The sequence below is a fragment of the Streptomyces sp. NPDC048664 genome (assembly GCF_040650555.1).
Lineage (GTDB): Bacteria > Actinomycetota > Actinomycetes > Streptomycetales > Streptomycetaceae > Streptomyces.
The window spans coordinates 1-114905 of the sequence record NZ_JBEZHK010000010.1 but is presented as its reverse complement, the minus strand read 5'-3'; the positions used below and the strand labels follow the sequence as shown (position 1 = coordinate 114905).

98 protein-coding genes and 4 tRNA genes (1 of these 102 running past the window's edge) are annotated in these 114905 nt (G+C 72.2%); 52 read left to right on the top strand and 50 right to left on the bottom strand.

What is annotated here, in order from left to right:
* From AB0C59_RS13765 to rbsD, 5 genes are all read left to right on the top strand, one after another.
* Positions 1–528 carry the end of a LacI family DNA-binding transcriptional regulator gene (locus tag AB0C59_RS13765; RefSeq protein WP_363003944.1) on the top strand. Its footprint begins 528 nt before the window's first position, so the window shows 528 of its 1056 coding nt (coding positions 529–1056); the start codon falls outside the window, past its left edge; the stop codon is at positions 526–528.
* Positions 525–2099 (top strand): sugar ABC transporter ATP-binding protein, encoded by a 1575-nt coding sequence (locus AB0C59_RS13760; RefSeq protein WP_363003942.1) that lies wholly within the window; start codon positions 525–527, stop codon positions 2097–2099. The genes AB0C59_RS13765 and AB0C59_RS13760 overlap by 4 nt, the downstream gene beginning before the upstream one ends.
* On the top strand, positions 2089–4038 hold the full coding sequence (locus AB0C59_RS13755) for a substrate-binding domain-containing protein (protein WP_363003940.1): 1950 nt from the start codon (positions 2089–2091) through the stop codon (positions 4036–4038). The genes AB0C59_RS13760 and AB0C59_RS13755 overlap by 11 nt, the downstream gene beginning before the upstream one ends.
* Positions 4039–4172: 134 nt before the next feature.
* A complete protein-coding gene (locus tag AB0C59_RS13750) occupies positions 4173–5072 on the top strand; it encodes a ribokinase (RefSeq protein WP_363003938.1) in 900 nt (299 codons plus the stop codon).
* Positions 5069–5458, top strand: coding sequence for a D-ribose pyranase (gene rbsD / locus AB0C59_RS13745; RefSeq protein ID WP_363003936.1), 390 nt, complete (start codon positions 5069–5071; stop codon positions 5456–5458). Before AB0C59_RS13750 ends, rbsD begins: the two co-directional genes overlap by 4 nt.
* A gap of 169 nt (positions 5459–5627) precedes the next feature.
* On the opposite strand, the gene AB0C59_RS13740 is transcribed toward rbsD, so the two are convergent.
* The 3 genes from AB0C59_RS13740 to AB0C59_RS13730 form a co-directional block, all read right to left on the bottom strand.
* On the bottom strand, positions 5628–6278 hold the full coding sequence (locus AB0C59_RS13740; RefSeq protein WP_363003934.1) for a DUF305 domain-containing protein: 651 nt from the start codon (positions 6276–6278) through the stop codon (positions 5628–5630).
* 108 nt (positions 6279–6386) lie between these two features.
* Positions 6387–6800, bottom strand: coding sequence for a DUF6153 family protein (locus tag AB0C59_RS13735; RefSeq protein WP_363003932.1), 414 nt, complete (start codon positions 6798–6800; stop codon positions 6387–6389).
* A 98-nt stretch (positions 6801–6898) separates the two neighbouring features.
* Entirely contained in the window at positions 6899–7915 is a 1017-nt protein-coding gene (locus AB0C59_RS13730) for an EamA family transporter (protein ID WP_363003930.1), read from the bottom strand.
* A 123-nt stretch (positions 7916–8038) separates the two neighbouring features.
* Between AB0C59_RS13730 and AB0C59_RS13725 the strand changes: the two genes are divergently transcribed.
* The 3 genes from AB0C59_RS13725 to AB0C59_RS13715 all read left to right on the top strand — a co-directional run bounded on the left by AB0C59_RS13725 (position 8039) and on the right by AB0C59_RS13715 (position 11836).
* On the top strand, positions 8039–9040 hold the full coding sequence (locus AB0C59_RS13725) for a LysR family transcriptional regulator (RefSeq protein ID WP_363003928.1): 1002 nt from the start codon (positions 8039–8041) through the stop codon (positions 9038–9040).
* Positions 9041–9254: 214 nt separating this feature from the next.
* Positions 9255–11051 carry a glycoside hydrolase family 3 N-terminal domain-containing protein gene (locus AB0C59_RS13720; protein ID WP_363003926.1) on the top strand — a complete coding sequence of 599 codons (1797 nt, stop codon included), beginning with the start codon at positions 9255–9257 and terminating at the stop codon, positions 11049–11051.
* 101 nt (positions 11052–11152) lie between these two features.
* Positions 11153–11836, top strand: a complete 684-nt coding sequence (locus AB0C59_RS13715; protein ID WP_363003924.1) for a hypothetical protein — start codon at positions 11153–11155, stop codon at positions 11834–11836.
* A 19-nt stretch (positions 11837–11855) separates the two neighbouring features.
* Here the strand turns inward: AB0C59_RS13715 and AB0C59_RS13710 are convergent, their stop codons facing one another.
* From AB0C59_RS13710 to speB, 7 genes are all read right to left on the bottom strand, one after another.
* Positions 11856–13277 (bottom strand): S28 family serine protease, encoded by a 1422-nt coding sequence (locus AB0C59_RS13710; RefSeq protein ID WP_363003922.1) that lies wholly within the window; start codon positions 13275–13277, stop codon positions 11856–11858.
* Between the two features lie 109 nt (positions 13278–13386).
* Complete coding sequence (locus AB0C59_RS13705; protein WP_363003920.1) at positions 13387–13776, bottom strand: hypothetical protein; 390 nt, start codon at positions 13774–13776, stop codon at positions 13387–13389.
* Positions 13777–13876: 100 nt separating this feature from the next.
* Positions 13877–17677 carry an ABC transporter ATP-binding protein gene (locus tag AB0C59_RS13700; RefSeq protein WP_363003918.1) on the bottom strand — a complete coding sequence of 1267 codons (3801 nt, stop codon included), beginning with the start codon at positions 17675–17677 and terminating at the stop codon, positions 13877–13879.
* A 144-nt stretch (positions 17678–17821) separates the two neighbouring features.
* The gene (locus tag AB0C59_RS13695; protein WP_363003916.1) at positions 17822–18871 is read right to left on the bottom strand and encodes an esterase-like activity of phytase family protein; all 1050 of its coding nucleotides are present in this window, start codon (positions 18869–18871) and stop codon (positions 17822–17824) included.
* A 225-nt stretch (positions 18872–19096) separates the two neighbouring features.
* The gene (locus AB0C59_RS13690; protein WP_363003914.1) at positions 19097–20017 is read right to left on the bottom strand and encodes a serine hydrolase; all 921 of its coding nucleotides are present in this window, start codon (positions 20015–20017) and stop codon (positions 19097–19099) included.
* 177 nt (positions 20018–20194) lie between these two features.
* Positions 20195–21880, bottom strand: coding sequence for a thiamine pyrophosphate-binding protein (locus tag AB0C59_RS13685; protein WP_363003912.1), 1686 nt, complete (start codon positions 21878–21880; stop codon positions 20195–20197).
* Positions 21877–22863 (bottom strand): agmatinase, encoded by a 987-nt coding sequence (gene speB, locus AB0C59_RS13680; protein ID WP_363003910.1) that lies wholly within the window; start codon positions 22861–22863, stop codon positions 21877–21879. Before speB ends, AB0C59_RS13685 begins: the two co-directional genes overlap by 4 nt.
* Positions 22864–22981: 118 nt before the next feature.
* On the opposite strand from speB, the gene AB0C59_RS13675 reads away from it, so the two are divergent.
* Together AB0C59_RS13675 and AB0C59_RS13670 are read left to right on the top strand one after the other, a co-directional pair.
* On the top strand, positions 22982–24634 hold the full coding sequence (locus AB0C59_RS13675) for a helix-turn-helix domain-containing protein (RefSeq protein WP_363003908.1): 1653 nt from the start codon (positions 22982–22984) through the stop codon (positions 24632–24634).
* Between the two features lie 62 nt (positions 24635–24696).
* On the top strand, positions 24697–25485 hold the full coding sequence (locus AB0C59_RS13670; protein WP_363003906.1) for a phosphatase: 789 nt from the start codon (positions 24697–24699) through the stop codon (positions 25483–25485).
* Between the two features lie 64 nt (positions 25486–25549).
* Here the strand turns inward: AB0C59_RS13670 and tesB are convergent, their stop codons facing one another.
* The 3 genes from tesB to AB0C59_RS13655 all read right to left on the bottom strand — a co-directional run bounded on the left by tesB (position 25550) and on the right by AB0C59_RS13655 (position 28467).
* Positions 25550–26416 (bottom strand): acyl-CoA thioesterase II, encoded by an 867-nt coding sequence (tesB, locus tag AB0C59_RS13665; RefSeq protein WP_363003904.1) that lies wholly within the window; start codon positions 26414–26416, stop codon positions 25550–25552.
* A 112-nt stretch (positions 26417–26528) separates the two neighbouring features.
* Positions 26529–27686, bottom strand: a complete 1158-nt coding sequence (locus tag AB0C59_RS13660; RefSeq protein ID WP_363003902.1) for an acyl-CoA dehydrogenase family protein — start codon at positions 27684–27686, stop codon at positions 26529–26531.
* A gap of 172 nt (positions 27687–27858) precedes the next feature.
* Positions 27859–28467 (bottom strand): TetR/AcrR family transcriptional regulator, encoded by a 609-nt coding sequence (locus tag AB0C59_RS13655; RefSeq protein WP_363003900.1) that lies wholly within the window; start codon positions 28465–28467, stop codon positions 27859–27861.
* Between the two features lie 86 nt (positions 28468–28553).
* Here AB0C59_RS13655 and AB0C59_RS13650 point away from each other — a divergent pair, with 86 nt between their 5' ends.
* The 12 genes from AB0C59_RS13650 (at position 28554) to AB0C59_RS13595 (ending at position 47034) form a co-directional block, all read left to right on the top strand.
* The gene (locus AB0C59_RS13650; RefSeq protein ID WP_363003898.1) at positions 28554–30170 is read left to right on the top strand and encodes a carboxyl transferase domain-containing protein; all 1617 of its coding nucleotides are present in this window, start codon (positions 28554–28556) and stop codon (positions 30168–30170) included.
* 9 nt (positions 30171–30179) lie between these two features.
* Complete coding sequence (locus tag AB0C59_RS13645) at positions 30180–32159, top strand: acetyl/propionyl/methylcrotonyl-CoA carboxylase subunit alpha (protein WP_363003896.1); 1980 nt, start codon at positions 30180–30182, stop codon at positions 32157–32159.
* The gene (locus AB0C59_RS13640; protein WP_363003894.1) at positions 32156–33094 is read left to right on the top strand and encodes a hydroxymethylglutaryl-CoA lyase; all 939 of its coding nucleotides are present in this window, start codon (positions 32156–32158) and stop codon (positions 33092–33094) included. Before AB0C59_RS13645 ends, AB0C59_RS13640 begins: the two co-directional genes overlap by 4 nt.
* A gap of 5 nt (positions 33095–33099) precedes the next feature.
* Entirely contained in the window at positions 33100–34260 is a 1161-nt protein-coding gene (locus AB0C59_RS13635) for an acyl-CoA dehydrogenase family protein (RefSeq protein ID WP_363003892.1), read from the top strand.
* Positions 34261–34451: 191 nt separating this feature from the next.
* Positions 34452–35501: an ABC transporter substrate-binding protein gene (locus tag AB0C59_RS13630; RefSeq protein WP_363003890.1), complete on the top strand. Its 1050-nt coding sequence runs from the start codon at positions 34452–34454 to the stop codon at positions 35499–35501.
* A gap of 485 nt (positions 35502–35986) precedes the next feature.
* A complete protein-coding gene (locus AB0C59_RS13625; protein ID WP_363003888.1) occupies positions 35987–40699 on the top strand; it encodes a polymorphic toxin-type HINT domain-containing protein in 4713 nt (1570 codons plus the stop codon).
* Positions 40692–41039 (top strand): hypothetical protein, encoded by a 348-nt coding sequence (locus AB0C59_RS13620; RefSeq protein WP_363003886.1) that lies wholly within the window; start codon positions 40692–40694, stop codon positions 41037–41039. The genes AB0C59_RS13625 and AB0C59_RS13620 overlap by 8 nt, the downstream gene beginning before the upstream one ends.
* A gap of 243 nt (positions 41040–41282) precedes the next feature.
* On the top strand, positions 41283–42725 hold the full coding sequence (desA, locus tag AB0C59_RS13615; protein ID WP_363003884.1) for a lysine decarboxylase DesA: 1443 nt from the start codon (positions 41283–41285) through the stop codon (positions 42723–42725).
* Positions 42709–43992 carry a SidA/IucD/PvdA family monooxygenase gene (locus tag AB0C59_RS13610; protein WP_363003882.1) on the top strand — a complete coding sequence of 428 codons (1284 nt, stop codon included), beginning with the start codon at positions 42709–42711 and terminating at the stop codon, positions 43990–43992. The genes desA and AB0C59_RS13610 overlap by 17 nt, the downstream gene beginning before the upstream one ends.
* Positions 43989–44537: a GNAT family N-acetyltransferase gene (locus AB0C59_RS13605; protein WP_363003880.1), complete on the top strand. Its 549-nt coding sequence runs from the start codon at positions 43989–43991 to the stop codon at positions 44535–44537. The genes AB0C59_RS13610 and AB0C59_RS13605 overlap by 4 nt, the downstream gene beginning before the upstream one ends.
* On the top strand, positions 44534–46315 hold the full coding sequence (locus tag AB0C59_RS13600; protein ID WP_363003878.1) for an IucA/IucC family siderophore biosynthesis protein: 1782 nt from the start codon (positions 44534–44536) through the stop codon (positions 46313–46315). Before AB0C59_RS13605 ends, AB0C59_RS13600 begins: the two co-directional genes overlap by 4 nt.
* A 311-nt stretch (positions 46316–46626) precedes the next feature.
* On the top strand, positions 46627–47034 hold the full coding sequence (locus AB0C59_RS13595) for a hypothetical protein (protein WP_363003876.1): 408 nt from the start codon (positions 46627–46629) through the stop codon (positions 47032–47034).
* A gap of 116 nt (positions 47035–47150) precedes the next feature.
* Here AB0C59_RS13595 and AB0C59_RS13590 read toward each other — a convergent pair whose 3' ends face one another.
* The 4 genes from AB0C59_RS13590 to AB0C59_RS13575 form a co-directional block, all read right to left on the bottom strand.
* Positions 47151–47609: a hypothetical protein gene (locus tag AB0C59_RS13590; RefSeq protein ID WP_363003874.1), complete on the bottom strand. Its 459-nt coding sequence runs from the start codon at positions 47607–47609 to the stop codon at positions 47151–47153.
* Positions 47610–47846: 237 nt separating this feature from the next.
* The gene (locus AB0C59_RS13585; protein WP_363003872.1) at positions 47847–48173 is read right to left on the bottom strand and encodes a hypothetical protein; all 327 of its coding nucleotides are present in this window, start codon (positions 48171–48173) and stop codon (positions 47847–47849) included.
* A 103-nt stretch (positions 48174–48276) separates the two neighbouring features.
* Complete coding sequence (locus AB0C59_RS13580; protein ID WP_363003870.1) at positions 48277–48678, bottom strand: hypothetical protein; 402 nt, start codon at positions 48676–48678, stop codon at positions 48277–48279.
* Positions 48671–49483, bottom strand: coding sequence for a helix-turn-helix transcriptional regulator (locus tag AB0C59_RS13575; RefSeq protein ID WP_363003868.1), 813 nt, complete (start codon positions 49481–49483; stop codon positions 48671–48673). The genes AB0C59_RS13580 and AB0C59_RS13575 overlap by 8 nt, the downstream gene beginning before the upstream one ends.
* 81 nt (positions 49484–49564) lie before the next feature.
* On the opposite strand from AB0C59_RS13575, the gene AB0C59_RS13570 reads away from it, so the two are divergent.
* Positions 49565–50227, top strand: coding sequence for an HAD family hydrolase (locus tag AB0C59_RS13570; RefSeq protein ID WP_363003866.1), 663 nt, complete (start codon positions 49565–49567; stop codon positions 50225–50227).
* 342 nt (positions 50228–50569) lie between these two features.
* Here the strand turns inward: AB0C59_RS13570 and AB0C59_RS13565 are convergent.
* From AB0C59_RS13565 to AB0C59_RS13550, 4 genes are all read right to left on the bottom strand, one after another.
* Positions 50570–50642, bottom strand: a tRNA-His gene (locus AB0C59_RS13565).
* A gap of 111 nt (positions 50643–50753) precedes the next feature.
* Positions 50754–51356, bottom strand: coding sequence for an oligoribonuclease (orn, locus tag AB0C59_RS13560; protein WP_363003864.1), 603 nt, complete (start codon positions 51354–51356; stop codon positions 50754–50756).
* A gap of 194 nt (positions 51357–51550) precedes the next feature.
* Positions 51551–52786 carry a helix-turn-helix domain-containing protein gene (locus tag AB0C59_RS13555; protein ID WP_363003862.1) on the bottom strand — a complete coding sequence of 412 codons (1236 nt, stop codon included), beginning with the start codon at positions 52784–52786 and terminating at the stop codon, positions 51551–51553.
* A gap of 377 nt (positions 52787–53163) precedes the next feature.
* On the bottom strand, positions 53164–53463 hold the full coding sequence (locus AB0C59_RS13550; protein WP_363003860.1) for a hypothetical protein: 300 nt from the start codon (positions 53461–53463) through the stop codon (positions 53164–53166).
* A 298-nt stretch (positions 53464–53761) separates the two neighbouring features.
* Here AB0C59_RS13550 and AB0C59_RS13545 point away from each other — a divergent pair, with 298 nt between their 5' ends.
* On the top strand, positions 53762–54289 hold the full coding sequence (locus AB0C59_RS13545; protein WP_363003858.1) for a universal stress protein: 528 nt from the start codon (positions 53762–53764) through the stop codon (positions 54287–54289).
* A gap of 123 nt (positions 54290–54412) precedes the next feature.
* On the opposite strand, the gene glmS is transcribed toward AB0C59_RS13545, so the two are convergent.
* Positions 54413–56230 (bottom strand): glutamine--fructose-6-phosphate transaminase (isomerizing), encoded by a 1818-nt coding sequence (glmS, locus tag AB0C59_RS13540; RefSeq protein WP_363003856.1) that lies wholly within the window; start codon positions 56228–56230, stop codon positions 54413–54415.
* Between the two features lie 142 nt (positions 56231–56372).
* Positions 56373–56630, bottom strand: a complete 258-nt coding sequence (locus tag AB0C59_RS13535) for a hypothetical protein (protein WP_363003854.1) — start codon at positions 56628–56630, stop codon at positions 56373–56375.
* Between the two features lie 165 nt (positions 56631–56795).
* Here AB0C59_RS13535 and AB0C59_RS13530 point away from each other — a divergent pair, with 165 nt between their 5' ends.
* On the top strand, positions 56796–58373 hold the full coding sequence (locus AB0C59_RS13530) for a metallophosphoesterase family protein (protein ID WP_363003852.1): 1578 nt from the start codon (positions 56796–56798) through the stop codon (positions 58371–58373).
* A 222-nt stretch (positions 58374–58595) separates the two neighbouring features.
* A complete protein-coding gene (locus AB0C59_RS13525; RefSeq protein ID WP_363004155.1) occupies positions 58596–60143 on the top strand; it encodes a beta-N-acetylhexosaminidase in 1548 nt (515 codons plus the stop codon).
* Positions 60144–60200: 57 nt separating this feature from the next.
* On the opposite strand, the gene AB0C59_RS13520 is transcribed toward AB0C59_RS13525, so the two are convergent.
* Positions 60201–61244, bottom strand: coding sequence for a LacI family DNA-binding transcriptional regulator (locus AB0C59_RS13520; RefSeq protein ID WP_363003850.1), 1044 nt, complete (start codon positions 61242–61244; stop codon positions 60201–60203).
* A 239-nt stretch (positions 61245–61483) separates the two neighbouring features.
* Between AB0C59_RS13520 and AB0C59_RS13515 the strand changes: the two genes are divergently transcribed.
* The 4 genes from AB0C59_RS13515 (at position 61484) to AB0C59_RS13500 (ending at position 66212) form a co-directional block, all read left to right on the top strand.
* Positions 61484–62812: an ABC transporter substrate-binding protein gene (locus AB0C59_RS13515; RefSeq protein WP_363003848.1), complete on the top strand. Its 1329-nt coding sequence runs from the start codon at positions 61484–61486 to the stop codon at positions 62810–62812.
* Positions 62809–63831: a sugar ABC transporter permease gene (locus AB0C59_RS13510; protein WP_363003846.1), complete on the top strand. Its 1023-nt coding sequence runs from the start codon at positions 62809–62811 to the stop codon at positions 63829–63831. Before AB0C59_RS13515 ends, AB0C59_RS13510 begins: the two co-directional genes overlap by 4 nt.
* Positions 63828–64694: a carbohydrate ABC transporter permease gene (locus tag AB0C59_RS13505; protein WP_363003844.1), complete on the top strand. Its 867-nt coding sequence runs from the start codon at positions 63828–63830 to the stop codon at positions 64692–64694. Before AB0C59_RS13510 ends, AB0C59_RS13505 begins: the two co-directional genes overlap by 4 nt.
* Positions 64695–64781: 87 nt before the next feature.
* The gene (locus AB0C59_RS13500) at positions 64782–66212 is read left to right on the top strand and encodes a GH1 family beta-glucosidase (protein WP_363003842.1); all 1431 of its coding nucleotides are present in this window, start codon (positions 64782–64784) and stop codon (positions 66210–66212) included.
* Between the two features lie 50 nt (positions 66213–66262).
* Here AB0C59_RS13500 and AB0C59_RS13495 read toward each other — a convergent pair whose 3' ends face one another.
* Both AB0C59_RS13495 and AB0C59_RS13490 read right to left on the bottom strand, forming a co-directional pair.
* Entirely contained in the window at positions 66263–67663 is a 1401-nt protein-coding gene (locus AB0C59_RS13495) for a HAMP domain-containing sensor histidine kinase (RefSeq protein ID WP_363003840.1), read from the bottom strand.
* Positions 67660–68364 carry a response regulator transcription factor gene (locus AB0C59_RS13490; RefSeq protein WP_363003838.1) on the bottom strand — a complete coding sequence of 235 codons (705 nt, stop codon included), beginning with the start codon at positions 68362–68364 and terminating at the stop codon, positions 67660–67662. The genes AB0C59_RS13495 and AB0C59_RS13490 overlap by 4 nt, the downstream gene beginning before the upstream one ends.
* A 131-nt stretch (positions 68365–68495) precedes the next feature.
* Between AB0C59_RS13490 and AB0C59_RS13485 the strand changes: the two genes are divergently transcribed.
* Entirely contained in the window at positions 68496–69020 is a 525-nt protein-coding gene (locus AB0C59_RS13485; RefSeq protein ID WP_363003836.1) for a hypothetical protein, read from the top strand.
* A gap of 180 nt (positions 69021–69200) precedes the next feature.
* Here AB0C59_RS13485 and AB0C59_RS13480 read toward each other — a convergent pair whose 3' ends face one another.
* Together AB0C59_RS13480 and AB0C59_RS13475 are read right to left on the bottom strand one after the other, a co-directional pair.
* Complete coding sequence (locus AB0C59_RS13480) at positions 69201–70067, bottom strand: fused MFS/spermidine synthase (RefSeq protein WP_363003834.1); 867 nt, start codon at positions 70065–70067, stop codon at positions 69201–69203.
* A gap of 85 nt (positions 70068–70152) precedes the next feature.
* Positions 70153–70581 carry a hypothetical protein gene (locus AB0C59_RS13475; RefSeq protein ID WP_363003832.1) on the bottom strand — a complete coding sequence of 143 codons (429 nt, stop codon included), beginning with the start codon at positions 70579–70581 and terminating at the stop codon, positions 70153–70155.
* 315 nt (positions 70582–70896) lie between these two features.
* On the opposite strand from AB0C59_RS13475, the gene AB0C59_RS13470 reads away from it, so the two are divergent.
* The gene (locus tag AB0C59_RS13470) at positions 70897–72360 is read left to right on the top strand and encodes a hypothetical protein (protein ID WP_363003830.1); all 1464 of its coding nucleotides are present in this window, start codon (positions 70897–70899) and stop codon (positions 72358–72360) included.
* A 306-nt stretch (positions 72361–72666) separates the two neighbouring features.
* Here AB0C59_RS13470 and AB0C59_RS13465 read toward each other — a convergent pair whose 3' ends face one another.
* Positions 72667–73263 carry a histidine phosphatase family protein gene (locus AB0C59_RS13465; RefSeq protein ID WP_363003828.1) on the bottom strand — a complete coding sequence of 199 codons (597 nt, stop codon included), beginning with the start codon at positions 73261–73263 and terminating at the stop codon, positions 72667–72669.
* Positions 73264–73503: 240 nt separating this feature from the next.
* Here AB0C59_RS13465 and AB0C59_RS13460 point away from each other — a divergent pair, with 240 nt between their 5' ends.
* From AB0C59_RS13460 to AB0C59_RS13430, 7 genes are all read left to right on the top strand, one after another.
* A complete protein-coding gene (locus AB0C59_RS13460; protein WP_363003826.1) occupies positions 73504–74481 on the top strand; it encodes a phosphatase PAP2 family protein in 978 nt (325 codons plus the stop codon).
* On the top strand, positions 74432–75610 hold the full coding sequence (locus AB0C59_RS13455) for a hypothetical protein (protein WP_363004153.1): 1179 nt from the start codon (positions 74432–74434) through the stop codon (positions 75608–75610). Before AB0C59_RS13460 ends, AB0C59_RS13455 begins: the two co-directional genes overlap by 50 nt.
* Positions 75601–77202, top strand: coding sequence for a hypothetical protein (locus AB0C59_RS13450; protein ID WP_363003824.1), 1602 nt, complete (start codon positions 75601–75603; stop codon positions 77200–77202). Before AB0C59_RS13455 ends, AB0C59_RS13450 begins: the two co-directional genes overlap by 10 nt.
* Positions 77199–78551 (top strand): AAA domain-containing protein, encoded by a 1353-nt coding sequence (locus AB0C59_RS13445; RefSeq protein ID WP_363003822.1) that lies wholly within the window; start codon positions 77199–77201, stop codon positions 78549–78551. The genes AB0C59_RS13450 and AB0C59_RS13445 overlap by 4 nt, the downstream gene beginning before the upstream one ends.
* A gap of 157 nt (positions 78552–78708) precedes the next feature.
* Entirely contained in the window at positions 78709–79077 is a 369-nt protein-coding gene (locus tag AB0C59_RS13440) for a hypothetical protein (RefSeq protein ID WP_363003820.1), read from the top strand.
* 110 nt (positions 79078–79187) lie between these two features.
* On the top strand, positions 79188–79817 hold the full coding sequence (locus AB0C59_RS13435) for a bifunctional DNA primase/polymerase (RefSeq protein WP_363003818.1): 630 nt from the start codon (positions 79188–79190) through the stop codon (positions 79815–79817).
* Positions 79808–79881: transfer RNA gene (locus AB0C59_RS13430), tRNA-Lys, on the top strand. The genes AB0C59_RS13435 and AB0C59_RS13430 overlap by 10 nt, the downstream gene beginning before the upstream one ends.
* 65 nt (positions 79882–79946) lie before the next feature.
* Here the strand turns inward: AB0C59_RS13430 and AB0C59_RS13425 are convergent.
* Positions 79947–81371, bottom strand: a complete 1425-nt coding sequence (locus AB0C59_RS13425) for a M6 family metalloprotease domain-containing protein (RefSeq protein ID WP_363003817.1) — start codon at positions 81369–81371, stop codon at positions 79947–79949.
* A gap of 470 nt (positions 81372–81841) precedes the next feature.
* Between AB0C59_RS13425 and AB0C59_RS13420 the strand changes: the two genes are divergently transcribed.
* Positions 81842–83788 carry an EAL domain-containing protein gene (locus AB0C59_RS13420; protein ID WP_363003816.1) on the top strand — a complete coding sequence of 649 codons (1947 nt, stop codon included), beginning with the start codon at positions 81842–81844 and terminating at the stop codon, positions 83786–83788.
* A 42-nt stretch (positions 83789–83830) separates the two neighbouring features.
* Here AB0C59_RS13420 and AB0C59_RS13415 read toward each other — a convergent pair whose 3' ends face one another.
* Together AB0C59_RS13415 and AB0C59_RS13410 are read right to left on the bottom strand one after the other, a co-directional pair.
* Positions 83831–84928 (bottom strand): LLM class flavin-dependent oxidoreductase, encoded by a 1098-nt coding sequence (locus AB0C59_RS13415; RefSeq protein ID WP_363003815.1) that lies wholly within the window; start codon positions 84926–84928, stop codon positions 83831–83833.
* Positions 84929–85037: 109 nt separating this feature from the next.
* On the bottom strand, positions 85038–85802 hold the full coding sequence (locus AB0C59_RS13410; RefSeq protein WP_363003813.1) for a decarboxylase: 765 nt from the start codon (positions 85800–85802) through the stop codon (positions 85038–85040).
* Between the two features lie 250 nt (positions 85803–86052).
* On the opposite strand from AB0C59_RS13410, the gene AB0C59_RS13405 reads away from it, so the two are divergent.
* The 6 genes from AB0C59_RS13405 to AB0C59_RS13380 all read left to right on the top strand — a co-directional run bounded on the left by AB0C59_RS13405 (position 86053) and on the right by AB0C59_RS13380 (position 90360).
* On the top strand, positions 86053–87024 hold the full coding sequence (locus AB0C59_RS13405) for a D-2-hydroxyacid dehydrogenase (RefSeq protein ID WP_363003811.1): 972 nt from the start codon (positions 86053–86055) through the stop codon (positions 87022–87024).
* Between the two features lie 114 nt (positions 87025–87138).
* Positions 87139–88044 (top strand): ectoine/hydroxyectoine ABC transporter substrate-binding protein EhuB, encoded by a 906-nt coding sequence (ehuB, locus tag AB0C59_RS13400; RefSeq protein ID WP_363003809.1) that lies wholly within the window; start codon positions 87139–87141, stop codon positions 88042–88044.
* Positions 88041–88760 carry an ectoine/hydroxyectoine ABC transporter permease subunit EhuC gene (ehuC, locus tag AB0C59_RS13395; protein WP_363003807.1) on the top strand — a complete coding sequence of 240 codons (720 nt, stop codon included), beginning with the start codon at positions 88041–88043 and terminating at the stop codon, positions 88758–88760. Before ehuB ends, ehuC begins: the two co-directional genes overlap by 4 nt.
* A complete protein-coding gene (gene ehuD, locus AB0C59_RS13390) occupies positions 88757–89407 on the top strand; it encodes an ectoine/hydroxyectoine ABC transporter permease subunit EhuD (protein ID WP_363003805.1) in 651 nt (216 codons plus the stop codon). The genes ehuC and ehuD overlap by 4 nt, the downstream gene beginning before the upstream one ends.
* A 64-nt stretch (positions 89408–89471) precedes the next feature.
* Positions 89472–90200 (top strand): ectoine/hydroxyectoine ABC transporter ATP-binding protein EhuA, encoded by a 729-nt coding sequence (ehuA, locus tag AB0C59_RS13385; RefSeq protein ID WP_363004151.1) that lies wholly within the window; start codon positions 89472–89474, stop codon positions 90198–90200.
* An 86-nt stretch (positions 90201–90286) separates the two neighbouring features.
* Positions 90287–90360 (top strand) — tRNA-Lys (locus AB0C59_RS13380).
* 52 nt (positions 90361–90412) lie between these two features.
* Here AB0C59_RS13380 and AB0C59_RS13375 read toward each other — a convergent pair.
* Together AB0C59_RS13375 and AB0C59_RS13370 are read right to left on the bottom strand one after the other, a co-directional pair.
* On the bottom strand, positions 90413–91558 hold the full coding sequence (locus AB0C59_RS13375) for an SPFH domain-containing protein (protein ID WP_363003803.1): 1146 nt from the start codon (positions 91556–91558) through the stop codon (positions 90413–90415).
* 127 nt (positions 91559–91685) lie between these two features.
* Positions 91686–92765, bottom strand: a complete 1080-nt coding sequence (locus AB0C59_RS13370; RefSeq protein WP_363003802.1) for a peptidoglycan-binding protein — start codon at positions 92763–92765, stop codon at positions 91686–91688.
* A 223-nt stretch (positions 92766–92988) separates the two neighbouring features.
* Here AB0C59_RS13370 and AB0C59_RS13365 point away from each other — a divergent pair.
* Positions 92989–93062, top strand: a tRNA-Lys gene (locus AB0C59_RS13365).
* 100 nt (positions 93063–93162) lie between these two features.
* On the opposite strand, the gene AB0C59_RS13360 is transcribed toward AB0C59_RS13365, so the two are convergent.
* The 12 genes from AB0C59_RS13360 to AB0C59_RS13305 form a co-directional block, all read right to left on the bottom strand.
* Complete coding sequence (locus AB0C59_RS13360; protein ID WP_363003800.1) at positions 93163–93822, bottom strand: class F sortase; 660 nt, start codon at positions 93820–93822, stop codon at positions 93163–93165.
* Between the two features lie 3 nt (positions 93823–93825).
* A complete protein-coding gene (locus AB0C59_RS13355; protein ID WP_363003798.1) occupies positions 93826–94452 on the bottom strand; it encodes a hypothetical protein in 627 nt (208 codons plus the stop codon).
* Positions 94453–94574: 122 nt separating this feature from the next.
* Positions 94575–95354: an HAD-IIA family hydrolase gene (locus tag AB0C59_RS13350; RefSeq protein ID WP_363003796.1), complete on the bottom strand. Its 780-nt coding sequence runs from the start codon at positions 95352–95354 to the stop codon at positions 94575–94577.
* A gap of 63 nt (positions 95355–95417) precedes the next feature.
* Positions 95418–96482: a 2-aminoethylphosphonate ABC transporter substrate-binding protein gene (locus AB0C59_RS13345; RefSeq protein WP_363003794.1), complete on the bottom strand. Its 1065-nt coding sequence runs from the start codon at positions 96480–96482 to the stop codon at positions 95418–95420.
* A gap of 141 nt (positions 96483–96623) precedes the next feature.
* On the bottom strand, positions 96624–97421 hold the full coding sequence (locus tag AB0C59_RS13340; RefSeq protein ID WP_363003792.1) for an ABC transporter permease subunit: 798 nt from the start codon (positions 97419–97421) through the stop codon (positions 96624–96626).
* Entirely contained in the window at positions 97408–98262 is an 855-nt protein-coding gene (locus AB0C59_RS13335) for a 2-aminoethylphosphonate ABC transporter permease subunit (protein WP_363004149.1), read from the bottom strand. Before AB0C59_RS13335 ends, AB0C59_RS13340 begins: the two co-directional genes overlap by 14 nt.
* Positions 98263–98275: 13 nt before the next feature.
* Positions 98276–99343, bottom strand: a complete 1068-nt coding sequence (locus AB0C59_RS13330) for an ABC transporter ATP-binding protein (protein ID WP_363003790.1) — start codon at positions 99341–99343, stop codon at positions 98276–98278.
* Positions 99340–100053, bottom strand: coding sequence for a phosphonatase-like hydrolase (locus AB0C59_RS13325; RefSeq protein ID WP_363003788.1), 714 nt, complete (start codon positions 100051–100053; stop codon positions 99340–99342). The genes AB0C59_RS13330 and AB0C59_RS13325 overlap by 4 nt, the downstream gene beginning before the upstream one ends.
* A gap of 8 nt (positions 100054–100061) precedes the next feature.
* A complete protein-coding gene (locus AB0C59_RS13320; protein WP_363003787.1) occupies positions 100062–101183 on the bottom strand; it encodes a TIGR03364 family FAD-dependent oxidoreductase in 1122 nt (373 codons plus the stop codon).
* 132 nt (positions 101184–101315) lie between these two features.
* A complete protein-coding gene (locus AB0C59_RS13315; RefSeq protein WP_363003785.1) occupies positions 101316–102071 on the bottom strand; it encodes a GntR family transcriptional regulator in 756 nt (251 codons plus the stop codon).
* Positions 102072–102405: 334 nt separating this feature from the next.
* Positions 102406–103209, bottom strand: coding sequence for a hypothetical protein (locus AB0C59_RS13310; RefSeq protein ID WP_363003783.1), 804 nt, complete (start codon positions 103207–103209; stop codon positions 102406–102408).
* Between the two features lie 102 nt (positions 103210–103311).
* Positions 103312–104433 (bottom strand): ROK family transcriptional regulator, encoded by a 1122-nt coding sequence (locus tag AB0C59_RS13305; protein WP_363003781.1) that lies wholly within the window; start codon positions 104431–104433, stop codon positions 103312–103314.
* A 55-nt stretch (positions 104434–104488) separates the two neighbouring features.
* On the opposite strand from AB0C59_RS13305, the gene AB0C59_RS13300 reads away from it, so the two are divergent.
* Entirely contained in the window at positions 104489–105556 is a 1068-nt protein-coding gene (locus tag AB0C59_RS13300; protein WP_363003779.1) for a Gfo/Idh/MocA family oxidoreductase, read from the top strand.
* Complete coding sequence (locus AB0C59_RS13295) at positions 105553–106026, top strand: heme-degrading domain-containing protein (protein WP_363003777.1); 474 nt, start codon at positions 105553–105555, stop codon at positions 106024–106026. The genes AB0C59_RS13300 and AB0C59_RS13295 overlap by 4 nt, the downstream gene beginning before the upstream one ends.
* Here the strand turns inward: AB0C59_RS13295 and AB0C59_RS13290 are convergent.
* The 3 genes from AB0C59_RS13290 to AB0C59_RS13280 all read right to left on the bottom strand — a co-directional run bounded on the left by AB0C59_RS13290 (position 106010) and on the right by AB0C59_RS13280 (position 107909).
* A complete protein-coding gene (locus tag AB0C59_RS13290) occupies positions 106010–106756 on the bottom strand; it encodes a YidC/Oxa1 family membrane protein insertase (RefSeq protein WP_363004147.1) in 747 nt (248 codons plus the stop codon). The genes AB0C59_RS13295 and AB0C59_RS13290 overlap by 17 nt on opposite strands.
* Positions 106757–106941: 185 nt before the next feature.
* Complete coding sequence (locus AB0C59_RS13285; RefSeq protein ID WP_363003775.1) at positions 106942–107334, bottom strand: DUF6412 domain-containing protein; 393 nt, start codon at positions 107332–107334, stop codon at positions 106942–106944.
* Positions 107335–107366: 32 nt separating this feature from the next.
* Entirely contained in the window at positions 107367–107909 is a 543-nt protein-coding gene (locus AB0C59_RS13280; protein WP_363003773.1) for a helix-turn-helix domain-containing protein, read from the bottom strand.
* A 200-nt stretch (positions 107910–108109) separates the two neighbouring features.
* Between AB0C59_RS13280 and AB0C59_RS13275 the strand changes: the two genes are divergently transcribed.
* Complete coding sequence (locus AB0C59_RS13275; RefSeq protein ID WP_363003771.1) at positions 108110–109522, top strand: MFS transporter; 1413 nt, start codon at positions 108110–108112, stop codon at positions 109520–109522.
* Positions 109523–109575: 53 nt separating this feature from the next.
* Here the strand turns inward: AB0C59_RS13275 and AB0C59_RS13270 are convergent, their stop codons facing one another.
* Positions 109576–110397 (bottom strand): class E sortase, encoded by an 822-nt coding sequence (locus AB0C59_RS13270; RefSeq protein WP_363003769.1) that lies wholly within the window; start codon positions 110395–110397, stop codon positions 109576–109578.
* A 146-nt stretch (positions 110398–110543) separates the two neighbouring features.
* Here AB0C59_RS13270 and AB0C59_RS13265 point away from each other — a divergent pair, with 146 nt between their 5' ends.
* Positions 110544–111563: a hypothetical protein gene (locus AB0C59_RS13265; RefSeq protein WP_363003767.1), complete on the top strand. Its 1020-nt coding sequence runs from the start codon at positions 110544–110546 to the stop codon at positions 111561–111563.
* 123 nt (positions 111564–111686) lie between these two features.
* Positions 111687–114812 carry a DUF3427 domain-containing protein gene (locus AB0C59_RS13260; protein ID WP_363003765.1) on the top strand — a complete coding sequence of 1042 codons (3126 nt, stop codon included), beginning with the start codon at positions 111687–111689 and terminating at the stop codon, positions 114810–114812.
* Positions 114813–114905 lie beyond the last annotated feature (93 nt).

Sequence of the window (114905 nt, the reverse complement as noted above, 5' to 3'; positions counted from 1 at the left end):
CGCCGGCTCGCGATCATCGCGGGGCCCGCGGCGACCACGACCGGCCAGGAGCGCGTCGAGGCCTTCCGCCGGGCCATGGGCGCGTACGGCCTTCCCCTCCCGGACGCCTACACGGGCCAGGGAGACTTCCAGGCCGAGAGCGGGCGCCGGGCGATGGAGCGCTTCCTCGAACTGGCCGAGAGGCCCCAGGTCGTGTTCGCGGCCGACAACCTGATGGCGCTCGGCGCGCTGGACGCCGTACGCGCGCGTGGACTGCGGGTTCCGGACGACATCGCGCTGGCCGCGTTCGACGACATCCCGTGGTTCCTGCACACCGACCCTCCGGTCACCGCCATCGCCCAGCCCACGGGCGATCTGGGACGCGCCGCCGTGCGCGCGCTGGTCGACCGGATCGAGGGGCGGACCCCCGAGTCCGTCATCCTCCCCGCCCGTCTCGTCGTACGCCGCTCGTGCGGCGAGAGCCATGACAACGGCAAGGGCAACGAGCGGATCCCCCACCAGCCGGCGACGAACAGGAGCCAGTCGTGAGCGACGACACGGACGAGTTGCTGCGCATCGAGGGCATACGCAAGACCTTCCCCGGCGTGGTCGCGCTCGACAGCGTGGACTTCGACCTGCGCCGCGGCGAGGTGCATGTGCTGCTCGGTGAGAACGGCGCGGGCAAGAGCACCCTGATCAAGATGCTCTCCGGCGCCTACCGCCCCGACTCCGGGCGGATCCTGGTCGACGGCGAGGAGGTGCGCATCCACGGTGCGCAGGACTCCGAGCGGCTCGGGATCGCCACCATCTACCAGGAGTTCAACCTCGTTCCCGATCTGACGGTCGCCGAGAACATCTTCCTGGGCCGCCAGCCCCGCCGGTTCGGCCTGATCGACCGCGGGAAGATGGAGGCGGACGCCGCCGCCCTGCTGGAACGCGTCGGCGTGAACGTCTCGCCCCGCGCCCGGGTGCGGGAACTGGGCATCGCACGGCTCCAGATGGTCGAGATCGCCAAGGCGCTGAGCCTCCGGGCCCGCGTCCTGATCATGGACGAGCCCACGGCCGTGCTCACCTCCGAAGAGGTCGAGAAGCTGTTCGCGATCGTGCGCGCGCTGCGCGAGGACGGCGTCGGGATCGTCTTCATCACCCACCACCTGGACGAGATCGCCGCCCTGGGCGACCGGGTGACGGTCATCCGCGACGGCAGGAGCGTCGGCCAGGTGCCCGCCGCCACGCCCGAGAACGAACTCGTGCGGCTCATGGTGGGGCGCTCGATCGAGCAGCAGTACCCGCGCGAGCGGCCCGACACCGGCGCGTCCCTGCTCACCGTCGAGGGACTCACCCGCGACGGGGTCTTCCACGACGTCTCCTTCGAGGTGCGGGCCGGCGAGGTCGTCGGGATCGCGGGGCTGGTCGGCGCCGGCCGTACCGAGGTCGTGCGGGCCGTGTTCGGCGCCGACCCCTACGACCGGGGCGCGGTACGCGTCGCGGGCGCGGACGTACGGCGCTTCGACGTCAACGCCGCGATGGCGGCCGGGATCGGGCTGGTGCCCGAGGACCGCAAGGGCCAGGGTCTGCTTCTGGACGCCTCCGTGGAGGAGAACCTCGGCCTGGTCACCCTGCGCGCCGCCACCCGCGGCGGTCTGGTGGACCGCAAGGGGCAGCGGGCCGCCGCGGCGGAGGTCGCCGAGCGGCTCGGGGTGCGGATGGCCGGGCTCGCCCAACAGGTGCGCACGCTCTCCGGCGGCAACCAGCAGAAGGTCGTCATCGGCAAGTGGCTGCTCGCGAACACCAAGGTGCTGATCCTCGACGAGCCGACGCGCGGCATCGACGTCGGCGCCAAGGTCGAGATCTACCAGCTGATCAACGAACTCACGGCCGCGGGAGCCGCCGTCCTGATGATCTCCAGCGATCTGCCCGAGGTGCTCGGCATGAGCGACCGGGTGCTGGTGATGGCCCAGGGCCGCATCGCGGGCGAACTGTCCGCCGACGAGGCGACCCAGGACTCCGTCATGGCCCTCGCCGTCAGCACACCGACCACTGCCACGACGTCCCCCTCGTCCACGGCCGCGCACGAAACGAACGGAACCAACGGAACGGAGGCCCCCCGTGGCCACTGACACGCTCAAGGGCAATGCGGGCGCCGGTGGCGTCACGGGCATCCGCCGCCTTCTGCTCGACAACGGAGCCCTCACCGCGCTGATCGTCCTCGTGATCGCGATGTCGGCGCTGTCCGGCGACTTCCTCACGGCGGACAACCTGCTCAACATCGGCGTCCAGGCCGCCGTGACCGCCATCCTCGCCTTCGGTGTCACCTTCGTGATCGTCTCGGCGGGCATCGACCTGTCGGTCGGGTCGGTGGCGGCCCTGTCGGCCACGGTCCTGGCCTGGAGCGCCACCTCGGCGGGCGTTCCGGTGGCGGTGGCGGTGCTGCTGTCCATCGCGACCGGCCTGGCCTGCGGCCTCGTCAACGGCATCCTGATCTCGTACGGGAAGCTGCCGCCGTTCATCGCGACGCTCGCCATGCTGTCGGTGGGCCGCGGTCTGTCGCTGGTCATCTCCCAGGGTTCGCCCATCCCGTTCCCGTCCTCCGTCTCGCACCTCGGGGACACGCTGGGCGGCTGGCTGCCCGTGCCCGTCCTCGTGATGGTCGTCATGGGGCTGATCACCGCCCTGGTGCTCGGTCGTACGTACATCGGCCGTTCGATGTACGCGATCGGCGGCAACGAGGAGGCCGCCCGGCTGTCCGGGCTGCGGGTGAAGCGGCAGAAGCTCGCGATCTACGCGCTGTCGGGCCTGTTCGCCGCGGCGGCGGGCATCGTGCTCGCCTCGCGCCTGTCCTCCGCGCAGCCGCAGGCCGCCAACGGCTACGAGCTGGACGCGATCGCGGCCGTCGTCATCGGCGGCGCCTCGCTCGCGGGCGGCACCGGCAAGGCGTCGGGCACGCTGATCGGCGCGCTGATCCTGGCGGTGCTGCGCAACGGCCTCAACCTGCTGTCGGTGTCGGCGTTCTGGCAGCAGGTCGTCATCGGTGTCGTGATCGCTCTGGCGGTGCTGCTGGACACCGTGCGGCGCAAGGCCGGGGCCACCCCGGTGACGGCCGGGTCGCCGGGCGGCGCGGGCAAGGGCAGGCAGGCGCTGACCTACGTCCTGGCCGCCGCGGTCGCCGCGGCCCTGGCCGGCGGCGTGTCCTTCCTGCACGGCGGCTCCTCCTCGGGCACGCAGAAGGTGGGCCTGTCCCTGTCCACCCTCAACAACCCCTTCTTCGTGCAGATCAAGGCGGGCGCGCAGGCGGAGGCGAAGAAGCTGGGCGTCGACCTGACCGTCACGGACGCGCAGAACGACGCCTCCCAGCAGGCCAACCAGCTGCAGAACTTCACGAGTGAGGGCCTCGCGTCGATCGTCGTCAACCCGGTGGACTCGGACGCGGCGGGCCCGGCGGTGCGCTCCGCGGACAAGGCCGGCATCCCGGTCGTGGGCGTCGACCGCGCCGTGAACAAGGCGAAGACGGCCGCGCTGGTCGCCTCCGACAACGTCGAGGGCGGCAAGCTGGCCGCCAAGGCACTCGCCGAGAAGCTGGGCGGCAAGGGCCGGATCGTGATCCTCCAGGGCCAGGCGGGCACCTCCGCCAGCCGGGAGCGCGGGGCGGGCTTCGCCGAGGGGCTGAAGGCCTACCCGGGTATCCAGGTCCTCGCCGAGCAGCCGGCCGACTTCGACCGGACCAAGGGCCTGGACGTCATGACGAACCTGCTCCAGTCGCACCCGGACGTCCAGGGCGTCTTCGCGGAGAACGACGAGATGGCGCTCGGCGCGATCAAGGCGCTCGGCTCCAAGGCGGGCACCTCGGTGCAGGTCGTCGGCTTCGACGGCGAGCCCGACGGGCTGAGCGCGGTCAAGGCGGGCACGCTGTACGCCTCGGTGGCGCAGCAGCCGACGCAGCTCGGCCGGATCGCGATCGACAACGCGGTGCGGGCCGCCCAGGGCAAGAAGGTCGAGGAGACGGTGAAGGTTCCGGTCAAGGTGGTCACGAAGCAGAACGTGGCCGGGTTCCGCGGCTGACCTCCGCACACCTCCGGGCCGCAGCAAGGGAACGCGGCGGCCCGGCTTCGGCTTCGGCTTCGGCTTCGGCTTCGGCTTCGGCTTCGGCTTCGGCTTCGCGAGGGTCCACGGGGATCCGTTGGGAGAGACAGTTCATGGACGACTACGACCTGCTGGTGGTGGGCTCCGCCAACGCCGATCTGGTGATCGGCGTCGAGCGGCGGCCCGCGCCGGGCGAGACGGTGCTCGGCTCCGACCTGGTCGTGCACCCCGGGGGCAAGGGCGCCAACCAGGCGGTCGCCGCGGCCCGGCTCGGCGCCCGCACCGCGCTGCTGGCGCGGGTCGGCGACGACGACCACGGGCGGCTGCTGCTGTCGGCGCAGCACACGGCCGGGGTCGACACGGCGGGGGTCCTGGTCGGCGGGGCGCCGACCGGGGTCGCGCTGATCACGGTGGATCCGTCGGGGGACAACAGCATCGTGGTCTCGCCCGGGGCCAACGGCAGGCTCACCCCGAAGGACGTCCGGGACGCCGAGCACCTGCTGCGGGGGTCCCGGGTGGTCTCGGCGCAGCTGGAGATCCCGTTGGAGACGGTCGTGGAACTGGTGCGGAGCCTGCCGGCCGGCACCCGCTTCGTGCTGAACCCGTCGCCGCCGCGCCCCCTGCCCGCCGAACTGCTCGCGGCCTGCGACCCGTTGATCGTGAACGAGCACGAAGCCCGCGTCATCGCGGGCGGCGCCCTGGACGGCGCCCCCGAGGACTGGGCGCGGGCACTGCTCGCCCTCGGTCCGCGCTCGGTCGTGGTGACCCTGGGCGCGCAGGGCGCGCTGGTGGCGCGCGGCGACACCGTGTCCCGGGTGCCGTCCGTGCAGGTGGACGCGGTGGACACGACGGGCGCGGGTGACGCGTTCACCGCGGCGCTGGCCTGGCGGCTGGGCGCGGGCGCGTCCCTGGCCGACGCGGCGGCGTACGCGGCGCGGGTGGGCGCGGCGGCGGTGACCCGGCCCGGGGCCCAGGAGTCCTTCCCGACCGCGGCGGAGGTCGAGGCGCTGTGAAGAAGGCGGGAATACTGAACCGCCATCTCGCGGGTGCCGTGGCCGAACTGGGGCACGGGGACGGGGTGCTGGTGTGCGACGCGGGCATGCCGATCCCGGCGGGCCCCCGGGTCGTGGACCTGGCGTTCGTGGCGGGGGTGCCGTCCTTCGCGCAGGTGCTGGACGGCCTGCTGGACGAACTGGTGGTGGAGGGGGCGACGGCGGCCCGCGAGGTGCGCGACGCGAACCCCGCGACGGCGGCGCTGCTGGACGCGCGCTTCCCCGGCCTCGTGCTGGTGCCGCACGAGCGGCTGAAGGCGCTGACGGCCGGCGCGCGCCTGATCGTCCGTACGGGTGAGGCCCGCCCGTACGCGAACGTGCTGCTGCGCTGCGGGGTCTTCTTCTGATCCGTGCGTTCGGGCGTGTGCGGTGGCCGACGGGCACGGCGTGAGCACCCCGGAACCGCGCGGGAGGGCGGAACGCGCGGCCGAGCGCGGCGCCGGGACGCGGGGCGCCCCGGCGCTGGTGGACTCGGCCCCGTCGGACGGGACATGACCCGCCTCGACGGGCGGTCGCTCAGGTGCGCAGCAGCGCGTTCATCTCGGTGATCTCGGCCGACTGCGCGGTGATGACCGAGGCGGCCATCGTCCGCGCGGGACCGTAGGCGCCCTTGGCGCGCTCGGTCTTCGCCATCGCGACGGCGCCTTCGTGATGACCGATCATCATCTTCAGGAACGCCCCGTCGAACGCGTCGCCGGTCAGGTTCCTCAGCTCGCCCATGGCGGCGTCGGACATCATGCCCGGCATCGGCGAAGCGGAGTGGTCCATACCCGGCATGCCCTCCATGCCGGTGGCGCTGTCGTCAGGGACACGCTCCCCCCAGCCCCCGAGCCAGCCCGACATGGTGTCGATCTCCGGCTTCTGCGCCTTCTCGATCCGTGCCGCGAGGCTTTTCACCTGCGGGGACTTGGCGCGCGACGACGCGAGGGCGGCCATGGCCAGGGCTTGGCGGTGATGCGGGATCATCTCCCGCGCGAAGGTGACGTCCTGCGCGTTGTGGCTCCGCCGCACGGTGGAGGCGGCCGAGGCGCCGGTCGCGGGCGGGGCGGAATCGGCGCCGGCGCCGCAGCCGGCGAGCAGGGCCGAGGCCAGTGCCGCGGCGAGGGCCGAGGCGGCGGCAGGGCGGATGCGGGTACGGGTACGGGTACGGGTACGACGAGGTGTCATGAGAGGTACGGCTCCTTGGAGTGCCCGCACAGCGCGTCGAGGACACGCCTGTGTGCGGGAAGAGGGGATCGAGACGCGGGTGCGGGCGAGCGTCGCCCGGGGTGCGGTCTAGATCCGTAGGAGCTGCAGTTCGGACAGGTCGGGTGGGGCCCTGCCGTGCGGGGTTCCCGCGATCCGGTGGCGCAGGGCGGCCTCGGCGGGTTCACCGCAGGGGGTCGGCGACGGCGAGAGGGCGGGCGGGAGGTAGGAGGCGGCCGTGCCCCCGGCCGCGCAGGTCCCGGCGTGGTCCATGGCCGTCCCGCCGTGCCACGGGCTCGCGAGCGGGGCGCGGTCGGTCACGGGGGCGGCCGCGGTGTGGTGACCGGCCAGGGCCGTCGGGGCCGCCATGACGTGTTGCCCGGCGGCCGGCATCCCGGACGGCGAGAGGCCGTGCAGGGCGAGCAGGCCGGTGAGGACCGCCAACGCCGACAGCACCCGGCGGACGCGGCTCACCGTGGAACGGGTGCGCGCGCCGGATGCCATGGCACCCATCGTAGGCCGCGCGCACCACGGCAGTTCGGGGTGGCCCGACGGCGCCCGCCACGGCTGCCGCGCTGCACGCCGGGCGCGTTCGGCGCGCGTCAGCGCCCGCTCCGCACGATCGCCTCCGGGGCGGCGGGAGTGGCGGCGCCCGCGTTCGCGCCCGCCGCGCCCGCCATGCCCGCACCCGCCTCCGCCATGCCCGCACCCCCCGTACCCGCGGCCGCGTCCGCCGTACCCGCGCCCGTCCCGACGCGGGACCTCCCCCCGGGCGTCCACGACGTCAGTGCCACTCCGCCCACCAGCAGGGCCGCCGCGCCCCAGCGCAGGGGGCTGATGGGCTCGTCCAGGAACAGGGCGGCGGCGGACATGCCGAAGACGGGGACCAGGAGGGAGAACGGGGCGACCGTGGAGGCGGGGTGACGGCGCAGCAGCCAGCCCCAGATGCCGAAGCCGAGGATCGTGGTGATCCAGGCGACGTACAGGACGATGCCGGCGCCCTGCCAGTCCAGGGCGCGCACGGCGGCCAGGTCGCGGGACGGGCCCTCCGTCAGCAGGGAGAGGCCGAGCAGGGGCAGCACCGGCACCGTGCTCACCCACACCATGAAGTTCAGCGCGTTCGGCGGTGCGGCCTTGCGGGTCAGGACGTTGGACACGCCCCAGCAGGCCGCCGCCGCGATGACCAGGGCGAACGCGCCGAGCGGACCCGAGGTGCCCTCGTCCACGGCCGCGAGCCCCACTCCGGCCAGGGCCACCGCCATGCCCAGCAGCCGCAGGCGTGTGGGCCGTTCGCCGAGGACGACGAAGGCCACGAGCGCGGTGAAGACGGCCTGGATCTGGAGCACCAGGGAGGACAGTCCGGCGGGCATGCCCGCGTCCATGCCGATGAACAGCAGCCCGAACTTGGCGACTCCGAGCACCAGTCCGACCGCCACGACGGACCGCCAGCCCACCTGGGGGCGCCCGACGAAGAAGACCGCGGGTACCGCCGCGACCAGGAAGCGCAGGGCCGAGAACAGCAGCGGCGGGAAGTGGCCGAGCCCGAGTTCGATGACGGTGAAGTTCACCCCCCAGACGGCGGCCACGAGAACGGCGAGGAAGACATGTACGGGTCGCATACGTCGATGATCACGACCTCGACCGTGAAGCACCAGCGACGGTTTCTGCATGGTTGGATGAAGCATCGCTAACCGGAGCCCCGGGTGCGACGTCCCCGAACGCGGAACCGAGGCGGCCCCTCCATGCTGGACCTTCAACGCCTGCGCGCCCTGCACGCCGTCTCCGTCCACGGCACGGTCGGCGCCGCCGCCACCGCGCTCGGCTACACCTCCTCCGCCGTGTCCCAGCAGATCGCCAAACTGGAGCGGGAGACCAGGACCGTGCTGCTGGAGCGCGAGGGGCGGGGCGTGCGTCTCACCGAGGAGGCGTGGCAGCTCGTCGTCACGGCGCGGGAGTTGCTGGCGATCGTGGAGCGGGCGGAGACCTCGCTCGAACAGCGGCGGGGGGTGCCGGCCGGGCGGCTGACGATCGCCGCGTTCCCGTCGGCCGCCCGCGGGCTGCTGCCCGGCGTGCTCGCCGACCTGGCCGCGCGGCATCCGTCCCTGGAGGCGCGGCTCACCGAGGTCGACCCGCATCTGTCCGTGGACCTGGTCGCGAAGGGCGCCGTGGATCTCACGGTCGCGCACGACTGGGACACCGCCCCGCTGCCCGCGCCCGCCGGGGTGGAGCAGGCGTTGATCGGGGAGGACAGGTGCGATCTGCTCGTGCCCGAGGGGCATCCGCTGGCCGGGCGTGCGGCCGTGCGACCCGAGGAGTTGGGCGGTGAGCGCTGGATCTGCCAGCCGCCCGGCCGGGTCTGCCACGACTGGCTGCTGCGGACCCTGCGGGCGGCCGGGCACGAGCCCGACGTGGTGCACCAGGCCGACGAGAACCCGACCCTGACCGCCCTGGTGGCGGCCGGGCTCGGCATCGCGGTCATCCCGCGCCTGGGGCGTGGCCCGCTGCCGGCGGGGGTGGTCGAGGTCGCCCTCGAACCGATGCCGGTGCGGCGGCTGTACGCGGTGTGGCGTGAGGGCGCCGCGCGCCGTCCGGCGATCGCCGAGGCCGTGCGCACCCTGCGGGAGCACGGGCCGAGCGCGGCGCACGCGCCCCGTACGCCCCGCGAGTCCCGACTTCGGGAAGCGGCCGCCGGCACGGGAACCCGTGCCGGGTCCCCTTCGTCCAACGCGCGAGCTGTCGGATGAGTCCCCGCCGTGCGGCGTCGGCCCTCGCCACTGGCTGCGATCGCTGACCACCCTCCTCCGCCGCACGCGGCCGGCAGCACGCCGCCGTCGGCGCGCCCCTCAGTCGGCGCCGATGGCGGCCCCCCGTCCCGCCGCGCCTGCCTCTGACGAGCCGTCATGTCTCGGATACTGGTGCTCTTCCGGCCCCTCTCCAGCCCCTTCGGAAGGAGCGCCCATGTCCGGCCCCTCCAGGCGCGTCGTCCTCACCGGGAGCCTGACCGCGGCCCTCGCCCTCGGTTCGGGCACCGCCCACGCCGCCGCGCGGCTGCCCGCCCTCGTCTCCCGCATGACGCTGGAGGAGAAGGTCGGCCAGCTCTTCGTGACACGCGTCCACGGCCACTCGGCCACCGCCCCCGACCCGGCCGACAGCGCCGCCAACCTCGCCGAGTTCGGCGTCCGCACGGCCGCCGAGCTGATCGCGAAGTACCGTGTCGGCGGCGTCGTCTACTTCGGCTGGGCGCACAACACCCGCTCCCCGCACCAGATCGCGGACCTCTCGAACGGCATCCAGACCGCGTCCCTGGCCGGCCCCCGCGGACTGCCCGTGCTCATCGCGACGGACCAGGAGCACGGGGCGGTGGCCCGCGTGGGCGGACCCGCCACCCTGTTCCCGGGCGCGATGGCCGTCGGCGCGGGCGGCTCCCGCGCGGACGCCTTCACGCTCGGCCGGATCTCCGGCGCCGAACTGCGCGCCCTGGGCATCCGCCAGGACTACTCCCCCGACGCCGACGTCAACATCGACCCGGCCAACCCGGTGATCGGCGTGCGCTCCTTCGGCGCGGACCCGCGGGCGGTGGCGCGCCTGGTGACGGCGGAGGCGGCGGGCTACCGGGCCTCCGGGGTCGCGGCGACCGCCAAGCACTTCCCGGGCCACGGCGACACGGCCGTCGACAGCCACACCGGCCTGCCGGTCATCACCCACAGCCGCGAGCGGTGGGACAGGCTCGACGCGGTGCCCTTCCGTGCGGCGGTCCGCGCCGGAATCGACTCGATCATGACCGCGCACATCGTGGTCCCCGCGCTGGACGCCTCCGGCGACCCGGCCACGCTCTCGCACCCGATCGTCACCGGCATCCTGCGCGAGGAGCTGGGATACGACGGGGTCGTGGTGACCGACTCGCTCGGCATGCAGGGGGTGCGCCAGAAGTACGGCGACGACCGGGTTCCGGTGCTCGCGCTCAAGGCCGGCGTCGACCAACTGCTCAACCCGCCCAACCTGGAGCTCGCCACTCGCGCGGTCCTCGCGGCGGTGCGCGGCGGCGAGCTGAGCGAGGCCCGGCTGGAGGAGTCGGTGCTGCGCATCCTGCGCCTCAAGGCGAGGCTCGGGCTGTTCGAGCAGCCCTTCACCACCGGCGCCGCGGTCGACCGCACCGTCGGCACGGCCGCGCATCGGCGCGCGGCGGACCAGGTCGCGCAGCGCACCACGACGCTGCTGGTCGACAAGGACCGCCTGCTGCCGCTGTCCTGCCGCACCCATCCCCGTCTGCTCGTCGCCGGTGCCGACCCGCAGTCCCCGTCCGGCACCGACGGACCCCCCACCGCCGTGCTGGCGAACGCCCTGACCGGTCTCGGCTTCACCGCCACCGCGCTGCCCACCGGCATGGAGCCCACGGCCGCCGCGATCGAGCGCGCGGTCGCGGCGGCGAAGGACGCGGACGCGGTGGTCCTGGGCACCTACGACCTGAGCGCCACGAGCACCCAACTCACCCTGGTCGAACGTCTGCTCGCCACCGGACGTCCGGTGATCGCGGTCGCCCTCCGCAACCCCTACGACGTCGCCCGGCTCCAGGGCGTCCACGCCTGCCTGGCCACCTACTCCTGGACCGACCCCGAACTGCGCGCGGCGGCCCGGGTGATCGCGGGCCGGGCGGCACCGCGCGGCAGGCTGCCGGTGCCGGTGCGGCGGGCGGACGACCCGGCACGGGTGCTGTACCCCCTGGGCTACGGCCTGTCGTACCGGGACTACGCCTAGCGCGGCGGACCCCGCCCCCCATCCGCCGGGAACTACCCGATATGCCTGACATGGGCGACCTTGGTCCGCCATGCTGGGCGGCGGCGGGCGAGAGGGTGGCGATGCGAGGGACACGTGCGGTGCCAGGTGCGCTGGTGGCGGCTGCGCTGGCGGTGACGGGGCTGTCCGGATGCCTGTCGTCCGCTCCCCCGGCGGCCACGGACACGGCCGGCGCGAGCGCCACGGCCGCGCCGCCGTCCGGGTACGGGTCGGTGTTCCTCGCCGACGGCGAGTGCAGTTCCCTCGGGACGACGAGCTTCACGGAAGTGCCCTGCACCAGCGCGCAGGCCGCGGCCCGGGTGATCGCACGCCATGACGGCGACCCCGCCCGTGGTCCCGCGTGCCCCGCGACCACGGATGTCGTCCTGCACATCGGCCGGTCGGCCGCCGCGCCGGACGCCACGGCCGACGGCGCCACCCCACAGGGCTACGCGTGCATGCGGAACCTGCGGCCGCCGCACCCGGGCGACCCCGGAGGCGGCGGCGGCCCGCGCACGATCGTCGGCGACTGCGTGTACGGCGCGGGCGCCGGCGAGGTCCGCGAGACGTCCTGCGACGGCAAGGGCGCGCACGCACCGCAGTACAAGGTGACCTCGGCGGTGGCGCGCCGCTCGCAGTGCCCGTCGTCGACGGGCCTCTACGTCGAGCTGGGCGGCGCCAGACCGGTCGGCTGCGCCCGGTCGCTGACGCACCGCCACCCGAGCCCGGCCGCGACGCCGCGCCCCAGCGGGGCGCCGCGGCCTTAGCTCCGTGCCAGGGCAGGTCCTACGGTCGTAGGGCCGGCTCGCGTTCCGTGGTCCCGTGGTCCAGCTTCGCGTCGTAGCCCGCCAGGGGCTTCGCGGCCGACGGGTCCGCCTCGACCGACGGGGACGCCACCCCGGCCCAGTCGAGGATGCGGGCGGTGGCCAGGGCCTTCTCGTCGGGGACCAGGCCCGCGACATTGGCGCCGTGGTTCATGCCGGGTGCCGTGAGGACGTACGCGTCACGGGCGCCCTTGCCGAGAGCGAAGCGCTCGGCGCCCCACGGGTCGTTCTGCCCGTACACGAAGAGCATGTGGCGCGCGTGATGCCTGACCCAGCCGTCCACGTCCCGCATCGCCCCGTCCCTGAACCGCATCGGGATGGAGCGGGGCACGAAGTTCCGGGGCGGCTGGTAGCCGTAGTGGAGGTACTTCTTCTCGATGTACGGGAAGTGGATGGTGGGCGCGCCGAGTTGGGTGCCGGCCTGGTAGTAGTACGGCGTGTACGGGGCGAGGCCCTGGTCGGTGTAGAAGGAGAAGCCGGAGATCGTGTCGACGGAGTTCCAGATCTCGTCGTCGGTGGCCTTCTTCGCGTCGGCCGGGATCGTGGCGCAGTCCGCGAGCGTGCTGTACTGCCAAAAGCCCCACACGTAGTCCAGGACGACCGACTCGTAGGCGCGGTCCAGGCTGCCCACCGTGGTGAAGGTGGCGCCGGCCTGCGCCGCGTACGCCGCGTACTTCTTCTCCAGCGTGTCCCGGCGTACCAGGGCCTCGCGCTGCACCGCGTCGAGCCGGTCGCGGCACTCCTTGGTGCCGACCGTCGTGAAGAACCGGTCGTAGGCGGAGTCCTCGTCGTTCACCACGTCGTTGGGCGCGACGTAGGCGACGACGCCGTCCATGTCACGCGGGTAGAAGCGCTTGTAGTACGTCGCCGTCATGCCGCCCTTGGAGCCGCCCGTGGCGAGCCACCGCTGCGGGTACACCGCCTTGAGCGCCTCGAACACCCGGTGCTGGTCGCTCGCCGCCTGCCAGATGTCCAGCTTCGACCAGTCGGCGGGGGCGGGGCGGGACGGGGTGAAGAAGCGGTACTCCAGGGAGACCTGGTTGCCGTCCACGATGCGGGTGGGCTCACTGCGGCCGGGGGTCGTGGAGACGTTGTACCCGCTGGTGTAGAAGACCGTGGGGCGCGAGACGTCCTTGTGCAGCACGGTGATCCGCTGCTGGAACGTGCCCCGCCCGGGGTGCCGGTGGTCGACCGGCTGGGTGTAGGCGAGCACGAAGTAGCGGTAGCCGTCGTACGGCTTCTCCTCCACGAGGCTCATGCCCGGTATCGCGAGCAGCCGGTCCTTGATGTCGGCCGTCGGCTGGACGGCGGTGGCCGTCCCGGCCGTGCCCAGCGTGCCGATGAGCACGGCGAGCGCCAGCAGCCATCTGAGCGCCTTGCGCATGCACCCTCCCCTGTGATCGCGGATGTCCGCCGGAACCTAGCGGAGCGGCATCCACGTACACCAGGGGGCGTTCGAGCTCACCTGTGGATTGGCTGAGAAGGCCCGCCCGTCAGCACAGGATCCAGCCCGAGCTGACCGACCCGGAGCCCACGGACCCCTTGATCCACACGCACCGGTGTCCCACGTGCACGGCCACGGGGCCCGCGTACCGCGTGTAGGTGCCGATGTCGGCGGCGGGCCGGTTGCCGCGCGCCTGCACGCTCACGGACATCGGCCGGCGGCCGGCGGCCTTCTTCGGGACGGTCATCGCGCACACATAGCTGTCCCGCTTGTAGACCTGCACCGCGCCGGTGGCGAAGGAGAGTGTGCGCACCATGCGCCCGGAGCAGAGATCGGCCGCCTGCGCGTTGCCCGGGCTCGCCACGGCGAGCAGTCCCGACGCCGCGAGCACGGTCAGCCCGAGCGCCGGCGGGCGGCGTCGTATCGCACCACTGTCCACTTGTTGTCCTTCCCCACGACGATGGGCGTACGGAGGTACGGACGCCTGTCGTACCCGCCTTGGTTGCCCCGGACCGGTGGCGCGCGGCGCGGGGCCCCGCTCAGGCCGTGCTGCCCACCGGCTCCTCGGGCTCGGGCTCGCCCGGCTCCGGCTCGCCCGTGAACGTCCGCCACAGCCGCGCGTACCGGCCCTCGCGGGCCAGCAGCTCCTCGTGGGTGCCCTCCTCGGCGACCCGGCCGTGGTCCATCACCACCACGCGGTCCGCGCGGGCGGCCGTGGTCAGCCGGTGGGCGACGACCAGCGTCGTACGACGGCCCGCCAGCCGGTCCGTGGCCCGGTTGACCTGCGCCTCGGTGGCCAGGTCGAGTGCCGCGGTGGCCTCGTCCAGCAGCAGGATGTCCGGGTCCACCAGTTCCGCGCGGGCCAGGGCGATCAGCTGCCGCTGGCCGGCGGACAGGTTCCGGCCGCGCTCGGCGACCTCGTGCAGATAGCCGCCCGTGAGCTGGGCGATCATGTCGTGCGCGCCCACCGCCCGTGCCGCGGCCTCCACCTCGGCGTCGCTCGCGCCCGGACGCGCGTAGGCGATGGCGTCCCGGACCGTCCCCGGGAACAGGTACGACTCCTGCGGTACGACGCCGAGCCGGTGCCGGTACGAGGCCAGGTCCAGCGCGCGCAGATCGCTCCCGTCGACGAGCACCCGGCCGCGGGTGGGGTCGTAGAACCGGGCCACGAGCTTGACCAGGGTCGACTTGCCCGCCCCCGTCTCGCCGACGAACGCGACCGTCTGCCCGGCGGGGATGGTCAGCCGGACGCTGCTGAGCGCCTCCTCCTCGTCGCCGTAGGCGAAGGCGACGTCGTCGAAGGTGACGTCGCCGCGCAGCGAGGTCACCGCACGCGGCTGGTCGGCGGCCTGGGTGGAGGCCGGTTCCCGCAGCAGTTCCTGGATGCGGCCCAGCGACACCGTGGCCTGCTGGTACCCGTCGAAGACCTGGGAGAGCTGCTGGACCGGTGCGAAGAACAGGTCGATGTAGAGCAGGTAGGCGACCAGCGCGCCGGTCGTCAGGGTCCCCGCGTCCACCCGGTGCGAGCCCACGATCAGCACGGCCGCCGCGGCCGCCGACGAGAGCAGCTGCACGAAGGGGAAGTACACGGAGATCAGCCACTGCCCCCGGATGCGGGCCCGCCGGTAGCCGTCGCTGCCCTCGGTGAACCGTCGGCCGCCGTCCCGCTCCCGCCCGAAGGCCTGGAGGATGCGCAGCCCCGACACCGATTCCTGGAGGTCGGCGTTGACCCCCGACACCCGTTCCCGGGCCAGCTCGTACGCCTTCACGCTCGCCCGGCGGAAGAACACGGTCGCCACGATCAGCGGCGGCAGCGTGACGAAGACCACCAGCGCGAGCTGCACGTCCAGCACCAGCAGCGCGACCATGATCCCGAGGAAGGTGACGACGGAGACGACCGCGGTGACCAGGCCGGTCTGCAGGAACGTCGACAGCGCGTCCACGTCGGTCGTCATCCGGGTCATGATCCGCCCGGTCAGCTCGCGCTCGTAGTAGTCGAGCCCCAGCCGCTGGAGCTGGGCGAAGATCTTCAGCCGGAGGGCGTACAGGACGCGCTCACCGGTCCGCCCGGTCATCCGCGTCTCGCCGAACTGCGCCGCCCACTGCACGAGGACCGCGACCAGGGCCAGCAGCGACGCCGTCCAGACCGCGCCGAGCGCCATCTTGGAGACGCCGCTGTCGATGCCGTGCCGGATCAGGATCGGCAGCAGCAGGCTCATGCCCGCGTCGACCGCGACCAGGACCAGGCTGACGAGGAGCGGCGCGCCGAAGCCGCGCAGCAGCCGGGTCAGTCCGTACGACGCCTCCGGCCGCACCGCGCGGGCCTCGTCCACGGCGGGAGTGTCGGTGGCCGCGGGAAGCCTCTCCACCTGGGCGAGGAGTTCGGGGGTGGCCGGGGAGCCGGACAGCGCCCGGTCCTTGGGCTCGCGGTCGCCGGTCCACAGCCGCGGGGTCACCCCGCGCTCGGCGTCGAACTCGGCGTCCAGCTCGTCGCGGACGCTGGTGTCCTCGCGCGGGGCCGCCGCCATGGTGTGGCCCGGGGAGACACCGCCCAGCTCGTCCGGGTCGGTCAGCAGCCGCCGGTACAGGGCGCTGCGCGCCTGGAGCTCCTCGTGGGTGCCGATGTCGGCGAGGCGCCCGCCGTCCAGGACGGCGATGCGGTCGGCGAGGTTCAGGGTGGAGCGCCGGTGCGCGATCAGCAGGGTGGTACGGCCCCGCATGACCTGCTTCAGGGCCTCGTGGATCTCGTGCTCGACCTGGGCGTCCACCGCCGAGGTGGCGTCGTCCAGGACGAGGAGGCGCGGGTCGGTGAGGATGGCGCGGGCGAGCGCGACGCGCTGGCGCTGGCCGCCGGAGAGGGTCAGGCCGTGCTCGCCGACCGTGGTCCCGTACCCGTCGGGCAGTTCGGCGATGAACCGGTCGGCCTGGGCGGCGCGCGCGGCCCGCTCGATCTGCTCGTCGCTCGCGTCGGGACGGCCGTAGGCGATGTTGGCGCGGACCGTGTCCGAGAACAGGAAGGAGTCCTCGGGGACCAGGCCGATCGCGGCGCGCAGCGACTTCTGGGTCAGCTCGCGCACGTCGTGGCCGCCGACGAGGACGGCGCCGTGCGTGACGTCGTAGAAGCGCGGCAGGAGCAGGGAGACGGTGGACTTGCCGGAGCCGGAGGAACCGACGACGGCGAGGGTCTCGCCGGCGCGGATCTCGAAGGAGAGCCCGTCGAGGACCGGCCGCCCGGCACCGGAGTCGCCGACGCCGCCGGGCTCGCCGGAGTCGTCGGGCTCGTCGGAGCCGCCGTAGGAGAAGGAGACGTTCTCGAACTCGACCGTGGCGGGCGCGTCGGCGGGCAGCTCCTTGGTGCCGTCCCGCAGCGACGGCTCGGTGTCGATCAGCTCCAGGACGCGCTCGGCGCCCGCGCGGGCCTGCTGGCCCACCGTGAGGACCACGGCCAGCATCCGCACCGGGCCGACGAGCTGGGCGAGGTAGGAGGAGAACGCGACGAACGTGCCGAGTGTGATGTGCCCGTTCACGGCGAGCCAGCCACCGGCTCCGAGCATGGCGACCTGCCCGAACGCGGGCACGGCCTGGAGGGCGGGGGTGTAGCGGGCGTTCAACCGGATGGTGCGCAGCCGGCCCGCGAACAGCCGGTGGCCGACCTCGCGCAGCTTGCCCGTCTCCTGCTCCTCCTGCCCGAAGCCCTTCACCACGCGGACACCGCTGACGGCGCCGTCGACCACGCCTGCCACGGCGGCGGCCTGCGCCTGCGCGTACCAGGTGGCCGGATGCAGCCGGACACGGCTGCGCCTGGCGATGAACCACAGGGCGGGCGCCACCGCGAGGGCGACCAGGGTGAGCGGCAGCGACAGCCACGCCATGATCCCCAGGGAGATCAGGAAGAGGAGCACGTTCCCGATCGTCATCGGGAGCATGAACAGCAGCCCCTGGATGAGCTGGAGGTCGCTGGTGGCCCGGCCGACGACCTGCCCGGTGGACAGCTCGTCCTGGCGCCGCCCGTCCAGCCGGGTGATCGTCGCGTACATCTCGGTGCGCAGGTCGTGCTGCACGTCCAGGGCGAGCCGGCCGCCGTAGTAGCGGCGGATGTAGGTGAGCGCGTAGACCGCCACGGCCGCCCCGATCAGGGCGCCCGCCCAGGGGCCCATGGACCGGGTGTGGCTGCCGACGACGTCGTCGATGATCACCTTGGTGATCAGCGGGACGAGGGCCATGACGGCCATGCCGGCCAGGGAGGACCCGAGCGCGAGGACGACGTCCTTCGGATAGCGCCACGCGTACGCCGCCAGCCTGCGCGCCCAGCCGCGTGCTTCCCCCTCGTGCGCTGCCACACCCGTCCCTTCCTGCCGATCCGGTCTGCCCGTGCGGTACCCGCACCACCGTGCACCGCGTTCGTGCACCCTGACGCAAGGCCAACACGTCGGACGCCGGATTTCATCCCGGGGGCCGCGCACCGCCGCCCGTCGCGGCGGCGTCTAGCCGGCGGGGTGGTGCGGCAGGCGTACCCGCAGTGCGTACAGGCGGGTGACCTGGGCCGCGTTCTGGTTGTCGTCGCTGACCAGCAGCAGGCTCAGCCGCCCGTGCCGCGCCCCGGTGACGGCCATGCCCTCGACGTTGTCGAGCAGCGGGTTCGGCTGGGGCTGCCGCGCCCGCGCGCCCAGCGAGGGGCAGTCGGCCAGGTCCGCGAGGAGCGTCTTGCGGGCGAGCCGCACGTCGGCCTGGCCGGTCAGGATGTCCACGCGGCTGGTGTCGCCGGCGTGGGAGAGGTCGGCGAGGTAGAGGCGGATCGTGTTGCCGTACCCGGCCCTGAAGCCGCGCTCCAGCACGAGGAGCCGGCCGTCGGGGGTCGCCGCCGTCTCGGAGACGCCGAGGCCGGTGTCGGTGCGGTAGCCGTACTGGGCCGCGAGCGCGAAGTGCTCGCCGTGCCGCTTCCAGGTCTGGAAGCGGACGACGCCGGGGGTGTCGCCGCTCAGCGAGCCCTCCATGGCGGCCAGCAGCGTGCGCCCGCCGGGCAGCAGGGTCAGCCCCTCGAAGGTCAGGTTCGAGGTGGCGCGCCCCGCGGGGGCGACCCGCAGGGAGTCGGGCACCGGGAGGCGGTCGAGGATTCTGCCGTCGCGGGAGTAGCGGCGCACGGACGGCTCGGTCTCGGAGGTGACGAGCCGGGTGCCGTCCCGGTCGACGGCCAGGCCCTCGGAGTCCAGGGCGGCGCCGTGCTCGTCGGCGAGGGCGGTCACGCCGGTGGGCCGGAGGGTCTTCCGGTCGAGGGTGAACAGCGAGGAGCGGTCCGAGAGCGCGGCGATCCGGCCGCCGGAGTCGACGGAGAGCGCGGAGAGGTTGCCGACGAACGTGTCGGCGTACGTCGTCTTGTCGAGGGCGTCGGAGAAGCCCGTCAGGGCGACGGAGGGGGAGCAGGCGTGCGCGGGAGTGCCGGGCGGGGTGGCGGGCGTGGCCCCGGTGGCGGCGGCCGGCGGTGTGGCGGCGGCGAGCGTGGCGGTGACGGCGACGAGGAGGGTTCTCAGGCGCATATCGCCACCGTAGTGCCGAGCGGGTGCGCGGGGGTGGCCCGAAAGTGAACTCCCCGTCGACCACCGCGTGTCAGGCGGCGGGGTCGACGGGGAGGCGCGGCGATGCCGATCCGCGCGGGCGATCCGCCCGGGGACCCTGGTCAGGGGTCCGTGCCCGGCACCCTGGTCAGGGGTTCGGGGCGGGGATCGCGGTCACGGACCGCGGTCAGTGGGCGGAGACCGCGGTCAGTGGGCGGGGACCGCCGGGAGGACCTCCTGCGGCCTGCTGGTCGGCACGAACTTCCCGGTGGCGGACGCCGTCGGCACCAGGTCCTTGTGGATCGCCGTGGCCACCTTCTGGATGGTGGCCACGCCGTAGTCCATGGTGCTGTTGTCCTGGGTGAGCACCGTGATCGTGTAGTCGTGGCCGAGGCCGCTGAACGTGCCGACGCTGTGCACGCGCCAGCCGTGCGTGGCGCGCTGCAGCCAGCCGTTCTTCACGTGCACGGAGACACCGGACGGCGCGCCCGCCGGGGTGCCCCAGCGCTGGGACGGGTCGACCTGGCCCATCAGTTTCTGGATGTAGGCGCGGGAGTTGTCGCTCAGCACGGCGTTCTTGGCGGTGACGAGCGCGAGGAGCTTCTGCTCGTCCTGCACGGTGATCTGGGTCAGGCCCCAGTAGCCGTCCGCGCCGGGCGTGGTCTGGGTCATGCCGGCGGCCGACAGGAAGCCCTGGACCTTCGCCGAACCGAGCTGCTTCCACAAGGCGCTGGTGGCGTCGTTGTCCGACTGCGTGATCATCGCCGTGGCGAGGTCGGCCTCGTGGTCGGTGAGGTAGCGGTTGCTCTTCTTGGCGTCCCACAGCAGCGCGGAGAGCACGGTCACCTTGACGACGCTGGCCGAGTCGTAGGCGGAGGTGCTCCGCAGTGAGCAACTGGTGCTGGTGGAGCGGTCGTAGAGGCCGACCGCGACGGTCCCCTCGCGCCCCGCCAGGGCCGCGGTGATGTCCTTCTGGAGTTGGGCGGCCAGTCCCGCCTTGCCCGACGTGCAACTGACGGTCGACGGCGCGGCGGTCGCGGGCGCGGCGGCCGCGACGAGCGGGATGAGTGTCCCGGCGGCGAGGCTCGCACAGAGCGCTCGGGTACGCCGGGATATCCGGTGAGTCATGGAAGTCCCCTCGCTTGCATGGGTTCGGGCACGCCCCCGGCGCGCCCGAACCTCACGACTCATGGGTATGAGTGGAAGGTTGCACGATACGACGTACGCGACCGGCCACCTCGACCAGGTGGGACGACGCGGCCCGGGACGGGTCCGGCGGCGGGCACCGGCGCCGGTCGGGGCCGTTCAGCCCAGGTGCGTGGGCGCGAACATCCGCAGGACCGCCGGGAGGACGACGACCGAGGGACCCGGCTCGGCGAGGGCCTTCGCCAGGTCCTGCTCCAGGGTCTCGGGGGTCGTGCGGACGCCCGGGACGCCGAAGGACCGGGCCAGGGCCGCGAAGTCGGGGCGGGCCAGCTCGGTGCCGGTCGTCCGGCCGAACGCGTCGCTCATGTACTCGCGCAGGATGCCGTAGCCGCCGTCGTCGACGATCAGCCAGGTCACGTCGAGGTCGTACTGCCGCGCGGTCGCCAGTTCGGCGATGGAGTAGAGGGCGCCGCCGTCCCCCGACACCGCGAGCACCGGGCGGGTCGGGTCGGCGACCGCCGCTCCGAGCGCGGCCGGGAAGCCGTAGCCGAGGCCCCCGGCGCCCTGGGCCGAGTGCAGGGTGTTCGCGCCCCGCGCGTCGAAGGCCGACCAGGCCCAGTACGCCAGGATCGTCATGTCCCAGAAGGACGGGGAGGTGGAGGGCAGGGCCCGGCGCACGGCCGCCAGGACGTCCTGCTCCAGCGTCAGGTCCTGGGCGGCGATCCGGTCGGCCACCCGGTCCAGCAGCGCCCGTACGCGCTCCGGGGCGGTCGCGTCGCGCCGTTCGGACACCGTCTCCAGGAGCGCCTGGAGGGCAAGGCGGGCGTCGGCGTGGATGCCGAGGGCGGGGTGGTTGGACTCCAGCTTGCCGAGGTCCGCCTCGATCTGGATCACCCGGCCGCGCGGGGTGAACGTGTGGTAGTTCGAGGAGAGTTCGCCCAGGCCCGAGCCGACGACGAGGAGGACGTCCGCGTCCTCCAGGAAGTCGGTGGTGTGCCGGTCCTCCAGCCAGGACCGCAGCGACAGCGGATGGTTCCAGGGGAAGGCGCCCTTGCCGCCCGGGGTGGTCACGACGGGGGCGTCCAGCCGCTCGGCGAGTTTCCGCAGCTTGCCCGAGGCGTCCGCCCGCACCACGCCCCCGCCCGCGATGATCACCGGGCGCTCGGCGCGGGACAGCAGGTCGGCGGCGACGGCGGTCAGTTCGGGCCGCGGGGGCCGCTCGTCCGGGGTGGCGTCCACGGCCGTCACCACCGGAAGGGACGTCTCGGCCAGCAGCACGTCCTGCGGGATCTCCACCCACACCGGGCCGTGCGGAACCGTCAGCGCGGACCTCCAGGCGTCCGCGAGGGCGGACGGGATCTGGGAGGGGGTGCGCGCGCTGTGCACGGACTTGACGACGCCGCGGAACGAGGCGGCCTGGTCGGGCAGTTCGTGCAGATAGCCGTGGCGGCCGCCGCCCAGGCCCGCCGCGGGGACCTGGCTGCCGATCGCCAGCACCGGGGCCGAGGCGGCCGCCGCCTCCTGGAGCGCGGCGAGCGACATCAGCGCCCCCGGCCCGGTCGACAGCAGGAGCGGGGCCGCCTCGCCGGTGATCCGGCCGTAGGCGTCCGCCGCGAAGCCCGCGTTGTTCTCCATCCGCAGCCCGACGTACCGCAGATCGGAACGGCCCAGCGCGTCGAACACGCCGAGCGCGTGCTGGCCGGGCAGTCCGAAGACCGTCGTCGCGCCGAGCCCCGCGAGGGTCTCCACGACCAGGTCCCCGCCGGTACGGCCCGCGGGAGGGTGGAGGGCCGCCTCGGTCTGGGCCGCCGAGGGGCGAAGGACCAGGTCGTGGTCGTGGGTCACTTGGCCGTCGTCTCCTCACCGGCGCGGGCCGCCGCGATCTGACGGCTCATGATGGTCGTCAGCTCGTACGCGGTGTGGGAGGCGGCCACCGAGGTGATCTCGGCGTGGTCGTAGGCGGGCGCCACCTCGACCACGTCCGCCGAGACCAGGTTGCAGGAGGCGAGGCCGCGCAGGATCTCCAGGAGTTCGCGCGAGGTCATGCCGCCGGCCTCGGGCGTGCCCGTGCCGGGGGCGTGCGCCGGGTCGAGGCAGTCGATGTCGATGGAGATGTACAGGGGGCGGTCGCCGATGCGCTGGCGGAGCTGGTCGGCGACCTCGTCCGCGCCGCGCCGGTAGACGTCGGCGGAGGTGACGATGCCGAAGCCCATCTTCTCGTCGTCGGTGAGGTCCTGCTTGCCGTACAGCGGGCCCCGGGTGCCGACGTGGGAGAGCGCGGAGGTGTCGAGGACGCCCTCCTCGACGGCGCGGCGGAACGGGGTGCCGTGCGTGTACTCGGCGCCGAAGTAGGTGTCCCAGGTGTCCAGGTGGGCGTCGAAGTGCAGCAGGGCGACCGGGCCGTGCTTCCTGGCCACCGAGCGCAGCAGCGGCAGGGCGATGGTGTGGTCGCCGCCCAGTGTCATCAGGCGGGCGCCGGTGCCGAGCAGGTCGTCCGCGGCGGCCTCGACGGTCTCCACCGCCTCGTTGATGTTGAACGGGTTCACCGCGATGTCGCCGCCGTCCGCGACCTGGGCGAGCGCGAACGGGGAGGCGTCCTGGGCCGGGTTGTAGGGGCGGAGCAGGCGGGAGGCCTCGCGGATGGCGTTGCCGCCGAAGCGGGCGCCGGGACGGTAGGAGACGCCCGAGTCGAAGGGCACGCCGACGACGGCGACGTCCGCGGTGCCGACCTCGTCGAGGCGGGGCAGCCGGGCGAAGGTCGCGGGGCCCGCGTACCGCGGGACGCGGGACGAGTCGATGGGGCCGCGGGGCGTCTCGTTGCTGCTCATGGGCGCGGTGCCTTCTTTCTCACGCTGTCCGTCCTGTCCCTCGACTGTAGGTCGCGGGGCCGCGCGTGCGAAGTGTACGTTTCCTCCATCAGAGCGGGGCGGGATGGAGGAATCGCACATGTCTCCCGACTCCCGGACGCCGGCGGGCCCGGCCGCACCGGCCGTCCCGCCCACCGTGCCGGTCGCGCTGGCGGCCCTGCTGGCGCGCGAGGACCTGGCCCTGCGGCAGATCGCGGGGCCGCCGGCGGGCGAGGTCGCCATCCACTGGGCGCACGCCTCGGAGATGGCCGACCCGTACCCGTACCTGCTCGGCGGCGAGCTGCTGCTGTCGGCAGGGGTCCACTTCCGGGAGGGCGGTGGCGACTCCCGCGAGGTCGGCGAGGGCAGCGGCGAGGGTGGCGACTTCCGCGAAGGCGGTGGCGAGGCGGGGCGCGAGGAGGGCCGCGGCCGGGGCGGGGACCGCTTCGACCGCTATGTCTCCCGCATCGTGGCGGCGGGCGGCGCGGCCCTCGGCTTCGGCCTCGCCCCGGTCCACGACACGGTCCCGGCCGGTCTGGTGGCCGCCTGCGACGCGCGCGGACTGCCGCTCCTGGAGGTACCGCCGCAGACCACCTTCTCCGGCGTGGCCCGCGCGGTGTGGCAGCTCATGGCCGAGGCCCGGCTGGCGGAGCTGCGCCGCGTCACCGAGGCCCAGCAGAGCCTGGCCGCCGCGGCGGCGCGTCCGGACCCGGTGCCCTCGGTGCTGCGGCGACTGGCCCGGTGGACGTCGGGCTGGGCGGTGCTGTACGGACCGCAGGCGACGCGGATCGCGACGGCGGGACGGGATCCGGAGGCCGCGGTCCAGGAGTCGATGGCCCGGTTGGCGGCGGTCGTACGGCCGCGCGGCGCGACGGGCCCCCACACGGCCTCCGCGACCGACACCGTCGGCGACGTCCACCTCTCCGCCTACGCCCTGGCCCCCGGCCAGGGATGCGTGCTCGGGGTCGCCTCGACGCGACGTACGGCCGGGGACCACACCATCGCCTCGGTCGCCGCCGTCCTGCTGTCGCTGCTGACCGCCGAGCAGGTGGGCGAGGCGGCCGACGCGCGTGCGGCCGCGCTGGTCCGACTGCTGCTGGGGGCGGCGCCCCGGGCGGTGGCGCCGCTGCTCGGCGCCGGGCCCTGGCTCGTCGTGCACGCGCTCCCTGACGCCTCCTCGGCGACCGCCTCCGCGCTGGGTGCCGCGCTCGGGTCCGCGCTGGTCGACCACGGCCCGGCGGCCGACGGGACCGGGGCGGGCGGGGCGGGTGCGCGGGTGCGGGTCCTGGTGCCGGCCGACCGCGAGCCGGTCCCGCAGCCCGGCTGGACCCTCGGCGTCAGCGCCGCCGTCGCCCCGGAGGACTGGCCCGTGGCCGACGCCCAGGCCGCCCGTGCCCTGGCCCGCGCCCGCGCCACCCGGACGCCCCTGGTCCGCCACCGGCACAGCGGCGGCCCCGGGCCGGCGGGCCTGGTCCCCCGCGACGAGGCCGAGGCGTACGCCCGAGCGCTCCTCGCCCCGCTCGCCGGGGCACCCGCGCTGACCGAGACCCTGCGCACCTGGCTGTCCCTGCACGGCAGCTGGGACCGCACCGCCGTGGCCCTGTCGGTGCACCGCAACACGGTCCGCGGGCGCGTCGCGCGCTGCGCGGCGCTGCTGGACGCGGACCTGGACGATCCCGACGTGCGCATGGAGCTGTGGTTCGCCCTGAAGCACCCCGGCAGGGCCGAGGGAGCCGCTCCGGGGCGGGAGTGACGCGCGTCCCACGGGGCGGGACGACGGTCCGGCACGCCGCGGGCCCCGGCAGAATGGGTGCCATGCCGATATCCGGGACCCCCAGCCGCGCCGAGCTCGTCGCCCACCTCGTACGGACCCGCATCGCGGGCGATGTCGCGACGCCCCGCGAGAACAACCTCTCGCACTACCGCAAGCTCGCGAACGGCGACCGCCACTACTGGCTCGGCCTGGAACTCGGCGACCGCTGGGGCGACGAGCAGGACGTGCTCGCGGTCATGGCGGAGCGCTGCGGGGTGAGTGACGACCCCGAGCACCGGTACGGGCAGGACACCATCGACCCGGAGCTGACGGTCGACGCCCTGGAGCGGCTCGCCGGCCGGCTGCGCAAGGCCGCCGCCGGGAGACAGCGGGTGCTGCTGGCCACCGGCCACCCCGGCGGGCTCCTCGACGTGCATCGGGCCACCGCCGCCGCGCTGCGTGCCGCGGGCTGCGAGATCGTCGTGATCCCGGACGGGCTCGTGACCGACGAGGGCTACGTCATGCAGTTCGCGGACGTGGCCGTCCTCGAACACGGCGCCACCCTGTGGCACACGCACTCCGGTGAGCCGATGGGCGAGATCCTGCGGGGCCTCGAGCGCGAACGGCGTCCGCTGCCCGACCTGGTGGTGGCCGACCACGGCTGGGCGGGCCGCGCGGGCCAGCTCGGGATCGACTCGGTCGGGTACGCCGACTGCAACGACCCGGCCCTGTTCCTCGCCGAGGCGGAGGGCACCGTGCAGGTGACGGTGCCGCTGGACGACCACGTCACGAGCCCGCGCCACTACGACCCGATGACGGCCTACCTCCTCGACGCGGCGGGCCTGGCCTGACGGACCCGCGGGGCACCGCCCGGACGGCGAGGTCCCGCGGCCGGAGAACCGGGTGCCGCGGACCTCAGCGGGGGATACGGACCACGCCCTCCTGGATCACCGAGATCGCCAGGCGGCCGTCCTGGGTGTAGATGCGGGCCTGGCCCAGGCCCCGTCCGCCGTGCGCCGAGGGGGACTCCTGGGCGTACAGGAGCCACTCGTCGGCCCGGAACGGGCGGTGGAACCACATGGCGTGGTCCAGCGACGCCCCGACGACGTCCCCCACGGCCCAGCCGCCGCGGCCGTGCGCGAGGAGGATGGAGTCCAGCAGGGTCATGTCGGAGACGTACGTGGCGAGGACGACATGCAGCAGCGGGTCGTCGTCCAGCTTGCCGCTGGTGCGGAACCACACCTGGGACCGCGGCTCGCGCGGCTCGCCGAACTTCCCGTACGGCGGGTCGTCGACGTACCTGAGGTCGATGGACTCGCGCGCCTGAAGCAGCTTCTCCACGAGCTCGGGGGGCAGATGGGAGTAGCCGCTCAGCCGTTCCCTGGAGGAGGGCAGCGTCTCGGGGTCCGGGGCGGGCGGCATCGGGGCCTGGTGGTCCATGCCCTCCTCGTACGTCTGGAAGGACGCGGAGAGGTGGAAGATGGGCTGCCCGTGCTGGACCGCGACCACCCGGCGGGTGGTGAAGGACCGGCCGTCGCGGATGCGGTCGACCGTGTAGACGATGGGGGCGCCCGGGTCGCCGGGGCGCAGGAAGTAGGCGTGCAGGGAGTGGGCGGGCCGGTCCTCGGGGACCGTGCGCCCGGCGGCGACCAGCGCCTGGGCCGCCACCTGCCCGCCGAAGACCCGCGGGACCAGCGCGGACCGGGACCGGCCGCGGAAGATGTCCTGCTCGATCCGCTCGATGTCGAGCAGGTCGAGGAGCGACTGAAGTGCCTGGCTCATACGCCGGTTCCCACCGCCTCGTGCGTCGGTTCCCACCGCTGCCGGCTCCCACCGCGCGGTGGGAGCCGGTGGCCTCCACCGCGCGGTGACCGCGCGGGTTGTACGGGCGGTCCTACAGGCCCATGTTCTTGGCGATGATCGACTTCATGATCTCGCTGGTGCCGCCGTAGATGCGGTTGACGCGGTTGTCGGCGTACAGACGCGCGATCGGGTACTCGTTCATGAAGCCGTAGCCGCCGTGCAGCTGGAGGCAGCGGTCGATCACGCGGTGGGCGACCTCGGTGTTGAACAGCTTGGCGCTGGCGGCCTCGGCGGGGGTCAGCTCACCGGCGTCCAGGGCCTCCGTGGCGCGGTCGGCGACGGCCTCCGCGGCGTCCACCTCGGCCTGGCAGGCGGCCAGCTCGAACTTGGTGTTCTGGAACGAGGCGACGGTCTTGCCGAAGACGGTCCGCTGCTCCACGTACTGCTGGGCGAACCGGATCGCGGCCTTGGCCTGCGCGTAGGCGCCGAAGGCGATGCCCCAGCGCTCGGAGGCCAGGTTGTGGCCGAGGTAGTAGAAGCCCTTGTTCTCCTCGCCGAGGAGGTCCTCGACGGGCACCTTGACGTCGACGAAGGCCAGCTCGGCCGTGTCGGAGGTCTTGAGGCCGAGCTTGTCCAGCTTGCGGCCGACCGAGTAGCCCTCGGCCTTGGTGTCCACGACGAAGAGGGAGATGCCGTGGCGGCGGTCCTCGGCGCTGGGCGCGGCGGTGCGGGCGCAGACGATCATGCGGTCGGCGTGCACGCCGCCGGTGATGAAGGTCTTGGCGCCGTTGAGGACGTAGTGCGTGCCGTCCTCGGAGAGCTTGGCGGTGGTCTTCATGCCCGCGAGGTCCGAGCCGGTGCCCGGCTCCGTCATCGCGATGGCCCACATCTCCTCGCCGGAGACGAACTTCGGCAGGAAGCGCTTCTTCTGCTCGTCGGTGGCGAGCATCTTGATGTAGGGCAGGGCGAGCAGGACGTGCACGCCGGAGCCGCCGAACTGGACGCCCGCACGAGCCGTCTCCTCGTACAGGACGGCCTCGAACTTGTACGAGTCTATGCCCGCGCCGCCGTACTCCTCGTCGACCCGGATGCCGAAGACGCCGAGCTCGGCGAGCTTGTAGTAGAAGTCGCGCGGCGCCTCGCCCGCGGCGAACCACTCGTCGTACACCGGCACGACCTCGGCCTCGATGAAGGCGCGCAGAGTCTGCCGGAACGCCTCATGATCCTCGTTGAACACCGTACGGCGCACGTCGCCACCTCCACGTTACCTGGGCAAGACATCGGACCTGTCTAAGCGCTTGCTCATATGCCAAGGTACCGGCCAGTAGGTTGCGGCGTCCAGAGTGGCCCACGGGTAACGCTCGTCACGCCCATGGAGCAACCGGCGCGGTGGGCGCCGGGGCGAGCGCCGGGTGGGTTCCTCAGCCCTCCCCCACCGCGGCCAGCGCCCCCCGGGCCATCCGCTGCAGGAGGTGCGCCGTGGTGTCGCGGCCGGGCAGGGAACCCGGGCGGCCCAGGTGCGGGGTCGAGTTGAGCAGGCCGAAGACCGAGTGCACCGCCGAGCGGGCGGCCGGCTCGGCGAGCTCCGGGTACACCTCGCGCACGACCTCCACCCACAGCTCGACGTACTGGCGCTGGAGCTGGCGCACCAGCTTGCGGTCGCTGTCGCGCAGGCGGTCCAGCTCGCGGTCGTGCAGGGTGATCAGGGGCCGGTCGTCCAGCGCGAAGTCGATGTGCCCCTCGATCAGCGAGTCGAGCGCCTCCTGGGCGTTCCGCCCGCCCGAGCCCCCGTCGACCTCGGCGATCCGCCGCCTGGCCCCGGTCAGCAGCTGCCCGCTGATCCCCACGAGCAGCTCGGCGAGCATCGCGTCCTTGCCTGCGAAGTGCCGGTACAGACCCGGGCCGCTGATGCCGACCGCGGCCCCTATCTCGTCGACCCCGACGCCGTGGAACCCGCGCTCGGCGAAGAGCCGGGCGGCCTCCTTGAGGATCTGCTCGCGACGGGTGGGGGCGTCGGTTCTCGTGGCCATGAAATCGATTCTAGACAGGGAGGTTAGCGGTCGTTAACCTGAAGGAAATGCGTTAACGCTCATTAACACCGTGAGGGGACCGCACCATGCAGGAGGCACCGGAGCTGACGAGCGCGGCAGACCCCGCGTCGGAGGCCTGGCAAGCCAATGAGGAGGCGCACCGCGCCCTCGGCGAGGAGCTGCGCGCCAAGCTGGCCGCGGCCCGGCTGGGCGGCGGTGACCGGGCCCGGGCCCGGCACACCGCGCGGGGCAAGCTGCTGCCGCGCGAGCGGGTGGACACCCTGCTGGACCCGGGGTCGCCCTTCCTCGAACTGGCCCCCCTCGCGGCCGACGGGATGTACGACGGGCAGGCGCCCGCCGCCGGGGTGATCGCCGGGATCGGGCGCGTCAGCGGCCGCGAGTGCGTGATCGTCGCCAACGACGCCACGGTCAAGGGTGGCACGTACTACCCGATGACCGTGAAGAAGCACCTCAGGGCGCAGGAGGTGGCGCTGGAGAACCGCCTCCCCTGCCTCTACCTGGTCGACTCCGGCGGCGCCTTCCTGCCCATGCAGGACGAGGTCTTCCCCGACCGCGAGCACTTCGGGCGGATCTTCTACAACCAGGCCCGGATGTCCGGCGCCGGGATCCCCCAGATCGCGGCCGTCCTCGGCTCCTGCACCGCGGGCGGGGCGTATGTGCCCGCGATGAGCGACGAGGCGGTGATCGTGCGCGGCCAGGGCACGATCTTCCTGGGCGGCCCGCCCCTGGTGAAGGCGGCCACCGGTGAGGTCGTGACGGCCGAGGAGCTCGGCGGCGGCGAGGTCCACTCGCGGGTGTCGGGCGTGACCGACCACCTCGCCGAGGACGACGCGCACGCGCTGCGCATCGTGCGGACCATCGTCTCCACCCTGCCCGCCCGGGGCCCCCTGCCCTGGGAGGTCGTCCCGTCCGAGGAGCCGAAGGCCGACCCGTTCGGGCTGTACGGCGCGGTGCCGGCCGACTCCCGCACCCCCTACGACGTCCGCGAGGTCATCGCGCGTGTGGTGGACGGATCGCGGTTCGCCGAGTTCAAGGCCGAGTTCGGGCAGACCCTCATCACCGGCTTCGCCCGGATCCACGGCCACCCGGTCGGGATCGTCGCCAACAACGGCATCCTGTTCTCCGAGTCCGCCCAGAAGGGCGCCCACTTCATCGAGCTGTGCGACCAGCGCGGCATCCCGCTGGTGTTCCTGCAGAACATCTCCGGCTTCATGGTCGGACGGGACTACGAGGCGGGCGGCATCGCCAAGCACGGCGCCAAGATGGTCACGGCCGTCGCCTGCACCCGGGTGCCGAAGCTCACGGTCGTGATCGGCGGCTCGTTCGGCGCGGGCAACTACTCGATGTGCGGCCGGGCGTACTCCCCGCGCTTCCTGTGGATGTGGCCGAACGCCAAGATCTCGGTGATGGGCGGCGAGCAGGCCGCCTCCGTGCTCGCGACGGTCAAGCGCGACCAGTTGGAGGGACGCGGGGAGACCTGGCCCCAGGAGGACGAGGACGCCTTCAAGGACCCGATCCGCGCCCAGTACGAGCGCCAGGGCAACGCCTACTACGCGACGGCCCGCCTCTGGGACGACGGCGTGATCGACCCGGTGGAGACCCGGCAGGTGCTGGGTCTCGCCCTGACCGCTTGTGCCAACGCGCCCCTGGGTGACCCCCAGTTCGGCGTCTTCCGGATGTGAGGGGGAGCCATGTTTGACACAGTGCTGGTGGCCAACCGGGGCGAGATCGCCGTACGCGTCATCCGTACGCTGCGGTCGATGGGCGTGCGCTCGGTGGCCGTCTTCTCCGACGCCGACGCGGACGCGCGGCATGTCCGTGAGGCCGACACGGCGGTGCGGATCGGTCCGGCGCCCGCCGCCGAGAGCTATCTGTCCGTGGAGCGGCTGCTGGACGCCGCCCGGCGCAGCGGCGCCCAGGCGGTGCACCCGGGATACGGCTTCCTCGCCGAGAACGCCGCGTTCGCGCGCGCCTGCCAGGAGGCGGGACTCACCTTCATCGGGCCGCCCGCGGACGCGATCGCGCTCATGGGCGACAAGATCCGCGCCAAGGAGACGGTCCGCGCCGCCGGGGTCCCGGTGGTGCCGGGTTCGAGCGGAAGCGGGCTCACGGACGCCGAACTGGAAGCCGCCGCCCACGAGATCGGTGTGCCGGTGCTGCTCAAGCCCTCGGCGGGCGGTGGCGGCAAGGGCATGCGGCTGGTGCGGGACGCCGGCCTGCTGGCCGAGGAGATCGCGGCCGCACGGCGTGAGGCCCGCGCGTCCTTCGGCGACGACACGCTGCTGGTGGAGCGCTGGATCGACCGCCCCCGGCACATCGAGATCCAGGTGCTGGCCGACGCCCACGGCAACGTGGTGCACCTGGGCGAGCGCGAGTGCTCCCTCCAGCGCCGCCACCAGAAGATCATCGAGGAGGCGCCGAGCGTGCTCCTCGACGAGGCCACCCGCGCGGCGATGGGCGAGGCGGCGGTGCAGGCGGCCCGCTCCTGCGGGTACCGGGGCGCGGGCACGGTGGAGTTCATCGTGCCCGGCGCGGACCCCTCGGCGTACTGCTTCATGGAGATGAACACCCGCCTGCAGGTGGAACACCCGGTCACCGAGCTGATCACGGGCCTGGACCTGGTGGAGTGGCAGCTGCGGGTGGCCGCGGGCGAGCCCCTGCCCTTCGAGCAGAAGGACATCACGCTCACCGGGCACGCGGTCGAGGCCCGTGTCTGCGCCGAGGACCCCTCCCGCGGCTTCCTGCCCTCGGGCGGCACCGTGCTGTCGCTGCGCGAGCCCGAGGGCGACGGGGTGCGCACCGATTCGGGCCTGACCGAGGGCACCGAGGTCGGCAGCCTGTACGACCCGATGCTGTCCAAGGTCATCGCCTTCGGCCCGGACCGCGCGACCGCGCTGCGCAAGCTGCGGGCGGCCCTCGCCCGGACCGTCACCCTGGGCGTGCAGACCAACGCCGGGTTCCTGTGCCGGCTGCTGGCCCATCCGGCGGTCGTGGCGGGCGAGCTGGACACGGGTCTGGTGGAGCGCGAGGTGGACGGCCTCGTCGCGGCCGAGGTGCCCGAAGAGGTGTACGAGGCGGCTGCGGCCGTGCGGCTGCACGCACTTCAGCCGCACGCGGAGGGCTGGACGGACCCGTTCTCGGTGCCGAGCGGCTGGCGTCTCGGGGGCGAGCCCCGGCCCGTGGCCTTCCCGCTGCGCGTGTCGGAACCGGTGGAGTACGCCCCGAGAGGCACCCACACGGTCACCGAGGACCAGGTCTGCGTCGTGCTGGACGGGGTCCGCCACACCTTCCACCGGGCCGCCGACTGGCTGGGCCGCGACGGCGACGCCTGGCACGTGCGCGACCACGACCCGGTCGCCGCCTCGCTCAGCGGCGCCGCCCGCGCGGGCACCGACTCGCTGACTGCGCCCATGCCGGGCACCGTGACCGTCGTCAAGGTGGCGGTCGGGGACACCGTGGAGGCAGGGCAGAGCCTGCTGGTGGTCGAGGCGATGAAGATGGAGCACGTCATCTCCGCCCCGCACGCCGGGACCGTCGCCGAACTCGGCGTCGCCCCGGGCACGACGGTGGCCATGGACCAGGTGCTGGCCGTGGTCGCGCCGCACGAGGACGAGCAGGGGGACGCGCCCGGGGACGCGCGGGAGCAGGCCGGGACGGAGGCGCGCCGATGACCGCTCACGGACTGCCCATGGTGGTGCCGGCCCAGGATCTGCCCGCCCGGGTCAGGATCCATGAGGTCGGCGCGCGCGACGGACTGCAGAACGAGAAGCGCACGGTGCCCACGGAGGTGAAGGCGGAGTTCATCCGCCGGCTCGCCGGCGCGGGCCTGACCACCATCGAGGCCACCAGCTTCGTCCACCCCAAGTGGGTCCCGCAGCTCGCCGACGCGGAGCAGCTGTACCCGCTGGTGGCCGACCTGCCGGTGGAGCTTCCGGTCCTGGTGCCGAACGAGCGGGGCCTGGACCGGGCCTTGGCGCTCGGCGCGCGCCGGATCGCCGTCTTCGCCAGCGCCACCGAGTCCTTCGCCAAGGCCAACCTCAACCGCACGGTGGACGAGGCGCTGGCCATGTTCGAGCCGGTGGTCCGGCGCGCGAAGGACCAGCAGGCCCATGTGCGCGGCTATCTGTCCATGTGCTTCGGCGACCCGTGGGAGGGGCCCGTCCCCGTCCACCAGGTCGTCCGCGTCAGCAAGGCGCTCATGGACATGGGCTGCGACGAGCTGAGCCTCGGCGACACGATCGGTGTGGCGACACCGAACCACGTCCTCGCGCTGCTGTCCCAGCTGAACGAGGAGGGCGTGCCGACGAGCGCGATCGGGGTGCACTTCCACGACACCTACGGCCAGGCCCTCGCCAACACCCTGGCCGCCCTCCAGCACGGCGTGACGACCGTCGACGCCTCCGCCGGAGGCCTCGGCGGCTGCCCGTACGCCAAGTCCGCCACCGGCAACCTCGCCACCGAAGACCTCGTCTGGATGCTTCAGGGCCTCGGTGTCGACACCGGGGTCGACCTGGACCGGCTCACCGCCACGAGCGTGTGGATGGCCGCCCATCTGGACCGGCCCAGCCCGTCCCGCACCGTCCGAGCCCTCTCCCACAAGGAATGACTCCCATGGATCACCGTCTCTCCCCCGAGCTGGAGGAACTCCGCCGCACGGTCGAGGAGTTCGCTCACGACGTCGTGGCGCCCAAGATCGGGGACTTCTACGAGCGCCACGAGTTCCCGTACGAGATCGTCCGCGAGATGGGCCGCATGGGCCTGTTCGGGCTGCCGTTCCCCGAGGAGCACGGCGGGATGGGCGGCGACTACCTGGCGCTCGGTATCGCGTTGGAGGAGCTGGCCCGGGTCGACTCGTCGGTGGCCATCACCCTGGAGGCCGGTGTCTCGCTGGGCGCCATGCCCATCCACCTGTTCGGCACCGAGGAGCAGAAGCGCGAGTGGCTTCCCCGGCTGTGCGCCGGGGAGATCCTGGGCGCGTTCGGCCTGACGGAACCCGACGGCGGCAGCGACGCGGGCGCCACCCGTACGACGGCCCGGCTGGACCCGGACACGAACGAGTGGGTCATCAACGGCACCAAGTGCTTCATCACCAACTCGGGCACGGACATCACGGGCCTGGTGACGGTCACGGCGGTCACGGGCCGCAAGCCGGACGGCAAGCCGCAGATCTCCGCCATCATCGTCCCGACCGGCACCCCCGGGTTCACGGTGGCGGCCCCCTACTCGAAGGTGGGCTGGAACGCCTCGGACACCCGTGAGCTGTCCTTCGCGGACGTGCGCGTCCCGGCCGCGAACCTGCTCGGCGAGGAGGGCCGCGGCTACGCCCAGTTCCTGCGCATCCTGGACGAGGGCCGTATCGCCATCGCGGCCCTCGCGACCGGCCTCGCGCAGGGCTGTGTGGACGAGTCGGTGAAGTACGCCCGGGAGCGGCACGCCTTCGGCCGCCCGATCGGCGCCAACCAGGCCATCCAGTTCAAGATCGCCGACATGGAGATGAAGGCCCACACGGCTCGCCTCGCCTGGCGGGACGCGGCCTACCGGCTGGTGGCGGGCGAGCCGTTCAAGAAGGAGGCGGCGATGGCCAAGCTGTACTCGTCCACGGTCGCCGTCGACAACGCGCGCGAGGCCACCCAGGTCCACGGCGGCTACGGCTTCATGAACGAGTACCCGGTGGCCCGCATGTGGCGCGACTCCAAGATCCTGGAGATCGGCGAGGGCACGAGCGAGGTGCAGCGGATGCTGATCGCGCGGGAACTGGGCCTGGCGGGCTGAGTCGTACCCCCGAAGGGGCCCCTGGGCGAGCTGTCGGCCCGGGGGCCCTCTTCATGGGGAGAGCCCCGGAGAGCGAGAGGGAGGAGCGACGGGAGGAGCGCCTCCCCCATGGACAATAACTGAGGTTAGGCTAACCTACCTTTCGAACTCCCCCGGCGGAACGCTCCGCCCCGTTCGAAGGCAGCCACACCATGTCCCACGCCAGTGCCTCCCGCCTCTCCCGCCGCGGCATCCTCGCCGCCGGCGGCGCCCTCGGTCTGGGTGCCGTGCTCGCGGCATGCGGCGACGACAAGGGCGAAAGTGCCGGCTCGAACAACGGCAAGTCCGGCGCCAAGACCGGCCCCTGGACCTTCAAGGACGACCGCGGGCAGACCGCGAAGGCGGACAGGACCCCGTCCGCCGTCGTCGCCTACGTGGGCGTGGCCGCCGCGCTGCACGACTACGGCGTCAGCGTGAAGGGCGTCTTCGGGCCGACCAGGACCAAGGACGGCAAGGCCGACGTCATGGCCGGCGACCTGGACGTCAGCAAGGTCACGATCCTCGGCAACGAGTGGGGCCAGTTCAACATCGAGAAGTACGCGGCCCTCGCCCCCGACCTTCTCGTCAGCACCATGTTCGACGACGCGGGCACCCTGTGGTACGTGCCGGAGGAGTCCAAGAAGAAGATCCTCGGCGTCGGCGCCCCCAGCACCGGCATCTCCGTCTACGACCGCCAGCTGACCCAGCCGCTGGAGCGCATGCTGGCGCTCGCCAAGTCGCTCGGCGCCGACACCGGCTCCGCCAGGATCACCCAGGCGAAGAAGCGGTTCGAGGACGCCGCCGCCCGGCTGCGCGCCGCCGCCAAGGCCAAGCCCGACATCAAGGTGCTGGTGGGCTCGGCGAGCCAGGACGTCTTCTACGTGTCCGGCTCCCACCTCTCCATCGACCTGGAGTACTTCAAGGCGCTCGGCGTGAACTTCGTCGAGCCCTCCCCCGCCGCGCTCAAGGCCAGCGGCGGCTGGTTCGAGAACCTGAGCTGGGAGAACGTCGACAAGTACAAGGCCGACGTCATCATGATGGACAACCGGGCCCAGGCCACCCAGCCCGCCGACATCACCGAGGCGACCTGGAAGAGGCTCCCGGCGGTGAAGGCCGGCCAGGTCGTCCCCCGCGCGGCCGAGCCCATCCTGTCGTACGACAAGTGCACCCCGCTGCTGGAGGGCCTCGCCAAGGCGATCGAGTCGGCGAAGAAGGTCAGCTGACCGACGCCGCCCACCCTCAACCGAGCTTGCCTTCGCTTGACTTGGTGTTTACCTCTGCATCGCCGGGACCCCTGGGGTCCCGGCGATGTCGCCGTTGCCCCGCGCGTGATCTCCCTCACGCCGCATCCTTGGCATTACCGCTGGAAACAGGCAAGCCGCTCGGCGAGTCGCCCGTTTCGCCCCGCGAGGTCCGCAGGGGCTCATTGACGCGGAAGTTACATGTGCTCATGCTGTGAATCCACCTCACGGTGCCTTTACATGAACCATACAAAGGCACCCGTGAGGTGAAGCCCTGGCGGTGAATCAGACACCGCCGGTGGTCGTATGGTTCGGCGCTGCACGGGGGTGCGCGGGCGCGGGGGGGATGGTGAGCCGCCGCGTTCGGCGCGCGTCGATGCGTGCCCTGAAGCGGGGATGGGCGTGGCTCACACGTGAAACTTTCCAGAGGGCCGGCGAGAGACCGGTCCGGGTCGGCCTGGCGCCGGTTGACGGCCACGACGGCGCTGGTGGCGGCGACCGTCCTGGCGGTCGGTCAGGTGCCGGCGCTGGCGGATCAGGATCCGGGCGGTGCGGGCGGGGGGACTCCGGCCGCGTTCGACATGGCGGCGGCGGAGCAGGTCCGCAAGGACCAGTGCCTGCTGTCGACGGTGTTGCGTACCGGTGGTCCGTCGATGAAGCAGGTGGCGGCGAAGGGTCTGGACTCGGACACGGCCGCCCTGCACAGTGCCGCTGCGGCGGACTACTGGGACACGACGCCGCTGTCGACGGCGTACAAGACCGACAACGACGCCACGTTGAAGCTGATGGACGGTCTGTCCGATCGGCACAAGACGTGGGAGGCGCCGCTGTCCGGGCTGTACGAGCCGGGCGGTTTCAAGTCGGACGCGGACTTCCACTGGGCCCCGGATCCGGACTTCTTCTCGTCGGTGGGGCTGGGGCACTGGCTGAGCCAGCAGTTCTGGACGGCCGAGGACACCTTCTACAAGGAGCCCTCGCCGCTGGCGAACGACGCGTCGGCGAAGGCCGCGACGGATCTGGGCAACGCGCGTTATCCGGAGCCGAACGACGGCAACGACCCCGACTTCCAGTTGAAGTACCGGGAGTGGGACGCCTGGCACTGGAAGATGGCGTTCATGCACGGGCTGTTCGCGGACGACACGCGGATGTTCCTGGAGAACGGCGGCTTCCCGCGTAGTGCGCCCGAGCCGGACACGGTGGAGTACCGGGTCGCGGTGGAGGACCTGAAGTCGCGGTTCGCCTCGTGCGAGTACCGCAACCCGGTGGACCCGAACAGTGTGCTCGGCCAGGAGGTGGAGACCGCCTCCAACGAGTGGCAGGCCGAGGTCGGGGGCGTGGCCAAGCAGCGGGATGCGATCTTCGCGGCGAACGCGAAGGCGTCGGCTGCTCTGGCGACGGCGACGCAGGCGCTGGGTGAGGCGCTGGGCCAGTCGTGGCTGGCGGACCACCTCACGCGCTGGCAGGCGTACTGGCTGCCGGGCGGCGAGGGCGCGGCGGGTGCCGGCAAGATCACTTTCCAGCTCAAGGGCAACACCACGCTCTGCCTGGACGACAGGGGCGGTTCGAAGGACAGCGGCGCGCCGGTACAGGCGTACTCCTGCAATTCGACTCCCTCGCAGCAGTGGTGGCCGGAGTCGCATGACCAGAAGCTGGACGGCAATCTGTACAACGGGATTGGCGGCAAGTGCCTGGCGGTGGACACCAGCAAGGCGGTGGCCAGCGGGTCGAAGGTGGTCCAGACGACGTGCGGCAGTGCGTCGACGCAGCACTGGCAGTACGTGACCACGATGGGCCTGACCCGGCTGTACAACGTGGGTGCCAAGCTGTGCCTGGACGCCACGGCGACCAAGAGCACGCAGGCCGTGGTGAAGACCTGCACCGGCGGGACGACCCAGCAGTTCGTCGCCCAGCAGGACAACGGGGGTACCACGACCGGCACGGACAGCCTGTCGTACCCGAAGGCGGCGCAGTTCACCCAGGCGAAGAAGGCCCTGCCGGTCGCGCAGACCGCGGCGAAGGCGCAGCTGACCGTCGCGCAACAGCAGCTGACCATCGCGCAGCAGGCGGCCACCGACACGACGGCCGCCGAGCAGCAGGCGTACGCGATCGCGGACGCGGCGGGCACGCCGCGTGGCCGGGGTCTGCTGGCCGGTCAGCAGGAGGCGCAGGTCACCATGGCCTCGGCCGCCGCGCTGAAGGCCGTCGCCGGTGCCACGCAGACGGCGTACGACGCCACCACGGCCTCCGCCGAGGACTCCAAGACGCTTCAGTCGCAGGCGCAGACCCAGGCGTCGGCGTCGAAGGCGGCGTTCCACATGGCGGCGGCGCAGGAGGCGGACAACCAGGCGAAGGCCGCCGCGGCGGGTGCCGCGTTGCAGGCGAAGAACGCGGCCGCGCAGAACGACAAGGCGCAGGCGGCGCTGAAGACGGCGCAGCAGGCGGAGTCGACCGCGAAGAACGCGGCGGACGTCGCGCACGCCAAGCGGCTGGCGGCCGAGGCGCAGCAGGCGCAGGCGGCGACGGCGAAGAACGAGGCCGCCGCCCACCAGGCCCAGGCGGCACTGGACCGGGCCGACGCCGAGCGGTACGACAAGGCGGCCAACGACGCCCTGTCGGCGGCCCAGACCGCCGGCGCCACCGCGGCGGACAAGCGTGCGGCGGCGGAGCAGTCCGACCGTGCGGCTTCTCAGGCCCGGCAGAAGGCATGGGAAGCTCAGCGGAACCGTGACGCCGCGAAGGCGAAGGCCGAGGCGGCCGACGCCTACGCGGACGCTCACCAGAGCGATGCGGACGCGCACGACGCGCGGGCGGCGGCCGATGAGGCCGACGCGGACGCGGACTCCGCGACCACGGCGGCGAACCAGTCGTCGGCCGCGGCGGATGCCGCGACCCAGGAGGCGCAGGCGGCGGACGCGGCGGCGACGCGCGCCGAGGCCGCAGCTCGCCGGGCGCAGTCGGACGCGGATGACGCCAAGGCCGCGAAGGCCACCGCCGACGCGGCGGTGCGCACCAGCGAAGCCGCGGTGGCGACCGCGATCCAGGCCGCGAGCCAGGCGTCCACGGACGCGGACGCGGCGAAGAAGGACGCGGCCCAGGCGAAGGTGGACGCGGAGAACGCGCAGAAGAACGCGATCGCCGCGAGCGCGGACGCCAAGCAGTCCCAGGCGCAGGCCGCGACCACGGCCGGCTTCGCCTACACCACCGCACAGGCCGCGACCGCGGCGGCGGACGCGGCGCAGAAGGTGACCGACTCGGCGAACGACGCCATCCAGCTCGGCTCGCCCTACATGGACAGCGACTCCTCCGCGGGACTCGCGGTGCTGAGCGCGCAGGCGTCGAAGACGATCGCCGACCAGCAGCAGTCCATGGCGCAGGCCAAGGCCGACCAGGCGCAGAAGGCCGCGCAGTCGGCCCAGGCCCTGGCGGACGCGGCCAGCGGCGACGAGAAGAACGCCAAGCTCGCCGCCGCCGACGCCGCCGTGCAGGCGGCCAACGCACAGGTCTCCGCCCAGAAGGCCGTCGCCTCCGCGGCGCAGGCACAGAAGGCGGCGGCCGAGGCGAAGGCCAGCGAGGCCCGCACCATCGCCTACGACGCCCAGGCGACCGCGGACGCGGCAGCCGCGCAGTCCGCGGCGGACGCCGCCTCCAGCGACGCCGCCACCGCACGCGCCTCCGCCAACGAGGCGGAGTCCGACGCGAACGCCGCACAGGCCGCCGCCAGCGACGCCCAAGCGGCAGCCGCAACCGCACGAGAGGTCGCCGCGCAGGCAGACAAGGACGCCGACGCGGCCGAAGCCGCCGCCAAGGACGCCGAGAAGCAGGCTGAATCGGCTCAAGAGGCTGCCACCTTGGCGGAGCAGGAACAGGCGAAACAGGACGAGGCTTCCCAGGCATCGACCAACAGCAACGTGATCGTGAAGTACCAGATCACCAGTTACAGCACCGATCCGCACGGCGACTGCGTGGGCACGGAGACCGGCCCCAACGCGGGCTGCGAGATCTCGATGACGTTCCATGTGAAGGGCATCGCGACCTTCTATGCGCTCTCCGAGTGCGTGATGGACTCGGCGGACTCCTGTACCGGTGAACTCATCTACCTGGACAGCAAGCCGTTTGACAACGAAGAGACCAAGACCGTCCATGTCAACGGTCGGGACATCACGGAAGCGGTCCTCAAGGGGGTGGTCGACGGATTCCTCCAGGACTTCGACGACTGCATCAATCACCACAAGGCCAGTGGCTGCGCCTGGGCCGCCAGCTGGTTCGTGCCCGAAGTGAAGATCACTGAGGCGTCCCGTCTCCTCCGCGCCCTCGACGCCTCCTACAAAACCGGCATCGGCATTGAGGACGCGCTGAAGGCGCTCCGGGGGTTGGAACTCGACTCTAAGGCCATGGCCGGGATCGAACGGGAAGCCAGTGCGATGGAGGAGCTCTACAGCTCCTGCACCCCGAAGAACAGTTTTCCTGGCACCACAAGGGTGCTGATGGCGAACGGCTCCGCGAAGAGGATCGAGGACATCAGGACCGGTGACTCTGTTCTCGCCACCGATCCGGAAAGCGGCCGTACCGAAGCACACGCCGTTACCCGCACGATCTACACGCCGGAGGACACCGACTTCGCCGACATCACCGTCGATGCGGGGCGCTCCATCCGTTCGACGATCACCGCGACACAGCACCACCCCTTCTGGTCGCCCAGCGCTCACCGGTGGATCGACGCCGGCGACCTCGTGCACGGTCAGACCCTGCGTGCAAGTGACGGAAAGCCTGTCACCGTCGTCCAGGTGAAGCGGTACGAGTGGCATCACCCGGCCTACAACCTCACTGTCGACGACCTCCACACGTTCTATGTAGTCGCAGGCACGACGCCGGTTCTGGTCCACAACTCCGGCGGCCTTCAGTTCTGCGGCGCTGATGCCGAGGCTCTCAAGAGTTGGACACGAGCTACCTTCAAGACTGTCGAGGAATCCGCCGTGTACCATCTCGGCAAGCATGGCAAGGGTCGCACCTTCGCGGAGTACACCAAGGAAGCCATGGACCTGTGGAACAAGACCAAGGCATCGGATCGAGTTCCGTGGAAGCTGGCTGACGGGTCCATGGGATGGAAGATCCGAGGCGGTCTGTTCGGGGGGGAAGGCATTTACACCTTGGAGGGGAAGATTGTGACCTGGCATGACTGACACATCTGGTTTCGATCACGCCTTCTCACGGTTCCTCACCATGCGGTATCCCGACTATCCGCAGCTGGAAGCGTTGCAGGACTGGAACTCCGAGCTGCTCACGCTGGACGGGCATGTCGCTGGGTACGCGAGTCAAGTCCACGGCGGCACCATGCGGGCACATGAGATTCCAGATCTGCCCGGCATTCTCCTGTCGGTGAGGAACCTGCGCGAATCACTTGGTTCCCTCCGGGCGCCGGACGCTGAGGATCGTCGCCTCATCAGCGAGTACGCCAGCTATGTCTCGGCGCTGGAGTCGATGGTGTCAGAACTGGACCACCTCGCTCGCCACCGGGAGTAGGCACCTCCCTCGAATCCTTGCGCATGGTCTGGTTGATCTCTACGCAGTCCAACGCGCACCCCGAGCCCCGCCACCCCGCCCCGCGCGGAGCGGCGGGGTTCGGGCGTTTCCGGGGTGCGGGCGTCGACCGGATCCCGGCGCTCCGAGCCGGTGATGCTTAGGTTAGGCTAACCTCAGTTCGACGGCGGGCCTCCGCCCTCGTCTGTCCCCGCACGGACTGCCCCCACCGGGAGGACTCCCACCATGCGCTCGCACCTGCTCAATGACCTCACCGCGGAGCACTACCGCCGCTCCGTGACCGAAGGAGTAGAGCGGGTGGCCGCCAAAATCGCCGCCACCGACCGTCCGTTCACCGGCGTCGCGGTCGACGCCCTCGCCCCCCGCATCGACCGGGTCGACCTGGACCGCCCGCTGCACGACACCACCGCGGTCCTGGACGAGTTGGAGGAGCTCTACCTCCGCGACGCGATCTACTTCCACCACCCCCGCTACCTCGCCCACCTCAACTGCCCGGTCGTGATCCCGGCCGTCGTCGGCGAGGCGGTCCTCTCGGCGGTCAACTCCTCCCTGGACACCTGGGACCAGTCGGCGGGCGGCACCCTCATCGAGCGCAAGCTCATCGACTGGACCACCCGGCGCATCGGCCTCGGCCCCGCGGCCGACGGCGTGTTCACCAGCGGCGGCACCCAGTCCAACCTCCAGGCGCTGCTGCTGGCCCGCGAGGAGGCCAAGAGCGACGACCTCGGGAAACTCCGCGTCTTCGCCTCCGAGGCCGGCCACTTCAGCGTGAAGAAGTCGGCGAAACTGCTCGGCCTCGGCCCGGACGCGGTGGCCGTCGTCCCCGTCGGCCACGACAAGCGCATGCAGACCGTCGCCCTCGCTCGCGAGCTGGAGCGCTGCACCCGGGACGGGCTCGTCCCCATGGCCGTCGTCGCCACCGCGGGCACCACCGACTTCGGCTCCATCGACCCGCTGCCCGAGATCGCGGAGCTGTGCGCGCAGTTCGGCAGCTGGATGCACGTGGACGCCGCCTACGGCTGCGGCCTGCTCGCCTCCCTGAAGTACCGGGACCGCCTGACCGGCATCGAGCGCGCCGACTCCGTCACCGTCGACTACCACAAGTCCTTCTTCCAGCCGGTCAGTTCCTCCGCCGTGCTGGTGCGGGACACCGCCACCCTGCGCCACGCCACCTACCACGCGGAGTACCTCAACCCGCGCCGCATGGCCGAGGAGCGGATCCCCAACCAGGTGGACAAGTCGCTTCAGACCACCCGCCGCTTCGACGCCCTCAAGCTGTGGATGACCCTGCGCACGATGGGCGCCGACGGCATCGGACAGCTCTTCGACGAGGTCTGCGACCTCACCCGGGAGGGCTGGCAGCTGCTGGCCGCCGATCCGCGCTTCGACGTGGTGGTCCGGCCCCAGCTGTCCACCCTCGTCTTCCGCTACATCCCCGCCGCCGTCACCGACCCGGCCGGCATCGACCGCGCCAACCTGTACGCCCGCCAGGCCCTGTTCGCCTCCGGCGACGCGGTGGTGGCGGGCACCAAGGTGGGCGGACGCCACTACCTGAAGTTCACCCTGCTCAACCCCGGGACCACGGCCGACGACATCGCCGCCGTGCTCGACCTGATCGCCGGCCACGCCGAGCAGTACCTGGGAGAGTCCCTTGACCACGCTTCCTGAATCCGCCCACAAGACGTACGACTTCGTGGGGATCGGGCTCGGCCCCTTCAACCTCGGCCTCGCCTGCCTCACCGAGCCGATCGCCGAACTCGACGGCGTCTTCCTGGAGTCCAAGCCGGACTTCGAGTGGCACGCGGGCATGTTCCTGGACGGCGCCCACCTCCAGACCCCGTTCATGTCGGACCTGGTCACCCTCGCCGACCCGACGTCGCCGTACTCCTTCCTCAACTACCTGAAGGAGAAGGGCAGGCTCTACTCCTTCTACATCCGGGAGAACTTCTACCCGCTGCGCGTGGAGTACGACGACTACTGCCGCTGGGCCGCGTCCAAGCTGAGCAGCATCCGCTTCGGCACGACGGTCGCGGAGGTGACGTACGAGGAGCGGGACGAGGTCTACGCCGTCCGCACGCACACGGGTGAGGTCTTCCGGGGCCGCCGCCTGGTCCTCGGCACCGGAACCCCGCCCCATGTCCCGGACTCCTGCCGCGACCTCGGCGGCGACTTCGTCCACAACTCCCGCTATCTCGACCACAAGCACCAGCTCCAGGCCAAGGAGTCGATCACCCTGGTCGGCAGCGGGCAGTCCGCCGCCGAGATCTACCGCGACCTGCTCGCCGAGATCGACGTCCACGGCTACCGGCTGAACTGGGTCACGCGCTCCCCGCGCTTCTTCCCGCTGGAGTACACCAAGCTCACGCTGGAGATGACCTCCCCCGAGTACATCGACTACTTCCACGCCCTGCCCGAGGGGACCCGCTACCGCCTCAACGGCGAGCAGAAGGGCCTGTTCAAGGGCATCGACGGCGTCCTGATCGACGAGATCTTCGACCTGCTCTACCAGAAGAACCTCGACGGCCCGGTCCCCACCCGCCTGCTCACCAACTCCGCCCTCACCAGCGCGCGCTACGAGGACGGCAGCTACACGCTCGGCTTCCGCCAGGAGGAGCAGGAGAAGGACTTCGAGCTGAGCTCCGAGGGACTCGTCCTCGCCACCGGCTACCGGTACGTCGAACCCGAGTACCTGAAGCCCGTACGCGACCGACTGCGCTACGACACGCACGGCAGCTTCGACGTCGCCCGCAACTACAGCGTCGACGTGACGGGCCGGGGCGTCTTCCTGCAGAACGCCGGCGTCCACGCGCACAGCATCACCAGCCCGGACCTGGGCATGGGTCCCTACCGGAACTCGTACATCATCCGAGAACTGCTCGGCAGCGAGTACTACCCCGTCGAAAAGACCATCGCCTTCCAGGAGTTCGCGGTATGAGCACGACCACCGGCACCCTCGGCGCCCTGACCCTGCGCCCTCTCGACCCCCTCAAGGACGCCGAACTCCTGCATCGGTGGGTCACCCACCCCAAGGCGGCCTTCTGGATGATGCAGGAGGCCCGGCTGGAGGACGTCGAGCGCGCCTACATGGAGATCGCGGCCGACGAGCACCAGCACGCCCTCCTCGGGCTGCACGACGGCGAGCCCGCCTTCCTCATGGAGAGCTACGACCCCGCCCATCGCGAGCTGGTGGGGCTGTACGGGCCCGAGCCCGGTGACGTCGGCATGCACTTCCTCGTCGCGCCCACCGACAGGCCCGTCCACGGGTTCACCACGGCGGTCATCACCGCCGTGATGCGGCACCTGTTCGAGGACCCGGCGACCCTCCGGGTCGTCGTGGAGCCCGACGTCCGCAACACCGCCGTGCACGCCCTGAACGCCGCTGTCGGCTTCGTGCCCGCGCGCGAGATCGAGAAGCCGGAGAAGCGGGCGCTGCTCAGCTTCTGCACCCGTGAGCAGTTCGAGCGGGCGGTGGCGGCATGACCGAGTTCGCCGACGCCGTCGCCCATCTGACCCCCGAGCGCTGGGAGCGCGCCGGCCGCCTCGTGGTCCGCAAGGCCCTGGCCGAGTTCGCCCATGAGCGGCTGCTCTCGCCCCGACCGGAGGCGGACGGGAGCGACACCTATGCCGTCCACAGCGACGACGGGCTGACCCGCTACCGGTTCACCGCCACCCGCCGAGGCCTCGACCACTGGCACATCGACCCGGACTCGATCACCCGCAGCCGTGACGGTGCGGAACTCCCGCTGGCGGTGCTGGACTTCTTCATCGAGATGAGGGAGACCCTCGGGCTGAGCGACGAGGTGCTCCCCGTCTACCTGGAGGAGATCTCCTCCACGGTCTCCAGCACCTGCTACAAGCTCGGCAAGCCGCGGACCGGCTCCGCCGAGCTGGCCCGCGGCAGCTTCCAGGACATCGAGGCCGGGATGACCGAGGGCCATCCGTGCTTCGTCGCCAACAACGGTCGCCTGGGCTTCGGCATCCACGAGTACCTGTCGTACGCGCCCGAGACCGCCCACCCCGTCCGGCTGGTGTGGCTGGCCGCGCACCGCTCACGGGCCGCGTTCACGGCGGGCGCCGGGATCGAGTACTCCTCCTTCGTGGCGGACGAGCTGGGCGCTCAGACCGTCGAGCGCTTCCACCGGCTGCTGTCCGGCCGAGGCCTGGACCCCCATGACTACCTCCTCATTCCCGTCCACCCCTGGCAGTGGTGGAACAAGCTCAGCGTCACCTTCGCCGCCGAGGTCGCCCGCGGGCACCTCGTCTGCCTCGGCGAGGGGGACGACGAGTATCTGGCGCAGCAGTCCATCCGGACGTTCTTCAACAAGAGCAACCCGGACAAGCACTATGTGAAGACGGCCCTGTCCGTCCTCAACATGGGCTTCATGCGCGGGCTCTCGGCCGCCTACATGGAGGCGACTCCGGCGATCAACGACTGGCTGGCCCAGCTCATCGAGAGCGATCCGGTCCTGAAGTCGACCGGTCTGACCATCATCCGCGAGCGGGCCGCCGTCGGATACCGCCATCTGGAGTACGAGGCCGCCACCGACCGCACCTCGCCGTACCGCAAGATGCTGGCCGCCCTGTGGCGTGAGAGCCCGGTCGCCTCGCTCCAGGAGGGCGAGAGCCTGGCGACCATGGCCGCCCTGGCCCATGTGGACGACGAGGGCGCGTCGTTCGCCGGCGCGCTGATCGAGCGCTCGGGGCTGGCGCCGGTGCAGTGGCTGCGCGGCTATCTGCGCGCCTACCTCGTCCCGCTGCTGCACAGCTTCTACGCCTACGACCTGGTCTACATGCCGCACGGCGAGAACGTCATCCTCGTCCTGAAGGACGGGGCCGTGCAGCGGGCGGTGTTCAAGGACATAGCCGAGGAGATCGTGGTCATGGACCCGGACGCGGTCCTGCCGCCGGAGGTCGCGCGCATCCGCGTGGACGTCCCGGAGGACCAGCGGCTGCTGTCGATCTTCACGGACGTCTTCGACTGCTTCTTCCGCTTCATGGCGGCGCACCTCGCCGAGGACGGGGTCCTTGCGGAGGACGACTTCTGGGGCACGGTCGCCGAGGTGGCGCGCGAGTACCAGGACGCGAACCCGCAGCTGGCCGAACGGTTCGACCGGTACGACCTGTTCGCCCCCGAGTTCGCCCTCTCCTGCCTCAACCGCCTCCAGCTGCGGAACAACCGTCAGATGGTGGACCTCACGGACCCGTCCGGCGCGCTCCAGCTGATCGGATCCCTCGCGAACCCCCTTGCGGGCCGCTAGGGATTGTCGGACAGGCCCTCGCGCCGCGACAGGCAGGTTCGCCCCGGACGGACGGGCGCCCCGGTGTACGGTCCACCGGGGCGCCCGTCGTCGTCCTCGTCCGTCCTGGGGGGGGGACACCGGCTGTCCATAAAAAGGCATGCCATTCGATGGCGCTCGCAGGGGCACTTTTCCCCGAAGTTGGATACCTTGATCCGCATCGCCGACGCCGTCGACGTGCCACTCTCCGACCTCGTGCGATGAGCAACGGCCCCTACCGGGGCTGATTCGGCTACCGTGCTACCCACCACACGGCGGGAGACGAGGCACGGATGGCGGACCAGGGCGAGCCCTTCGCGCGGGACGGCCGACCGGTGTGCGGCGTGTGCCCGTCCCTGCGTCTCCCAGGCGGTGCGTTCGACGTCTTCCCGCGCCCGTCCCGTGACTGCCCCTTCGACCCGGCCACCGGGAACCGCTACACCGCGGCCGGGGTGCCGGTGTGCGTGCACCCCGACCGGGTCGGGCTGCCGGCCGCCCCGTACGCCACGGACAGCCTCCCCCTGCCATGGGAGACCCCGCCGCCAGTAGAGGCCGACGGGGTCCCTGCGTGGGTGCGCATCGCACTGGACGCGGCACCGCCGGAAGTTGCTGACGACGTGATCCGGCAGGCGACGGAGATCCTGCTCGCCTCGGACCCTGCCACGAACATCACGGCGGTGCTGCGCGCCGCGCTCGGCTAGACCGCAGCCGCAGCGAAGTTGATGCTGTGCTCCCGGCCGGAGCGCCCCATGCCGATGCTCTCGTACAGGCTGGCGAGCACGTCGCGACGCCGGACGACCTCCTCGTGGTCGAGCCATTACCGGGCCGGCGGCTCACCCCACGCAGTCCGGTAGCAGGCGTGGGTGTACCCGCCGGACCGGTAGTCGGTGTGCTCCTGGTCGGTCTGGTGGATGATGCCGACCCCGGTACGCGCCACGATCCGCGCGAACAGCTGCGCCTGGGCGAGCATCGCGTGCGTCATCTCGTCGACCGGGACGGCGATCGCGACCTCCGCTGCCTGGTCGTCGCCGGTCGCCTCGAACACCGCGGCCTTCAGGGCGAGGGCGCGCATACCTTCCTCGAACAGTGGGGCGGCGTCCAGCTCCAGCGTCCACCGGTCCACGACCGGGAATCCGGTGAAGCACTGCCAGTCGCTGGAGTACTCCAGGGAGGCGGCGCGGAACGCGCTGAACTCTGGGTCGGTCTGGATGTTGTGCAGGATCCGCTTCGCGGCTCCAGCGACGGCGCTCACCTCGGGCAACTGGACCTGAGACATTGCGGCTTCCTCTCCTCGATGTGATGGGGGGTGCGCTGCCTGCCCGACGGCCGAGGCTCTACGGCATCCCAGCCGCCGGGCAGGGGACTGTGGGCCGCGCTCAGGCGGCGCGCTGACGTCGCCGATGGCACGGCTTGGTGTGCCGGATGATGGCTGGCGCCGCTCCTGAGCCTGTCTCGACTACATGTTTGTCGTAGTCCTCTCCAGGCCGGATCGGTTCGCAGCAGTGGTCGCACTTCATCGGCGGTAGTCCCGCACGAGCCGGTACAGGCCGCGTCCGACCGGGCACTCGGCGGCCTCGTCGGCGCACTGCTCGCACACCGCCCCGTGCACCAGGAGACTGCGGTGCGCGCGGTCGGCGACACAGGCGGGGCAGGCGCGGGGGAACCAACGCGGATCGGTCTGCTCGCCCAGGTCAACGGCCGTCTCCGCGGTCAGCTTCTCGCCGCCGTGCCACACACAGACCGCGCCGCGCGTCTGGGCCTCCGTGAGGGCGTCGGCCGCCGGGAGCGCGAGAACCTGCAGCACGGCGGGGACGATGGCGGTTGCACTGTCCGATGGCATGGTCGAGTCCTCCACAGTCACGGTGATCCGTCTCACACCCAGACCGTAGGCACGCCTGAGACCGTCCACCCGAGCTGACAGTTCGGGTGAACCACGCGCTCGGTCAGACCAGCCCGATCCGTACGGCGAGCTGCTCGGCCTGCCGCGCGTGCATCGCCCGCGCCCGACGGATCACCGTCAGCACCAACTGGCGGGCCAGCGGAGTCCGCGCGAGGTCCTCCGGCGCGACCTCCTCCAGGCCCAGCAGAGAGAGGAGCACGGCGGCGGCGTCGCGGCGCTGGCTGTGGCAGGCCGCCACCTCGAGCCCGAACGTGAACTCGCGCTCCAGAGACGGCAGCGGGCTGATATCGATCGCGTCCGCCGTATGCAGTGCTTCCCCGGTCTCGCCCGCCTCCATCTCAATCGACAGCGCGTGCAGCGCCACGTTCGTCGGCCCGAACACCGTCCACGCGATGTTGCTGCCGTCCGGCACCGCGCGCGCCGCCGGCGCCGCGAACTCACGCAACCGGTCCCGAGCCTCCCACCAACGGCGCCGCCGCGCCGCACCCACGACCGCGACGAGCTGAAGCGCACCCCCCCCCCACCGCGGTCCGCTCAACATCCGGGATCCGCGCAACAGCGACCTGCTCCGCCGCTCGCAGCGCCAGCTCCTCGGCGTCGGCCGGCTGGCCCGCAGCGAGCAGTACGTGCCCGAGGTTCCATTGGGCGGCGGCGATCCGCAGCGGATCGTCAGCGTCCTCCGCGGCACGCATCGCCCGGTCCGCCGCCAAGGTCGCGAGGTCCACGCGGCCGGTGCGCCGCAGGTATGAGCGGAGCAGGCAGTACAGGTCGGCGGCGGCCCGTAGAACGGCACGCCGCTCGACCGCGTCCGTCCCGGCCCTCGCGGCCCGGAGCGCGTGCTCGACGTCAGCGACCAGAGAGGGCAGCGACTCGGCTGCCTCGGTGAAGCGGCGCCCGCTGGTCTGCCAGCTTCGCCACGCCGCCTCCACCCGGTCTCTCAGTACGGCCGCTGTAACCGTTTCGGCGCTACGTGCTGGCCCGTAACCGAGGAGAGCTCGGCCCACCGCAGCCTCGGCGGTGTCGGCGGACTCTTCCTCGGGGGGCGCTTGCTCGGACAGTAGCGCCGTGTCTGGGACGCCGAGTTCCTGCGCGAGGGCGTACAGGATCGGCAGCGATGGGACTTTGAGGCCGCGTTCGATCTGCGAAAGGTAGTCCGGGCTGATGCCGGCCAGCCCCGCTACGGCGTCCTGGCGGTGTCCGCCGCGGTAGTGCCTGATCCTGTCCCCGATGGGGAGGTCTGCTGCGACCATGAAGCTACTCCTTGCTCCTGTACGCGAGCGTAGGGTGCCGGGCAGGCGGGGACCCGGTGTTCATGAAGAGAGGGGACACACGTGCCGGAGTTGGTGCTGTGGGACATCGACCACACGCTCATGGCCACGCGGGGTCTCGGCCGCGAGCTGTGGGCGCAGGCGTTCGAGCAGGCGACAGGCATCGCGATGCGAGAGCAGGCTGCCGTGACCGGCTCGACCGAGCGGGTGATCCTCCGGGAAACCGCGCGCCTGCACGACATCCCGTACGACGAGGCACTGTTCGGCCAGTTCGCTGACGCCCTCGGTGGGCTGCACGTGCGTCGGGCCGCCGAGCTACGAGAGCGGGGTCACGCCCTCCCCGGGGCCGTCGCCGTCCTCGCCGCTCTGGCGGACCGCGGTGTGCGCCAGTCTGTGGTGACCGGCAACGTGCGCGCGGCGGCCGAGGTGAAGCTGGCCGTGTTCGGGCTGGACACCTATCTACGGCTGGACGACGGGGCGTTCGGCGAGGACGGGGAGGAGCGGCCCGAACTGCTGGGCGCTGCGCTCGCGCACGCCGACGTGGCTCCTGGGAAGGCGGTCTTCCTCGGTGATACCCCCGCCGATGTCGCTGCGGGCCGGGCGGCGGGAGTCCGGATGATCGCCGTCGCTACCGGCCGCACGCCAGCGTCCGACCTGGCCGGCGCGAACGTGGTGCTGGACGGACTGACCGAAACGAGCCGAGTGCTCGCCGCGATCGGCATCTGACCCGGGCGCTCTGTCGGTAGCCGCCGCTACCCGTGAAACACGCCTCGCACCCCTAGCCCTGGCGGTGTCGTGCGGTCTACTGCGGTCGGGAACGAGGCCATCCGCGCGGTTGAGGCGGTCGACGTATCGGGTCGCGTACTCGATGAGGGGCACGTCGCCGGGCGCGGCCGGCTCTTCGACGGACCCCTGCCCGCGGACCCGTCCTTCTTCTCACGCTTCCTGATGCTCGCCACGGGGGGACTGTAGGCGGGTTTCTGGGGCCTTGTTTGGCCACGGTTTGGCCAAAGTCGAGATATGACTAAGGGCTGACCCGTTCTCACAGGTCAGCCCTTGATCATTTAGGGTGAGTGACGGGACTCGAACCCGCGGCATCCTGGACCACAACCAGGTGCTCTACCAGCTGAGCTACACCCACCATGACCGGCGCTTTCGTGGTTTCCCCCACCGGCTGAGAAAAAGTGTACAGGGTCCGAAGGGGTGCTCGCGCCACCCTTTCGGCGCGGCCGCCTCGGACCCCGCGAAGGGCCTACTCGGCGGGCAGCACGTGCCGGGCCGCGATGGTGCGCGCCGTGTCCGAGTCGGGGCCCGGCTGCGGCACGAAGATCGCCTCCCGGTAGTAGCGCAGCTCCACGATCGAGTCGCGGATGTCGGCCAGCGCCCGGTGGTTGCCGTTCTTCTCGGGGCTGTTGAAGTAGGCCCGCGGATACCAGCGCCGGGCGAGCTCCTTGATCGAGCTGACGTCCACGATCCGGTAGTGGAGGTAGTCCTCCAGCGTCGGCATGTCGCGGCTGAGGAAGCCGCGGTCCGTGCCGACGGAGTTGCCGCACAGCGGGGCCTTGCCGGGGTCCTTGACGTGCTCGCGCACATACGCGAGGACCTGCTCCTCGGCGTCGGCCAGGGTCGTGCCGGCCGCGAGTTCGTCGAGCAGCCCGGAGGCGGTGTGCATCTGCCGCACCACGTCCGGCATCGTCTCCAGCGCCTGGTCCGGCGGCCGGATGACGATGTCCACCCCCTCGCCGAGTACGTTCAGCTCCGAGTCGGTGACCAGCGCGGCCACCTCGATGAGCGCGTCGTCGGACAGCGAGAGTCCGGTCATCTCGCAGTCGATCCACACCATGCGATCGTTCATGTGTCCCACCTTATGGCCCACCCGGCCCGTACGGACCGCCCGTGTCACATGAGGAAGGCCTCGCGCCCCCGACAGGGCGCGAGGCCTTCTCGCTCAGGCGGACACGCCCGCCCGGCACGACCGGCCGGGGCCGACCCGCGCACGGGCGCGTGACCGGGCCCGCACGCGCGGCGACCGGCGAGCACGCGCGGTGCTCAGTAGGCGCTCCGCTGGCCCGGCAGGCTCGGCCGCCCGGCCGCGTACAGCTCCGGCACATGGCGGCCGTGGTCCGGGGAGAGCGACGGCGTGCCGCCGAACGCGCTCGCGGCCGCCGCCGTACGCCGGGTCTGCATGGGGACGGCGGCCGCCTCCTGCGGTACCTGCGGCATCGGCGGGCCGCCCACACCGTCCGGGTCGACCGGCCGCTCGGTCTGCGGACGCCGCGCCCGGTACGCCGCCCGGTACGCGGCGGGCGAGGAGCCGAGCTGGCGCCTGAAGTGCCCGCGCAGCGCGACCGGGGAGCGGAAGCCGCACCGTCCGGCGACCTCGTCGACCGAGTAGTCGGAGGTCTCCAGCAGCCGCTGCGCCTGGAGCACCCGCTGGGTGATGAGCCACTGCAGCGGGGCGCTCCCGGTGAGCGAGCGGAACCGCCGGTCGAACGTGCGCCGGCTCATGTACGCGCGCGCCGCCAGCGTCTCCACGTCGAACTGCTCGTGGAGGTGCTCCAGCGCCCAGGCGACGACCTCGGCGAGCGGGTCGGCGCCGATCTCCTCCGGTAAAGACCGGTCGAGGTAGCGCTCCTGCCCTCCGGTGCGGCGCGGCGGCACCACCAGGCGCCGGGCGAGCGCGCCCGCCGCCTCGTTGCCGTGGTCGGTGCGCACGATGTGGAGGCACAGGTCGATGCCGGCCGCCGTTCCGGCCGAGGTCAGGACGTCGCCGTCGTCCACGAAGAGCTCTCGCGGATCGACGTGCACCGACGGATAGCGCTTGGCCAGCGTCGGCGCGTACATCCAGTGTGTGGTGGCCGGCCTGCCGTCCAGCAGCCCGGCCGCGGCCAGCACGAACGCGCCGGTGCACAGCCCGACGATGCGGGCGCCCTCCTCGTGGGCGCGGCGCAGCGCGTCGAGCGCCTCCTCCGGTGGCGGCGCGGTGATCGATCGCCAGGCCGGCACGACGACGGTGCCCGCCCGCGATATCGCCTCAAGTCCGTACGGCGCGGTGAGTTCCAGGCCCCCTGTGGTCCGCAGCGGGCCTTCCTCACCTCCGGCCACCAGCAGTCGGTAGCGCGGCACTCCGGCGTCCTGGCGGTCGATCCCGAACACCGAGAGAGGTATGGAACTCTCAAAAATCGGGCCGCCGCTGAACAGCAGCACCGCGACGATCTCCTTGCGGCGTCGCCCGGAAAGCTTCCGGGCCGCTCCATCCTGCACGGCGGTGGAGTCGTGGCTCATACTGCTAAGCCCCCCTCGGTGGTCGCGGCTCCTCGAGTGTGTCGCTCCTGCACGTTTCCCCTTGGTCCTGCACGAGTCCCCCGCCGTGGAAAGTCATGATCGAATCTACTGTGTCCCGTGGCACGGGCGTGACCAGTTCACCATTCGGCACATTGTCGACATGGCAACTTGGCGTGAAGCATTCGATCACGAAGCGTTGCACTCACGAGCCGTGCAGGGAAGTGCGCCTCGTCCCGGTGGCCAATCCGCACAGGGTCCACACATCCCCGAAACCCTTGTTCACGCAGGTCAAACGGAAGGTCGGGGGTGATCGGGACCCGGGATGCACACGGCTGAGAAGTTGGCTGAAAACATACGGGGACAGGTACGGAAACCGGTCAGTCGACCGGAGTGTTTCCCCCGCGTGCGGCGTCCGCCCCCGCACCCCGGTTCCGGCCCCGCCGTTCCGCCTCCCGGGACCCGGGCGTCCCGGCCCCGCGCTCGGCGTGCCGCAGCACGGCGCGGCAGGCCAGGGTGCCGCAGGTGAGGCCGAGCCCGGCGCTGATCGCGGCGGCGATCGAGATGCCGTGCCAGACGAGCACCACGGGGACCAGGACGCAGCAGAAGGCCGCCCAGCGGATCACCTCGCCGGCGCCGCCCGGCGCGGGGCGGCTTCGAGGGGCGGGGGATGCGGGCACGGTGCGCTCCTGGGGTGGCTGGTCACCGCGTTCAACGCGCGCCCGGCCGGGGAGTCACCCGACGTCCGGGTGAAACCTCGGACGAACCGGCTGTACTGGGCAGCGACCGTTGCGTTACGGGCGCCCCTCGTGCATGCTCCGTGGAACCCCGGTCGAGAGCGGGGGAGTGCAGTGGATCCGAGCGCGGGAGGCGTGCCGCCGTACCCTTGGGGGTATGGGGTGGGCAAGATGACTCCCGGACACGGCTCCGCCGTACACCGTCCGTCCCCCCGACGAGGATCACAACGCCGAGACACCCATGGCCGGTCACGAATTCTTCGATTCCGCTGACCGCAAGCGGCCCGTCGCCGATCCCACGGCGGCCGAGCCCCTCGCGGCGGAAGTGTCACGCCCGTCCTGCGACCCCGCCTTCAAGCACGGCGTGGTGGTCGGCTTCGACGGCTCCACCTCCAGTGAGCGCGCCCTGGCGTACGCGATCGGCATGGCCGCCCGCTCCGGCTCGGGCCTGATCATCGTGCATGTCGCCAACCGGCTTCCCACCACGGTGTGGGCGGGCTGCGAGCCGCCGGTCTTCGTGGACGTGCCCGACCACCGCACCGAGGTGCTGGGTCTCGAGCTGGCCTGCGCGGAGCATCTCGCCGAGGTGTCCTGGATCCTGGTCGAGCGCGGCGGCGACATCTGCCACGAACTCGAGGAGGTGGGGCGGGAGTACGAGGCGGACGCGATCGTCGTCGGCTCCACGCACGGCCTCGTCGGCCGTCTCTTCGGCACGGTGGCCGGCCGCCTCGCCAAGCGCGCCCAGCGCCCGGTGATCGTCATCCCCTGACCTCGGGCGCCCCGTTCGCCGCCCGGCCCTCCCACGGAAAGACCCCCTGCGCGGGCGCCGCACAGGGGGTCTTTCACATGAGCCTGAAGGACAGCCTGAAGGACGGGGAGTTGCTCCGCGTTCCTACTCCACCGTGACCGACTTGGCCAGGTTGCGCGGCTTGTCGATGTCCCGGCCCAGGGCGAGGGCCGTGTGGTAGGCGAGGAGCTGGAGCGGGATGCCCATCAGGATCGGGTCCAGCTCGTCCTCGTTCTTCGGGACGACGATGGTGTGGTCGGCCTTCTCCTGCTCCTGGTGGGCCACCGCGAGGATCTTGCCGCTGCGGGCCTTGATCTCCTCCAGGGCCGCGCGGTTCTTCTCCAGCAGGTCGTCGTCCGGGACGATCGCGACCGTCGGCAGGGCGGGCTCGATGAGCGCCAGGGGGCCGTGCTTCAGCTCGGAGGCCGGGTAGGCCTCGGCGTGGATGTACGAGACCTCCTTCAGCTTCAGCGAGGCCTCGCGGGCCACCGGGTAGCCGCGCACACGGCCGATGAACAGCATCGAGCGGGCGTCCGCGAACTGCTTCGCCAGCTCCTTGATCTCGTCCTCCTGCTTGAGCATCTCGGAGATCTGCCCGGGCAGGCGGCGCAGCCCCTCGATGATCCGCTTGCCGTCGCGCACCGACAGGTCGCGCGTGCGGCCGAGGTGCAGCGCGAGCAGCGCGAAGGCGACGGTGGTGTTGGTGAAGCACTTGGTGGACACCACACACACCTCGGGCCCCGCGTGGACGTACATGCCGCCGTCCGCCTCGCGGGCGATCGCCGAACCGACCACGTTGACGATGCCCAGGACGCGCGCGCCCTTGCGCTTGAGCTCCTGGACGGCCGCCAGCACGTCGTACGTCTCACCGGACTGCGAGACCGCCACGTACAGCGTGTCGGGGTCCACGACCGCGTTGCGGTAGCGGAACTCGGAGGCGGGCTCGGCGTCGGCGGGGATGCGGGCCAGCTCCTCGATCATCTGGGCGCCGATCATGCCCGCGTGGTACGAGGTGCCGCAGCCGAGGATCTTGACGCGGCGCACGGCGCGCGCCTCGCGGGCGTCCAGGTTCAGGCCGCCCAGGTGCACGGTGGAGAAGCGGTCGTCGATCCGGCCGCGCAGCACCCGGTCCACGGCCTCGGCCTGCTCGTGGATCTCCTTGTGCATGTACGTGTCGTGGCCGCCCATGTCATAGGACTCGGCCTCCCACTCCACGGTGGTCGGCTCGGCCGTCGTGCGCGTGCCCTCGGTGGTGTACGTGCGGAAGTCGTCGGCCTTGAGCGTGGCCATCTCGCCGTCGTCCAGGGTGACTATCTGACGGGTGTGGGCGACGAGCGCGGCGACGTCGGAGGCGACGAACATCTCCTTCTCGCCGATGCCGAGGACGACGGGCGAGCCGTTGCGCGCCACCACGATGCGGTCCGCGAAGTCGGCGTGCATGACGGCGACGCCGTAGGTGCCCTCGATCAGGCGCAGCGCCTGGCGGACCCGCTCCTCCAGCGTCTCGGCCTCGGAGCGGGCGATGAGGTGGGTGAGGACCTCGGTGTCGGTCTCGGAGAGGAACTCGACGCCGTCCGCCTCCAGCTTCTTGCGCAGGTCGGAGGCGTTGTCGATGATGCCGTTGTGCACGATGGCGACCTTCTGGTCGGCCGACATGTGCGGATGGGCGTTCACGTCGGAGGGAGCGCCGTGGGTGGCCCAGCGGGTGTGGGCGATACCGGTGGTGCCCTTGAAGCGCGCGGGGACCTTGGCCTCCAGGTCACGGACCCGGCCCTTGGCCTTGACCATCCGCAGACCGGCCGTCTTCGGGGACGACACGACGATGCCCGCCGAGTCGTAGCCGCGGTACTCGAGCCGCTGCAGGCCTTCCAGCAGCAGCGGAGCCACGTCACGCTTGCCGATGTATCCGACGATTCCGCACATAAAAAGTCCTGCGCTCCTTCTGTCCCCGTTGGAGTGAATGGTCGACCGCCGTCCGCGGTCCGTGGCCCCCGGCCCGCGGTCTGGGGTCCGCGGTGAGGCGGGGAGTGACGGAACCGGCCCGATCAAGCCCCCCTCGCACGTCTCAGCCGTACACGATGCGCCGCAGCTGCCTGAGCGTGAGCTCGGGCGGTGCGACCGCCCGATACCTCAGGTCCGACTCGATCCGCTCGAAGATCACCGCGTTCACCAGTCCCTGAGCCTGGAGCTCGCGGTGGCGGCGGCGGACGAAATCCTCGGTCGACTCGTCGAAGTAGGCGAGCACGTCCTGGATCACGCGCAGTACCTCGCCCCGGCTGAGGGGCGTGGACCGCGCCAGATGATCAACAAGTTCGTCGTGCACCCGGTAGATCCTGGAGCACGGTCGACGGAATCGCAAGAAGTGTGCCCGTTTTCGGGCAGATGACCGTTCGGGTGGTGCTGGCAAGCCGTTTTCCGGCTGTCCATCCTGTGTCTTGCGCCACGTTGCCTGTATGGAGGACCTTCTGGCTCCATGGACATTCCTCGCATGGGAGTACCCGAGAAGCTCGCCGCCCGTATGAGCATGGCGGAGCAGCACGAATACCTGCGCGCGAGATTCTCCCGACGCACGATGATCAGGGGCGGCGCGGTGACCCTCGGCACCATCGCCGGCGGAGCCTTCGTCCCGGGCTCCGCCGCCCAGGCCGCCGTTCCCGCCCCGCGCACGTCCGCCGCGGCCTCCCCCGCGGCCGAGGCGGTCGACGGCGCCTTCGTCGCCCCCTTCGGCCGCCACCTGACGTTCGGCAACGACCCGCGCACGGAGATGACGGTCTCCTGGCAGGTCCCGGTCGCCGTGAAGAAGCCGTTCATCCGGATCGGCGCCCACCCCTGGGACCTCTCGCGCAAGATCGAGGCCGAGGTCCGCGCACTCCACACCCCGGCCGGGGTCGGCGCGAGCGGCGACCACACCCAGTACTACCTGCATGCCAAGCTCACCCACCTGCGCCCCGGCCGGACGTACTACTACGGCGTCGGCCACCAGGGCTTCGACCCCGCCGAGCGGCACCTCGCCGGCACCCTGGGCACCTTCACCACCGCCCCCGACCGCCGGCAGCCCTTCACCTTCACCGCCTTCGGGGACCAGGGCGTCAGCTACCACGCGCTGGCCAACGACAGCCTGATCCTCGGCCAGAACCCCTCCTTCCACCTGCACGCCGGCGACATCGCGTACGGCGACCCGGCGGGCCAGGGCAAGACCTCCGACACCGGCTTCGACTCGCGCGTGTGGGACCAGTTCCTCGCCCAGACCGAGTCGGTCGCCAAGCAGGTCCCGTGGATGGTGTCGTTCGGCAACCACGACATGGAGGCCTGGTACTCGCCCAACGGCTACGGCGGCGAGGAGGCCCGCTTCACCCTCCCGGACAACGGCCCCGACCGGAAGAACCTGCCGGGCGTCTACTCCTTCGTCTACGGCAACACCGCGGTCATCTCGCTCGACCCGAACGACGTCTCCTTCGAGATCCCGGCCAACCTCGGCATCTCCGGCGGCACTCAGACCACCTGGTTCGAGGCCCAGTTGAAGAAGTTCCGCGCCTCCAAGGACATCGACTTCGTCATCGTCTTCTTCCACCACTGCGCCTACTGCACCTCCACCGCGCACGCCTCGGAGGGCGGGGTGCGCCAGGAGTGGGTGCCGCTGTTCGACAAGTACTCGGTGGACCTGGTCATCAACGGCCACAACCACCAGTACGAGCGCACCGACGTGATCAAGGGCGACCAGGTCACCAAGAAGCTCCCGATCGGCGGCACGGCCTACTCCGAGACCGAGGGCGTCGTCTACGTGACGGCGGGCGCGGCGGGCCGCGGCCTGTACGCGTTCACCGCTCCGGACTCCTACGAGGGGCACGAGCACGAGGTCGACTCCGTGGCCTCCTTCATCAACCTCAAGGACGGCAAGCAGAACGAGACCGTCGCCTGGTCCCGGGTGCGCTACCTCAACTACTCCTTCCTGCGCGTGGACGTCGAGCCCGCTCCGCGGGGCCGGCACGCCACCCTGAAGGTCTCCGGCATCGCCGAGACCGGTGACCGCATCGACCACTTCACCATCGCCCGCCGGGCCAAGTAGCACCTCCCAGGCCGTTCTGACGGCACGTACGGTGGCAGGCGGCCCCCGGACCGAGCGAGATCGGGCCGAGGGGCCGCCTGTTCGGTTCCCGCCCCCTTCCGGATGGTTTCGCGGCCCGAGAGGGAATGGTTTCGGTGGTGACGCGGAAGAGTGGCTACACCGTCGAAGGGAGCGCTTGTGCCATCGCACCGCAGAACGCCCCGACTGCTCGGCACGCTGCTGATGGTGGTGGCCGCCGGCCTGTGCACCTCGGGAGCGGCCCCCACCGCCCCGGGACGCCCCGCGGCCACCCCCCTGAACCTGGTGGTCCCGGCGCCCTCCTCGGCCAGGCCCGGCGGGTCCCCGTACCGGATCACCCGTGACACCCAAATCCGCGTGGACGACACGCGTGCGGCGCGCGAGATCGGCGCGTACCTCGCGGCGCTGCTGCGGCCCTCGACCGGTTACCCGCTGCCCGTCACCACCCAGGGCACCGGGGGCATCCGACTCCACCTCGCCGACGGCCCGTTCGGCGACGAGGGCTACCGCCTCGACAGCGGCGGCGACGGCGTCACCCTCACCGCGCGCAGGCCCGCGGGCCTGTTCCACGGGGTGCAGACGCTGCGCCAACTGCTGCCCGCCGCCGTCGAGAAGCGCCCCGCGCAGCACGGTCCGTGGACCGTCGCGGGCGGCACCGTCGAGGACTCCCCGCGCTACGCCTACCGCGGCGCGATGCTCGACGTCTCCCGCCACTTCTTCACCGTGGCCCAGGTCGAGCGCTTCATCGACGAGTTGGCCCTCTACAAGATCAACACGCTGCATCTGCACCTCAGCGACGACCAGGGCTGGCGCATCGCCGTCGACTCCTGGCCGCTCCTCGCGTCCTACGGCGGCTCGAAGGAGGTCGGCTCGGGCCGGGGCGGCCACTACAGCAAGGCCGACTACCAGCGGATCGTCCGCCACGCCGCCTCGCGCTACGTGGAGATCGTCCCGGAGATCGACATGCCGGGCCACACCAACGCGGCCCTCGCCTCGTACGCGAAGCTGAACTGCGACGGTGTCGCTCCCCCGCTCTACACGGGCACCGACGTCGGCTTCAGTTCGCTGTGCGTGGGCAAGCGGGCGACCTACGACTTCGTGGACGACGTCGTCCGTGAGCTGGCCGCGATCACGCCGGGCCGGTACCTCCACATCGGCGGCGACGAGGCGCACTCCACCAGCCACGCCGACTACACGGCGTTCATGGACCGGGTGCAGCCGATCGTCACCAGGTACGGCAAGACGGTGATCGGCTGGCACCAGCTCACCGGGGCGCGCCCCGTGGCGGGCGCGCTCGCCCAGTACTGGGGGCTCGACCGCACCGGCCCGGCCGAGAAGGCCCAGGTGGCCAAGGCCGCGCGGAGCGGCACCCGGCTGATCCTGTCCCCGGCCGACCGGGTCTATCTGGACATGAAGTACACCAGGGACACCCGGCTCGGGAAGGACTGGGCGGGCCTGGTGGAGGTCCGACGGTCCTACGACTGGGATCCGGGCACCTACCTTCCGGGGGTTCCCGCCTCGGCGATCGCCGGGGTCGAGGCACCCCTGTGGTCGGAGACGATCGCCACCAGCGCCGACATCGACTACATGACCTTTCCCCGGCTGCCCGGGGTCGCGGAACTGGGGTGGTCGCGGGCGGGGGCGCGCGACTGGTCCTCCTACCGTGTGCGTCTCGCCGCGCAGGCGGAGCGGTGGGGCGCGATGGGGGTGGGGTACTACCCGTCGCCCCAGGTGCCGTGGGGCGGGCGGTGAGCTCCTCCCGCCGGTGCGCGGGGCGAACGCCCACGGCTCGCCGCGCCCCTCTCGGCGTCACGAGGAGGCTCTGGCCACCAGTTCCGTCGGCAGGACCAGCGAGGTGACCTCGCGGGCGGGGCGGTCGGCGCTGACGCGGGCCAGGAGCAGGGTCGTCATCGCGCGGCCCATCTCCTCTATCGGCTGGCGCACGCTCGTCAGGGGCGGGTCCATGTGGCGGGCGATGGCCGAGTCGTCGTAGCCGACCAGCGCCACGTCGTCGGGGACGCGGCGGCCCGCCTCGCGCAGCACCTGGCGGGCACCCGCCGCCATCACGTCCGACTCGGCGAACACCGCGTCCAGGTCCGGGCGGCGCGCCAGCAGGTCCGCCATGGCGCGGCGGCCGCCCTCCTCGGTGAAGTCACCGGCGCCGATCAGGGCCTCGTCCACCGCGTGGCCCACGTCGCGCAGCGCGTCGCGGTAGCCGTCGAGGCGCCGCTGGGCGCCGTACACATCGGAACGGCCCGTGATCGTCGCGATCCGCGTACGGCCGCGGGCGATCAGGTGCTCCACCGCCGAGCGCCCGCCGCCGTAGTTGTCCGAGTCCACCGACGGCAGCGGCTCGCGGGCGGAGCGCGGGCCGCTGATCACGGCCGGGATCTCCAGTTGAGCGAGGAGATCGGGCAGCGGGTCGTCCGCGTGCACCGAGACCAGCAGCACACCGTCCACCCGGTGCGCCGCCAGGTACTGGGCCAGTCGGCGGCGCTCCCGGTCACTGCCGGCGAAGGTCAGCAGCAACTGCATCTCCGTGTCCGACAGCGCGGCCCCCACGCCCCTGAGCATGTCCGAGAAGTAGGGCTCCGCGAAGAAACGGGTCTCCGGTTCGGGGACGACGAGGGCGATGGCGTCCGTGCGGTTGGCGGCCAGCGCCCGCGCCGCCGTGTTCGGCACATAGCCGAGCTCGGCGACCGCCGCCTCCACGGCCGCGCGCGTCGCGTCGCTGACCCGGGGCGAGCCGTTGATCACCCGGGAGACCGTGCCGCGGCCGACGCCCGCGCGCGCGGCGACCTCCTCGAGAGTGGGCCGGCCGGCGCTCCGGCCCCGCGCTCCGTGACTCGCCATGGGTCCCACCCTCCCGCCGTCGGCCTTGGACCGACACAGTCTCTCCCGAACGGCCGACGCCCGAGAGCCGACCGACGCCCGGGCAACGGCCGGGGGGCCGGCCGCGGTTGGCCGTGCCGGATCCCTTGACACCCCCGCCCGGAGCCACGACCCTTCACAGCATCAACTGTGGGAGCGCTCCCACGTTACCCGCTCCCTACACATCCCGCACGTTCCCCGCCCGGGCAACAGGAGGACACATGCGCACGAGCACCCGCCGGCCCCGAGGACTGGTGGCCTTCGCGGCCGTGGCCGCGCTGACCGCGGGGCTGCTGGCCGGCTGCGCCCACGACTCCGGCGACGGCTCGCCGGACGCGAACGGCAGCGGTGGCGGCGGCAAGGGCAGGACGACCCTCACCGTCGGAACCTTCGGCGTCTTCGGCTACAAGCAGGCAGGCCTCTACGACGAGTACATGAAGCTCCACCCGGACATCACCATCAAGGAGAACGTCACCACCCGCACCGACGTCTACTGGCCCAAGGTGCTCACCCGCCTCCAGGCCGGCTCCGGCACGGACGACGTCCAGGCCATCGAGATCGGCAACATCACCGAGGCCGTACAGACGCAGGCCGACAAGTTCGTGGACCTCGGCAAGGAGGTCGACACGTCCCAGTGGCTGCCCTGGAAGGTGGCGCAGGCCACGACCAAGGACGGCAGGACCATCGGGCTGGGCACCGACATCGGCCCGATGGCCATCTGCTACCGCAAGGACCTGTTCCAGAAGGCCGGTCTGGAGACGGACCGCACCAAGCTCGCCGCGCGGTGGAAGGGCGACTGGTCCGCGTACGTCGACGTCGGCAAGCAGTACATGGCCAAAGCCCCCAAGGGCACCAGGTTCGTGGACTCCGCCTCCTCCGTCTACAACGCGGCCCTCGGCGGCGCGGCCGAGCGGTACTACGACAAGGACGGCAACGTCGTCTGGGACGGATCCGAGGGCGTGAGGAAGTCCTGGGACGTCGCCATGCGGGTGGCGACCAGTGACATGTCGGCGAAGCTGAAGCAGTTCGACCCGACCTGGGACCAGGGCTTCGCGAGCGGCGCCTTCGCGACGGTCGCCTGCCCGGCGTGGATGCTCGGCTACATCGAGCAGAAGTCCGGCGAATCGGGCAAGGGCCGGTGGGACGTCGCCGCGGCCCCGACCGCCTCGAACTGGGGCGGCTCCTTCCTCGGCGTGCCCACCGCCGGCAAGCACCGCAAGGAGGCCGTCGCCCTGGCGAAGTGGCTGACCGCGCCCGCCCAGCAGGCGAAGGTCTTCGCCAAGCAGGCCAGCTTCCCGTCCACCCCGTCGGCGTACGCGGGGCTGACGCCGCAGGCCGACACCACGGCCTACTTCTCGAACGCGCCGCTCGCCCAGATCTTCTCCGACTCGGCGAAGACCATTCCGACGCAGGTCTTCGGCGTCAAGGACCAGGCGATCAACTCCGCGATCACCGACGTCGGCATCCTCCAGGTCGAGCAGAAGGGCAGGTCCGCCGACCAGGGCTGGGACGCGGCCGGCAAGGAGATCAAGGACGTGCTCGGCCGGTGACCGGTTCCCCGAAGGCCCTCGCGCACTCCGCGCCGAGCGCCGAGGCCGCGTCCGGCGGGCAGCCGGACGCGGCCGGGAGCGCTCGCGGTCGCGGCACGCCGGGCGCCGTCTCCTGGCGCGGCCGACTGTACCGCTGGGACACCAAGGCGTCGCCGTATCTCCTCATCGCCCCCTTCTTCGTCGTCTTCGGGGCGTTCTCGCTGGTCCCCCTGCTGTACACGGCCTGGTACTCGCTGCACGACGTGCAGTTGTCGGCCCTGGACCACCAGAGCTGGGCGGGCCTGGACAACTACCGCAACCTGCTGTCGTCGGACTTCTTCTGGAACGCCCTGCGGAACACCTTCACCATCGGGGTGATCTCGACCGTGCCGCAGCTGCTGGCGGCGCTCTGGCTCGCGCATCTGCTCCACTACCGGCTGCGCGGTTCGACCCTGTGGCGGGTCGTGATGCTCACTCCGTACGCCACCTCGGTGGCGGCGGCGACGCTGGTCTTCACTCTGCTGTACGCCTGGGACGGCGGCATGGTGAACTGGCTGCTGCACTTCGCCGGCCTGCATCCCGTCAACTGGCGGGAGTCGGACTGGGGTTCGCGCGTCGCCGTCTCCTCGATCGTGATCTGGCGCTGGACCGGCTACAACGCGCTGATCTATCTCGCGGCGATGCAGGCGATCCCCGCCGACCTGTACGAGTCGGCCGCCCTGGACGGCGCCGGCCGCCTGCGGCAGTTCCGCCATGTGACGGTTCCGATGCTGCGGCCGACGATCCTGTTCACGGTGATCGTCTCCACCATCGGCGCGACCCAGCTCTTCGGGGAACCCCTGCTGTTCGGCGGTGTCAGCGGCTCCAAGGGCGGCTCCGAGCACCAGTACCAGACGCTCGGCCTGTACATGTACGACCAGGGCTGGATCATCGGCAATCTCGGCAAGGCGTCGGCCATCGCCTGGTCGATGTTCCTGATCCTGCTGGTGGTGGCCTCGATCAACATGATGCTCTCGCGACGGCTGAGGAAGGCGCCATGACCCACCTGAGGTTGCCCCGGCGTCCCCGGCCGACGGGGGCGGGCCGGCAACGGGACGCGGGCCCGGTCACGTACGCCGTACTGACGCTCTTCGCGTCGGTCTCGCTGGCCCCGCTGGTGTGGACGGCCGTCGCCGCCTCGCGCACCGACCGGCGACTCGCCCAGGCTCCGCCGCCCCTGTGGTTCGGCGGGAACCTGTTCAGGAACCTCCAGGCGGCCTGGGACCAGGCCGGGCTCGGCACGGCGATGTTCAACTCCACGCTCGTCGCGACCACGACCACGGTCAGCACGGTCGTGTTCTCCACGCTCGCCGGGTTCGCCTTCGCCAAGCTGCGGTTCCGGTTCTCCGGCGCGCTGCTGCTGCTGACCGTCGGCACGATGATGATCCCGCCCCAGCTCGCCGTCGTCCCCCTGTACTTGTGGATGTCCGACCTCGGCTGGTCCAACCGGTTGCAGACGGTCGTCCTGCCGACGCTGGTCACCGCCTTCGGCACGTTCTTCATGCGGCAGTACCTGGTGCAGGCGCTGCCCACCGAACTCGTCGAGGCGGCGCGGGTGGACGGTGCGAGCAGTCCGCGGATCGTGTGGCACGTGGTCTTCCCGGCGGCCCGGCCCGCCATGGCCGTGCTCGGCCTGCTGACGTTCGTCTTCGCCTGGAACGACTTCCTGTGGCCGATCATCGCCCTGAACCAGCAGAACCCGACCGTCCAGGTCGCCCTCAACTCCCTGGGCACCGGCTACGTCCCCGACCAGGCGGTGATCATGGCGGGCGCCCTGCTGGGGACCCTGCCGCTGCTGATCGCCTTCCTGCTGTTCGGCAGGCAGATCGTGGGCGGGATCATGCAGGGCGCGATCAAGGGGTGACGCGCCCCACTCCCTCCCTCGTCGCTCTGCCTCCTGCTCGTTCCTCCTCGCTGTTCCTTCTCGCATTTCCTCGATGGGAGCGCTTCCATGTCCGAGTCCGTTGCCCCGGTGACCTTTCCGCCCGCCTTCCGCTGGGGCGCCGCGACCTCCGCGTACCAGATCGAGGGCGCGGTGCGCGAGGGCGGCCGCACCCCCTCCATCTGGGACACCTTCAGCCATACGCCGGGCCGCACGGCCCGCGGCGAGACCGGTGACATCGCCGTCGACCACTACCACCGCTTCCGTGAGGACGTGGCGCTCATGGCCGAGCTGGGCCTGAACGCCTACCGCTTCTCCGTCTCCTGGCCGCGCGTGCAGCCCACCGGGCGGGGACCCGCCGTCCAGCGGGGCCTGGACTTCTACCGGCGGCTGGTGGACGAGCTGCTCGCCCACGGGATCGCGCCCGCGCTCACCCTCTACCACTGGGACCTGCCGCAGGAGTTGGAGGACGCGGGAGGCTGGCCGCAGCGGGATGTGGCCCACCGGTTCGCCGAGTACGCGGCGATGGTGGGCGAGGCCCTGGGCGACCGCGTGGAGCAGTGGATCACCCTGAACGAGCCGTGGTGCAGCGCGTTCCTCGGCTACGCCTCCGGGGTGCACGCCCCGGGCCGTACGGACGCGGTGGCGTCGCTGCGCGCGGCGCACCATCTGAACCTCGCCCATGGCCTCGGCACCTCGGCGCTGCGCTCGGTGATGCCGTCCCGCAACTCGGTGGCGGTGAGCCTCAACTCGGCCGTCGTGCGGACCGTCTCGCGGGAGCCGGACGACCTGGCGGCGGGCCGGCGGATCGACGACCTGGCGAACGGCGTCTTCCACGGTCCGATGCTGCACGGGGCCTACCCGCGTTCCCTGTTCGCGGCGACGGCCCCGCTCACGGACTGGTCGTTCGTCCAGGACGGCGACCTGGCGGCCGCCAACCAGCCGCTGGACGCGCTGGGCCTCAACTACTACACGCCCGCGCTCGTCTCGGCCGCCACCGCCGAGGAGAAGGCGGGCGGGCCGCGGGCGGACGGTCATGGCGTCAGCGCGTTCTCCCCCTGGCCGGGCACCGACGACGTGGTCTTCCACCAGACACCGGGCGAGCAGACCGAGATGGGCTGGACCGTCGACCCGACCGGACTGCACGAGCTGATCACGCGCTACACGAAGGAGGCGCCGGGGCTGCCGCTGTACGTGACGGAGAACGGCGCCGCCTACGACGACAGGCCGGACGCCGACGGGCGGGTGCACGACCCGGAGCGGATCGCGTATCTGCACGCGCATCTGTCGGCGGTCCATCGCGCGCTGGCGGACGGCGCCGACGTGCGCGGCTACTTCCTGTGGTCCCTGATGGACAACTTCGAGTGGTCGTACGGCTACGGGCGGCGGTTCGGGGCGGTGTACGTGGACTACGCGACGCTCGCACGCACGCCGAAGTCGAGCGCGCGCTGGTATGGGAAGGCGGCGCGCGACGGCCGGCTGCCGCCGCTGGAGGACTGAACGCGTCGGCCTCGCGGCGGCTCTGCCGCCCGGGTGTCGCCCCGGCTGCCCTACGGCTCGCTGATCCGGCGTGCGCGGGGCGGGCGGGGTGGGCGTCCGGGGCGTCGGCGGCGTACCCGATGGCCACGGCGCTGGGGGGTTCGGGGGGCGAGCTGGAACCAGATGCGCACCTCCGTGCCGCCCAGTACCGACGAGCCGATGCGTACGTCCCCGCCGGTCGTCTCCGCGAGTCTGCGCACGATGTCCAGGCCCAGGCCCGTCGAGCCGTCGCTCCCGGAGCCCAGGCCGCGCGCCATCGCCGCCTCCGGGTCGAGGATGCCGGGCCCGGCGTCGGACACCAGCACGATGACCGCGTCCTCGGCGTTGTGCACGTCGACCGCGAACGCGGTGCCCTCGGGGGTGTGCCGGAAGACGTTGCCGAGCAGGGCGTCGAGCGCGGCGGCGAGGTCCGCGCGGGCCACGGGTATGCGCACCGGGCGGTCGGTCCCGGCCACCCGGTGCGTGCGGCCCTCGTCCTCGGCGAGCGCCGACCAGAACGCCATCCGCTCGCGGACCACTTCGGCCGCGTCGCAGCCGGCGCCCGGACCGGCCGCGGCGGTCTGCGGTCTGGCGTCTCTCGCCGTCCTGATGATCGTGTCGACCTCGCGTTCCAGTTGCGCCACCGCCGCCCGGGTCTGCTCGGCGGCCGGACTGTCGCCGAGGGAGGCCGCGTTCAGCCGCAGCACGGTCAGCGGGGTGCGCAGCCGATGGGAGAGGTCGGCCGCCAGTTCCCTCTCGTTCGCGAGCAGTTGCACCACCTGGTCGGCCATCGAGTTGAACGCGGCGGACGCCAGCCGCAGTTCGCTCGGCCCGTCCTCCGCGACCCGCGCCCCGAGCCTCCCCTCCCCCAGCGCACGGGCGCCCTCGGCCAGGCGCTGCGCCGGCCGGACCATCCGCACGCCGAGCCGGTCGGCCACCGCGACCGAGCCGACGATCAACGCGGCGCCGACGGCGGCGAGCACACCCCATGCCGTGACCACCCCATGGGTCATCTCGGCGTCGGGCACATAGACCTCCACCACGGCGATGCCGCCGGAGCTGAGCGCGGTGGGCTGGAGCAGCGTGGAACCGCCCGGCACCTCGGCGGTGGAGGCCCGGCCCAGTCGGCGTGTGGCCGTGACGTCCCCGGCGGTGGCCCGCCGCCGGCCTATGTCGACCGCCTTCGTGCCGTCCCCCGCGGGAATGTGCACGGCGATCCCGTCCCCCGCCCCCGCCGAGGCGACGACCCGCTCCAACTGGTCCCGGTCGGTGGTGATGGACAGCGCGGGCGCGATGGCCGCGGCCGTGCGCTCCGCGTGGGAGAAGGCACGGTCGCGCGCCATCTCCTTGATCACCAGACCGAGCGGTACCGCGAAGGCCACCACGACCATCGCCGTCACCGCGAGGCACACCTTGACCAGCGCCCACCTCATGACCGCGGCTCCGGCCTCGGCGGCTCCAGCTTCACACCGACGCCGCGCAGCGTGTGCAGATAGCGCGGCTTCGCCGCCGTCTCGCCCAGCTTCCTTCTGAGCCAGGAGAGATGGACGTCGATGGTCTGATCGTCGCCGTACGACTGCTGCCACACCTCGGCCAGCAGTTCCCTGCGCGGCACGACGACGCCGGGCCTGCCCGCGAGGAAGGCCAGCAGATCGAACTCGCGCCGGGTCAGGTCCAGCCGGTCGCCGTCCAGTTCGGCATGGCGGCGCAGGGGGTCGATGGACAGGCCGCCGACCCTGAGGACCGTCGGCGGCGCCGCGTCCGCGGTGCTCGCCCGCGCACGGCGCAGCACGGCCGCGATCCGTGCCGACAGGTGCTCCACGGAGAACGGCTTGGTCAGGTAGTCGTCCGCGCCCGCGTTGAGCAGCCGGACGATCTCGCCCTCGTCGTCCCGCGCCGTGGCGATGATCACCGGCACGTCCGTGACGCCGCGCAGCATCTTCAGCGCCTCGGCGCCGTCCAGGTCGGGCAGTCCCAGATCGAGGATCACCAGGCCGAAGGAGTGGTGGGCGACCTCACGGAGCGCTTCCAGCGCGGTGCCGACGCTGCGCACCATGTGTCCGGCCTCCGTCAGATGCCTGATGAGCGCCGAACGTACGAACTGGTCGTCCTCGACCACGAGCACACTTGCCATGTGCGGCACCGTATGCCATGCGTGCGGGGCCCGTCGGAGCCTGTGGACAACTCGGCACGCCGGGCGGCGATGTACGCATCTGTGTGCGACGCGTGAGACACAGGTGGGGCGGGTGAGGCAGTATGGCCGGGATGCTGAGAGGACTCGTACACGTACTGGCGTGGTCGCTCGCCACGGGCGCCGCGGTCACGCTGTCGTGGTGGGGCGTCCACACGGTGATGGCGGGGACCGCGTACGACCCGCCCCGGGCATTGCCCATCGCCGCCGCGCAGGGGACGCGGCCGGAGCCCTCTCGGGACGTGAGCGGCCGGGAGAGCGCGACGCCTTCCGCGCCCGCGTCCTCTCCTTCTGCCTCCCCCTCGCCCTCGAAGGCGGGCGGCGGCCGGGAGGCCTCCACGACGGCGGCGCCGGCTCCCTCCGCAACGCCGGACGTCGGCCGGGTGAAGGGCTACGACACCGACGGGGGACGGGTCGTCTTCGACCTCGGGACGTCGTCCGCGACGCTGGTGTCGGCCACGCCGGGGGTCGGGTGGTCGATGCAGGTGTGGAAGACCGAGACCTGGATCCGGGTCGAGTTCGCCTCGGGGGTGCGGCGGGTGTCGGTGTTCTGCGTGTGGCACGACAGCGCTCCGCGGGTGGAGGTCGGGAACTACTGAGAGGCGCGCTGCGGGTGTTGCGGCTTTTTCGCGCAGGTCCCCGCGCCCCTGATCGTTGCGGCCGGCGTATCTCCTCGACCGCGGGCGCGTTGACGGGGGCGACGATGCGGACAAGCGACGGGCGTGGTGGATCGCGATGCGGGCCGCGCCCGAGCGGGCACCCGGTGGTTCGGCTGTGCTTCAGCGGAAGACCGACGGGGGCGGGGCCGGGGACGCTGTCGCCGAGTTGTCCGTCACCGGGGCGGCTCCGCCGGTCAAGTCCCTCAGGGGCCTGCCGTGTTCCACCCGGGCCGGGTGGGGGTCCGAGGCGGCCCGGCGGGTCAGTTCCGCGACGGGGAGAGGATGGGCGGAGGCGGCCAGGACCGCGTTGCCGAAGCGCTTGCCGCGCAGGACCACGGGGTCGGCGATCAGCGCGAGTTCGGGGAAGACCACCGCCGCCGTGGAGATCTGCCCCCGCAGATGGGCGAGCGGCGGACCGTCGGCGAGGTTCGCGGCGTACACGCCGCCGTCGCGGAGCACCCGGCGGACCTCCGTGAGGAACTCGACGGACGTCAGATGCGCGGGGGTGCGTGCCCCGCTGAAGACGTCCGCGATGACCAGGTCCGCCCACCCGTCCGGCACCTTCGCGAGCCCCTCACGGGCGTCGGTGGAGCGCACCCGTATGCGGGCAGCCGGGTCCAGGGGCAGCGCCCGCCGGACGAGTTGGACGAGCGCCGCGTCCCGTTCCACGACCTGCTGGGTGGACCGGGGACGGGTGGCGGCGGTGTAGCGGGCCAGGGTGAACGCGCCGCCGCCGAGGTGCACGGCCTGGACGGGGCGGCCGGGCGGGGCGGCCAGGTCGATGACGTGGCCGAGTCGGCGCTGGTACTCGAAGGCGAGATGGGCGGGGTCGTCCAGATCGACGTGGGACTGCGGCGCGCCGTCGATGAGGAGGGTCCAGGCGCGCGCCCGGTCCCGGTCGGGTATCAACTGGGCGAGCCCGCCCTCGACCGTCTCCTCGACGGCATCCGCCGCCTGCCCCCGCCGCGCGTTCCGTGACCTGCCCACTCCGCCATTATCAGGGGCCCGGAAGGGGGCGGCCCATCGGCGGGTGGGGCGGGCGCGGGGCCCGTGCCGCGGTGTCAGCGAACGGTCACCGACAGTTGTCCGCGGCCTCGATCAGCCGGGCCGCCTCCCCGAGTGCCGCCCGCAGCACCGCCGGGTCCGTCGCCAGTCCGGCGTCGCCGGGCGGCAGCAGCCAACCGGTGCCCTGAAGGGGCGGTGCCGGCACGGCGAAGCCGATACCGCGCGCGTCGGTCTGCGTGCAGGTGCTGCCGGGTACGTCCCAGGCCGCCGCCGTGCCCGGCGGGACCAGGAAGCCCAGGGTGTCGCAGCCGTCGTCGTGCAGCACGGGGCCGACGCGGTCGCCCGCGCCGCGGCGGAGGATGTCGACCGCCTCAAGCCCCTGCCGGACCGGTACGGTCACCAGGTCGGGTGCCGGCCGCGGCGGCGCTCCGCGCTCCGGTACCGGCCGCGCGCTCGACGACTGCGTACGGAACTCGACGCTCTGCGTGGTGTGCATCCCGGCCTCCAAGACGGCACCCCTCCCCGACGACGGAACACGGGACGGAAGTTCGGGCGGCTTCCCGATCCGTCGGGTTCAACGCTCCAGGACGTCAACGGCAACGGGCGCAACACTGCCGCAAAGGATGGCAGTTCATGGCGGATCGCGCATGAGATATCCGTTTTGTAGCCAAACATCGCATGTCGGAGCTCGCGGGGCAGGTACGTTCATTCACCGCCGGATCGGGGAAGCACGTGGCGCACCACGGGGGCAGGTCCGCCAAGTCGTCCCCGGCCCGGCATGGTTCGACGGTTCGCACGAGAGGGCCCGACCATGACCTCGTCCTCATCCCCCAGGCCACCACGGCCGAACCTCGCCTTCCGGCACCTGCGCGGACAGCGCTCGCCGGGCGAGTTCGCCGCGGCGGTCCGGCGCGCCGCCCGCGAGATCGGTGAGCGGGTCAGCTGTGACGCGCGGTACATCGGACGGGTAGAGGCGGGCGAGATCCGTTGCCCCAACTACGCCTACGAACGGGTGTTCTTGCACATGTTCCCCGGCCGCTCGCTCACCGACCTGGGGTTCGCCCCGCGGTCGGTGGTACGCGGCCGTGGAGCGCGCCCGACCGAGGGCGCGCTCCCCCCACGCACCGTCCGTGACCCGCACCCCCTGGGTGAGACACCGGGGACGCGCGGGACGTATCACACTCCACACACCTACGAGACGCACGAGTCGTACGGCACGCACGCGTACGACGAACAGAACCACGAGGAGAGCGACGTGCAACGTCGCGCGTTCATGACCGGCGGCACGGCCACCGTGGCGGCCGCCTCCCTGAGCCCGTTCGGGCTCGCCTTCGGCGGCCGGGCGACCGCCGCCGGACGTCCGGCCCAGCGCCCGGGCTCGTCCGAGGCCGGCGCGCTCGAAGAGGCCGTGCGCAAGATCCGCGTACTGGACGACCGGCACGGCGCCGACGGCCTCTACCGCCGCGCCGCCGCCCCGCTGCGCGCCGCGTACGCGCTGCTCGACGCGGGCACGACCCGGCAGTCGGTCGCCGACCGGCTGTACGCGGGCGCGGGCGAACTGGCCATCTCGGTGGGGTGGCTGGCACACGACTCCGGGCGCTTCGACGACGCACGCTCGCACTACGCCGAAGCCCTGGCCACGGCCCGGATGGCCGGTGACCCGGCCCTGGAGGCCCACGCCTTCTGCAACACCGCCTTCCTCGCACGCGACGCCGGGCGCCCTCGGGAGGCCGTGCGGGCGGCGCAGGCGGCGCAGCGCGCCGCGCGCCCGCTCGGCTCGCACCGCCTGCTCTCGCTGCTCTCCCTGCGGGAGGCGGGCGGCTGGGCCGGGCTCGCGGACCGGGCGGGCTGCGAGCAGGCCCTGGCCAGGGCCCAGGCGCTGTTCGACCGGGGCTCCTCGGACGCGGACCCCGAGTGGATGACGTTCTACGGCGAGGCCGAGCTGGAGGGCCTGGAGGCGCAGTGCTGGTCGACCCTGGGCGACTGGCACCGGGCGGCCCGGCACGCCAGGCGCGCGGCGGAACTCCAGGACCCGCACTTCACCCGGAACATCGCCCTGTACACGGCGGAACTGGCCGACGACCTCGCCCGGGGCGGCCGTCCCGACGAGGCGGCCACGGCCGGGTGGCGGGTCCTGGACCTCCTCGACGAGGTCCAGTCCTCCAGGATCCAGAGCATGCTGGCGGGCACGGCGAGGGTCCTGCTGCCGCACCGGCGGGCGTCGGGCGTGTCCGCGTTCCTGGACCGCCACGCGAACCTTCCCCGCATGGCGTGAGGAGGCCGCCTCGGCGGCAGTCCGCGCCGACCCTTCCCTCGAACGTGTCGCGGTACGCGCGCGGTGGGGCTCCCGGGGTCTCCCCGAGGTGCCGCGCGTGTCGCCGCCTCCGGTGCCGGACCGCCCACGGCGAGGACGGTGCCGTCGTCTTGGGCGGGGTCGGCGCCGCCCACCGGCTCGGCGGCGCCGCACGGGACGCGTTACGGGACCTACGACCCGGTCCGGTTCCTGCGGGGGTGCGCACCCGGGCGGGGCCGTGCGCCGGCGCGTGGGCCAGCAGCAGTCGCCGCCGTCGCCGGAGAGACGTCAGCCCGCCAGGTGCCCCAGGTCGTTCCACGACTCGATCGCCGGCTCCCCGTAGGCCCAGCCGAGCACCGACAGGGACGTGGGGTTGAGCCTGATCCGCGCGGCGAACTCCAGGGGCAGGCCCAGCCAGCGCGCGCCTATGGAGCGCAGGATGTGTCCGTGCGCGAAGACCAGGACGTCCTGGTCCGCCGAGCGCGCCCACTCCACGACCTCGTCCGCGCGGGCGGACACCTCGGCCAGGGTCTCCCCCTCGGGCACGCCGTCACGCCAGATCAGCCAGCCGGGCCGGATCGACCGGATCTCGGCGGGGGTCATCCCCTCGTACGCCCCGTAGTCCCACTCCAGCAGCGTGTCCCAGGCGGCCGCCCGGTCGCCGAACCCGGCCAGTTCGCACGTCTCCCGCGCGCGTGAGAGCGGACTGGTGCGCACCTCGACGCCCGGCAGGCCCTCGAACGGCGCCCGGTGCAGGCGCTCCCCCAGCAGCTTGGCGCCCTGGCGCCCCTCTTCCAGGAGGGGCATGTCGGTCCTGCCGGTGTGCTTGCCGGACCGTGACCACTCGGTCTGTCCGTGCCGGGCCAGCAGGATGCGCGGTGCCATGGGGGGGCCTTTCCGGGACGTGGCGGGGGACCTCCACGCGACCGCCACGACCGAGGGGAAATCCATACGGTGGTCACACCATCATCGCCCATACGGCTCTCGGACAACCTGACCGGTGGGATCTGCGTCTTTGAGGGCCGGGGGCGCCGGGGGCGCACCACACGGACAGGAGCGCGCACCGTAAGGTGGCACGACCGGAACGCTGGGACCGCAGCGATCACTAGGGGGAGGGCGAGTCGGATGCCGCAGGCCGAGACACCAGACACCGGGGTGGGCCCGCTGACCCGCCTGCGCTGGTGGACCGAGCTGCCCTTGATCGTCCTGGTGTACCTCTCGTACTCCGCCGGCCGGCTGCTCGGCCGCGGCGACGCCTCCACCGCCGTGGACCACGGTCTGGCGCTGCTGCGCGCGGAGAAGCTGCTGCACATCAACGCCGAGCACCCGCTGAACCGTCTCTTCACGCGCGAGGCGTGGCTCGGTGTGCCGGCCGACTTCTGGTACGCGTCGCTGCACTACCTGGTGACCCCGGCGATCCTCGTGTGGCTGTTCCGGCGCCGCAAGCAGTACTACCGCGCGGCCCGCACCTGGCTGATGACGTCCACGTTCCTCGGCCTGATCGGCTTCACCCTGGTCCCGACCTGCCCGCCCCGCCTGCTCTCCGCGCAGCACGGCTTCGTCGACACGATGGCCCAGTACAGCTCGTACGGCTGGTGGGGCGGCGCCGCGAGCGCGCCGCGCGGCCTCGGCGCCATGACGAACCAGTACGCGGCGATGCCGAGCCTGCACGTCGGCTGGGCGCTGTGGTGCGGCGTGATGCTGTGGCGCCACGGCGGTTCGCGCTGGGCCAGGGCGGCCGCCGTCCTGTACCCGCTGACCACGGCGATCGTGGTGATGGGCACCGCCAACCACTATCTCCTGGACGCGGTCGCGGGCATCGCCGTGATGGGCGTCGGCCTCCTGCTGGCACGCCCGGTGACGCGGGCCGCCGACGCGCTCCGGGCCCGGCTGCTGCCCTCGGCGTCCCCCGTGGCCTCCCCCGCCGCGGACGCCCCTTCGGACGTCTCGGGCACGGTGGACTCCCCCGTTGTCAGTGGCGGGTGCCAGACTTCGACGGGTGAGCGAATTCCCCGACAGCGCCTCTCCCGCCCAGGGCAGGAAGCCGAGCCGGGTGCCTCCCCCGCGGACGCGGGCGACGGCGCTGCGGCAGCGGCTCGCTGACCTGCGCGGGCCCTCCGTCCCACCCAAGGCTCTCGACGCGCGCGCCCTCGCGGCGCTCGCCGCGAACCCGGGGTGCAGACGGCGCGCGCTCCTGGACGGGGCGGGAGTGGACAAGGCGGCGCTGGCGAGCGCGCTGGGCGCCCCGTCGGCGTTCGGGCAGTCCCAGTTCGCCTTCATGCGGGGCAACGCGTTCGAGGCCCGGGTCAAGGCGGACGGCGGGGCCGAGCTGCTCCGGCTGGTGCGCGAGAAGCTCGACCCGGCCGCCGAGGCCCCCGGGACGGCGACCGTCGCCGACCTCACCGCGGTGGGCCCCGAGGGACGCGTCGCGCGCACGGCGCTGGCGCTGCGCGAGGCCGGCACGAGGGGCGGCTGGACCCTGCTCGACCATCCCCTGCTCGCCCTCGACGTGGCGGGCTCCCTCGCGTTCCTCGAGCCCGACGCGGTCGTCGTCCACCCGGACGGGAGCTGGACGGTGGTCGAGATCAAGTCCTTCCCGATGCTGGACGGTTCGGCCGACCCGGCGAAGGTGGGGGCGGCGGCCCGGCAGTCCGCGGTGTACGTGCTGGCGCTGGATGAGGTCGCGGACCGCCTCGGCGCGCGGGCTCCGGGAAGCGGTGCGGCCGACGAGGAGGGCGCGCCCGGCGCCGCCCCGCTCGTGCGGGACCGGATCCTGCTGGTCTGCCCGAAGGACTTCTCCAACCTGCCCACCGCCTGCGCCGTCGACGTCCGCAAGCAGCGCGCGGTCACCCGGCGCCAGCTCGACCGGCTCACCCGGATCGAGGAGATCGCCGAGACCCTGCCCGAGGGCACCTGCTTCGCCACGGACCTCCCCCAGGACCGGCTGACAGCAGCCGTGGAGTCGGTGTCCGCGACCTACGCGCCCGAGTGCCTCTCGGCCTGCGAGCTGGCCTTCCACTGCCGCGGGCGCGCCCGCGCCGAGGGCGCCGTGACCTCCTACGGCCGCTCGCTGCGGGCCGAGCTGGGCGGCCTGACCACGGTGGACGAGGTCCTCGCCGCCGCCCAGGGTGCGGTCGGGGACCCGGACGATCCGGCGGTCGCCGCGCTGCGCAGGGCGTCCGCGCTGCGGGCCGAGGCACTGGCCGGCCGGGAGGGCGCCGGATGTCGCTGATCGCCACGCTCGGCCGCCTGGAGGCGGTGCGCTCCGGACGCGCCCAGCCCGCCGCGACCGTCCGCCACCGGCATCTGTCCGACCGGCCGCTGGTGTTCGTGCCGCTCACCACCGCCGGTGAGGCCGGGGCCCCGCTCGGCGCGCTCGTCGGCACCGAACGGGACGCGCCCCGGCTGCTCGTGGTGCCGCAGCCCCGCGACCGCGACCTGCGGTTCGCGTTCCTGGCCGCCCTCGCGGACATCGTCCTGCCGCACTTCGACGCGCACGCGGAGACGGTGGAGGCGGCCGAGCGCACGGAGACCGATCCCGAGACCGGCAAGCGGGTCAAGGTGGAGGTCGACCTGTGCGCGGACGCGCCGCAGCTGATCGTGCCGAGCGGCGCGGGCATCGGGTTCGTACGGCTGCTGGGGCGCGCGACGCGGTTCCGGCGCACCGCCGAGCAGGACCCGGAGGCCCCGTATCCGGCGCCGCCGCGCGTGCCGCTGCTGGGCCGCTGGTTCACGCACTACGGGGAGCGTGCCCGGGTCCCCGGCTCCTCGCTGCTGCTGTCCGCCACGGATCTGCTGGCCCAGCACTGGGCGAGCGGGCAGTCCGGCCTGGAGGACCAGCACCTGGGCAAGGTGCTCGCCTGGATCGACCCCCCGCCGGGCGAGTCGGGTGCCGAGGCCGCGCTGCGGGCCGAGCTGACCCGGGACGGTGCGGGCCAGCTGCTGTGCCCTCCGGCGGGCCCCGCCACCGACCCGGCCTTCGACAACAAGCTGCTCGCCCCGGCCATCGAGGCCTACGACCGGGCACGGTCCCGGCTCGCCGCCGCCGAGGACGGTGTGGAGGCGGACGACCGGCTCGGGGACCTCACCGCGGCCGAGCAGTGGATCCGCGAGCTGGTGGCCAGCCGGACCCGGCCCGCCTGGGACGCCGTGTGGCGCGGGCTCGACCTGCTGCGCGAGCTGCCCGAGGGCGCGCATGTCGCCGACCGGTGGACGCGGGACCGGTGGTCGTTCACCGCGCACCGGGACCGGATCACGGCCGGGGAGCCGCCGCAGCCGCGCCGCGACGACGCGGTGACGGCGGCGAACAAGCTGGCCGCGCGCGAGCGCGAGCAGGCCCGCCTCGACGCCCAGGAGGCGCTGGACGACCCGCTGCTGATGGCGGGGCAGCGGCTTGCCGGGCAGGCGTTCGAGGGGGAGGTCACCGAGGTGGTGATGGCGTACAGCGAGGGCAAGCGGCCGAGCCCCCGACCGCTGGTGACCGTGGACACCGGCGACTCCCCGGCCGTGGGAGAGCGCACGAAGGTGTACCGGTCGCTGGGCGGGAAGCCGCAGACGGCCGAGTTCGTCGGGTTCGAGGGCGGCCGGGACGGCGGCCTGCTGGTGCTGCGCATCCTCGACAAGATGGGCCGCGGCAAGGAGCCGGAGGCCGGTTCGGTGCCCGAGAAGGGCGACGTCGTCTGCTTCACGCTCTTCGAGCACGAGCAGCGGGGCGGGGCCCGGCTGCCCGATCCGGAGAACACCCCCTGGACGCACGGTGGCCCGCCGGGCGAGCCCGACGCGCTTCCGCAGCCCGATCCACCGACCGAGGAGGACGTCCTGTGACCGTGTTCGCTCAGCCGGGCGGGGCCGTCGACCCGGGCACGGCCGCCGCGCGGGCCACCGAGGCGATCCTGCGCGACACGCTGCACGGTGCGGACCGCGGGGTCGTGGTCGACTCGCCGCCGGGGGCCGGGAAGTCGACGCTCGTCGTCCGCGCCGCGCTCGAACTGGCCGGCGCGGGACGGCCCCTGATGGTGATCGCGCAGACCAACGCGCAGGTGGACGACCTGGTGCTGCGGCTGGCGGAGAAGGAGCCCGGCCTGCCGGTCGGGCGACTGCACAGCAGCGACACCGACCCCTACGACAAGGCGCTCGACGCGCTGCCGAACGTCCGCACCTCGGCGAAGGTCGGGGAGCTGGCGGGCCTGGACGTCGTGATCTCCACGGCCGCCAAGTGGGCGCACGTCAAGGATGTCGAGCCCTGGCGGCACGCGATCGTGGACGAGGCGTACCAGATGCGTTCGGACGCGTTGCTGGCGGTGGCGGGCCTGTTCGAACGTGCGCTGTTCGTGGGCGACCCCGGGCAGCTGGACCCGTTCGCGATCGTGGGCGTGGAGCAGTGGGCCGGGTTGTCGTACGACCCGTCCGCCTCGGCGGTGACGACACTGCTGGCCCACAACCCGCGGTTGCCGCAGCACCGGCTTCCGGTGTCCTGGCGGCTTCCCGCGTCGGCGGCACCGCTGGTGTCGGACGCCTTCTACCCGTTCACCCCGTTCCGCAGCGGTACGGGGCATGGGGACCGGCGGCTCTCCTTCGCGGTGGCCTCGGACGGTTCGGGGCCCGACCGGGTGATCGACGAGGCGGCCGGGACGGGCTGGGGCCTGCTGGAGCTGCCCGCGCGCCACACCCCGCGCACGGACCCCGAGGCGGTGCGTGCGGTGGCGGCGGTCGTACGGCGGCTGCTGGAGCGGGGTGGGGCGGCCCTCTCGGAGCGGTCCGAGCAGCCGGTGCCGCTGACGGCTGACCGGATCGCTGTCGGCACCGCGCACCGGGACCAGGCGGCGGCGGTCCGTGCCGCCCTCGCGGACCTCGGAGTGAGAAATGTGGCGGTGGACACGGCGAACCGGCTTCAGGGCCGGGAGTTCGATGTGACCGTGGTGCTGCATCCGCTGTCGGGCCGCCCGGACGCGACCGCGTTCCACCTGGAGACCGGCCGCCTGTGCGTCCTGGCGTCCCGCCACCGGCACGCCTGCATCGTGGTGTGCAGGTCGGGGGTGTCGTCCCTGCTGGACGACCACCCCTCGACGGAGCCGGTGGCCCTCGGCGTGACGGTGAAGTTCCCGGACGGCTGGGAGGCCAACCACGCGGTGCTCTCGCACCTCGCCGAACACCGGATCCCCTGGCGCCCCTGACCAGGGCGAGCGGTGGGGAACATCGTGGGGGCCGGCGGCCTTGGGACAGGGGATGCCGGTGTCCGCATCGCCCCGGCCCCCTTGCGTCGCCGCGAGACAATGGACGGTGGCCCACCGGAAGGGGGGCGCCACCCGAACCGTACGAGAAGGAGAAGACATGGCGGAGCCCACGCCGCGTCGGAACGAGTCGCGGCTACGCCCCGCGCCCCTGCTCTTCGAGCCCGCGGAGGCGGCCTGCGACCCGGAGCACTTCTTCGACCTGGAGTCGATGGACGACCCCCGGGCACTGCTCGCGCGGGCCACGGAACTGGCGCAGGCCTTTCGCGCGGCGGCCGACCGGGCGGTGGAGTATCAGGCCGTCGCGGCGGCGCAGCTCGCCGACCCGCGCCGCTTCGACCGGCTGAGCCCCGCGGACATCGCCGAGCGGGCGGAGTGGACGGAGGACTACGCGAAGAGGATGGTGGAGTTCGGCCGGGGCCTGCTGCGCGGCACCGAGGCCGGCGGGGGCCCGGAGAGCCTGGGCTGAGCGATCGCCGGGCATATGCCCGGCGGCACTGTACCCGGCGCCGCCGCCCCTGTCCCGGAATTCGGCGACTCTCGGAGACCGTTCGCTCACCGCCGGTAGATGTGGACGCCATGAGCAGCCGAACGCCGTCGACGCAGTCCCCGCGCGTACCTCCCTCCGACCGGTTCGACGCCACGGGCGTCACCACGGAGGGCGCCGCCTGGCTCGCCTCGGCGGCCGCGCACCCGCGCAGCACGCTCGCGCTCTGGGCGGAGCGGCCCGCCGCCCCCGTGGTCCTGGCGTGCGGCAGCGTGTTCGACGTGATCAACGCACCCGCGATCTTCGGACGCCGCATGCTGGACCGACTGTGGGACGAGGGGCCCGGCTCCGGGCCGGTCGCCGCGCACCGGGGCCGGATGCTGCTGTTCACGGCGCCGGGAACAGCCCGGCGGCTGCCGGCCCTGCTCGACTGGGAGGAGTGGGGCGGGCGGGCGCACCGGATCCCGCCGCTGCTGTGCCACGGCCCCGGCGACGCCGTGACGGTGCCCGCCGCCCGCCGCACCCCGGCCGACGACGCCCGCCCCGAGTCACGCTGGCTGGTGGCGCCCGACACCCGGCACCCCTGGCTTCCGGGGCCCGAGATCCTTCTGTGGGCCGCCGTACGGGCGGCACGCACCGCGGCCTCCGCCGCCGTACGGATATCGATTTTTCCTCCCGCCGACCAGGATGCTAAGGTCTACGACGTCAGCAGGCGCCGCTAGCTCAGTTGGTTAGAGCAGCTGACTCTTAATCAGCGGGTCCGGGGTTCGAGTCCCTGGCGGCGCACAGACGCGATGGCGGTTCTGTCCTGCACCAGCATGGTGCGAGGTGGGACCGCCATCGTCTTTTTCTCACTCTCTCGTGATCTTCACGACCCACGCCCCCGTCGGCGTCTGGTCCTCCACGGTCACCTTCACCCCGTCCCCGGGCACCGTGAAGCTCTCACCGAGCGCGACCGGCGCGTCCGCGAGGGGCGGATACACCGAGTTGCCCCAGCACGCCGCCGACTGCGGATGGGCGTCGAGCACCTGGATGGGGCCGTCGCCGGACTCCATGTCGCTGCGGACGCGGTAGACGAGGACGCCCTGCAGGCAGACCCCGGTGTCGTTGCCGATGGCCGAGCGCGCCTCGATCGCGATCACGCTGTCGGGCGCCGTCCGCACGACCGCCAGCTTGGTGCCGCTCCCCGACCCGAAGGCCTCCGTGCCAGGATCCGCGCCGACCGCACCCGCACCATCCGGGCTGCCCGGGCTGGCCGGACTGCCCGCCGCGCCGACCGCGCCCGCCGAGGCGGTCGTGGCCGAGGTCCAGGACGACCCCGCACTCACCGGCACCTGCGGCACCCCGGTCGGCCCGGCCTCCAGCGGCTCCAGCGTCAGCCGCGTGACCATGCCGCGTACGCACACCACCTGACGCGGGTCGATCCACCCCAGTTTCCACTTGTGCCAGGCGAACATGTCCGGCGCCAGCCCGAACTGGCTGCCCATGAGATCCCAGTCGCCGACATAGGTGTCCCAGTCGCCCTTGCCACCGGTGGGCCGGTGGTAGAGGTCGGGCAGGTCGAACGTGTGGCCGGTCTCGTGGGCGAGGACGAGCCGGTCCGGCGGATGCTTCTCGAAGACCGTCACCACCCGGCGGATGTCGGTGCCGTCGGCGCGCAGCGGGGTGTCGAGGTTCACCACCTTCGTGGCGTCGGAGTCGACACCGGGCGCGTTCGGGTCGGCGACGAAGTACACGATGTCGTAGCGCGAGTAGTCGACATACTTGTCGGAGACCGCGATCGCGTCGTGCAGATACGCGGAGCGGCGGGCCGCGTTCCAGTCACGCCTCATCGCGTACCAGGTCGAGGCGTGGGGCATCTGGATCCAGCGGCCCACCGGGTGCGGGTGCAGGGTGAACCGGCCGTAGGAGGCACGCTCGTAGAACCTGCTGGTCTCGGGGAAGTAGTCCGCGGTCAGCTGGGCCGGCGTGGTCGCCGGTTTGGCGTCCGTGAACGACAGGAAGACCATGACCGCCTCCAGCGCGTGCACCGGCCGCGTGTAGGAGGCGTTCCAGGTGTCCAACCCCTCGGAGTGGTGCGCCTGACCGCGCTCCAGCTCGCAGCTCGCCGCCAGGGGCTCGGCGAGGGCGGGGCCGGTGATGACGGAGGTCGCGACCATCGCCGCCATCGCCGTGACGACGGACGCGGTCCTGCGGAGTATCGGCGCCGCCCCACCCCGGACAAGCCCCCTGGGGGCATTCCGGAATGATCCCTTGAGGGGGAGCGGACGCGACACGTCGACCTCCGGGTGCGGTTCGGGAACTCCGCACCCAGCTTTGTCCTACTTGTATGACTACGCCCTGTTTGCCTGCCCCGGAAGGGTGAGAGGCCGTCAGTCGGGGGAAAGGCCAGGAGGGATCCTCGACTCCGGGGAGGGGCAGTGCGGAGTGGGAGCACACGACGGCGCACGGGCACCGAGGGGGCGGTCGGCTCCGACCGACACCCCGGACACTCACGGAACGTCACAGTCGGACGCGGCCTGATAGAGCGGGGCCCCGGGCGGGCAGAAACGATCTGTCAGAAGGTGCGCGCGCACGCGGAGGCCGGACGACGGCTGGAAGGCTCCTCAGGCAGCCTCTATGATCGGCACACTTTCCTGCGCGAACACAGCTTGTACAGCTTGTACGGCCGTTCACCACGCGGCCGTCGGCTCCGACGAGACCCACGAGATCCGTACGAAGAACGAGTGCACTGCGGGAGCGAGCGGTGAGCGGAACGTCCGAAGGGCCGGCGCCCACGGCAGACCTCGTCAGCCCGGCCGTCGCGGAGAGTCACCAGGTGTACGACATCGCGTCGACCGGCGCGGCCGCCCCCTCCACTCCAGGACCCGCGCCGGGCCCCGCGCCGGGGCCTTCGCCCGGGGTGCACCCGGTGCCGCCCGCCGGCGGGTCCCCTCCCTCCCCGGCCGCCCGGCCGCACCCTTACACGCTGGGCGCCGCGTTCGCCGCCGCGCCGCTCGCCATGGCGGTCGTCGGCGAGGAGGGCCTGATCGTCACCGCCAACGAGGCCATGGGGTCGCTGCTGGGCACCGGCACGGACGCGGTGGTGGGCAGGGTCGCCGCCGATCTGGTGGACCTGTCCTCGGACACCCGTACCTGGCACGCGTACCGCGAGATGCTGTGCGGTCGGCAGTCGCGACTGCGCTGCACCCGCCGCCTCAAACACCCCGACGGGCACTCGCTCTGGGTCCAGGTGACCGTCACCCCCTTGCCGGAGAACGAGCACGCCGTCCTGCTCTCCGTGGCCGACATCAGCGTCCGGCGCGAACTGCAGGCCCGGCTGCGCCACTTGCAGATGCACGATCCGGTGACCCGGCTGCCCAACCGGGGCCTGTTCTTCGAACGTCTGTCCGCCGCACTGGAGGCGCAGTCCTACGAGGCCAGCGGCACCGGCCGGATCGGGCTGTGCTACCTGGACCTCGACGGCTTCAAGGCGGTCAACGACTCGCTCGGCCATCGGGTGGGCGACCGGCTGCTCTCGGCGGTCGCGGAGCGCCTGACGCGCTGCGCGGAGGAGGTCGGCCGCACCCGCGCGAACACTCCCCTGGTGGCCCGGCTGGGCGGGGACGAGTTCGCGCTGCTCGTCGAGGACTCGACCGGCACCGACCAGCTCGCCGAACTGGCCGAGTCGCTGCTCAAGGCGATCCAGGCGCCGTTCGACCTGTCCGGGCAGCGGCTGTCCGTGTCGGCCTCGATCGGCGTCGTGGAACGGCACGCCGCGGGGACGACGGCGACCGGTCTGATGCAGGCCGCCGACACGACGCTGTACTGGGCGAAGGCCGACGGGAAGGCCCGCTGGACCCTGTTCGACCCGGAGCGCAACGCACACCGCATGACCCGTCAGGCCCTGTCCTCCGGCCTGCGGCCGGCCATCGAACGGGGCGAGTTCGCACTGGAGTACCAGCCCCTGGTGGGGATGGAGGACGGCCGGGTGCGCGGGGTGGAGGCGCTGGTGCGCTGGCATCACCCCCAGTTCGGCACCTTGACGCCGAATCGGTTCATCGGACTGGCGGAAGAGGACGGCTCCATCGTGCCGCTGGGGCGCTGGGCGCTGAGGACCGCCTGCCGGCAGGCGCGCCGCTGGCAACTCGACCGCCCGGACGAACCGCCGATCTTCGTCAGTGTGAACGTGGCGGTGCGTCAGGTCTGGGACTCCGACCTGGTGGCGGACGTTGCGGACACGCTCGCGGAGACCGGGCTCGCCCCGCACCTGCTGCAACTGGAACTCACCGAGTCCGCCGTCATGGGCTCCGCCGGCCGGCCCCTCCAGGCCCTCCAGGCACTCAGCGACATGGGCGTGCACATCGCCATCGACGACTTCGGCACCGGCTACTCCAACCTCGCCTATCTCAGCCGGCTGCCGGTGTCGGTGCTGAAGCTGGACGGGTCGTTCGTCCGCGGCTTCCAGTACGAGGGGGCGGACGACGGGGAGCGGCCCAACCCCGCCGACGAGGTCATCGTGGAAGCCATGATCCAGCTCGCGCACCGACTGGGGCTGACGGTGACCGCCGAGTGCGTGGAGACCTCGGCGCAGGCCAGCCGGTTGCGCAGGATCGGGTGCGACACCGGGCAGGGGTGGCTGTACTCGCGCCCCGTACCGGCGGACCGGATCACGGAACTCGTGGAGTCCCGCCCGCGCGGGGGTGCCGCGTAGCGGCGGGGCTTGCGGGGCCCTGCCGGCCCCGACCCGGACGGGTCAGGAGGCCGGGAAGTCGTAGGCCTGGGCGATCAGTTCGTAGGAGCGCAGGCGGAGCGCGCCGTCGTGGGCGTTGGACGTGATCATCAACTCGTCGGCCCCCGTGCGCTTGTGGAGGGCGTCCAGGCCGGAGCGGACCTCGTCGGCGGTGCCGTGGACGACGTTCGCCGTCCAGGACTCGAAGAACTCCTGCTCCATCGCGCTGAACGCGTAGGCCTCCGCCTCCTCGGGCGTCGGGACCAGGCCGGGGCGGCCCATGCGCAGACGGAGCATGTTGAGCGCGGCGGCGCGGACCTGGCGGCGGGCCTCCCTCTCCTCGTCGGTGGCGAGGGCGGCGACACCTATCAGGGCGTACGGCGCGTCCAGCACCGCGGAGGGGCGGAAGGACTCCCGGTACAGGTCGAGGGCCGGGACGGTGTTCCGCGCGGAGAAGTGGTGCGCGAAGGCGAAGGGCAGGCCCAGCATGCCGGCCAGCTGGGCGCTGAACCCGGAGGAGCCCAGCAGCCAGACGGGCGGCCTGTGGGCGGACTGGACGCCGCCCGGCGCGGTGGCCTGGACGGGGCCCGGGACCGCGTGGATGCGGGCGTAGGGATGTCCGTCCGGGAAGTCGTCGTCGAGGAAGCGCGTCAGTTCGCTCAGCTGCTGGGGGAAGTCGTCCGCGCCCTCGGAGAGGTGGTCGGCGCGGCGCAGCGCGGCGGCGGTGGCGCCGTCCGTGCCGGGGGCGCGCCCGAGGCCCAGGTCGATACGGCCCGGAGCCATGGCCTCCAGCGTGCCGAACTGCTCCGCGATGACGAGCGGGGCGTGGTTGGGGAGCATCACGCCGCCCGAGCCGAGCCGGATGCGCTCGGTGTGGGCGGCGAGGTGGGCGAGGATCACGGCGGGCGAGGACGACGCGACGCCCGGCATCGAGTGGTGCTCGGCGACCCAGTACCGGTGGAAGCCGCGGGCCTCGGCGAGGCGGGCGAGGGCGACACCGGTGCGCAGCGCGTCGGTGGCGGTGTGGCCGGCACCCACCGTGACCAGGTCGAGTACGGACAGGGGCACGGGGGCGGTGCCCTGTGCCGTGCCGCGGATCTCGTCCACCGAACTGCCTCCCATGTGCGTGTCGCCTTCCGCGTCGCACAACAGGAGGCACTCCCCGCCTATTCCCGCCCGCCCGGCGCGGGGGCGGCCCGCCCCGGCGGGTCCCCGCCCCCGCGCGAACTGTTCACACCTGGACGATGGGCTCCTTGGTGAACAGCGCCCCCAGGGCCGGGGCGTTCACCCGGCGGTCCACCAGGCGCAGCGCCTCCCAGACCGTGACCTGGTTCGCGGTGAGGACCGGCTTGGCCAGCTCCTTCTCCAGGAGGGTGAGATGCGCGGCCGTGTGCAGCGCGGTGTCCGGGAGCAGGACGGCCTCGGCGTCCGGGTGATCGCCCGCCTGGGCGAGGGCCAGCACCTCCTTCGCGTCCCACGCGGCCACCTCCCGCGCGGACGCGATCCCCGCGCTGTGCACGGACACCACCTCCACGCCCGCCGCGCCCAGGAACCGGGCGAACAGCTCCGCCGCGCCGTCCGGGTAGGTCGCCGCGACCGCCACCCGCCGCGCCCCGATCTCCCGCACCGCGTGCGCGAACCCGAAGGAGGTCGAGGACGCGGGCGTCCCGGCCGCGTGGGCGAGGCCGCGCACCTGCTCGTGGGCGCCCTCCCAGCCAGGGGTGAAGCTTCCGCTGGTGGACGCCCAGACCACGGCCTCGGCCCCCGCCAGACGCAGTTCCTCGACGCCCGCGGCGAGCTGCCGCGCCGCGTCCGGCCCGGGTGCGCCGGCCGCGTCCGGTGCCATGCCCGCGCGCAGGGCGTCCGCCGGGTGCGCACCCTCACCGGTGGCGATGTGCACGAGGTCGACCCGGATGTCACTGGCCAGCAACTGCTCGATGCGCGGGTAGTCGTCCTCGGCGTGATGGCCCGGGTAGAGGAATCCGAGTGCGGTCATGCCCAACCTTCCTGTTCTTCCGGTTCTCCCGGTGTTGTATGGGTATCCGGCGCCCGGGTACCCAGGTGACGCAAAGCAGCCCCGTTCTCCTCACCCGGTCGGCCCAGAGCACACGGGCCGCCGGCGCCGCCGGCATGTTGACGGCGGTTGCCGCGGGTGCGACCGTGTTCCGTCCGCGCATGTCAGACGCCCGGCCGGCCGCCGCCATCCACCGTCGGCCGCCTCCGCCGAAGGGAGGCCCGGTACCCGTATGCCCGCTTCCCGGCCCGCGCACCGCCCCACCCTGCTCGTTCTGGGCGCCGACACCGGTCCACCGCCCCGGCTCGGCCGGCTCACCGGCCGGGTGCGGATCGAGTACGCCGACGACGCGGCCCTCGCGCGGCGCCTGCCGGGCGCGGACGTCCTGCTCGTCTGGGACGTCACCTCCCACGCCGTGCGTGCGGCGTGGCCCGGGCAGGGGCCCCGGCCACGATGGGTGCACACCGCGAGTGCGGGTGTGGACCATCTGATGTGCCCCGAACTCACCGCGTCCGACACGGTGGTGACGAACGCGCGCGGCATCTTCGACCTGCCGGTGGCCGAGTACGTGGCCGCGCTCGTCCTCGCGCTGGCCAAGGACCTGCCCCGGACCTGGGACCTGCAGGGGGAGCGGGAGTGGCGGCACCGGGAGACGACGCGGGTGGCGGGCACCCGGGCCTGCGTGGTCGGGTCCGGGCCGATCGGGCGGACCATCGCCCGCACGCTCAAGGCGCTGGGTGTCACGGTGTCGGTCGTGGGCCGTGTCCCGCACACCGGCATCCACGGCCCGGACGACCTGGACCGGCTGATCGCCCGGGCCGACTGGGTGATCGCCGCGGCTCCGCTCACCGAGCGGACGCGGGGCATGTTCGACCTGAGGCGCTTCGGGGTGATGCAGCCCTCGGCCCGCTTCATCAACGTGGGGCGCGGGCAGCTCGTGGTGGAGGACGCGCTCGCCGAGGCGCTGTCGCGGCGGTGGATCGCGGGCGCGGCACTGGACGTCTTCCCGCGGGAACCGCTCGCCCGCGACAGCCGGTTGTGGCGCCTTCCCGGGCTGCTGGTGTCCCCGCACATGAGCGGGGACACGGTCGGCCGGTGGGACGAGCTCGGCGCGCAGTTCGTCGCGCTCTTCGAGCGGTGGGAGGCGGGACGGCCGCTGGTGAACGTGGTCGACAAGGCGCGGGGGTACGTTCCCGGCCGCTGAGCGCGCGGTGACGTCCTCCCCGTCGGGAACGCGGTGCCGTGCGCGGCCGTCAGGAGCGGGGCGGGGCCGAAACCGGCCGGAATACATCGCATGGCTTCGGGTAGCCGCGCGCCCATGGCTCCACCATGGACGAAGGACGCGGAAAAACCCGGACCCACCAGACGGTCACTGCTCGCCGGTGTCGCCGCTATCGGAGCGCTCGGCGCGGCCGGCTGCACCCGCGTGGCCTCGGCGTCGACCACCTCAGGCGGCGATCTGCTGAACCGGCTCAGGGCCCAGGGCGTGGTACGCCTGGGCATCGCCGGTGAGATCCCCTTCGGCTACATCGACAAGGACGGAGAACTCACCGGGGAGGCCCCGGAGCTGGCGAAGGCCGTGTTCAAACGGCTCGGCGTCGACCGGGTCCAGCCGGTGCCCACCGAGTTCGGCTCCCTCATACCCGGGTTGAACTCCCAGCAGTTCGACGTCGTCTCCGCCGGGATGTACATCAACCCGGAGCGCTGTCAACAGGTCATCTTCGCCGACCCCGACTACCAGATGCTCGACTCCTTCATCGTGCGCAAGGGCAACCCCAAGGGCCTGCACAACTACAAGGACGTCGTGGCGAAGAAGGCGAAGTTCGCCACCGGCACCGGCTACGCGGAGATCCAGTACGCCGTGGAGGCCGGGTACAAGGAGAGCGACATCCTGATCGTGCCCGATCAGGTCGCCGGACTGAACGCGGTGGAGGCCGGCCGGGTCGACGTGTTCGCCGGTACCGCGCTCACCACCCGCGAGGTGGTCAGGAAGTCCACCGAGGCGGAGGCCACCAAGCCGTTCGCGCCGCTGGTGAAGGGCAAACCCCATGTGGACGGCGGCGGTTTCGCGTTCCGGTCCGCGGAGACACGGCTGCGGGACGCCTTCAACGCCGAGCTGCGGAGGATGAAGGCGAACGGCGAGGTCCACCGCATCCTGCGCCCCTTCGGTTTCGGCAGGGCCGAGATGACCGACATGACCGCGAAGGAGCTGTGCCGCGGATGACTTCGGGTCTGTGGGACCTCGTACTGAAGGGCATATGGATCACCGTCCAGTTGCTCGTGCTCAGCGCGCTGCTGGCAGGGGCGGTCTCCTTCGCCGTCGGTATCGCGCGCACCCACCGGCTGTGGATCGTGCGCTTCCTGGCCGGCTTCTACACCGAGGTGTTCCGGGGCACCTCGGCACTGATCATGATCTTCTGGGTGTTCTTCGTGCTGCCGCTCGCCTTCGGCTGGCAGCTGGTGCCGCTGTGGGCGGGCACGCTCGCCCTGGGGCTGACCTACGGGGCGTACGGCGCCGAGATCGTACGCGGCGCCCTGAACGCCGTCGACCCGGCGCAGCGGGAGGGCGGGATCGCGCTGAGCTTCACCCCCTGGCAGCGCATGCGCAAGATCCTGCTGCCGCAGGCGGTGCCGGAGATGATCCCGCCGTTCTCCAACCTGCTGGTCGAGCTGCTGAAGGGGACCGCGCTGGTCTCCGTGATGGGCATGGGCGACCTGACGTTCAGCGGGAACCTGGTGCGGCTGGCGCTGCAGGAGAGCGCGAAGATCTACACGTACCTCCTGATCATCTACTTCGTGATCGCTTTCCTGCTCACGCGGCTGATGCGCGGTCTTGAACGCCGTCTGAAGGAGGGCGTCGGCAAGGCGCCGCGGCGGACCGCCGCCTCCTCCTCCGCTCGGCAGTCCGAGACGACCACGGTGACGGGCGGTGTCGCGTGAACTGGGACTGGGGCGCCGTACGCGCCTTCATGCCGCACTTCTGGGACGGTCTCGAGGTCACCCTCCAGGCGCTGGCCCTCGGCTCACTGATCTCCTTCGCCCTCGGTCTCCTCTGGGCGCTGCTGATGCGCACGCCGACCCGGCTGGTGCGCTGGCCGGTGGGGGTCGTGACCGAGTTCGTCCGGGACACCCCGCTGCTGGTGCAGCTGTTCTTCCTCTTCTACGTGCTGCCCGAGTGGGGGCTGACCTTCTCCGCGCTGACCACCGGTGTCTTCGCGATCGGCCTGCACTACTCGACGTACACGATGCAGGTCTACCGGGCCGGCATCGACGCGGTGCCCGCCGGCCAGTGGGAGGCGGCCACCGCGCTGAGCCTTCCGGTGCGGCGCACCTGGACCGCGGTGATCCTGCCGCAGGCGATCCGCCGGGTCGTGCCCGCGCTCGGCAACTACGTGATCGCGATGCTCAAGGACACGCCGATGCTGATGACGATCACCGTGCTCGACATGCTCGGCCAGGCACGGCTGTTCTCCCAGCAGCACTTCCAGTTCACGGAGCCTCTCACCGTCATCGGGGTGGCCTTCATCCTGATCTCCTACCCCGCCTCCCTCCTCCTGCGAGCCCTGGAGCGACGTCTTGTCCGCTGACACCCCCCTCAGGAAAGAACCCGACGCCCCCGCGAGCGCGACGGCCGCGGCCCCCAGCGGCGAGTTGATCCGCTTCGACCAGGTCACCAAGCGCTTCGGCGACCACACGGTCCTCGACAAGCTGGACTTCTCCGTGCGGCCGGGCAAGCACGTCACCCTGATCGGCCCCTCGGGCTCCGGGAAGACCACGATCCTGCGTCTGCTGATGACCTTGGCCAAGCCCGACGAGGGCACCATCACGGTCGGCGGTCAGCGGCTGTTCCCGGCGGACGACAAGCAGGTCCGGGAGATACGCAAGAACATCGGGATGGTCTTCCAGCAGTTCAACCTGTTCCCGAACATGAAGGTGCTCCGGAACATCACCGAGGCGCCGGTGACCGTGCTCGGCATGTCGAAGGACGAGGCCGAGCAGCGGGCGCGCGAGCTGCTCGACCTGGTCGGGCTCGGCGATCACCTGGACAAGTACCCGAACCAGCTCTCCGGCGGGCAGCAGCAGCGCGTCGCCATCGCCCGAGCGCTCGCGATGCGCCCGCAGGTGCTGCTGCTGGACGAGGTGACCTCGGCACTGGACCCGGAGCTGGTCGCCGGGGTCCTGGACGTCCTGCGTGACATCGCCCACAGCACGGACATCACCATGCTGTGCGTGACGCACGAGATGAACTTCGCCCGGGACATCTCGGACCGTGTGCTGATGTTCGACTCCGGCAAGGTCATCGAGGCCGGCGCCCCGGAGCAGATCTTCACCGAACCCGAGCAGGCCCGGACCCGGGAGTTCCTCAGCGCGGTGCTGTGACCGCCCGAGGGTGGTCATGAGCACCCCGGGAGACCAGGTAGTATTTCTTTTGTCGCCGGACGTGAGAGCGTGCTGCGACAGGGTCTGCGCCGCTAGCTCAGTTGGTTAGAGCAGCTGACTCTTAATCAGCGGGTCCGGGGTTCGAGTCCCTGGCGGCGCACGGAAAAGAGGCTCCTCGCAATAGCGAGGGGCCTCTTCTCGTTCCCGGACGGTCACCCCCCGTCGGCCGTGCGCCCGGTGTAGAAGGCCACCGTCAGGTCCTTCACCAGCGCCTTGCGCTCGTAGTCGTCCAGTTCGACCAGGCCGCGGGTGGTCAGGCGGATCACGGTGTCCTCCACCGAGTCGACCACCGAGCTCAGGACGGTGTCCCGGTGCCGGGCGTCCAGCGCGGCGATGCGGCGCCGCTGGAGCCGTGCCGCGGCCTCGGGGGCGTACTCCAGCCGGGTCGGCTGCACCGAGTACACCTCCAGGCCGACCGGCGCCGCATCCGCCGCCACCAGCCGGGTGAGCGCCTCGCCGACCGCCTCCACGTTGTGCAGGCTCACCATGGCCATCGAGGCGGGCACGTCGGCCGGCACCTGCGGCAGGACACGGGCCAGCGCCGACTCGACGCACTCCCGCAGATACGCCTCGTGGTCGTCGATGCCGAGCACGGCGCGCGCGGTGTCCCTGATCTGCCAGGTCACCATGACGACCACGTGCAGCGCGATGCCGTTCGCGTCGACGGCGGGCAGCGGCTCGCTGCGCCAGTGCCGCAACCGAACGTCGGCCCGGCGGCGCATGACCAGCGGGTTGACCCACATCAGACCGGAACGCCGGACCGTGCCCCGGTAGCGCCCGAACACGCTCATCACCCAGGCCAGACCGGTCTGCCCGCGCATGAGACCGCCGAAGCCGAGCAGGAAGAGGACGCCCGAGCCGACGAACGCGGCCAGTTGCGGCAGGCCGAGGCCCGTGGCCGGGGACACCGGAAGCTCCAGCAGGCGTACCGCGGCGGGCGACACGAGGCCCATCCACCAGGTGGTGACCGCGCAGCCCGCCACCCCGCCGAGGCCGACGAGCACGCCGAGCGAACCGGGCAGCACCAGGGCGCGCCGCTCGACCAGCGTGGGGTCCAGCTCCGGCGCGCGGCGCCGCGGCGGGGCGGGCGGGCGCACCCGCGGCTGCTCGCCGGTGCCGAGCCGCCGCCCCACCACCGCGGGCGCGAGCGGCAGCGGGCCCGCGTCGGGATCCTCACGGAACAGCATGTGGACGGGGATCTCGGATGTCGATTCACTGTGGATGAGACGGGCGTGCCGGACATCGGCCTCGTCCGGACGCCCTTCGGGCTCCGGGTTCTGCGATGTCGTGGTGCTCATGCGTGCCTCCAGACCTCCACGCCGGCGCCGAGGGCCGGCCGCGTCGGAATACGGACGGGGAGAGGGACGGACGGGGAACTGCGCGGACAGGGAAGTGCGGGTCCCGGGGGCGGCCGGGGAGGCGGGCTCAGGAGAACAGGCGCCGCCAGGTCTCCGGGCCCGGATATCCGTCGGCCTGGCGGCCGCTCCAGCCCTGGGCCTGCTGGAAGGCCTCGACGTTGCGCCGGTCCATCTCGCCCCAGCGCGGTCCGGGACCCCCCTCGTAGTGCCTGCCGAAGCCCTTCCTGACCAGTTGCCGGCCCAACTCGAAGACGTGCGGGTCCTCGGCGCCCGGGCGGAACACGCCCGGGCCGGGAAAGCCCGGCAGCCCGTACGGGGTCGCGGTACCGGGCCCCGCGACGGCGCCGCCCGCCCCGGCGACCGCGTCCGGGAGGTCGGCCTCGCCGGGGGACAGCGGCGCGTCCTTGCCCTCCACCGCCTTCTTCCCCGTCAGGTTCTTGTAGCGGTAGGGCACATAGCGGCTGGAGTTCGACCAGTAGGCGTACGGCGTCGTCAGCTTCCGGGCCTTCGGCGGCGTCTCCTCGTAGGCCGTGTAGTGCAGGTGCGCGTAGTCGGTCCAGCCGCCGAAGAGGACGACGTGCGAGCCCTTCTCCGGGTTGGCGGGGTTGTGGAAGAGCAGCATGTCGCCGGGCTGGAGCTGCGCCTTGGTGATACGGACGCCGAACTTGTCGAGGCTGCCGGTCCATTCGTTGGTGCCGAGGTTCCAGGCCATGGAGACGAACCCGGAGCAGTCCTGCCGGTAGCCGTCCGACCAGTAGTCGTCCATGCTGTACGGCACCTTGGCCGCGACCCACTTCTTGGCCCGGTTGATGATGGCCGCGCGGGTCGTCGCGGGCAGCGCGGCGAGGACGCGCGGGCCGCCGGGGCCGTGCAGCGGCATGACGTGGCCCTGCGGGCTCTGGGGAGGCTGCTCGCTCGCGGGGGCGCCCGGGCGGACGGGGGCGTGCGCGGCGGCCACGGCGGGAGTCCACTGGCCCGCGCCGAGCACCGTGCCCGTGACCGCGGCCAGCGCGAGGGCCTGACGGGCCGTCACCCGACTGCCCGGTCCGGGGCGGGAGGGTTGGGGGACTGCAGGGTGCGCGCGCACGCAGCCGAGGCAGTCGCAGCCGCCGCTGGGGTCCCATTCCTCGAACACCGGAGTCTTCATACGCCGTCCCTCGCGCTCCCCATCGACGCCATGAATTGTTTGTCTGGTTTTCTGCATGTACGTTACTTTTCACAACTATGCACCGGAATTCCGGGATTACGGTTCACGTGTGCGGGCGCGCCGCCCCTTGGGGGGTACGCCAGACCTCCGTACGGAGGCCGCGGCGAGGCGCCCGAGGTCGGGAGCACCCTCCGGTGTCGGGTAGAGTTCTCCAGGTCAGCAGGCGCCGCTAGCTCAGTTGGTTAGAGCAGCTGACTCTTAATCAGCGGGTCCGGGGTTCGAGTCCCTGGCGGCGCACGACCGAAAAGCCCCTCGCACACGCGAGGGGCTTTTTCGTATCCGTGTACGGACGCCACCGCGCCCGGGGCCGCGGTCGGCCCGTCAGCCGGTCGGCCGGTCAGCCGCCCGTCAGATACGCCGACACGACCACGTTCGCCGAGTACGTCCTGCTCGCCGGGTCGTAGGTGCCGCCGCAGGTGATCAGCCGCAGTTCGGCGCGGCCCGGCTGCCGGGTGCCGTAGGCCTGCCGGGCGTCGAAGTGGTCGCGGTCCAGGACCGCGACGTCCTCCACCGTGAACTCCACGATCCGTCCGTCGTCCCGCGCGACCCGCACCTTGGCGCCGGCGCGCAGCTCACCGAGGCGGTAGAAGACGGCCGGCCGGGTGTCGGTGTCCACGTGCCCGACGAACAGCGCGGTCCCCTCGGCTCCGGGCGCGACGCCCGCCTGGTACCAGCCGACCACGCCCGGCTGGTCGTACGACGGCGGATCCACCGCTCCCCGCGCGTCCAGGCCGCGCGCCACGACCGGCGCCTGCACCCTCAGGTCGGGGATGTCCACGCGCAGCGGGTTCGCCTGCCGCAACGGAGGCAGCGCGGGGGGAAGTCCGGGCCCCGGGGGGCGACCCACGGCGGCCATGTCGCCGGTCATCGGCGAGGACAGGCCCGGGCGCACATCGGTGACCGAGCTGCCCCACTGCCAGAGCCCGAGCAGCAGGACCACCCAGGCCACCCCCATGAGCAGCCGGCCCGTACCGCGAGAACGTTCATGTGCTGACATGCTTCACTCCGCGTTCCTGCCCCGGCGGGCGACGACCACGGCGAGCGCGGTGCCCGCGAGCACCAGACCGATCACCGCGTGGCGGGCGCCGGGCCCCTCGGCCCGTGCCCCGGCGGACTGCTCGCGTGCGGTACCGCCACCACCCGCGCTGACCGGCGCGACGGGCGAGGAGGCGGCGCTCGGCCGGCCCGTGGCGGTGGCGGCGCCGCTCGCGAGGGCCTGGGCCGACGGGGAGGCCCGGACGGAGGGGGCGGCCTCGGCGGAGGGCGTCGCCATGGCCGCGACGCCCGCCGACGCCGCCGGCCCCGACACGGTCACCGTGCCCTTGACCTGCTGGTCGTCGCAGTCGACCGTGACGGCGTAGCTGCCGGGCGCCAGCGTGGTGCGGACCCGGGTGTCACCGCTCAGGGTGCCGTCCTGGCCCACCAGGCGGGCCGCGGCGACGAACGCGTCCGAGGCCGCGGTGCCGGTCGTGCCGGGGCAGCCTCGGACGAGGAGATGGATGTCGGTGCCGGGCGCGGGCGAGCCAGGCGTCAGCGAGACGCCCGCGCCGTCGACCGCGTACGCGGTCGGGGCGAAGGCGGCAGCGGCGACGGCCCCGGCGCACAGAGTGAGCCGCAGTGAACCCATCGTGAACCTCCCGATACCAGGAGATTCCCTCGTTCCGCACCGCGGCGCATCCGGACGGGACGGTTCGCTACTCCGTCAGGGGGACGGGACCCCCGGCGGGGCGGGGACGGCGGCGGCGGCACTCAGACGAGGTCGACGATGTCCGCGATGGAGTCCACGACGTGGGACGGGCGGAAGGGGTACTGGTCGATGTCCTCGGGCGTGGTCAGCCCGGTGAGCACCAGGAACGTCTGCATGCCGGCCTCCATGCCCGCCAGCACGTCGGTGTCCATGCGGTCGCCGATCATCGCGCTGGTCTCGGAGTGCGCCCCGAGCGCGTTCAGCCCGGTCCGCATCATCAGCGGGTTGGGCTTGCCCGCGAAGTACGGCCGCTTGCCGGTCGCCTTGGTGATCAGTGCGGCGACCGCGCCGGTGGCGGGCAGCGGCCCCTCGGCCGAGGGGCCGGTCTCGTCGGGGTTGGTGCAGATGAACCGGGCCCCGTCCTTGATCAGCCGTACCGCCTTGGTCATGGCCTCGAAGGAGTAGGTGCGGGTCTCGCCGAGGACGACGTAGTCGGGCTCCTGGTCCGTCAGGATGTAGCCGATGTCGTGGAGCGCCGTGGTCAGACCGGCCTCGCCGACGACGTACGCCGTGCCGCCGGGGCGCTGGTCGTCGAGGAACTGGGCCGTGGACAGCGCCGAGGTCCATATGTTCTGGACCGGCACCTCGAGCCCCATGCGGTGCAGCCGGGCGTGCAGGTCGCGCGCGGTGTAGATGGAGTTGTTGGTCAGGACCAGGAACGGCCTGCCGGACTCACGCAGTTTCTTGATGAACGCGTCGGCGCCGGGGATCGGAACGCCCTCGTGGATCAGCACACCGTCCATGTCGGTGAGCCACGACTCGATGGGCTTGCGCTCTGCCATGTGCGTTCTCCTGCCGTACGCGAATCTGCGTGAGTCCAGCGTAGAGCCACCGGCCGCCGGTGATCAGCTGCCGGTGGCGGACTTCCAGTCCTCGACGTAGCCGGAGAGGTTGGTGTCGATGTCCTTCCAGTCGGGCTGGAAGATCTCGACGCCGTCCATCAGCTTGGTGAGGGCGATGGCATTGGCGTCGGTCGCCTTGACGTCGGTGCGGGCGCTGAAGCCGCCGCCGATCTCGCTGACCTGCTGCTGCGCCTGCTGGCTGAGCATGAAGTCGAGCAGCTTCCTGCCGTTGTCGCCGTGGGGGGCCTTGTTCAGCAGGCCGGCCGCGTACGGCAGCGCGAAGGTGGTGGGCTTGCCGCCCGGCGCGGCCGGGAACCAGATGCCGAGGTTCGGCATGGTCTTGGCCTGCGCGAAGTTCATCTGGACGTCGCCGTTGGCCACCAGCAGTTCGCCCTTGTCGACCTTGGGCGCGAGCTTGCCGGTGGAGGCGGAGGGGCCGACGTTGTTGGCCTGGAGCTTCTTCAGGTAGTCGAGCGCGGCCTGCTTGCCGCCGAAGTCGTGGATCGCCTTGACCAGCACGGCGGTGCCGTCGCCGGCGACACCCGGGGTGGAGTACTGGAGCTTGTTCTTGTACTTCCCGTCGAGCAGTTCCTCCCACGTGGTGGGGGCCTGCTTCAGCTCCTTCTTGTCGTAGACGAACCCGAAGTAGTTGTTGACGACGGAGGTCCAGGTGCCGTCCTCGGCCTTGTCGGCGCCGGAGACCTGGTCGGAGCCCTGGGGCGCGTACTTCGCCAGCAGTCCCTTGCCGTCGGCCTGCTGGATGAAGGGGGGCAGGGTGACGATGACGTCGGCCTGGGGGTTGGAGCGCTCGCGCAGGGCGCGCTGCACCATCTCGCCGGAGCCGCCCTCGACGTACTTGACCTTGATGCCGGTCTTCTTCTCGAAGTCCTTGAAGACGCGGTCGTACCAGCCGTCGCCGTTCTCGCCCTTGAGGCCGTCGGCGCTGTAGACGGTGACGGTCCTGGCGTCGGCCGCGGAGGAGTCGCCGCCGCAGGCGGTGAGGGATCCGGCGAGGACGAGGCTGCCGAGCGCGGCGACAACCGGCGTGAGGTGGGTGGTTCTGGGCATGGCGGGGTGAACTCCTCAAGGTTTTTGGCGGGTTGGAGCGCGTCGGTCGGACGGTCAACGGTAGGAGATGGGCGTCGGGAGGCCAGCGGGGAGGGAGGGGCGGCGGTGGGGTCGGGGCGGGCGGCGGCCGGGGGCGGGATGTCAGCGGTAGGACGCCCTGGTGCGCAGCCGTGCGACGGCGAACAGGACGATCAGGGTGGCGGTCATCAGGACGACCGCGAGGGCGGAGCCGGTGAACAGCTCACCGCGGTCGGTGGCGCCGTAGATCTGGACCGGCAGCGGGGTCCAGTCGGGCGGGTAGAGCATCATCGTGGCGCTCAGCTCGCCCATGGACAGGGCGACGCAGAGTCCCGCGGCGGCCGTGAGGGACGGCAGCAGCAGCGGCAGCCGGACCCGCCACAGCACGTAGGCGGGCCGGGCACCGAGTGAGGCCGCGGCCTGCTCGTAGGCGGGGTCGAGCCTGACGACGGCGGCGGAGACGGACTGGTAGGCGAAGGCCGTGACCAGGATGGTGTGGGCCAGGATCACGATCCACCGGGTGCCGTTGAGCAGGAGGGGCGGCTGGGAGAAGGCGACGAGGACCGCGAGTCCGACCACGACCGAGGGCACGGCGACGGGTAGGACGAACAGCGCGTCGAGCACCCTGCGCAGCGGCCGGGGCAGGGCGTGCGCGGCGAGCGCGCCCCAGGTGCCGACGGCGAGGGCCAGCAGGCCCGCGGTGAGGGCGGTGACCAGGCTGGTGGTGAGCGCCTGGAGCGACTCGCCGCGGGTGGCGGCGGCGTAGTGCCCGGTCGTGAGGTCCGAGGGCAGCGCGCCCGACCAGTGGCCGGCGAAGGAGGCGGCGAGGATCACCAGCAGGGGCAGCGCGAAGAGGGGGAGGAACAGGACGAGGAAGAGAGCCCACAGGCTCCACCTCCCGCTGCGGCTATGCACCAGCACGACGGCTCACCATCCGGTACAGGCCGTACAGGCCCACGGACACGAGGACGTTGACGACGGCGACGACACAGGCGCCCGGGTAGTCGGACTCCAGGATCGCCTTGCTGTAGACCAGCGTCGGCAGGGTGGTGACCCCCTTGGCGCCGGTGAACAGCACGATGCCGAACTCGTTCAGACACAGCACGAGGACGAGGCCACCGCCGGCTGTCAGCGCGGGAAACGCCTCGGGCAGGACCACGCGTCGCACGATCCGCGCGGGCCGCGCGCCGAGCGACGCGGCGACCTCCAGTTGCGCGGTGTCGAGCTGCGAGAACGCGGCGAGCAGGGGGCGCATCACGAAGGGCGTGAAGTAGGTGACCTCGGCGAGCAGGACGCCCCAGGGGGTCGTCAGGAACTGGAAGGGCCCCGCGCCGGCGCCGGTCGCCCCCGTCCAGAGGCCGTTGGCGATGCCGGCCGTGCCGTACAGGAACAGCAGGGCGAGGGTGATGAGGAAGGAGGGGAAGGACAGGAAGACGTCCACGAACCGGGCGACGGCCCTGGCGCCGGGGAACGGCACGAAGGCGATGACGAGCGACAGGAAGAACCCGAGGACCAGGCAGCAGGCGGTGGCGGCGAGCGCCAGCCAGACGGTGGTCCACAGGGCTTCCCGGAACGCGGTGGAGGCGAAGACGTCCGCGTAGGGCTTGAGGGAGGTGCCTCCGCTGTCGGGCTGGAAGGACTGCCTGACGACGAGGGCGAGCGGGTAGAGGAACGCGCAGCCGAGCAGGACGACGGGGGGCAGGGCCCACAGCCAGGTCCGGTACGCGCGCTCCCGGGGCGGCGCGGCGGGCGGGGCGGTCACCGCCGGCCCGAGCTCAGCCGTCGTCACGGCCTACCCCCGCGGCCAGCAGCACGGCGTCCTCGGACGCGAAGTGCACCTCGACCTCGTCCCCCGGCGCGGGCGGGCGCCGCAGCTCCCGCACGTCCGCCATCAGGCGGTGGCCGTCCACGTCCACGTAGACGCGGTGGGTGGCGCCCCGCCACTGGATCTCGCCGACGGTTCCGGCGAGCCGGTTGGGCCCGGGGCCCGGGCCGAGCCCCAGCAGGTGCGGCCGTACGCACAGGGTCGCGGCGGCGCCCTCGGCCGCCCCCCGCGTACCCACCTCCAGCTCCACCCCGCCGAAGGCGACCGACGCCGGGCCGGCGCCGACGGTCACCGGGAGCAGGTTCGCGTTGCCCACGAAGGAGGCCGTGAACGCGGTGCGCGGTGTCCGGTACAGGTCGCGCGGGGTGCCGACGTCCTGGAGCCGTGCGCGGTCCATGACGGCGATGCGGTCCGCGAGCGTGAGCGCCTCGACCTGGTCGTGGGTGACGTAGAGGATGGTGACGTCGGGCAGTTCGCGGTGCAGCCGGGCGAGCTCGGCGAGCATCCCCGAGCGCAGCCGGGCGTCCAGGGCGGACAGCGGCTCGTCCAGGAGGAGCACTCCGGGGCGCACGGCGAGCGCGCGGGCGATGGCGACCCGCTGCTGCTGTCCGCCGGACAGCTCGCGCGGGTAGCGGCGCGCGTACTCGCCCATCCCGGTCATCTCCAGCGCCTCGGCCACCCGGCCGGGAATCTCCCGGCGGGGCACCTTCTGCGCCCTGAGTCCGAAGGCCACGTTGTCCACGACCCTCATGTGCGGGAAGAGCGCGTAGCTCTGGACGACCATCCCGATCCCGCGCCGGTGCGGGGGCAGGCCGGTGACGTCCTGGCCACCGACGAACACCCGCCCGCGGGCGGGCCGTACGAACCCGGCGACGGCCCGCAGCGCGGTCGTCTTGCCGGATCCGGACGGCCCGAGAAGCGCCATGACCTCGCCGGGTTCGACGGTCAGGTCGAGCGTGTCCAGGACGGTGGTCCCGCCGTACGCCACGGAGACCCGGTCGAAGCGGATGCCGCTCATGCCTGGTCGGACCCCCTCAGCAGAGCCGGGAGTTCGGTCACCGAGCCGAGGACGTGGGTGGCGCCGGCCGTGCGCAGCGCCTCGCCGTCATGGGCGCCGGTGAGCACGCCGGCCACCACGCCCGCTCCGGCGCGTGCACCGCTGAGCATGTCGTACGAGGTGTCGCCGGCCACCGCCGTCTGCCGTACGCCGTCGGCGGCGCCGGTGCGCAGGAAGGCGGCCAGGACCATGTCGGGGTACGGCCGGCCGCGGCCGCCCGCGTCGGCGGGGCACAGGGTCAGCGGAACCAGGTCCCGCCAGCCGAGGGCGGCGAGGATCGCGTCCTGGGTGACCCGGGCGAACCCGGTGGTCAGCACCACCGTGCGCCCGTCGGCGCGCAGTTCCTCGATGGCGGCGCGGGCGCCGGGCACCTCGGCGACGAGCCCGCCGTCGACCAGTTCGCCGTAGGCCTTCTCGAAGGCCGCGTTGGCGCGCTGGGCGCGGCTCTCCTCGCCGAACAGGTGCCGGAAGACGGAGATCTTGGACTCGCCCATGGTGGCCCGGACGTAGTCGAGCTTGTGCGCGTGGTCCTCGGAGCCGGGCTCGACGCCGAGTTCGGCGGCGGCAGCGGCGAAGGCCCGCTCCACCAGGCCGCCGTCGGCGACGGTGGTGCCGGCCATGTCGAGGACGACGAGTCGGATGTCGTGGGGCGTGGAAGGTATGGAATTCATGAGGAGGGTCACCAACCCAGTTCGTTCGCGGTGGTCTCGGCTATCGCGGGCGAGCAGGTCATGCCGCGCCCGCCGGGCCCGGTGACCAGCCACACCCCCTCGCGCACCTGCTGACGGTGCACCACCCTGGAGGTGTCGGTGCACTGCGCGTACACCCCGGCCCAGCGGCGGCGGATCTTCGGCAGCGGCCGGCCGAGGAATCCCTCGACGACCTCGCGCAGATGGTCGTACGGGTCCTCGACCGCGTCGAACGCGAACGGGTGCTCGTACTCGTGGGTGTCCCCGATGGTCAGTCCGCCGTCCGCGCGCTGCACCATCAGCAGCTGCATCCGGTGGGCGGCGGCGACCTCGGGCTGGGGCTGCTCCGCCTGAAGGCGGTCCAGGGCCGCTCCCCGGTAGGCGGGGTAGTAGCGGAAGCTGTCGGCGTCGGCCACCGAGGTGGGCAGCGACTCGCCGAGCGGGTCGGTCTGCATCATCTGCAGCCGCACCCGGCGCACGGGCAGATCGGGGGCCAGTTCCCTCACCAGCCCGCCGAGCCAGGCGCCCGTGCACAGCACGACGGCGTCGGCGCGGTGCACCTCGCCGTGGTCGTCGCGCACGGTGCCGGGGCCGGTGACCTCGCGGACCTCGCGGCCGGGCAGGAACGTGTAGTTCGGCGCCTTCAGCAGTTCCTCGCGCAGGGCGAGCTGGGCGGTGCGGGGCTCGACGGCCGCGTCCCGCTCGCAGTACAGGGCCGCCTCGTAGGCTCCGCGCAGCGCCGGGTTCTTCGCGCGGGCCTCGGCCGGGGTGAGCAGCTGGTAGCCGCGCGCCGCGGCGTCGGGACGGGCCAGGGCCTCCTCGGCGACCGCCCGTTCGAGGGCGGTGCGCACGGGGGTCAGCGAGCCGTTGGCCCGGAAGCCGAGGCCCGGCACCCGGGCGCCGATCCCCTCCCACAGCTCCCGGGCGCGCAGGGCGGTCTCCAGCTCCTCGCCGCCCGCGCGGCCGCTCACCCAGATCTGTCCGAAGTTGCGCAGCGAGGCGCCGCGCGCCTCGGCCTCGCGCTCGATCTGTACGACCTCGTGGCCGCGTTCCACTGCTTGCCAGGCGTGCATGGTGCCCACCACGCCGGCTCCGACGACTGTCACTCTCACAACGACCACGCTCCTCGGGATCGGGAAACCGGAACGGTCCCCCAGGCAACCAAACGGTGAACCGACTTCCAAGTTTGGGCTAGACCCGTTATCGTTACGTTATGAAAGGGCATCCTGTCGGGCCGGTGTGCCTCAGCCGCTGAGATGGGCCGTGAAGGAGAACCTGTCGCCTCGGTACAGCGTTCGCACCCGCTCCAGCGGCAGCCCCTCGGCGTCGCGCGAGAAGCGGTGGATCAGCAGCATCGGCAGGGCCGGAGGCGTCCCGATGAGCAGGGCCTCGCGCGGGGCCGCGAGCACGGTCTCGATGCGCTCGTCGGCGGCCGCGAAGGTCATGCCCTGCTCGCGGAGGTAGACGTAGAAGGAGGAGTTCGGGGCGAAGTCGGTGTCGAGCCGGGGCAGTCGCGCCACCGCGACGTACGTGCTCTCCAGGCCCACCCGCTCGTCGTCGGCCAGGAGCACACGCTCCATGTGCCACACGGGCTCCCCCCGGGTGAGACCGGTCTCGGCGGCGAGGGCCTCGTTGCAGGGGAACCGGTCGAGGCTGATGAGGGAACGGCTCGGGGTGAGGCCCTGGCGGCGTACGCCCTCGGTGTAGCTGGCCAGCGACAACGGCTGCTCCAGCTTGGGCCCGGCGACGACGGTCCCCCGCCCCTGCCGCCGCAGCCTCCCTTCCAGCAGCAGGTCGCGCAACGCCTGCCGTACGGTCTCGCGCGCCACGTCGTAGCGCTCGGAGAGGTCGCGCTCGGTGGGCAGCAGCCCTCCCTCCCCCAGCTCGGTGACGAGCTCCGCGATCTGCGCCTTCACCGCGTAGTACTTGGGGATGCGGCCGTGCTCGGGGACACCGGCGCGGATGGGGGCACCAGGATCCTGGTCGTTCGGGTAGTCCACCCCGCGATCGTCCCAGACAAGAACCCCCCACCATCCCCCCGGGCCACACCCGCAGAAGCACCAACCCAGGAGCACGGAGAACCACGCACCCCCCCAACGCCCCCGCACCCGACAACACGCCCCAGCCCCCTCAAGGCCGCGGGGAACTGCGCGAATCCCCCAACGCCCCCGCACCCCACAACGCACAGCCACCCCCACCACCAGGGGCGCGGGGAACTGCGCAAAACCCCCGACGCACCCGCACCCGACAACGCGCCCCAGCCCCCTCAGGGGCGCGGGGAACTGCGCGAACACCCCGACGCACCCGCACCGTTCACGACCGGCCCGCACCCCCTCACCGCCCCCCACCCCCACGCCGCACCCGGTGCAGCAGAAACCCCACCCCGGCGGCACCCACCACCCCGGCCCCCACCACATACCCCCACCCCGGCCCCGCCGCCGCACCCGCACCCGCACCCGTCCCCGCCACCACCTGCCCCGCGGAGCCCCCCGTGGCCGCGGCCGAGGGCGCCCCCGTCCTGCGGTCCGCGTCCGGCCGCACCCCGACCCCGGTCCCGCGCTCCGCCTCGATCCGGAACCGGTAGTCGTCCGACTCGCCCACCCAGTCCCCGTCGCCCCCGCGCCGCTGCACGACCGCCGCGTTGACCACGACGTCGTTCGCCGCCGTCCCGGCCGCCACCGCCAGCCGCACCTTCACCGCGACCGTCCGCCCGGCCCCCACCGTGAACCCGGGGAACCCGTCGTCGAAGGCCCCGACCAACTCCGCGCGATCGGTCCGCACGAAGGTGACCGGATGCGCCCGCTCCCCGTCGAAGAACTCCAGCTCGGGCTGCCCGACGGTGAGCGCCTTGTGCGCGTCGACCAGCACGACCACCGGGTGGATGCTGCCGCAGGACCGCCCCGTCGTGTTCGTGAGGTCGATGAACCAGGTGTGCGCCGCGCCGCCGGCCTCGTACGCGTCCGGCCCGCCGTGGATCCGCGTGGTCAGCGGGAAGGACGTACCGTCGGTGGCGGCGCACTCCGGCTGGCCGACCGGAAGGGCGGTCGCGCGCGTCTGCGGGAGCAGGGCGGCGACGAGGACGCACCACGCCGCGAGGGACAGCCGGGGCCCCGACCGGGCTCGCCGAGAAAGTCGCATGAAAACATCACCGCCCATCGGCGGGTCATCGAACCCTCGCCACGCCCGGCCGGCCGGCCCCAGCCCCTCAAGTCCCCTCCGTCAGCGCATCCGCGCCCCGCGCTATCGCTGTCCCCGCGCCCGCCCGAACAGCGGCGCGAGCAGCAGTTGCGCGGCGCCTTCCGCGACCCCGCGCTCCGCGCCGGGCGCGATCCGCACCGGGACGGCCGCGGTCGAGCCCTGGCGCCGGGCGCGGGAGTCGAGGACGGCCCCCACCCCGCGCAGGAAGTCCCCCTCGTGCGCGGTCACGGTCCGCCCGCCGAGCAGGACCAGGTCGACGTCGAGCAGCCCCACCAGGTTCGCGGCCCCCGCGCCGAGGACCCGCGCCGCCTCCGCCACGTCCCCGCGCGCGACGGCGTCGAGGCACAGCGCCTCCAGGCACCCCCGGTCGCCGCACCCGCACGGCGGCCCGTCCAACTGGATCACCTGGTGGCCGAACTCGCCGGCCCCGGTCCGCGCCCCCCGGTGCACGGCGCCGCCGACGACCAGCCCGGCGCCGAGCCCGGTCCCGAGGTGCAGATAGGCGAACGACGCGTACGCGTCCTCGACGGCCCCGCCGAGGGCGAGTCCGAGCGCGGCGGCGTTGGTGTCCTTGTCCACGACGACCGGCATCCGAAGCCGGCGCGCCAGCCCCTCCCGCAGCGGGAAGCCGTCCCACTGAGGGAATCCGGTGACACGGTGCAGCACACCGTGCCGGTGGTCGAGGGGGCCGGGCAGCGCGACGCCGGCACCGAGGACGGCGGGCGGGTGTCCGGCGTCCGCCGTGAGCGCCTCCACCTCGCGCGCCACGCCCTCCAGCACGGCCTCCGCCCCCGCCCCCAGGTCCAGCGGGGCCCGCCGCTCGGCGATCACCGCGCCCGTGAGGTCGCACAGCACCGCCCGCAGTTCGTCCCGGTCCAGATGCGTCCCCACCGCGTGCCCCGCCCCCGGTACCAGCCGCAGCACGGTGCGCGGCTTGCCTCCGGTGGAGGCCCGGCGGCCGGCCTCCGCCACCAGTCCGTCCTCCCGCAGCCGGGCCGTGATCTTGCTGACGGCCTGCGGGGTCAGCCCGCTGTGCTCCGCGAGTTCCAGACGGCTCGCCCCGCCCTCCCCCGCCGTGCGCAGCAGATCCAGCACCAGTGCCGTGTTGTGGCTGCGCAGCGCGGGCAGGTTCGCTCCGCTCGCTCCCCCATACGTCCTGTTCACTCCCCCATTCTCTCCGGCGCTTGCACTTTGGCAACAGCGTTGCGAAAGTGGGGTCATGACTGGCACCCCTCTCCGCGTCGGCCTGGTGGGCTACGGCCTCGCGGGCTCCGTCTTCCACGCCCCGCTGATCGCCGCCACCGAGGGCCTCGCTCTCGACACGGTCGTCACCGCGAACCCCGAGCGACGGGAGCAGGCTCTCGCCGCGTTCCCCGACGTGCGGATCCACGCGAGCGCCGACGAGCTGTGGACCCGCGCGGGCGAGCTGGACCTGATCGTCGTCGCCTCGCCGAACAGGACGCACGTACCGGTGGCGACGGCCGCCCTGGAGGCGGGCCTGCCCGTCGTGGTCGACAAGCCGATCGCGGGCACGGCGGCCGAGGCGCGCGGCCTCGCCGCCCTGGCCGAGGAGCGCGGGCTGCTGCTGTCCGTCTTCCAGAACCGCCGCTGGGACAACGACTTCCGCACGCTGCAGAGCCTGCTCGCCCAGGGCGCGCTGGGCGAGGTCCGCCGCTTCGAGTCCCGCTACGAGCGCTGGCGCCCCCAGCCGAAGGGCGGCTGGCGCGAGTCGGGCGACCCGGCGGAGGTCGGCGGTCTGCTGTACGACCTCGGCAGCCATGTCGTGGACCAGGCGCTGGTCCTCTTCGGCGCGGCCACCTCCGTGTACGCCGAGACGGACGTACGACGTCCCGGTGCCCAGACGGACGACGACACGTTCATCGCGCTCACGCACGCCGGCGGGGTCCGCTCCCACCTCTACGTCTCCGCGGTCACCCCCCAGCTCGGCCCGCGCCTGCGGGTGCTCGGCTCCGAGGCCGGGTACGTCAAGTACGGGCTCGACCCCCAGGAGACGGCCCTGCGCGAGGGCCTGCGGCCCGGCCCCGGCTGGGGCCAGGAGCCGGAGTCGCTGTGGGGCCGTATCGGCGCCGGGGAGTCCCCCCTGACCGGCGGCGGCACCCCCGTACCGACCCTCCCCGGCGACTACCCGGCGTACTACGCGGCGATCGCGCGCGCCCTGCGGGAGGGCGGCCCGGCCCCGGTCACCGCGCACGAGGCGGCGGCGGCGCTCGACGTCCTGGAGGCGGCCCGGCGCTCGGCCCGCGAGGGCGTGGTGGTGACGCTGTGACCGCCGCGGCACCGACGATCGAGGAGCTCCAGGCCCAGGAGCGCCGCCTGACGCTCTCCCGCTTCACCCACGACGACGCGTGGGCGCTGGGCTCGCTGCTGGTGGAGCTGGCCCGGGCCCGTGCGGCCCCGGTCGCGATCGACATCCGCCGGGGCGGCCAGCAGCTCTTCCACGCGGCGCTGCCCGGCTCCACCCCGGACAACGACGCCTGGATCGACCGCAAGCGCCGTGTGGTCGAACGCTACGGCTGCTCCTCCCTGCTGGTGGGCACCCGCTTCCGGGCCAGGGGCACGACGTTCGAGGACTCCTCCCGCCTGGACCCCGACCGGTACGCGGCGCACGGAGGCGCGTTCCCGCTCGCGGTGGAGGGCGCGGGGGTGGTCGGCTCGGTGGTGGTCTCGGGCCTGCCGCAGCTGGAGGACCACGCGCTGGTGGTGGCGGCCCTGGAGAGGTTCACGGCGTCCCGATAGCGTCCCGCCGGGCCGTGTCGGCCTCCTCCTTGTGCAGCAGCGCCCGCTCGACCGTGCTCCACGCCGTGCTGGTCACCACGTACAGGGCGGCCGCCAGGGGCACCACCGCGACGGTGACCAGGGTGAAGAAGGACAGGAACGGCAGGAACGCGGTGACCGCGCCGAGCCCCGGCACCCGTCCCTCGCCCTCCGCCGGCACCGGCGCCGCCACCAGCTTCGTGCGCCGGTAGTTGTACGTGGCGATGCCTGCGACCAGCGCGAACAGCCCCAGGTAGACGAGACCGGCCGGGCCCAGGAGCCCCCCGTGGCCGAGCGCGTCGGTCCACCGGCCGCCGAGCGGAGCGGCGAACAGCGCGTGGGTGAGCAGGTCGTTGCTCCGTCCGCCCACCGTGCTGTTCGAGAACAGCCGGTACAGGACGAAGAAGGCGGGGAGCTGGAGCAGGCTGGGCAGCAGCCCGGACACCGGGGAGATGTTCGCCTCGGCGTGCAGGTCGAGCACCGCCTTCCGCAGCTTCTCCGGGTTCTTCCCGTGCCGTCGGCGCAGCTCGGCGATCTTCGGCTGGAGTGCGGCACGGGCCCGCTGGGTGCGCGCGGTGGCCCGGGACAGGGGGTGGACGAGGAGTCGTACGAGCGCGGTGAACAGGACGATCGCGACGGCGGAGGAGGAGGCGTGGAAGAGCGGCTGGAGCAGGTCGGCCAGCCGCTGGACCAGGTCGGCGAACAGGGACATGCAGGTGGACATGAGCGTGGACACGGTGAAGCCCTTCGAGGTCGGATCGTGCCGGAGTCGACAGGTGTGACGCGTGCTCGGCAGGACGACCCGCGCGGGTTCGCACAGGGGAGACCGTCACGTCCGCGCGAGACGGCGGACGTGACGGGGAACGTACGGGGAGTACGAAGAGGACGAGTGCGGCCCTACGCGGCGGTCGTGGTCGCCGGGAGGGCTCGCCCCGGCGCCCGTGGACGGCTGCGCCCCGCCGCGTCGGGGTCCCGTTGCGGCAGGAACGCCGTGCGGTGCCGCCGCTCCCGCAGGGCCGTGCGCACCCGGGTGGGTGGCACGGCGGGGACGGCGCGGGCGGTGATCAGCGCGCACACGGCCAGCGCGGCACCGGCGGCCGTCGTCGCGGCGGTCGCGGCGAGGGTGACGGCGGCGGGCAGACCGCCCTGGTCGGACACGGTCACCGCGAGGGCGAGGAGCAGGGCCAGCAGGGCGGTGACCGGGAGCGGGCGGGCCGGCAGCGCGAGTGCCCGTGCCCCACGTGTCCGCGGCGGACGGATCGGCGTCCGACCCGTCGGCGTCCGCGCCATCGACTTCCCCTCCCCCGGCTCCCGGTGACGGCTCAGCGCCGCGCGACGGCCTCTGTCTCCAGCGGCTCCAGCAGTCTCTTCGCCCCGCGCAGCGCCTGGCTGACCGGATCGGCCGGGATCCGGTCGATCCCGGGACCCGGCACCATGATGACGTCCGGGACGGGTACGACGGTTCCGCAGTCCGGGCATTCACCGTACGGGCCGAGGTCCCTGCCGGTGCCGCAGGTGGCGTGGCGGAACAGGTGGATGGGCTCCTGGCCGAGCTGTTCGCGGCCCCACAGGCTCAGCGACCGCAGGACGGGCCACAGGGCGATGCCGCGCTCGGTGAGGACGTACTCGTCCCGCGGCGGGGACTCCTGGTAGCGGCGCTTCTCGAGGATTCCCTCGGCGGTGAGGGTCTGCAGGCGGGAGGCGAGCACGGCTCGCGGCGCGCCGAGACGGACGAGGAAGTCGTTGTAGCGGCGCACACCGTAGAACGCGTCGCGCACGACGAGCAGCGTCCACCGCTCGCCGATGATCTCCAGCGCGCGGGCGATGGTGCACTCCTGCGCCGCGTAGTCCTTGCCCAGTGCCATGCCCCCACTGTAGCCACTCTTCCCCCAGTTGGTTCATTGACCGAATCGACTTTTCGATCCCTTGGTTCGATGAATGAACTTAAGGCTGCTACGGTCGGGAGAGGTGAAGGTTCAATGAATGAACTAGACCCCCTGTGAGCCAGACCGCCACGAACCCGCCCTCTACGAACTCGACCCCGTCCCCGGAAGGGCCCGGCCTCATGCCCCAGCTGGAACGCACCGCGGCGCAGACCGCTGCAGCCGACGCCACCGCCACCACCGCTCCACCCCTGGCCGGACAGGCCGCCCCACGGACGACCCCCACCCTGGCCCTGACCAGCGCGGCCACCGCGGTGGCACTGATGACGTACACCGCCCCCACGGTCACCCTCCCGAACACCGCCGCCGCCCTGCACACGCCCGTCTCCGCACAGGCGTGGCTGCTCAACGGCACCCCGCTGGGCCTCGCGGCGCTGCTGCTGGTCGCCGGCAGCCTGGCCGACGACTACGGCCGCCGCCGGATCTTCCTGGCGGGCACCGTCGCCCTCGGCGTCACCACCGGCCTCGGCGGCCTCGCCACGTCGACCTGGCTGTTCACCCTGGCCCGCGTCGCCCAGGGCGCGGCGAGCGCGGCCATCCTCGCCAGCAGCCTCGGCCTGCTGGTGCACGCCTTCCCCACCGCCCGGGGGCGGCTGCACGCGACCGGCGTGTGGGGCGCCTGCGTCAGCGGGGGCATCGCGCTCGGGCCGCTGCTCGCCGGAGCCCTGCCGGGCTGGCGGCCGGTCTACGGGGTGCTCGCGGGCGTGACGCTCGCCCTGGCGGCCCTGTCCGCGCGCGCACTCACCGAGTCACGCGCCCCGCGCGGCGGCAGGCCCGACGTGCTGGGCGCCCTGGTCTTCGGCCTCGCCCTGACCTGCCTCGTGGCCGCGCTGACGCTGGGCCGCGACGGCTGGCTCCGCACCCCCGTCACCGTGCTGCTCGCCGCGGCCGCGGTCCTCCTCGTGCTCTTCGCCGTGGTCGAGCACCGCACCCGCACGCCGATGATCGACCTCTCCCTGCTGCGCCACCCGCGCTTCCTCGGCTCGGCGGCGGCCGGCCTGTTCACGGGCCTGAGCGTGCTCGGCCTGTTCACCTTCCTGCCGTCCCTGCTCCAGCGGACGATGGGCCTGTCCGCGCTGGACACGGCCTGGCTGGTCCTGATCTGGTCCGGACTGTCGTTCCTGGTCGCGCTCCAGTCCAGGCGCCTGGCCGGCCGCGTCTCGCCCCGCCACCAGCTGGCCCTCGGCTTCGCGCTGCACGCCGTGGGCGTCCTGACCATGTTCGGGGCGATCGGTTCGGGCTCCTGGGTCCGCGTACTGCCGGCCCTGGTGATCGGCGGAGCGGGCAGCGGCCTGCTGAACGCCGCGCTCCCCCTGGTCGCCGTGGAGTCCGTCCCCAACGGTCGGGCGGCGATGGGCTCGGGCGCCCAGCAGACGTTCCGCTACATCGGTTCCTGCGCGGGCGTGGCCCTGGTGATCGCCCTGGTGTCCTCGGGCGGTTCACCGGCGCACGGCTTCGACATCGCCGTGTTCGTCTCGATGGGCCTGGCGGTCGTGGGCGCGCTGGCGGTGCTGGGGCTGCGCGACCGCGGGTGACGCGGCGGTGCTCCCGGGCGCGGGGCGCCCCCGTCGGGTGCCCCGCCCCGCGCTCACCGGGGGCGCGCGGAGACGAGCGTGCCCCACACCACCAGCCGGTAGCGGGAGGTGAACTCGGGGGTGCAGGTGGTCAGGGTGAGGTAGCGCCCGGCGCGGGAGTAGCCGTAGGACGGTGCGACGCGGCTGCGCGGCACGGGAGCGATGACACCCCCGTCCGCGGCCGACGTCCGCGGCAACACCTGGTCGACGACGTACGTGTAGGAGGCGGCCCCGGTCTCCACGGTCACCGTGTCCCCGCGGCGCAGGCGGTCCAGGTGCCGGAAGGGCTCACCGTGGGTGTTGCGATGCCCGGCCAGCGCGAAGTTCCCCGCCTGGCCGGGCTGCGCGGTGCCCGGGTAGTGCCCGACGTACCCCTTGTCGAGCACGTCCGCCTTGCCGACCCCTTCGGCGACGGGGGCGCGCAGGGAGAGGCGGGGGACGACGAGGACGGCGTAGGCCTCGGAGACGGCGGGCCGAAGGGGACCGCCCCGGCGGGAGGAGTCCGGGGAACCGGCCGGTCCCCTGGGGCCAGGAGAACCGGAACTGCCGGACGACCCATAGGTATTCAAAGTACCTGAATCACTCGAAGCACCCGAATAACCCCCCGGTTCGCCGCTCTTCGGTCCTCCCCTCCCCTCTCCCCACTGCCGCTCCAGCGCCTCCACCTTCCGGTCGGCGCCGCGCCGCGCCTCCCGGTTGGTCCACCACAGCTGGTGCACGACGAGGAGCATCAGCACGAGCCCGACGGTGACGAGCACCTCACCGCCCGTCCACAGCGCCCGCCGGCGCAGAGCACGCCGACGGCGTGCGGCGTGATCGACGACGGGGGTGCGCATGAGGCCGGACGATAGGGGGTGACGCCGCAAGTGGCCATGGGCGTGCGGGAGTCACCCGCCGACCGCCGCGCGGACCCTCCCCTCGTCCGCACCTCTGGCCTGGGAATCTCTCCAATTTGTCGGTCGGCGGCAGTACGGTGTCCCCCATGCGCCCCGACACGCCTGCCGAGAACGTGGACCACAACGCCGAAGCAGCACGCCTGGAGCGGACTGCCGATCTGTATCCCGAGGACGCGGAACACCTGCTGACGCAGGCAGCGGCCCACCGGGAGCTGGCCGGCGACCGCACCGGGGCCACCGCGCTGTACGACCGCCTGCTGTCGTCGTCCGCCCCACTGGACCACCCCCACCTCGTCCGCGCCCTGAAGGCCGCGAACCTGTGGGAGTACGGCCATGAGGCGGAGGCCCGCGCGATCATCGACGGCGTCCGCGCCGCCGCCCCCCGGGACGCGGCCCCCTGGGCGATCGTCGCGGAGGCGCTGGAGTCGCACGACGAGCTGGGGGCGGCGGAGGCGGCGTTCACGCAGGGGCTGGACCTGCTGCTCGAGGACGGCACGCAGGAACCCCCGCAGTCCACCCGCCCGCTGCTCCACGGCCGCCACCGGGTGCGCCGGATGCTGGGCGCGGCGCACGACGACCGGGACCGGCTGGCGGACACCCTCCACTCCTCCCAGATCTCCCTGGACGAACTGCACGACCCCAAGCGGGTCTGGTCCCTGGGCTCGGACAACCCGGCGGAGCTGGCGGCCGAGATCAACCGCCTGCGCGCGGAACTCGGCGCCTACCGGGAGGCCTTGTCCCGCCCGTTCCCGGTGGCGGTCCTGCACTGGCCGGCGGCCGAGATGACGGAACTGGTGTCCGCGTACCCGGCGCTGGCCACGGAGTACCCGTCCCCGGCCGAACACCTGGCGACGATAGAGGCCTCCTTGCGGGAACTGGCCGCCTCGGGCACGCCCAACCTGGGCATCGTGACCGGCACGGTCCCGTCCTACGAGGCCTTCGCGGCCTCGGAGAGCGCGTCCCCCCAGGACGTGTCCCTGCTCCCCCAGTACGCCACGACCCTGGCAGCCCGCGGCCGCGCGGTGGCCTGGCCCCCGGAGCGGGGCACGGGATGCTGGTGCGGGTCGGAACGGGTGTACGAGGGGTGCCACGGATCAGCGGTGTAGCCCACTCTCCGACCAGCGCGCTGGACGGAGATCGCAAGGACCCCCGGGTGTCAGTGGCGGCCTGTAGAACTGCTTAGCGTGGGCACGAAGAACCGTGTCTGGGCGATCACTCAAGGAGCAGTCGTGGCAAAGCCGGGGGACCTGTCGCGGCCCGAGGCAGGGGTGTATGAGCAGCTCATCACTGAGGGGCTGCAGGGCCGGATAGAGGCATGGGAAGCCGCAGGCTGGAAGGCCATCCACTCGGAGGTCAGCGAAGCTTCCGCACCCCACGTCCTGGCCCGCCACATCGGTGAGGCTGTAGGGCGCCGATTGAGTCAGCTGCCGCAACAGCAGCAGGTGGCCGCCGCCAATCAGATCATGCAGGCACTGGCCGTCAGCGCCCCCGACCCGGATGAGGACCCGTCGACCGCCGCCATCGCAGATGGCCCCCGTCAGCTCATGGCTCTGGCTGAACGGGAGGCCGACGGCGTCTACGCCATTCGCCCCCTCACACCTCTCTCCGAGACCGCACTGATCACCAATGCCCCGGGGGACCCGAGTTTGGGGGCGGAACTGAGGGCGGAGCTCGCTACAGCGGATCGCATCGATCTCCTGTGCGCGTTCGTCAAGTGGCATGGCATACGGGTTCTTGAAGACTCACTGCGCGCCGCGAAGGACCGTAACGTCCCGATTCACGTCATCACCACCACCTACATCGGTGCCACTGAGCGGTATGCCCTAGACCGACTGGTCCGCGAGTTCGGCGCAAAAGTGAAGGTCAACTACGAGATCCGATCAACACGCTTGCACGCCAAGGCGTGGCTGTTCCGGCGGCGTTCCGGGTTCGATACGGCGTATGTGGGAAGTTCCAATCTGTCGAAGGCAGCACTCCTCGATGGTCTCGAATGGAACGTGCGACTGTCGTCCATCGCAACTCCCAGGGTCATCGACAAGTTCAAAGCGACCTTCGATGCATACTGGGCCGACCCGGCGTTCGAAGCGTACGACCCTGACCACGACGGAGAACGGCTCGGCGAGGCACTCGCGCAGGCATCCGGCACCAGTTCGGCAGGCGATCTGAAGATCAGTCTGTCCGGGCTCGAAGTCCACCCGCACCCCTACCAGAAGGACATGCTTGAGCGTCTACAGATCGAGCGCGAGATCCGTGGGCGCCATAAGAACCTTTTGGTGGCGGCCACCGGAACCGGCAAGACAGTCATGGCGGCCTTGGACTACCGAAGCCTGCGTGACAAGAACGACGGCGCGCTCCCACGACTGCTCTTCATCGCACACCGCAAGGAAATCCTGAAGCAGTCACTGCGAACGTATCGTGAAGTGCTCGTTGATGCCTCGTTCGGTGAGCTGCTCTACAACGGTGAAGAGCCCCGGGATGGGACTCATGTCTTCGCCAGTGTCCAGTCCCTCAGCCCACGCCGCTTGGAGAAGTTCGACCCACGACACTTCGACGTCATCGTGATCGATGAGTTCCACCATGCAACCGCTGAGACGTACCAACGCATCATCAAGCACTTCCAACCAACCGAGCTGCTCGGCCTCACGGCAACTCCAGAGCGGATGGATGGACTCAATGTGCAGGATGAATTCTTCGATGGCCGCATCGCCGCCGAACTGCGCCTGTGGGAGGCACTAGAAAATGATCTCTTGTGCCCGTTCCACTACTTCGGCCTCCCCGATGGGACAGATCTCACCAACCTCAACTGGCGCTCTGGCACATACGATCGAAATGACCTCGGAGCCCTCTACGCTACTGACCTCGCTCGCGCCCGCATCGTCATCAAGCAAGTCAAGGACAAGATTGCTCATCCGGCCGCGATGCGCGCGCTCGGATTTTGCGTAACCAAAGCGCATGCGCACTTCATGGCGCGCTGCTTCCGTGAGGCGGGGATCCAATCCGAAGCCTTGGACAGTGACTCGACGCCCGCAACGCGTGAGCGCACCCTGTCCGACCTTAAGGCCGGGCGCATTCAAGCGGTCTTCTCCGTCGATCTATTTAACGAGGGACTAGACGTCCCCGACGTCGATACTCTACTCCTCTTGCGCCCCACGAACAGCGCAACAGTATTCCTCCAGCAGCTTGGACGCGGGCTGCGCCGCACGCCAAACAAGCCGGTCCTGACGGTGCTTGACTTTATCGGCCAGCATCGCGCGGAGTTTCGTTTCGAAGAGCAGTTCCGAGCTCTCACCAACCTCTCCAGAAACCGCCTGGTCGACAGCATCGAAAATGACTTTCCGCAACTACCGTCGGGCTGCCAGATCATCTTGGAAGGGAAGTCCAAGGACCTGGTCCTAGACAACATTCGCACGCAACTGCGAGCCACCATCAACACGCTAGCGAAAGAAGTCAGGGAGTACAGCACGCCGACACTGGCAGATTATCTCCGTGAGAGCCGCCGGGAGATCAAGGAGATCTACAAAAGCTCTCACTCATGGACGAAGATACTGCGCAGGGCTGGACTCATCACGGAAATCACCTCGCCTAACGAAGAGCAACTCCTGCGGCGTGTCCACGCCTTCCTGCACGTGGACGATCCGCAACGAGCCCAAGCCTATTTGAGGCTACTCGCCGGCAACGCTCCCACCTACGACTCCCTCTCCGCCTTGGACCAGGCATACGCCCGCATGCTTTTCTTCAACCTGTGGGACAAGGCAGGGGGGTTTGACAGCTATCAGAATGGTCTCGAGTCGCTCAGGCCAGAGAAGATCTTCCGTGACGAGCTCCGACAGGTTCTGACTCACGCCCTGGAAGAAGCCGACCACTTCCCCCTCCCTCTCGAAGGGGCACATCGCCACATTCCGCTGAAGGTACACAGTGCATACAATCGCTCTGAGATCCTCGCCGCCTTGGGCGTGGCACGACTGGGCGGGCAGATGCCTAGAGACTTTGGCCAGGGCGTGTGTTGGGTCGAGGACATGAAGACTGATGCCCTTCTCATCACTCTAGAGAAGGACGAGCGGGACTTCTCTCCCACGATCCGATACAAGGACTATGCCCTCAGCCCGACCCAGTTCCACTGGGAGTCGCAAAGCACAACCCCAGAGAACTCTCCAACGGGTCTGCGTTACCAGAATCACAAGGAGCGCGGAAGCAACGTCCTGCTCTTCTTGCGCCGATACAAGCGGAACAGTATCGGCAGGTCCGAGCCTTGGATGCTTCTAGGTCCAGCCACCTTTGAGACGCACACGGGCAGCAAGCCCATGGCGATTACCTGGAAGTTGGAGCACGAGCTACCGGCAGACGTGTGGACTTAAAGGTCCTAACAAAGACGCTGAACGTGTCGGTAGGTGATCAGACAGCTGGCGAGGCCGAGGAAGCCTTCGTGGATGTCGTCGCGTCGTTCCCAA

Coding starts and splice junctions, on each gene's coding strand:
- AB0C59_RS13585 (WP_363003872.1), bottom strand. CDS start 48,173: ATGCCATCGGACAGTGCAACCGCCATCGTCCCCGCCGTGCTGCAGGTT.
- AB0C59_RS13545 (WP_363003858.1), top strand. CDS start 53,762: ATGGCCGGTCACGAATTCTTCGATTCCGCTGACCGCAAGCGGCCCGTC.
- AB0C59_RS13520 (WP_363003850.1), bottom strand. CDS start 61,244: ATGGCGAGTCACGGAGCGCGGGGCCGGAGCGCCGGCCGGCCCACTCTC.
- AB0C59_RS13715 (WP_363003924.1), top strand. CDS start 11,153: ATGCGAGGGACACGTGCGGTGCCAGGTGCGCTGGTGGCGGCTGCGCTG.
- AB0C59_RS13475 (WP_363003832.1), bottom strand. CDS start 70,581: ATGCACACCACGCAGAGCGTCGAGTTCCGTACGCAGTCGTCGAGCGCG.
- AB0C59_RS13495 (WP_363003840.1), bottom strand. CDS start 67,663: ATGAGGTGGGCGCTGGTCAAGGTGTGCCTCGCGGTGACGGCGATGGTC.
- AB0C59_RS13515 (WP_363003848.1), top strand. CDS start 61,484: ATGCGCACGAGCACCCGCCGGCCCCGAGGACTGGTGGCCTTCGCGGCC.
- AB0C59_RS13635 (WP_363003892.1), top strand. CDS start 33,100: ATGGATCACCGTCTCTCCCCCGAGCTGGAGGAACTCCGCCGCACGGTC.
- AB0C59_RS13640 (WP_363003894.1), top strand. CDS start 32,156: ATGACCGCTCACGGACTGCCCATGGTGGTGCCGGCCCAGGATCTGCCC.
- AB0C59_RS13405 (WP_363003811.1), top strand. CDS start 86,053: ATGCCCGCTTCCCGGCCCGCGCACCGCCCCACCCTGCTCGTTCTGGGC.
- AB0C59_RS13330 (WP_363003790.1), bottom strand. CDS start 99,343: ATGAGCGGCATCCGCTTCGACCGGGTCTCCGTGGCGTACGGCGGGACC.
- AB0C59_RS13595 (WP_363003876.1), top strand. CDS start 46,627: ATGGCGGACCAGGGCGAGCCCTTCGCGCGGGACGGCCGACCGGTGTGC.
- AB0C59_RS13575 (WP_363003868.1), bottom strand. CDS start 49,483: ATGGTCGCAGCAGACCTCCCCATCGGGGACAGGATCAGGCACTACCGC.
- AB0C59_RS13270 (WP_363003769.1), bottom strand. CDS start 110,397: ATGCGCACCCCCGTCGTCGATCACGCCGCACGCCGTCGGCGTGCTCTG.
- AB0C59_RS13645 (WP_363003896.1), top strand. CDS start 30,180: ATGTTTGACACAGTGCTGGTGGCCAACCGGGGCGAGATCGCCGTACGC.
- AB0C59_RS13525 (WP_363004155.1), top strand. CDS start 58,596: ATGGTGGTGGCCGCCGGCCTGTGCACCTCGGGAGCGGCCCCCACCGCC.
- AB0C59_RS13345 (WP_363003794.1), bottom strand. CDS start 96,482: ATGCCCAGAACCACCCACCTCACGCCGGTTGTCGCCGCGCTCGGCAGC.
- AB0C59_RS13325 (WP_363003788.1), bottom strand. CDS start 100,053: ATGAATTCCATACCTTCCACGCCCCACGACATCCGACTCGTCGTCCTC.
- AB0C59_RS13355 (WP_363003798.1), bottom strand. CDS start 94,452: ATGGGTTCACTGCGGCTCACTCTGTGCGCCGGGGCCGTCGCCGCTGCC.
- AB0C59_RS13600 (WP_363003878.1), top strand. CDS start 44,534: ATGACCGAGTTCGCCGACGCCGTCGCCCATCTGACCCCCGAGCGCTGG.
- AB0C59_RS13740 (WP_363003934.1), bottom strand. CDS start 6,278: ATGACACCTCGTCGTACCCGTACCCGTACCCGTACCCGCATCCGCCCT.
- AB0C59_RS13500 (WP_363003842.1), top strand. CDS start 64,782: ATGTCCGAGTCCGTTGCCCCGGTGACCTTTCCGCCCGCCTTCCGCTGG.
- tesB (WP_363003904.1), bottom strand. CDS start 26,416: ATGAGCCAGGCACTTCAGTCGCTCCTCGACCTGCTCGACATCGAGCGG.
- glmS (WP_363003856.1), bottom strand. CDS start 56,230: ATGTGCGGAATCGTCGGATACATCGGCAAGCGTGACGTGGCTCCGCTG.
- orn (WP_363003864.1), bottom strand. CDS start 51,356: ATGAACGATCGCATGGTGTGGATCGACTGCGAGATGACCGGACTCTCG.
- AB0C59_RS13750 (WP_363003938.1), top strand. CDS start 4,173: ATGGACGACTACGACCTGCTGGTGGTGGGCTCCGCCAACGCCGATCTG.
- AB0C59_RS13440 (WP_363003820.1), top strand. CDS start 78,709: ATGGCGGAGCCCACGCCGCGTCGGAACGAGTCGCGGCTACGCCCCGCG.
- AB0C59_RS13695 (WP_363003916.1), bottom strand. CDS start 18,871: ATGCGCCTGAGAACCCTCCTCGTCGCCGTCACCGCCACGCTCGCCGCC.
- speB (WP_363003910.1), bottom strand. CDS start 22,863: ATGAGCAGCAACGAGACGCCCCGCGGCCCCATCGACTCGTCCCGCGTC.
- AB0C59_RS13470 (WP_363003830.1), top strand. CDS start 70,897: ATGACCTCGTCCTCATCCCCCAGGCCACCACGGCCGAACCTCGCCTTC.
- AB0C59_RS13275 (WP_363003771.1), top strand. CDS start 108,110: ATGCCCCAGCTGGAACGCACCGCGGCGCAGACCGCTGCAGCCGACGCC.
- AB0C59_RS13605 (WP_363003880.1), top strand. CDS start 43,989: ATGAGCACGACCACCGGCACCCTCGGCGCCCTGACCCTGCGCCCTCTC.
- AB0C59_RS13555 (WP_363003862.1), bottom strand. CDS start 52,786: ATGAGCCACGACTCCACCGCCGTGCAGGATGGAGCGGCCCGGAAGCTT.
- AB0C59_RS13725 (WP_363003928.1), top strand. CDS start 8,039: ATGCTGGACCTTCAACGCCTGCGCGCCCTGCACGCCGTCTCCGTCCAC.
- ehuB (WP_363003809.1), top strand. CDS start 87,139: ATGGCTCCACCATGGACGAAGGACGCGGAAAAACCCGGACCCACCAGA.
- AB0C59_RS13465 (WP_363003828.1), bottom strand. CDS start 73,263: ATGGCACCGCGCATCCTGCTGGCCCGGCACGGACAGACCGAGTGGTCA.
- AB0C59_RS13265 (WP_363003767.1), top strand. CDS start 110,544: ATGCGCCCCGACACGCCTGCCGAGAACGTGGACCACAACGCCGAAGCA.
- AB0C59_RS13710 (WP_363003922.1), bottom strand. CDS start 13,277: ATGCGCAAGGCGCTCAGATGGCTGCTGGCGCTCGCCGTGCTCATCGGC.
- AB0C59_RS13720 (WP_363003926.1), top strand. CDS start 9,255: ATGTCCGGCCCCTCCAGGCGCGTCGTCCTCACCGGGAGCCTGACCGCG.
- AB0C59_RS13690 (WP_363003914.1), bottom strand. CDS start 20,017: ATGACTCACCGGATATCCCGGCGTACCCGAGCGCTCTGTGCGAGCCTC.
- AB0C59_RS13410 (WP_363003813.1), bottom strand. CDS start 85,802: ATGACCGCACTCGGATTCCTCTACCCGGGCCATCACGCCGAGGACGAC.
- AB0C59_RS13505 (WP_363003844.1), top strand. CDS start 63,828: ATGACCCACCTGAGGTTGCCCCGGCGTCCCCGGCCGACGGGGGCGGGC.
- AB0C59_RS13530 (WP_363003852.1), top strand. CDS start 56,796: ATGGGAGTACCCGAGAAGCTCGCCGCCCGTATGAGCATGGCGGAGCAG.
- AB0C59_RS13460 (WP_363003826.1), top strand. CDS start 73,504: ATGCCGCAGGCCGAGACACCAGACACCGGGGTGGGCCCGCTGACCCGC.
- AB0C59_RS13590 (WP_363003874.1), bottom strand. CDS start 47,609: ATGTCTCAGGTCCAGTTGCCCGAGGTGAGCGCCGTCGCTGGAGCCGCG.
- AB0C59_RS13435 (WP_363003818.1), top strand. CDS start 79,188: ATGAGCAGCCGAACGCCGTCGACGCAGTCCCCGCGCGTACCTCCCTCC.
- AB0C59_RS13655 (WP_363003900.1), bottom strand. CDS start 28,467: ATGGCCACGAGAACCGACGCCCCCACCCGTCGCGAGCAGATCCTCAAG.
- AB0C59_RS13675 (WP_363003908.1), top strand. CDS start 22,982: ATGTCTCCCGACTCCCGGACGCCGGCGGGCCCGGCCGCACCGGCCGTC.
- AB0C59_RS13650 (WP_363003898.1), top strand. CDS start 28,554: ATGCAGGAGGCACCGGAGCTGACGAGCGCGGCAGACCCCGCGTCGGAG.
- AB0C59_RS13285 (WP_363003775.1), bottom strand. CDS start 107,334: ATGGCGCGGACGCCGACGGGTCGGACGCCGATCCGTCCGCCGCGGACA.
- AB0C59_RS13620 (WP_363003886.1), top strand. CDS start 40,692: ATGACTGACACATCTGGTTTCGATCACGCCTTCTCACGGTTCCTCACC.
- AB0C59_RS13450 (WP_363003824.1), top strand. CDS start 75,601: ATGTCGCTGATCGCCACGCTCGGCCGCCTGGAGGCGGTGCGCTCCGGA.
- AB0C59_RS13300 (WP_363003779.1), top strand. CDS start 104,489: ATGACTGGCACCCCTCTCCGCGTCGGCCTGGTGGGCTACGGCCTCGCG.
- AB0C59_RS13350 (WP_363003796.1), bottom strand. CDS start 95,354: ATGGCAGAGCGCAAGCCCATCGAGTCGTGGCTCACCGACATGGACGGT.
- AB0C59_RS13415 (WP_363003815.1), bottom strand. CDS start 84,928: ATGGGAGGCAGTTCGGTGGACGAGATCCGCGGCACGGCACAGGGCACC.
- AB0C59_RS13735 (WP_363003932.1), bottom strand. CDS start 6,800: ATGGCATCCGGCGCGCGCACCCGTTCCACGGTGAGCCGCGTCCGCCGG.
- desA (WP_363003884.1), top strand. CDS start 41,283: ATGCGCTCGCACCTGCTCAATGACCTCACCGCGGAGCACTACCGCCGC.
- AB0C59_RS13485 (WP_363003836.1), top strand. CDS start 68,496: ATGCTGAGAGGACTCGTACACGTACTGGCGTGGTCGCTCGCCACGGGC.
- AB0C59_RS13730 (WP_363003930.1), bottom strand. CDS start 7,915: ATGCGACCCGTACATGTCTTCCTCGCCGTTCTCGTGGCCGCCGTCTGG.
- AB0C59_RS13360 (WP_363003800.1), bottom strand. CDS start 93,822: ATGTCAGCACATGAACGTTCTCGCGGTACGGGCCGGCTGCTCATGGGG.
- AB0C59_RS13370 (WP_363003802.1), bottom strand. CDS start 92,765: ATGAAGACTCCGGTGTTCGAGGAATGGGACCCCAGCGGCGGCTGCGAC.
- ehuC (WP_363003807.1), top strand. CDS start 88,041: ATGACTTCGGGTCTGTGGGACCTCGTACTGAAGGGCATATGGATCACC.
- AB0C59_RS13280 (WP_363003773.1), bottom strand. CDS start 107,909: ATGGCACTGGGCAAGGACTACGCGGCGCAGGAGTGCACCATCGCCCGC.
- AB0C59_RS13490 (WP_363003838.1), bottom strand. CDS start 68,364: ATGGCAAGTGTGCTCGTGGTCGAGGACGACCAGTTCGTACGTTCGGCG.
- AB0C59_RS13670 (WP_363003906.1), top strand. CDS start 24,697: ATGCCGATATCCGGGACCCCCAGCCGCGCCGAGCTCGTCGCCCACCTC.
- AB0C59_RS13630 (WP_363003890.1), top strand. CDS start 34,452: ATGTCCCACGCCAGTGCCTCCCGCCTCTCCCGCCGCGGCATCCTCGCC.
- AB0C59_RS13290 (WP_363004147.1), bottom strand. CDS start 106,756: ATGTCCCTGTTCGCCGACCTGGTCCAGCGGCTGGCCGACCTGCTCCAG.
- AB0C59_RS13310 (WP_363003783.1), bottom strand. CDS start 103,209: ATGCGACTTTCTCGGCGAGCCCGGTCGGGGCCCCGGCTGTCCCTCGCG.
- AB0C59_RS13375 (WP_363003803.1), bottom strand. CDS start 91,558: ATGAGCACCACGACATCGCAGAACCCGGAGCCCGAAGGGCGTCCGGAC.